This is a genomic window from Curvibacter cyanobacteriorum, assembly GCF_028649475.1.
GTDB lineage: Bacteria > Pseudomonadota > Gammaproteobacteria > Burkholderiales > Burkholderiaceae_C > Curvibacter > Curvibacter cyanobacteriorum.
The window spans coordinates 165,720-279,735 of the sequence record NZ_JAQSIP010000002.1; the positions used below are offsets into that span (position 1 = coordinate 165,720).

The 114,016-nt window shown below is 67.4% G+C and carries 95 protein-coding genes, 3 tRNA genes and 1 other RNA gene (2 of these 99 only partly in view); 51 read left to right on the forward strand and 48 right to left on the reverse strand.

Features of this window, described 5'->3' with window-relative positions; all coding sequences use genetic code 11:
* Window positions 1-638, reverse strand: the 5' end (the start) of a protein-coding gene (locus tag PSQ40_RS04125) for a DUF1302 domain-containing protein (protein ID WP_273949022.1). The gene continues 1,027 nt to the left of window position 1, outside the view; 638 of the gene's 1,665 nt are visible here — the first part of the coding sequence; its start codon is at window positions 636-638; its stop codon lies off the left edge, out of view.
* Window positions 639-958: 320 nt separating this feature from the next.
* On the opposite strand from PSQ40_RS04125, the gene rimO reads away from it, so the two are divergent.
* A complete protein-coding gene (gene rimO, locus PSQ40_RS04130; RefSeq protein ID WP_273949023.1) occupies window positions 959-2,371 on the forward strand; it encodes a 30S ribosomal protein S12 methylthiotransferase RimO in 1,413 nt (470 codons plus the stop codon).
* A gap of 323 nt (window positions 2,372-2,694) precedes the next feature.
* Here the strand turns inward: rimO and PSQ40_RS04135 are convergent.
* Both PSQ40_RS04135 and PSQ40_RS04140 read right to left on the reverse strand, forming a co-directional pair.
* A tRNA-Leu gene (locus PSQ40_RS04135) sits at window positions 2,695-2,779 on the reverse strand.
* A gap of 74 nt (window positions 2,780-2,853) precedes the next feature.
* Window positions 2,854-2,938, reverse strand: a tRNA-Leu gene (locus PSQ40_RS04140).
* A 60-nt stretch (window positions 2,939-2,998) separates the two neighbouring features.
* Here PSQ40_RS04140 and rnr point away from each other — a divergent pair.
* On the forward strand, window positions 2,999-5,272 hold the full coding sequence (gene rnr, locus PSQ40_RS04145) for a ribonuclease R (protein ID WP_409338546.1): 2,274 nt from the start codon (window positions 2,999-3,001) through the stop codon (window positions 5,270-5,272).
* 117 nt (window positions 5,273-5,389) lie between these two features.
* Window positions 5,390-6,154, forward strand: coding sequence for an SDR family oxidoreductase (locus tag PSQ40_RS04150; RefSeq protein ID WP_273949027.1), 765 nt, complete (start codon window positions 5,390-5,392; stop codon window positions 6,152-6,154).
* Window positions 6,155-6,214: 60 nt separating this feature from the next.
* Here the strand turns inward: PSQ40_RS04150 and PSQ40_RS04155 are convergent, their stop codons facing one another.
* The gene (locus PSQ40_RS04155; RefSeq protein ID WP_273949029.1) at window positions 6,215-7,789 is read right to left on the reverse strand and encodes an NAD(P)H-hydrate dehydratase; all 1,575 of its coding nucleotides are present in this window, start codon (window positions 7,787-7,789) and stop codon (window positions 6,215-6,217) included.
* Window positions 7,790-8,065: 276 nt separating this feature from the next.
* Window positions 8,066-9,325: an FAD-dependent oxidoreductase gene (locus tag PSQ40_RS04160; RefSeq protein ID WP_273949030.1), complete on the reverse strand. Its 1,260-nt coding sequence runs from the start codon at window positions 9,323-9,325 to the stop codon at window positions 8,066-8,068.
* 292 nt (window positions 9,326-9,617) lie between these two features.
* On the opposite strand from PSQ40_RS04160, the gene rpsB reads away from it, so the two are divergent.
* The 20 genes from rpsB to PSQ40_RS04260 all read left to right on the forward strand — a co-directional run bounded on the left by rpsB (window position 9,618) and on the right by PSQ40_RS04260 (window position 30,556).
* On the forward strand, window positions 9,618-10,370 hold the full coding sequence (rpsB, locus tag PSQ40_RS04165) for a 30S ribosomal protein S2 (protein ID WP_273949031.1): 753 nt from the start codon (window positions 9,618-9,620) through the stop codon (window positions 10,368-10,370).
* Window positions 10,371-10,483: 113 nt separating this feature from the next.
* The gene (gene tsf, locus PSQ40_RS04170; protein WP_273949032.1) at window positions 10,484-11,407 is read left to right on the forward strand and encodes a translation elongation factor Ts; all 924 of its coding nucleotides are present in this window, start codon (window positions 10,484-10,486) and stop codon (window positions 11,405-11,407) included.
* 61 nt (window positions 11,408-11,468) lie between these two features.
* Window positions 11,469-12,191 (forward strand): UMP kinase, encoded by a 723-nt coding sequence (gene pyrH / locus PSQ40_RS04175; RefSeq protein ID WP_273925756.1) that lies wholly within the window; start codon window positions 11,469-11,471, stop codon window positions 12,189-12,191.
* A 64-nt stretch (window positions 12,192-12,255) separates the two neighbouring features.
* Window positions 12,256-12,816 (forward strand): ribosome recycling factor, encoded by a 561-nt coding sequence (gene frr, locus PSQ40_RS04180; protein WP_273949033.1) that lies wholly within the window; start codon window positions 12,256-12,258, stop codon window positions 12,814-12,816.
* Window positions 12,817-12,936: 120 nt separating this feature from the next.
* Window positions 12,937-13,695, forward strand: a complete 759-nt coding sequence (gene uppS / locus PSQ40_RS04185; RefSeq protein WP_273949034.1) for a polyprenyl diphosphate synthase — start codon at window positions 12,937-12,939, stop codon at window positions 13,693-13,695.
* Between the two features lie 11 nt (window positions 13,696-13,706).
* Window positions 13,707-14,558 (forward strand): phosphatidate cytidylyltransferase, encoded by an 852-nt coding sequence (locus PSQ40_RS04190; protein WP_273949035.1) that lies wholly within the window; start codon window positions 13,707-13,709, stop codon window positions 14,556-14,558.
* A gap of 1 nt (window position 14,559) precedes the next feature.
* A complete protein-coding gene (locus tag PSQ40_RS04195; RefSeq protein WP_273949036.1) occupies window positions 14,560-15,741 on the forward strand; it encodes a 1-deoxy-D-xylulose-5-phosphate reductoisomerase in 1,182 nt (393 codons plus the stop codon).
* Between the two features lie 18 nt (window positions 15,742-15,759).
* Entirely contained in the window at window positions 15,760-17,127 is a 1,368-nt protein-coding gene (gene rseP / locus PSQ40_RS04200) for an RIP metalloprotease RseP (RefSeq protein WP_273949037.1), read from the forward strand.
* 42 nt (window positions 17,128-17,169) lie between these two features.
* On the forward strand, window positions 17,170-19,467 hold the full coding sequence (gene bamA / locus PSQ40_RS04205) for an outer membrane protein assembly factor BamA (protein WP_273949038.1): 2,298 nt from the start codon (window positions 17,170-17,172) through the stop codon (window positions 19,465-19,467).
* Window positions 19,467-20,009 (forward strand): OmpH family outer membrane protein, encoded by a 543-nt coding sequence (locus tag PSQ40_RS04210; protein ID WP_273949039.1) that lies wholly within the window; start codon window positions 19,467-19,469, stop codon window positions 20,007-20,009. Before bamA ends, PSQ40_RS04210 begins: the two co-directional genes overlap by 1 nt.
* Before the next feature lie 14 nt (window positions 20,010-20,023).
* Window positions 20,024-21,004: a UDP-3-O-(3-hydroxymyristoyl)glucosamine N-acyltransferase gene (lpxD, locus tag PSQ40_RS04215; protein ID WP_273949041.1), complete on the forward strand. Its 981-nt coding sequence runs from the start codon at window positions 20,024-20,026 to the stop codon at window positions 21,002-21,004.
* A 13-nt stretch (window positions 21,005-21,017) separates the two neighbouring features.
* Window positions 21,018-21,458 (forward strand): 3-hydroxyacyl-ACP dehydratase FabZ, encoded by a 441-nt coding sequence (gene fabZ, locus PSQ40_RS04220; protein ID WP_273949042.1) that lies wholly within the window; start codon window positions 21,018-21,020, stop codon window positions 21,456-21,458.
* Window positions 21,459-21,479: 21 nt separating this feature from the next.
* Window positions 21,480-22,274, forward strand: a complete 795-nt coding sequence (gene lpxA / locus PSQ40_RS04225; RefSeq protein ID WP_273949043.1) for an acyl-ACP--UDP-N-acetylglucosamine O-acyltransferase — start codon at window positions 21,480-21,482, stop codon at window positions 22,272-22,274.
* A 7-nt stretch (window positions 22,275-22,281) separates the two neighbouring features.
* On the forward strand, window positions 22,282-23,436 hold the full coding sequence (gene lpxB, locus PSQ40_RS04230) for a lipid-A-disaccharide synthase (protein WP_273949045.1): 1,155 nt from the start codon (window positions 22,282-22,284) through the stop codon (window positions 23,434-23,436).
* Window positions 23,408-24,052 (forward strand): ribonuclease HII, encoded by a 645-nt coding sequence (rnhB, locus tag PSQ40_RS04235; RefSeq protein WP_273949047.1) that lies wholly within the window; start codon window positions 23,408-23,410, stop codon window positions 24,050-24,052. Before lpxB ends, rnhB begins: the two co-directional genes overlap by 29 nt.
* Window positions 24,040-24,831 carry a TrmH family RNA methyltransferase gene (locus tag PSQ40_RS04240; protein ID WP_273949049.1) on the forward strand — a complete coding sequence of 264 codons (792 nt, stop codon included), beginning with the start codon at window positions 24,040-24,042 and terminating at the stop codon, window positions 24,829-24,831. Before rnhB ends, PSQ40_RS04240 begins: the two co-directional genes overlap by 13 nt.
* 193 nt (window positions 24,832-25,024) lie before the next feature.
* Window positions 25,025-26,200 (forward strand): glutamine-hydrolyzing carbamoyl-phosphate synthase small subunit, encoded by a 1,176-nt coding sequence (gene carA / locus PSQ40_RS04245; RefSeq protein WP_273949051.1) that lies wholly within the window; start codon window positions 25,025-25,027, stop codon window positions 26,198-26,200.
* On the forward strand, window positions 26,200-29,448 hold the full coding sequence (carB, locus tag PSQ40_RS04250; protein ID WP_273949052.1) for a carbamoyl-phosphate synthase large subunit: 3,249 nt from the start codon (window positions 26,200-26,202) through the stop codon (window positions 29,446-29,448). The genes carA and carB overlap by 1 nt, the downstream gene beginning before the upstream one ends.
* Before the next feature lie 155 nt (window positions 29,449-29,603).
* The gene (gene greA, locus PSQ40_RS04255) at window positions 29,604-30,080 is read left to right on the forward strand and encodes a transcription elongation factor GreA (RefSeq protein ID WP_273949053.1); all 477 of its coding nucleotides are present in this window, start codon (window positions 29,604-29,606) and stop codon (window positions 30,078-30,080) included.
* Between the two features lie 14 nt (window positions 30,081-30,094).
* Window positions 30,095-30,556, forward strand: coding sequence for a DUF4149 domain-containing protein (locus PSQ40_RS04260; protein WP_273949054.1), 462 nt, complete (start codon window positions 30,095-30,097; stop codon window positions 30,554-30,556).
* Between the two features lie 195 nt (window positions 30,557-30,751).
* Here the strand turns inward: PSQ40_RS04260 and PSQ40_RS04265 are convergent, their stop codons facing one another.
* Together PSQ40_RS04265 and PSQ40_RS04270 are read right to left on the reverse strand one after the other, a co-directional pair.
* Window positions 30,752-31,516 carry a glycosyltransferase gene (locus PSQ40_RS04265; protein WP_273949055.1) on the reverse strand — a complete coding sequence of 255 codons (765 nt, stop codon included), beginning with the start codon at window positions 31,514-31,516 and terminating at the stop codon, window positions 30,752-30,754.
* 4 nt (window positions 31,517-31,520) lie between these two features.
* A complete protein-coding gene (locus PSQ40_RS04270) occupies window positions 31,521-31,994 on the reverse strand; it encodes a YhbY family RNA-binding protein (RefSeq protein ID WP_273949056.1) in 474 nt (157 codons plus the stop codon).
* 70 nt (window positions 31,995-32,064) lie between these two features.
* Between PSQ40_RS04270 and PSQ40_RS04275 the strand changes: the two genes are divergently transcribed.
* The 4 genes from PSQ40_RS04275 (at window position 32,065) to glmM (ending at window position 37,147) form a co-directional block, all read left to right on the forward strand.
* Window positions 32,065-32,733: an RlmE family RNA methyltransferase gene (locus PSQ40_RS04275; protein WP_273949057.1), complete on the forward strand. Its 669-nt coding sequence runs from the start codon at window positions 32,065-32,067 to the stop codon at window positions 32,731-32,733.
* Between the two features lie 145 nt (window positions 32,734-32,878).
* Window positions 32,879-34,798: an ATP-dependent zinc metalloprotease FtsH gene (gene ftsH / locus PSQ40_RS04280; protein WP_273949058.1), complete on the forward strand. Its 1,920-nt coding sequence runs from the start codon at window positions 32,879-32,881 to the stop codon at window positions 34,796-34,798.
* A gap of 125 nt (window positions 34,799-34,923) precedes the next feature.
* On the forward strand, window positions 34,924-35,787 hold the full coding sequence (folP, locus tag PSQ40_RS04285) for a dihydropteroate synthase (protein WP_273949059.1): 864 nt from the start codon (window positions 34,924-34,926) through the stop codon (window positions 35,785-35,787).
* 25 nt (window positions 35,788-35,812) lie between these two features.
* Entirely contained in the window at window positions 35,813-37,147 is a 1,335-nt protein-coding gene (glmM, locus tag PSQ40_RS04290; RefSeq protein WP_273949060.1) for a phosphoglucosamine mutase, read from the forward strand.
* 103 nt (window positions 37,148-37,250) lie between these two features.
* On the opposite strand, the gene PSQ40_RS04295 is transcribed toward glmM, so the two are convergent.
* The gene (locus tag PSQ40_RS04295) at window positions 37,251-40,193 is read right to left on the reverse strand and encodes a bifunctional diguanylate cyclase/phosphodiesterase (protein ID WP_273949061.1); all 2,943 of its coding nucleotides are present in this window, start codon (window positions 40,191-40,193) and stop codon (window positions 37,251-37,253) included.
* Between the two features lie 299 nt (window positions 40,194-40,492).
* On the opposite strand from PSQ40_RS04295, the gene PSQ40_RS04300 reads away from it, so the two are divergent.
* The 4 genes from PSQ40_RS04300 to PSQ40_RS04315 all read left to right on the forward strand — a co-directional run bounded on the left by PSQ40_RS04300 (window position 40,493) and on the right by PSQ40_RS04315 (window position 44,990).
* On the forward strand, window positions 40,493-41,341 hold the full coding sequence (locus PSQ40_RS04300; RefSeq protein ID WP_273949062.1) for a GNAT family N-acetyltransferase: 849 nt from the start codon (window positions 40,493-40,495) through the stop codon (window positions 41,339-41,341).
* On the forward strand, window positions 41,341-42,222 hold the full coding sequence (locus PSQ40_RS04305; RefSeq protein ID WP_273949063.1) for a UDP-2,3-diacylglucosamine diphosphatase: 882 nt from the start codon (window positions 41,341-41,343) through the stop codon (window positions 42,220-42,222). The genes PSQ40_RS04300 and PSQ40_RS04305 overlap by 1 nt, the downstream gene beginning before the upstream one ends.
* A gap of 183 nt (window positions 42,223-42,405) precedes the next feature.
* Window positions 42,406-44,511, forward strand: a complete 2,106-nt coding sequence (gene ppk1, locus PSQ40_RS04310; protein WP_273949912.1) for a polyphosphate kinase 1 — start codon at window positions 42,406-42,408, stop codon at window positions 44,509-44,511.
* Between the two features lie 17 nt (window positions 44,512-44,528).
* A complete protein-coding gene (locus tag PSQ40_RS04315) occupies window positions 44,529-44,990 on the forward strand; it encodes a SixA phosphatase family protein (protein WP_273949064.1) in 462 nt (153 codons plus the stop codon).
* Window positions 44,991-45,277: 287 nt separating this feature from the next.
* Here the strand turns inward: PSQ40_RS04315 and PSQ40_RS04320 are convergent, their stop codons facing one another.
* Both PSQ40_RS04320 and ppx read right to left on the reverse strand, forming a co-directional pair.
* Window positions 45,278-46,078, reverse strand: coding sequence for a hypothetical protein (locus tag PSQ40_RS04320; RefSeq protein WP_273949065.1), 801 nt, complete (start codon window positions 46,076-46,078; stop codon window positions 45,278-45,280).
* A gap of 309 nt (window positions 46,079-46,387) precedes the next feature.
* A complete protein-coding gene (ppx, locus tag PSQ40_RS04325) occupies window positions 46,388-47,866 on the reverse strand; it encodes an exopolyphosphatase (protein WP_273949066.1) in 1,479 nt (492 codons plus the stop codon).
* 464 nt (window positions 47,867-48,330) lie between these two features.
* On the opposite strand from ppx, the gene pstS reads away from it, so the two are divergent.
* From pstS to phoR, 7 genes are all read left to right on the forward strand, one after another.
* Complete coding sequence (gene pstS, locus PSQ40_RS04330; protein WP_409338556.1) at window positions 48,331-49,362, forward strand: phosphate ABC transporter substrate-binding protein PstS; 1,032 nt, start codon at window positions 48,331-48,333, stop codon at window positions 49,360-49,362.
* Window positions 49,363-49,458: 96 nt separating this feature from the next.
* Complete coding sequence (pstC, locus tag PSQ40_RS04335; RefSeq protein WP_273949069.1) at window positions 49,459-50,424, forward strand: phosphate ABC transporter permease subunit PstC; 966 nt, start codon at window positions 49,459-49,461, stop codon at window positions 50,422-50,424.
* Window positions 50,421-51,302, forward strand: coding sequence for a phosphate ABC transporter permease PstA (gene pstA / locus PSQ40_RS04340; protein ID WP_273949070.1), 882 nt, complete (start codon window positions 50,421-50,423; stop codon window positions 51,300-51,302). Before pstC ends, pstA begins: the two co-directional genes overlap by 4 nt.
* Window positions 51,303-51,320: 18 nt before the next feature.
* On the forward strand, window positions 51,321-52,103 hold the full coding sequence (gene pstB / locus PSQ40_RS04345) for a phosphate ABC transporter ATP-binding protein PstB (protein WP_273925785.1): 783 nt from the start codon (window positions 51,321-51,323) through the stop codon (window positions 52,101-52,103).
* 9 nt (window positions 52,104-52,112) lie between these two features.
* Window positions 52,113-52,814 carry a phosphate signaling complex protein PhoU gene (gene phoU, locus PSQ40_RS04350; protein ID WP_273949072.1) on the forward strand — a complete coding sequence of 234 codons (702 nt, stop codon included), beginning with the start codon at window positions 52,113-52,115 and terminating at the stop codon, window positions 52,812-52,814.
* A gap of 6 nt (window positions 52,815-52,820) precedes the next feature.
* Window positions 52,821-53,528 carry a phosphate regulon transcriptional regulator PhoB gene (gene phoB / locus PSQ40_RS04355; protein ID WP_273949073.1) on the forward strand — a complete coding sequence of 236 codons (708 nt, stop codon included), beginning with the start codon at window positions 52,821-52,823 and terminating at the stop codon, window positions 53,526-53,528.
* A gap of 20 nt (window positions 53,529-53,548) precedes the next feature.
* Window positions 53,549-54,943: a phosphate regulon sensor histidine kinase PhoR gene (gene phoR, locus PSQ40_RS04360; RefSeq protein WP_273949074.1), complete on the forward strand. Its 1,395-nt coding sequence runs from the start codon at window positions 53,549-53,551 to the stop codon at window positions 54,941-54,943.
* On the opposite strand, the gene PSQ40_RS04365 is transcribed toward phoR, so the two are convergent.
* From PSQ40_RS04365 to PSQ40_RS04380, 4 genes are all read right to left on the reverse strand, one after another.
* Window positions 54,888-56,240 (reverse strand): MATE family efflux transporter, encoded by a 1,353-nt coding sequence (locus tag PSQ40_RS04365; RefSeq protein WP_273949076.1) that lies wholly within the window; start codon window positions 56,238-56,240, stop codon window positions 54,888-54,890. The two genes, phoR and PSQ40_RS04365, sit on opposite strands and share 56 nt — an antisense overlap.
* A gap of 2 nt (window positions 56,241-56,242) precedes the next feature.
* Window positions 56,243-57,946, reverse strand: coding sequence for a hypothetical protein (locus PSQ40_RS04370; protein ID WP_273949078.1), 1,704 nt, complete (start codon window positions 57,944-57,946; stop codon window positions 56,243-56,245).
* A gap of 121 nt (window positions 57,947-58,067) precedes the next feature.
* Window positions 58,068-58,334: a type B 50S ribosomal protein L31 gene (locus PSQ40_RS04375; RefSeq protein ID WP_273949079.1), complete on the reverse strand. Its 267-nt coding sequence runs from the start codon at window positions 58,332-58,334 to the stop codon at window positions 58,068-58,070.
* Between the two features lie 128 nt (window positions 58,335-58,462).
* Window positions 58,463-59,794, reverse strand: a complete 1,332-nt coding sequence (locus tag PSQ40_RS04380; protein ID WP_273949080.1) for an ArgE/DapE family deacylase — start codon at window positions 59,792-59,794, stop codon at window positions 58,463-58,465.
* Between the two features lie 140 nt (window positions 59,795-59,934).
* Here PSQ40_RS04380 and PSQ40_RS04385 point away from each other — a divergent pair, with 140 nt between their 5' ends.
* On the forward strand, window positions 59,935-61,341 hold the full coding sequence (locus PSQ40_RS04385) for an amidase family protein (protein WP_273949082.1): 1,407 nt from the start codon (window positions 59,935-59,937) through the stop codon (window positions 61,339-61,341).
* Window positions 61,342-61,374: 33 nt separating this feature from the next.
* Here the strand turns inward: PSQ40_RS04385 and PSQ40_RS04390 are convergent, their stop codons facing one another.
* The 15 genes from PSQ40_RS04390 to trxA all read right to left on the reverse strand — a co-directional run bounded on the left by PSQ40_RS04390 (window position 61,375) and on the right by trxA (window position 78,304).
* Window positions 61,375-62,682 carry an aspartate aminotransferase family protein gene (locus tag PSQ40_RS04390; protein ID WP_273949083.1) on the reverse strand — a complete coding sequence of 436 codons (1,308 nt, stop codon included), beginning with the start codon at window positions 62,680-62,682 and terminating at the stop codon, window positions 61,375-61,377.
* A gap of 19 nt (window positions 62,683-62,701) precedes the next feature.
* Entirely contained in the window at window positions 62,702-63,814 is a 1,113-nt protein-coding gene (locus PSQ40_RS04395) for a phosphotransferase (RefSeq protein ID WP_273949085.1), read from the reverse strand.
* Window position 63,815: 1 nt separating this feature from the next.
* Window positions 63,816-64,844, reverse strand: a complete 1,029-nt coding sequence (locus tag PSQ40_RS04400; protein WP_273949086.1) for a histone deacetylase family protein — start codon at window positions 64,842-64,844, stop codon at window positions 63,816-63,818.
* The gene (locus PSQ40_RS04405; RefSeq protein WP_273949088.1) at window positions 64,841-65,587 is read right to left on the reverse strand and encodes a GntR family transcriptional regulator; all 747 of its coding nucleotides are present in this window, start codon (window positions 65,585-65,587) and stop codon (window positions 64,841-64,843) included. The genes PSQ40_RS04400 and PSQ40_RS04405 overlap by 4 nt, the downstream gene beginning before the upstream one ends.
* Before the next feature lie 49 nt (window positions 65,588-65,636).
* Window positions 65,637-66,545 (reverse strand): DMT family transporter, encoded by a 909-nt coding sequence (locus tag PSQ40_RS04410; protein WP_273949091.1) that lies wholly within the window; start codon window positions 66,543-66,545, stop codon window positions 65,637-65,639.
* Window positions 66,538-67,590 (reverse strand): histone deacetylase family protein, encoded by a 1,053-nt coding sequence (locus PSQ40_RS04415; RefSeq protein WP_273949093.1) that lies wholly within the window; start codon window positions 67,588-67,590, stop codon window positions 66,538-66,540. Before PSQ40_RS04415 ends, PSQ40_RS04410 begins: the two co-directional genes overlap by 8 nt.
* A gap of 12 nt (window positions 67,591-67,602) precedes the next feature.
* Window positions 67,603-68,970 (reverse strand): aspartate aminotransferase family protein, encoded by a 1,368-nt coding sequence (locus tag PSQ40_RS04420; protein WP_273949094.1) that lies wholly within the window; start codon window positions 68,968-68,970, stop codon window positions 67,603-67,605.
* 26 nt (window positions 68,971-68,996) lie between these two features.
* A complete protein-coding gene (locus tag PSQ40_RS04425; protein WP_273949095.1) occupies window positions 68,997-69,941 on the reverse strand; it encodes a 2-hydroxyacid dehydrogenase in 945 nt (314 codons plus the stop codon).
* Between the two features lie 77 nt (window positions 69,942-70,018).
* Complete coding sequence (locus PSQ40_RS04430) at window positions 70,019-71,641, reverse strand: ABC transporter ATP-binding protein (protein WP_273949096.1); 1,623 nt, start codon at window positions 71,639-71,641, stop codon at window positions 70,019-70,021.
* A 92-nt stretch (window positions 71,642-71,733) separates the two neighbouring features.
* Window positions 71,734-72,585 carry an ABC transporter permease gene (locus PSQ40_RS04435; protein WP_273949098.1) on the reverse strand — a complete coding sequence of 284 codons (852 nt, stop codon included), beginning with the start codon at window positions 72,583-72,585 and terminating at the stop codon, window positions 71,734-71,736.
* An 11-nt stretch (window positions 72,586-72,596) separates the two neighbouring features.
* Window positions 72,597-73,571, reverse strand: a complete 975-nt coding sequence (locus PSQ40_RS04440; protein ID WP_273949099.1) for an ABC transporter permease — start codon at window positions 73,569-73,571, stop codon at window positions 72,597-72,599.
* Between the two features lie 100 nt (window positions 73,572-73,671).
* Complete coding sequence (locus PSQ40_RS04445) at window positions 73,672-75,240, reverse strand: ABC transporter substrate-binding protein (RefSeq protein WP_273949100.1); 1,569 nt, start codon at window positions 75,238-75,240, stop codon at window positions 73,672-73,674.
* An 81-nt stretch (window positions 75,241-75,321) separates the two neighbouring features.
* Window positions 75,322-76,092: a class II aldolase/adducin family protein gene (locus PSQ40_RS04450; protein WP_273949102.1), complete on the reverse strand. Its 771-nt coding sequence runs from the start codon at window positions 76,090-76,092 to the stop codon at window positions 75,322-75,324.
* Between the two features lie 365 nt (window positions 76,093-76,457).
* Window positions 76,458-77,720, reverse strand: coding sequence for a transcription termination factor Rho (gene rho, locus PSQ40_RS04455; protein WP_273925805.1), 1,263 nt, complete (start codon window positions 77,718-77,720; stop codon window positions 76,458-76,460).
* Window positions 77,721-77,971: 251 nt separating this feature from the next.
* The gene (gene trxA, locus PSQ40_RS04460; RefSeq protein WP_273949105.1) at window positions 77,972-78,304 is read right to left on the reverse strand and encodes a thioredoxin TrxA; all 333 of its coding nucleotides are present in this window, start codon (window positions 78,302-78,304) and stop codon (window positions 77,972-77,974) included.
* Between the two features lie 362 nt (window positions 78,305-78,666).
* On the opposite strand from trxA, the gene PSQ40_RS04465 reads away from it, so the two are divergent.
* A complete protein-coding gene (locus PSQ40_RS04465) occupies window positions 78,667-80,034 on the forward strand; it encodes a TIGR03862 family flavoprotein (protein ID WP_273949107.1) in 1,368 nt (455 codons plus the stop codon).
* 80 nt (window positions 80,035-80,114) lie between these two features.
* On the opposite strand, the gene PSQ40_RS04470 is transcribed toward PSQ40_RS04465, so the two are convergent.
* Window positions 80,115-81,299, reverse strand: a complete 1,185-nt coding sequence (locus PSQ40_RS04470) for a GGDEF domain-containing protein (RefSeq protein ID WP_273949108.1) — start codon at window positions 81,297-81,299, stop codon at window positions 80,115-80,117.
* 178 nt (window positions 81,300-81,477) lie between these two features.
* Between PSQ40_RS04470 and PSQ40_RS04475 the strand changes: the two genes are divergently transcribed.
* Window positions 81,478-82,506, forward strand: a complete 1,029-nt coding sequence (locus PSQ40_RS04475; RefSeq protein ID WP_273949109.1) for a potassium channel family protein — start codon at window positions 81,478-81,480, stop codon at window positions 82,504-82,506.
* A 223-nt stretch (window positions 82,507-82,729) separates the two neighbouring features.
* Window positions 82,730-85,102, forward strand: coding sequence for an ATP-binding protein (locus PSQ40_RS04480; RefSeq protein ID WP_273949110.1), 2,373 nt, complete (start codon window positions 82,730-82,732; stop codon window positions 85,100-85,102).
* A 158-nt stretch (window positions 85,103-85,260) separates the two neighbouring features.
* Here the strand turns inward: PSQ40_RS04480 and PSQ40_RS04485 are convergent, their stop codons facing one another.
* The 3 genes from PSQ40_RS04485 to PSQ40_RS04495 all read right to left on the reverse strand — a co-directional run bounded on the left by PSQ40_RS04485 (window position 85,261) and on the right by PSQ40_RS04495 (window position 89,468).
* Entirely contained in the window at window positions 85,261-87,510 is a 2,250-nt protein-coding gene (locus PSQ40_RS04485) for a putative bifunctional diguanylate cyclase/phosphodiesterase (RefSeq protein ID WP_273949112.1), read from the reverse strand.
* Window positions 87,511-88,504: 994 nt separating this feature from the next.
* Window positions 88,505-88,601: signal recognition particle sRNA small type (gene ffs / locus PSQ40_RS04490), an RNA gene on the reverse strand.
* Between the two features lie 315 nt (window positions 88,602-88,916).
* Window positions 88,917-89,468: a cytochrome b gene (locus PSQ40_RS04495; RefSeq protein ID WP_273949114.1), complete on the reverse strand. Its 552-nt coding sequence runs from the start codon at window positions 89,466-89,468 to the stop codon at window positions 88,917-88,919.
* Window positions 89,469-89,585: 117 nt separating this feature from the next.
* Here PSQ40_RS04495 and dnaX point away from each other — a divergent pair, with 117 nt between their 5' ends.
* The 5 genes from dnaX (at window position 89,586) to PSQ40_RS04520 (ending at window position 94,836) form a co-directional block, all read left to right on the forward strand.
* The gene (dnaX, locus tag PSQ40_RS04500) at window positions 89,586-91,952 is read left to right on the forward strand and encodes a DNA polymerase III subunit gamma/tau (protein WP_273949116.1); all 2,367 of its coding nucleotides are present in this window, start codon (window positions 89,586-89,588) and stop codon (window positions 91,950-91,952) included.
* A gap of 75 nt (window positions 91,953-92,027) precedes the next feature.
* Complete coding sequence (locus tag PSQ40_RS04505; protein WP_273949117.1) at window positions 92,028-92,360, forward strand: YbaB/EbfC family nucleoid-associated protein; 333 nt, start codon at window positions 92,028-92,030, stop codon at window positions 92,358-92,360.
* A 45-nt stretch (window positions 92,361-92,405) separates the two neighbouring features.
* Complete coding sequence (gene recR / locus PSQ40_RS04510) at window positions 92,406-92,996, forward strand: recombination mediator RecR (RefSeq protein ID WP_273949119.1); 591 nt, start codon at window positions 92,406-92,408, stop codon at window positions 92,994-92,996.
* A gap of 240 nt (window positions 92,997-93,236) precedes the next feature.
* Entirely contained in the window at window positions 93,237-93,659 is a 423-nt protein-coding gene (locus tag PSQ40_RS04515; protein WP_273949121.1) for an MAPEG family protein, read from the forward strand.
* Between the two features lie 136 nt (window positions 93,660-93,795).
* Window positions 93,796-94,836, forward strand: a complete 1,041-nt coding sequence (locus tag PSQ40_RS04520; protein ID WP_273949123.1) for an ABC transporter substrate-binding protein — start codon at window positions 93,796-93,798, stop codon at window positions 94,834-94,836.
* Between the two features lie 102 nt (window positions 94,837-94,938).
* On the opposite strand, the gene PSQ40_RS04525 is transcribed toward PSQ40_RS04520, so the two are convergent.
* Window positions 94,939-96,486, reverse strand: coding sequence for a transglycosylase SLT domain-containing protein (locus PSQ40_RS04525; protein ID WP_273949125.1), 1,548 nt, complete (start codon window positions 96,484-96,486; stop codon window positions 94,939-94,941).
* Entirely contained in the window at window positions 96,483-97,268 is a 786-nt protein-coding gene (gloB, locus tag PSQ40_RS04530) for a hydroxyacylglutathione hydrolase (protein ID WP_273949127.1), read from the reverse strand. The genes PSQ40_RS04525 and gloB overlap by 4 nt, the downstream gene beginning before the upstream one ends.
* A gap of 195 nt (window positions 97,269-97,463) precedes the next feature.
* Here gloB and PSQ40_RS04535 point away from each other — a divergent pair, with 195 nt between their 5' ends.
* Both PSQ40_RS04535 and rnhA read left to right on the forward strand, forming a co-directional pair.
* Window positions 97,464-98,285: a class I SAM-dependent methyltransferase gene (locus PSQ40_RS04535; protein WP_273949128.1), complete on the forward strand. Its 822-nt coding sequence runs from the start codon at window positions 97,464-97,466 to the stop codon at window positions 98,283-98,285.
* 3 nt (window positions 98,286-98,288) lie between these two features.
* Complete coding sequence (rnhA, locus tag PSQ40_RS04540; protein ID WP_273925817.1) at window positions 98,289-98,738, forward strand: ribonuclease HI; 450 nt, start codon at window positions 98,289-98,291, stop codon at window positions 98,736-98,738.
* Window positions 98,739-98,907: 169 nt separating this feature from the next.
* Here the strand turns inward: rnhA and mobA are convergent, their stop codons facing one another.
* The 9 genes from mobA to PSQ40_RS04585 all read right to left on the reverse strand — a co-directional run bounded on the left by mobA (window position 98,908) and on the right by PSQ40_RS04585 (window position 108,661).
* Complete coding sequence (mobA, locus tag PSQ40_RS04545; protein ID WP_273949129.1) at window positions 98,908-99,633, reverse strand: molybdenum cofactor guanylyltransferase; 726 nt, start codon at window positions 99,631-99,633, stop codon at window positions 98,908-98,910.
* Complete coding sequence (moaA, locus tag PSQ40_RS04550; protein ID WP_273949131.1) at window positions 99,626-100,807, reverse strand: GTP 3',8-cyclase MoaA; 1,182 nt, start codon at window positions 100,805-100,807, stop codon at window positions 99,626-99,628. The genes mobA and moaA overlap by 8 nt, the downstream gene beginning before the upstream one ends.
* 124 nt (window positions 100,808-100,931) lie before the next feature.
* Window positions 100,932-101,693 (reverse strand): SDR family oxidoreductase, encoded by a 762-nt coding sequence (locus PSQ40_RS04555; protein WP_273949132.1) that lies wholly within the window; start codon window positions 101,691-101,693, stop codon window positions 100,932-100,934.
* Window positions 101,694-101,782: 89 nt separating this feature from the next.
* Window positions 101,783-103,216, reverse strand: a complete 1,434-nt coding sequence (locus tag PSQ40_RS04560; RefSeq protein ID WP_273949133.1) for an aldehyde dehydrogenase family protein — start codon at window positions 103,214-103,216, stop codon at window positions 101,783-101,785.
* A 552-nt stretch (window positions 103,217-103,768) separates the two neighbouring features.
* Complete coding sequence (locus PSQ40_RS04565; RefSeq protein WP_273949135.1) at window positions 103,769-104,020, reverse strand: hypothetical protein; 252 nt, start codon at window positions 104,018-104,020, stop codon at window positions 103,769-103,771.
* Between the two features lie 308 nt (window positions 104,021-104,328).
* On the reverse strand, window positions 104,329-105,105 hold the full coding sequence (locus PSQ40_RS04570) for an acyl-CoA dehydrogenase family protein (RefSeq protein ID WP_273949136.1): 777 nt from the start codon (window positions 105,103-105,105) through the stop codon (window positions 104,329-104,331).
* Between the two features lie 72 nt (window positions 105,106-105,177).
* Window positions 105,178-106,569: a 3-oxo-isoapionate kinase OiaK gene (gene oiaK, locus PSQ40_RS04575; RefSeq protein WP_273949137.1), complete on the reverse strand. Its 1,392-nt coding sequence runs from the start codon at window positions 106,567-106,569 to the stop codon at window positions 105,178-105,180.
* Window positions 106,566-107,813 (reverse strand): ribulose-bisphosphate carboxylase large subunit family protein, encoded by a 1,248-nt coding sequence (locus tag PSQ40_RS04580; protein WP_273949139.1) that lies wholly within the window; start codon window positions 107,811-107,813, stop codon window positions 106,566-106,568. Before PSQ40_RS04580 ends, oiaK begins: the two co-directional genes overlap by 4 nt.
* A 17-nt stretch (window positions 107,814-107,830) precedes the next feature.
* Window positions 107,831-108,661 carry a phosphogluconate dehydrogenase C-terminal domain-containing protein gene (locus PSQ40_RS04585; RefSeq protein WP_273949140.1) on the reverse strand — a complete coding sequence of 277 codons (831 nt, stop codon included), beginning with the start codon at window positions 108,659-108,661 and terminating at the stop codon, window positions 107,831-107,833.
* Between the two features lie 296 nt (window positions 108,662-108,957).
* On the opposite strand from PSQ40_RS04585, the gene PSQ40_RS04590 reads away from it, so the two are divergent.
* Window positions 108,958-109,671, forward strand: coding sequence for a transcriptional regulator NanR (locus PSQ40_RS04590; protein ID WP_273949141.1), 714 nt, complete (start codon window positions 108,958-108,960; stop codon window positions 109,669-109,671).
* Window positions 109,672-109,774: 103 nt separating this feature from the next.
* Here the strand turns inward: PSQ40_RS04590 and PSQ40_RS04595 are convergent.
* Together PSQ40_RS04595 and PSQ40_RS04600 are read right to left on the reverse strand one after the other, a co-directional pair.
* Window positions 109,775-109,848: transfer RNA gene (locus PSQ40_RS04595), tRNA-Arg, on the reverse strand.
* A 258-nt stretch (window positions 109,849-110,106) separates the two neighbouring features.
* On the reverse strand, window positions 110,107-110,799 hold the full coding sequence (locus PSQ40_RS04600; protein ID WP_273949142.1) for a glutathione S-transferase family protein: 693 nt from the start codon (window positions 110,797-110,799) through the stop codon (window positions 110,107-110,109).
* A 58-nt stretch (window positions 110,800-110,857) separates the two neighbouring features.
* On the opposite strand from PSQ40_RS04600, the gene PSQ40_RS04605 reads away from it, so the two are divergent.
* Window positions 110,858-111,502, forward strand: a complete 645-nt coding sequence (locus PSQ40_RS04605) for a hypothetical protein (protein WP_273949143.1) — start codon at window positions 110,858-110,860, stop codon at window positions 111,500-111,502.
* A gap of 90 nt (window positions 111,503-111,592) precedes the next feature.
* On the opposite strand, the gene PSQ40_RS04610 is transcribed toward PSQ40_RS04605, so the two are convergent.
* Complete coding sequence (locus tag PSQ40_RS04610; RefSeq protein ID WP_273949144.1) at window positions 111,593-112,867, reverse strand: acyl-CoA dehydrogenase family protein; 1,275 nt, start codon at window positions 112,865-112,867, stop codon at window positions 111,593-111,595.
* 72 nt (window positions 112,868-112,939) lie between these two features.
* A protein-coding gene (locus tag PSQ40_RS04615; protein ID WP_273949145.1) for a phosphotransferase crosses the window boundary here: on the reverse strand, window positions 112,940-114,016 show its 3' portion. 15 nt of this gene lie beyond the right edge of the window; 1,077 of the gene's 1,092 nt are visible here — the last part of the coding sequence; its start codon lies off the right edge, out of view; its stop codon occupies window positions 112,940-112,942.

A 114,016-nucleotide genomic window follows, 5' to 3' on the forward strand; every position in this document is an offset into this window, starting at 1 on the left:
AAGGTGGCGTTCGGTACCGACTGCAGCTTGATCAGATCCAGTGGCGCCTGGCCGCCCGCGATGCCGTTGGCGCCAAAGAACAGGCTCTCGCCCCACAAGAGGGTGTGGCGGCCCAGGCGCATGGTCAGCGGTCGCCCGGCCAGGTCGGTTCTGGCGTAGACAAAAGCGTCCAGCACCTCCGCATGGCGGCCCATCAGCTCGCGCGCGGCCGGGGTGAATTCGCCGCGCGGCTGGTGGTTGGCCGTGAAGGTGTTGTTGCCGGTGCCGCGCAGGTAGACGCTGTCGTTCCAGGCCGCAGCGCTGAGGCGGCCACCGAAGCGTGGCCCCGCCAGGTCCAGTTCGGACAGCAGGTCCAGCCGGTTGGAGGCCAGGCCTTGGCCAAAGTTGTTGTTGCCATCGTCCTGGTTGACGGTCACCGGGGCATTGGCCGACAGGCCCGCAGAAGGCGCATGCAATCGGTGGGTCAGGCTGTACTTGAGGGTGTTGTCCCAGCTCAGCTTCCAATCGGGGTTGCCGGTGTCGAGTTCGATGGCGTGGGCGGACGGCGTTGCCAGGCAAGCGGCCATCAGCAGGGTCAGCACGCGTGGATCTTCAGGTGTGAGCAGGCGCGCTGCCGCGCAAAGGCACCGTGGGGTCATGCTTGTCTCCGTTGTTGTGGGTCGGTTGGCTCGTTCAGGCGGTTGCCAGACGGGCCAAGCGCCGGAATTTACGGACTTGACTCACATCACGGAAATGGATTGTTCAGATCCTCTAAATCTGTTTGATCAATATCAGGGAGAACACTGGGGCGACTGGCGGGGGGCTGGGGCAAGCTGGCCAATGCGTTCAAAAGCGCCGGTGACCCGTCGGTGTGGTGTGGCGCTGGCCAGCGTGGGGGCCGGGGCGCAGGCGCCGCTTGGGGGCGGCTGTCGTAGAATCGCTGCCCAGCACAGTTGCCAGGTCGCACTGCCAAATTCAAATGAAATCAGATACTTACGATGCAGCCGCGGCGCCGATGGCCGTCAAAATCCCCAAGGTGGCCTTTGCCAGCCTGGGTTGCCCGAAAGCCCTCACCGACTCCGAATTGATCCTCACGCAGCTCAGCGCGGAGGGCTATCAAACGTCCAAAACCTTTGAAGGCGCGGACCTGGTCATCGTCAACACCTGTGGTTTCATCGACGACGCGGTGAAGGAAAGCCTGGACACCATCGGCGAGGCGCTGGCCGAAAACGGCAAGGTGATCGTCACCGGTTGCCTGGGCGCCAAGCAAGGTCAGGATGGCGAGAACCTGGTGCTTCAGATGCACCCCAGCGTGCTCGCCGTGACGGGCCCGCACGCCACCCAGGAGGTGATGGACTCGGTGCACAAGCACCTGCCCAAACCCCATGATCCGTTCATTGACCTGGTGCCCAACGCCTTTGGCGAGGCCGGCATCAAGCTCACGCCGCGCCACTACGCGTACCTGAAGATCAGCGAAGGCTGCAACCACCGCTGCACCTTCTGCATCATCCCGTCCATGCGGGGTGATCTGGTGTCGCGACCCATCGGCGACGTGCTCAAAGAGGCGAAGGCCTTGTTTGATGGCGGCGTCAAAGAACTGCTGGTGATCAGCCAAGACACCTCGGCCTATGGTGTGGACGTCAAGTACCGCACCGGCTTCTGGGATGGCAAGCCGGTCAAGACACGCATGCTTGAGCTGGTCCAGGCCCTCAGCGAACTGGCCGAGCCGCACGGCGCCTGGGTGCGCCTGCACTATGTCTACCCCTACCCCAGCGTGGACGAGATCCTGCCGCTGATGGCTTCGGGTCGGGTGCTGCCCTACCTCGACGTGCCGTTCCAGCACAGCCACCCCGATGTGCTGCGCCGCATGAAGCGACCCGCGAGTGGCGAAAAGAACCTCGAGCGCATCCAGCGCTGGCGCGAGATCTGCCCCGAACTGGTGATCCGCAGCACCTTCATTGCAGGCTTCCCCGGTGAGACCGAAGAAGAATTCGAGCACCTGCTGAACTTTGTTCGCGAGGCCCAAATTGACCGCGCGGGCTGCTTTGCCTACAGCCCGGTCGAAGGCGCCGCGGCCAACGAACTCGAAGGCATGCTGCCGGCCGAAGTGCGTGAAGAGCGCCGGGCCCGTTTCATGGCCGTGGCCGAAGAGGTGTCGACCCAACGCCTGCAGCGCCGCGTCGGCGCCACCATGCAGGTGCTGGTGGATTCGGCCCCGGCCCTGGGTCGCAAGGGCGGGGTGGGCCGCAGCTATGCCGATGCGCCTGAGATCGACGGCGTGGTGCGCCTGTTGCCGCCGGAGAAAATCAGCAAGACCCTCAAGGTGGGCGAGTTCACCCGGGCGCGCATCGTGGCCACCGAGGGGCATGACCTGGTGGCTGCGCCGATCTGAGCCACCGATCCGCTGTGGGCAGGGGCTGATCCGACGGGTTTGCCACCGCTTTTGAAACTGAAGAACCCTGGGGCGCGATTGCTTCCCAGGGTTTTTTTGTGGCTCGGATTCGCTGGCCGTGTGCCCGGCGCAGTGGTCCGAAAGCCAGGGCTGGGGATGTTGGCGACGCACTGGCACGGCGCGCGATCTGGGGCGGCGGCGAGGGCGTTGCGGTGGGGCGGTTGGCCGCGGGGCACTTGGGGTGCCGCTGGGCGGTGAAGTGGGGGCAGAAAACAAAAAAGCCGCTGAAACAGCGGCTTGTTTGCGTGTGAACGATTACAGACTGGTGCCCAGGAGAGGACTCGAACCTCCACGATGTTACTCGCTAGTACCTGAAACTAGTGCGTCTACCAATTCCGCCACCTGGGCAGTCTTGTAACCTATCAACTTCCTAAAATTTAGTTGTCCTGAAACCGGATTGTGTAATCCGTTTTCATTAAACTTGGTGCCCAGGAGAGGACTCGAACCTCCACGATGTTACTCGCTAGTACCTGAAACTAGTGCGTCTACCAATTCCGCCACCTGGGCATCTCAGGAAGAATTAGATTGTATATCAAAAATTTAAGCCAAAGCAAGTCGCCGAGCAATTTGTTAGAAGAATTTGAAGGAATCATCCAAGGCCACCGGGATGGCCATGGCTTTGTGGTCCGTGACAGTGGGGATCCAGACGTCTATTTGCCCCCCAACGAAATGCGGGCGGTGTTGCACAAAGACCGGGTCAAAGTCCGCATCGTGCGCTCTGACCGGCGCGGCCGCCCCGAGGGGCGTGTGCTCGAAATCATCGAACGTTCCCAGCAACCGATCATCGGTCGCTTGCTTCAAGAGAGTGGTGTCTGGCTGGTCGCCCCGGAGGACAAGCGCTACGGTCAGGATGTGCTGATCCCCAAGGGCGCCACCGGCACGGCCAAGACCGGTCAGGTGGTGGTGGTCGAGTTGACCGAGCCGCCCGCCCTGTTTGGTCAGCCGGTGGGCCGGGTGATTGAAGTGTTGGGCGAGGTCGATGACCCCGGCATGGAAATCGAGATCGCGGTGCGCAAGTACGGGGTGCCGCATGAGTTCTCTGAAGCCTGCCTCGGCGAGGCCAAGGCGCTGCCTGACAAGGTGCGCCCCACCGACAAGCGCGCCCGTGTCGACCTGACCGACATCCCGCTGGTGACCATCGACGGCGAAGACGCGCGTGACTTTGACGACGCGGTGTATTGCGAACCGGCCCGGGTGGGCCGCGGCAAGGGCTGGCGCTTGCTGGTCGCGATTGCCGACGTGAGCCACTATGTGCAGACCGGTTCGGGCATTGACATCGATGCCTACGACCGCGCCACCAGTGTCTATTTCCCGCGCCGCGTGATACCCATGCTGCCAGAGAAACTGTCCAACGGCCTGTGCTCGCTGAACCCCGAGGTCGAGCGCCTGTGCATGGTCTGCGACATGATGATCAACGCCAAGGGTGAGATCCATGCCTACCAGTTCTACCCGGCGGTGATGTGGAGCCATGCGCGTTTCACGTACACCGAGGTGGCGGCCATCCTGGCCAACACGCGGGGCCCCGAGGCCACGCGCCGCAAAGACCTGGTGCCGCACCTGCTGGACTTGCACGATGTGTACCGTGCCCTGCTGGCCGCGCGCCACACCCGGGGCGCGGTGGACTTCGAGACCACCGAGACCCAAATCGTTTGCGACGACAGTGGCCGCATTGAGAAGATCGTGCCGCGCACCCGCAACGACGCGCACCGCCTGATTGAAGAGGCCATGCTGGCCGCCAACGTCTGCAGTGCTGATTTCATCGCCCAGGGCAAGCACCCGGGCCTGTTCCGGGTGCACGAAGGCCCGACCCCGGAGAAGCGGGAGCTGCTGGCCAACTACCTCAAGGCCATGGGCGTGGGCTTGTCGATCAGCGACGAGCCCACACCGGGCGAGTTCCAGGCGATTGCCGAGGCCACCAAAGAGCGCCCTGATTCACAGCAGATCCACACCATGCTGCTGCGCTCGATGCAGCAGGCCATCTACACGCCCATCAACAGCGGCCACTTTGGCTTGGCGTTCGAGGCGTACACCCACTTCACCAGCCCGATCCGGCGCTACCCCGACCTGCTGGTGCACCGCGTGATCAAGGCCATCCTGGGGCAGTCGCGCTACCAGCTGCCGGCCCTGCCGACCCCGGGCGAGGCGCACACCAAGCTGGCGCGCCGCCTGGCCTCGCGCGTCAAGGAGCCGACCGAGAAGCCGCGCAAGGCCTCGGCCGAAACCCAGGCCTGGGAGGCGGCAGGCCTGCACTGCAGCGCCAATGAACGCCGCGCCGACGAGGCCAGCCGGGACGTCGAAGCCTGGCTCAAGTGCAAGTACATGCGCGAACACCTGGGTGAGGAGTTCGGCGGGGTGGTGTCCTCGGTCACCAGCTTCGGCCTCTTTGTCACCTTGGATGCGATGTATGTCGAAGGCCTGGTGCACATCACCGAGCTCGGGGGCGAGTACTTCAAGTTCGACGAGTCCCGGCAAGAGCTGCGCGGTGAGCGCACTGGCATCCGCTATGCGATTGGTTCGCGGGTGCGGGTGCAGGTCAGCCGGGTTGACCTCGATGGGCGCAAGATCGACTTCCGACTGGTCAACGAAGGCGAGGACCCCTTGCTGCGCGCGCCGCGCGACAAGACGGGCGCCGGTCCCCAGGGGGCTGGTGGCAAGTCGTCGGGCAGAGGCGCCAGCCGCGACCGGCAGGCGGGCACCGCGGCCAAGGGCGGCAAGAACCCCGAGCGCCAGGCGCGCTCGCCCGAGCCGCCGACGCGCTCGCCCATCCAGGCGCTGAAGGCCTCGGTCAAAAAGGCCTCCGCCAAGAAAAAAGCCAGCAAGGGGCGCAAAACCCACCGCTGATCTTGGCTGAGGGTCCCCAGGCCCGCCTGCCACCAGGCCGGGGCGGCGTGTTCGCCCCTGCGTCAGCTTGGGCCCCCCTCTGTTTCACTGTCACACAAAATCAAGGAGACACCATTCATGAGTACCGACAAGTCCTGTTCGCCCGTGGCCATCGTCACAGGCGCGGGTTCGGGAGTAGGCAAGGCCACCGCGCTGACCCTGTTGAAGGCGGGTTACCGCGTGGCCCTGGCCGGGCGACGTCCCGAGCCCCTGCAGGCGGTCGCTGCCGAATCCGGCGCCGGTGAGCGGGCCCTGGTGGTGCCCGCCGACGTCGCGGACGAGGCCTCGGTGGCCCAGTTGTTTGCGCGCACCGTCGACGCTTTTGGCCGACTGGACCTGTTGTTCAACAACGCGGGGGTCAGCGCCCAGGGCGTGCTGCTGGAGGACCTGTCCCTCGAGCAGTGGCGCAATGTCGTGGACATCAACCTCACCGGCATGTTCTTGTGTGTGCGCGAGGCGTTCCGGGTCATGAAGGCCCAAACCCCCATGGGGGGCCGCATCATCAACAACGGCTCCATCTCGGCCCACACCCCGCGCCCCAACTCGGTGGCCTACACGGCCACCAAGCATGGCGTCATGGGGCTGACCAAGACCGCTTCGCTCGATGGCCGCAAGTACAACATTGCCGTGGGGCAGATCGACATTGGCAACGCGGCCACCGACATGGCGGCGCGCATGGCCAAGGGCGTGCCCCAGGCCAATGGCGAGATCGCCATCGAGCCGCTGATGGACGTCAACATCGTGGGTCAGTCCGTGCTCTACATGGCCAGCCTACCGCTCGAGGCCAATGTGATGTTCCACACCGTGATGGCCACCAAGATGCCGTTCGCCGGCCGCGGTTGAGTTCGGGCCGCCAGCCGGGCCTGGCCCCTGCCCACACCGGCCGGCCAGGGGCGGGGTGGTTCAGCCCGTCGGGCCGGCTGCGCCTGCGGGTCGCAAGGCCGCCGCCAGGCCGCTGGCCGTGAGGCTGTGGCCTGCGGGCCAGTCGTCGGCCACCTGCCCGTGCTGGTACACGGCGGCACAGGCGGCCTTGAAAGCGAGCAACCCCGAAGCCTCGCCCGCGCGCGGCGCGCCAGTTCCCGCCCACAAGGCGCCCAGCAGACCCGCCAGCACATCCCCGGTGCCGCCACTGGCCAGTCGGGCATTGCCGGTGGGGTTGAGGTGGGGCCGCTGGCCTGGCGCCGCGATCACCGAGCCCGACCCTTTGAGCACCACCACCGACCGGTACTGATCGGCCAGGGCTTGGGCGGCCTGCAGTCGGTCGCTTTGCACCGTGGCGGTGTCGCAGCCCAGCAGGCGCGCGGCCTCGAGTGGGTGGGGGGTCAGCACGGTGGCCTGGTGTTGGTCGTGGCGGGCTTGCAGGGCGGCTTGCAGCGTGGGCTCGGTGGCCAGGTGGTTGAGCGCGTCCGCGTCCAGCACCAGGCGCGGGGCCTCGCGCAGCACGCGCGGCAGCCAGGCCGCCACCGCGTCACCGCCGCCGCAGCCGCAGACCACGGTGGCCTGGGTGGGGTCCATGGCCTCGGGCCGGCGCAGCATCAGTTCGGGTTGGACTGGGTCCAGCGTCACGCTGGTTTCGCGGGTGTCCAGCAAGGCCAGCATGACGCGGCCGGCCCCGGCGTACAGTGCTGCCCGGGCCGCCAGGACGGCGGCGCCCGTCATGCCAAGGCCGCGTTGGCTCAGGCCTTCGCCGCCGATCACCAGCACATCGCCAAAGCTGCCTTTGTGGCTGGCATGGGCGCGCACGGTGGCCGCGGGCGGGCCGTTGAGCCAGGCGTCGGCGGGCTGCGCGTGCACGGGCAGCCCCAGAGGGTCCCACCACACCTGGCCGCTGAAGTCCCGCCCCTGGCCGGTGAACAGGCCAGGCTTCAGGCTCAGCAGGCTCAGCGTGTGGTCGGCGCGCACCTGGCTGCGCCCCCCGTGGAGCACCGGCTGACCTTGGTCGGCACTGAGCCCGGAGGGCAGGTCCACGGCCAGCACGGTGGCCGGGCTGTGGTTCAGGTGGGCAATCCAATCGGCCAGGCGCGCGTCGGTGGGTGGCCCCGGAGGCTGTGCTGGGGCGTCAGTGGCGCGGGCCCGCAGGCCGATGCCCAGCAGGGCGTCAATCGCCAGGTCGCCCGCCTGCAAGGTGGGGGGCTGCGCCAGCAGGGGGACGCCCGCGGCCTGTGCGCGCCGCAGGCTGTTCAGGGTGTCGGCGCTGGCGTGTTCGGCCTGGCCCAGCCAACTGGCGCTGACGGGCCAGCCTGCCCGTTGCAGTTGGGCCGCTGCCTCGAGCCCATCCCCACCGTTGTGGCCTGCCCCGCAGGCTACCCAGACTTGCCGTGCGTGCGGTGCCAGCGCCTGGGCCAGACGGGTCGTGGCCGCACCGGCGCGCTGCATCAAGGTGTGCGGGGGCAGGGCGGCCAGGCCCTGTTGCTCCAGGGCGCGCGTGCTGGCCAGGGTGTGCAGCGGGTGGGCTTGGTCGGGTCGAATGCGTTGCATGGGCTTTCCGTGCGGCCACCCCGGGTGGGCGACCTGCTGTGAACGATAGCCGAAGCGCAGGCCGGTCGGTGTTGTGCTGGCGCAGCGCTTGCTGCTGCAGGGGGGGCGGATTGTGGCCCCCTTGTTCGCCACTGAGGGGCTGGGGGTGCTGGGGTGCTGGGGCGCTGGGTACCGCTGGGCTGCCCCTGTGCACCTCTTATATATAAAGCGATGGAGCGAGATGGGTGCGGCGCGTTTGGGATGGGGCCGGAGGCGGCTTGGTGGGGGCTGCGCGCCTCAGCGGTAGCGCTCGATGCCGTAGCCGCCGAGGTCGATCTCCGGGGCGCGGCCGCTCAGACCATCGGCCAGCGCGCGCGCGCTGCCGCAGCTGAGCGCCCAGCCGCTGCTGCCATGGCCCAGGTTGAGCCAGATGCCCGGCGCCCCGCTGGCGCCGATCAGGGGTGGGGCGTCCGGCAGCATGGCCTGGCTGCCCTTCCACTCTTGCACGCCGCTGGACAGCGTGGCCGCGCCTGGGAACCAGTCTTGCAGCACTTGGTACAGCTCGCGCAGGGCAGCGGTGCGCTTGTCGTCGCTGGCATGGCCCAGCTCAAAACCACCAGCGACCCGGATGCGCTGGCCCAGGCGGCTGATGCTCACCTGGCGCTGGGCGTCCCAGACGGCGCTGCGGGGGGCGTTGAGGGGCTCGCGCACCTGCGCGCTGACCGAATAGCCGTGCACGCCCATCAGTGGCAACTTGATCCCCAGCGGGCGCAGCAGGTCGACCGAGGGGGCGCCCGCGCAGACCACGCAGGCGTCGAAGGTCCGCTGCTGGCTTTGGCCCCGCGCGTCGCGGGTGTGCAGCGTCACACGCTGGCCGGGCTCGATGGAGGTCACTGTGGTCTGAAACTCGAACTGGGCCTTCAGGCGCAGGGCCTCGTTGCGCATCAGCATGGCGAACTGGCGGCAGTTGCCGGCTTCGTCCTCGGGCAGCAGCAAGGCGCCCGCGAAGTCGGTGTCGGGGTTCAGGCCTGGCTCCAGGCGCCGCGTCTGCTCAGGCCCCAGTTCATGGAAGGGCAGGCCGACCTCGCGCCACCAGGCCTGCATGGCCTGCGCCCGGGCCAGGTCGTCGGCGTCGCGCAGCATCACCAGGCAACCTGTGCTGTGCTCGTAGTCCAGCGCCAGATCGCTGCGCAGGCGCTGCTGGCGTTGCAGGCTGTAGCGGGCCAGTGCCAGAAGCGACTCACGTTGCGTGGTCTGGGCGTCGGTGCGGGCGGCGCGCAGCCAGCGCCACATCCAGCCCAGTTGGCGGGCCCCCAGGCGCGGGCCCAGGTGCTGGGCGTGCAGCGGGTTCCACCACTGGCGCAGCACGCGGCGGGCAGTCGGGGCGCCGGTCCAGGGGGGCTGGCAGGAGGGAGAGATCAGGCCACCAGTGGCAAAGCTGGCTTCTTCGGCCACCGCGCCGCAGCGCTCAAAAACGGTGACCTGGTGGCCGTCGGTGGCCAATTCATAAGCGGTCGTGACGCCGATGATGCCGGCGCCGATGAGGGCAATGTTCATGCACTTACAAGAGTGGCGGTCCCCGCACAAAGGCTTTGGCGGGCCGTCAAATCTTCTTTCTTGGGAGGTCGCTGGAGACGCGCAGTCGGGCGGCAAAAGGGAGGTGGTGGGCCAGATGGCGGGGGACTGTAAGCGAGCGTGTTATAATTTTGGGGTTTTTGCTGGTGACCCGGCAAGACAAATCGCAAACCAGTCCCATCAAGGTGTTGCTGCAATCAAGAGGGTTTTCCATGAGGAAGCGCTCTGCGGCAAAGACGGGCTGGATTTTAGACCCAACCTTCGGAGAATTTTCATGTCCGTTACCATGCGCGAAATGCTGGAAGCCGGTGTCCACTTCGGCCACCAAACCCGCTTCTGGAACCCCAAGATGGCCCCGTATATCTTCGGCCATCGCAACAAGATTCACATCATCAACCTGGAAAAGTCGCTCCCGCTGTTCCAGGAAGCCACCAAGTTCGTCAAGCAACTGGCTGCCAACCGCGGCACCATCCTGTTTGTCGGCACCAAGCGTCAAGCCCGCGACATCGTGGCCGCTGAAGCTGAACGCGCTGGCGTGCCTTTCGTGAACCAGCGCTGGCTGGGCGGCACCCTGACCAACTTCAAGACCGTGAAGACCTCGATCAAGCGTCTGAAGGACCTGAAGGCTCAACAAGAAGCAGGTCTGGGCGGTCTGTCGAAGAAGGAACAACTGACCTTCAGCCGTGAAATCGAGAAGCTCGAAAAAGACATCGGCGGCATCCAGGACGTGTCGGCCCTGCCGGACGCCATCTTCGTGATCGACGTGGGCTTCCACAAGATCGCCATCGCTGAAGCCAAGAAGCTGGGCATCCCGCTGATCGGCGTGGTGGACTCCAACCACTCGCCCGAAGGCATCGACTACGTGATCCCCGGCAACGACGACTCGGCCAAGGCCGTGGCGCTGTACGCCCGTGGCATCGCTGACGCCATCATCGAAGGCCGTGCCAACGCCGTGAACGACGTGGTCAAGGCAGTGGCTGCCGAAGGCGGCGACGAATTCGTGGAAGTCGAAGAATCGGCTGCCTGAGTTTGCCCCTGCGCGACCTCTGACTGATCGCGAAAAAAGTGGGGCTTAGTGGCCCCCTTTTTTTTAGCCTCATCACCAACGTTTTGCATTGAACTGAATACGGAGAAACAAAAATGGCTGCTATTACCGCAAGCATGGTCGCTGAACTGCGCGCCAAGACCGACGCCCCCATGATGGAGTGCAAGAAGGCCCTGACCGAAGCCGAGGGCGATCTGGCCAAGGCTGAAGAGCTGCTGCGCGTCAAGCTCGGTACCAAGGCTGGCAAGGCTGCTTCGCGCGTGACCGCCGAAGGCGTGGTCACCAGCTTCATCGACGGCACCACCGGCGCCCTGGTCGAAGTGAACTGCGAAACCGACTTCGTGACCAAGAACGACAGCTTCCTGGCCCTGGCCAAGGCTGCTGCTGAACTGGTGGCCAAGCACAACCCCGCCGACATCGAAGCCCTGGGCGCCCTGGCCTACGAGCAAGACAGCTTCGGCCCGACCCTGGAAGACGTGCGCAAGGGCCTGATCGGCAAGATCGGCGAAAACATGTCCTTCCGTCGCTTCAAGCGTTTCGAAGGCGGTGCCAAGCTGGCCGCTTACCTGCACGGCACCCGCATCGGTGTGGTCGTTGAGTTCGACGGCGACGAAGCCGCTGCCAAGGACGTCGCCATGCACGTCGCCGCCATGAAGCCGGTCGCCCTGACCAGCGCTGACGTGCCGGCCGACCTGATCGAAAAAGAGCGCGCTGTGGCCGCTGGCAAGGCTGCCGAAGACGCTGCCAAGGCCCAAGCCGAAGGCAAGCCCGTGCAATCGCCCGAAATCGTGGCCAAGCGCATCGAAGGCGGCGTGCAGAAGTTCCTGAAGGAAGTGTCCCTGTTCAACCAGGCCTTCGTGAAGAACGACAAGCAAACCGTCGAGCAAATGCTCAAGGCTGCTGGCACCAACGTGAAGGGCTTCACCCTGTACATCGTGGGTGAAGGCATCGAGAAGAAGGTTGACGACTTCGCCGCCGAAGTGGCTGCGCAAGTTGCTGCTGCCAAGGCTGCAGCCTGATTCCGTTTTCGCCACTCAAGCCAAGCCACTACATTCCCATTTGCATCAGGAGAGCCCTTACATGACCACCGCCCAACCAGCCCACAAGCGCATTCTGCTCAAGCTGTCAGGCGAGGCCCTGATGGGGGACGACGCATTCGGGATCAACCGTGCCACGATCGTGCGCATGGTTGAGGAAGTGGCTGAAGTGACGCGCCTGGGCGTGCAGGTGGCCGTGGTGATCGGCGGCGGCAACATCTTCCGGGGTGTGGCTGGCGGCTCGGTCGGCATGGACCGTGCCACGGCCGACTACATGGGCATGCTCGCCACCGTGATGAACGCGCTGGCACTGGCTGACACCATGGACAAAGCAGGCCTGGTGGCCCGCGTGATGTCGGCCATCGCCATCGAACAGGTGGTGGAGCCCTATGTGCGTCCCAAGGCGCTGCAGTACCTCGAAGAGGGCAAGGTGGTGATCTTCGCCGCTGGCACGGGCAACCCGTTCTTCACCACCGACACGGCCGCCGCGCTGCGCGGTGCGGAGATCGGTGCCGAGCTGGTGCTGAAGGCCACCAAGGTCGATGGTGTCTACACCGCCGACCCCAAGAAGGACCCCAACGCCACGCGTTACACCAAGCTCACCTTCGACGACGCGATGTCGCAGAATCTGGGCATCATGGACGCCACCGCGTTCGCCCTGTGCCGCGACCAGAAGCTGCCGGTGAAGGTGTTCTCGATCTTCAAGCACGGCGCGCTCAAGCGCGTGGTGATGGGCGAAGACGAAGGCACGCTGGTTTACGCCTGAGGCCTGCCTGGCCCCGCATCCCAAGAAGCCCCGGCGCGAGCCGGGGTGGCTCCAGGAGATTGACATGAGCATTGCCGACATCAAGAAAACCACCGAAGCCAAGATGGACCAGTCCATCGCGGCCTTCAAGAACAACCTGACCAAGATCCGCACGGGTCGCGCCAACCCGGCGTTGCTGGACGCGGTGCAGGTCGACTACTACGGCTCGCCGGTGCCCATCAGCCAGGTGGCCAACGTGTCGTTGCTCGACTCGCGCACGATCAGCGTGCAGCCCTGGGAAAAGGGCATGGGTCCGAAGATCGAAAAAGCCATCCGCGACAGCGACCTGGGCCTGAACCCGTCGAGCATGGGAGAGCTGATCCGCGTGCCGATGCCGCCGATGAGTGAAGAGCGCCGCAAGGAGCTGACCAAGGTGGTGCGCAACGAAGGCGAAGGCGCCAAGATCGCGATCCGCAACCTGCGTCGTGACGCCAACGAATCGGTGAAGAAGCTGGTCAAGGACAAGCTGGCTTCGGAAGACGATCAAAAGCGTGCCGAAGCCGACACCCAGAAGGTGACCGACAAGCACATCCTCGAGATCGACAAGCTGGTGGCTGCCAAAGAGCAGGACATCATGGCGGTCTGATCCCCGGGCCGCTTGCCGAGCCCGCTTGGGACCTGATCGTTTTTGCTGGGGCCGCCCTTTTGCAGGGCCGCCCCGTTCGTTTTTTGGGGCCTTGGTGCCTGTTGCTGTAACACTCCCCTCATGACCCAGTCCAAAACACCCGGGGCCGTGCCCCACCACATCGCCATCGTCATGGACGGCAATGGCCGTTGGGCCACACGCCGTTTTCTGCCGCGCGTGGCCGGGCACAAGCAGGGGGTGGACTCGCTGCGGCGCTGCGTCAAGGCGTGCGCGGCGCGGGGGGTCAAGGTCCTGACCGTGTTTGCCTTCTCGTCCGAGAACTGGAACCGCCCGGTGGACGAGGTGTCGGGCCTGATGGAACTGCTGGCGCTGGCCCTGGGCCGTGAGGTGCCGCAGTTGCTGGCCGACGGTGTGCGCCTGCATTTCGTCGGTGAGCGCCGGGGCCTGTCGGACAAGGTCTGTGCCGGTCTGGCGCAGGCCGAGGCCACCACAGCCCACAACAGCCGCCTGGTGTTGAACGTGTGTTTCAACTATGGCGGGCGCTGGGACATTGCGCAGGCCGCCGCGGCGCTGGCGGCCCGCGGTGAGCCCATCACTGAACAAAGCCTGGACCGCGCCATGGCGCTGGCCCATGTGCGCGACCCCGACCTGCTGATCCGCACCGGTGGCGAGCAGCGCATCAGCAACTTCCTGCTGTGGCAATGCGCCTACTCGGAGCTGTTTTTCAGCGACCGCCTGTGGCCGGACTTCGACGAAGCCGCGCTGGACGAGGCGATCGCCGTCTTCGCCTCGCGCGAGCGTCGCTTTGGTAAAACCTCGGCCCAGATCGCGCAGGAGGCTGCGGCCCCGGCATCGGGTGATTCGCCCCAATCCGTTTAAAAGGGCTCCCCATGCTCAAGCAGCGCGTCATCACCGCCCTGGTCCTGCTGGCCATTTTGTTGCCCGCGCTCTTCTACCCTGAGCCCGAGCCCTTTTGTGCGCTGCTGCTGCTCTTCATTGCCGCCGGTGGCTGGGAGTGGGGGCGCATGAATGGTTTGGGCCAGCCCGCCGCCTGGGCGCTGGGGGGCGTGTGCCTGGTGGCCTGTGCACTGGCCTGGTGGGCGGGCTGGCTGGCGCGGCCCCTGACACCGGTGTGGGTGGTAGCGGGCACGGCTTGGGTGCTGGGCGCGGCCGCCTTGCTCAAGGCGGGGGTGCCGGGCTGGCCGCGTGTGCCGGCCGCCTTGCGCCTGGTGGGGGGCTTGCTGGCCCTGATCGTGGCCTGGCTCGCGGTGGCGCAGGCCCGCGTGGCGGGCATCAATTTCTTGCTGTCGGTGCTGGTGCTGGTCTGGGTGGCCGACGTGTTTGCCTATTTTGCGGGCCGGGCCTTCGGCCTGCGCTTCACGCGCCGCAAGCTGGCCCCCGCCATCAGCCCGGGCAAGAGCTGGGAAGGCGTGTGGGGCGGCATGGCCGGTGTGGTGGTGTTGGCCTGGTGCTGGAGCGCCGCCGACGCCGCCCTGGGCGCGTCTGTGCCCAGTTTTTATTCGCGCTTGGCCAGCCATGGCGGGGCCTTTTTGACGCTGGCCGTGGTCTTCATGGGGGCCATGAGCGTGGTCGGTGATTTGGTTGAATCGCTGATCAAGCGCAGCGTCGGCATCAAGGACAGCAGTGGCCTGCTGCCCGGGCATGGCGGGGTGCTGGACCGCATCGATGCGCTGCTGCCGACCCTGCCCCTGGCCCTGATGCTCAGCTCTCTGGTGGGATGACATGACACAACAACGCCTCACGGTGCTCGGCTCGACCGGCTCCATTGGACAAAGCACGCTCGACGTGGTGGCCCGCCACCCGGAGCGGTATGAGATTTTTGCCCTCACGGCGTCCACCCAGGTGGACAAGATGCTGGCCCAGTGCGCGGCGTTCAAGCCGCGCCATGTGGTGATGGTCAGCGAGGCGCATGGCCGCGCGCTGGCCGAGCAGATCCGCGCCCACCAGTGGCCCATCGAGGTGCACACCGGCGCGGCTGCGCTGGAGTGGGTGGCCGCCCACCCCGAGGTGGACTCGGTGATGGCGGCCATCGTGGGGGCCGCAGGCCTGGCGGCCTGTCTGGCGGCGGCCCGCAGCGGCAAGCGCCTGATGCTGGCCAACAAAGAGGCCCTGGTGGTCGGTGGCGAGGTCTTTTTGCAAGCCGTGCGCGAGGGCGGGGCGGTGCTGCTGCCGATAGACAGCGAGCACTCAGCCATCTTCCAGTCGCTGCCCGAAGACCCCAGCAGCTGGGAGCGGCGGGTGCGCAAGATCATCCTCACCGCGTCGGGCGGACCGTTCCGCACCCGCGACCCCGACACCCTGCGCGACGTCACGCCTGAGCAGGCCTGTGCCCACCCCAACTGGGTGATGGGGCGCAAGATTTCGGTCGACTCCGCCACCATGATGAACAAGGCCCTGGAGGTCATCGAGGCGCGCTACCTGTTCGGTCTGCCGCCAAGCCGCATCGAGGTGGTGATTCACCCGCAAAGCATTGTTCACTCGATGGTGCAGTACCACGACACCGCGGTGGTGGCCCAGTTGGGCGTGCCCGACATGCGCGCCCCGATCGCCTACGGCCTGGCCTGGCCCGAGCGCATCGACAGCGGTGCCGAGCACCTCGACTTCACGGCTCTGCCGGCCATGACCTTCTCCAAGCCCGACGCACGCCTGTTCCCGGGCCTGCAACTGGCCTGGGACGCGCTGAACGGCCCTTCGGGCACGGCGGCGGTGCTCAATGCCGCCAACGAGATCGCGGTGGACGCCTTCCTGAATCGCCGCATCCGCTTTGACCAGATTCACCACACCAATGTGGCGACCATGGCCGCGGTGTTGCCCGAGTCGCCGACGACCCTGGCAGACTTGCTGGCGCTGGACGAACGCGCGCGTCGTTCGGCCTTGGAATTTGTGCAGCGCATTCAGGCCTGAAAGGGCTGGAGGTAGGACATGTTGATGACCGTTGCATCCTTTGTGCTGGCATTGGGGATCTTGATCGCTGTGCACGAGTACGGTCACTACCGGGTGGCTGTGGCCTGTGGCGTCAAGGTGTTGCGCTTCTCGGTCGGTTTTGGCCGCGTGCTGTTGCGCTGGCAGCCGCGCCCCGGGGGCACGGAATTCGTGCTCAGTGCCTTCCCGCTCGGGGGCTATGTGCGCATGCTCGACGAGCGCGAAGCACCGGTGCCGGCGGCCGAGCGGCATCAGGCTTTCAACACCCAGTCCCTGCCCAAGCGCGCGGCCATCGTGGCCGCCGGCCCGGCGGCCAACCTGCTGCTCGCGGTGCTGTTGTATTCGGCCGTGAACTGGTACGGCGTCGAAGAACCCAAGGCCATCCTGGCGGCGCCGGTGGCTGGGTCGCTGGCCGCGGAGTCGGGGCTGCGTGGCGGTGAAATCATTCGCCAGGCCGCCCTGGACGGCGATGAGCTGGCCCCGGTGGCCTCGTTTGAAGACCTGCGCTGGCTGCTGACCCAGGCCGCCCTGAATGGCCGCGATGTGACGCTGGAGGCCGCACGCGGCGAGCGCGCTGGCGCCCAGGAGTACCGCTTGCCGCTGTCACGCCTGCCGGTCAAGGAGGCCGATGCGCAGCTGTTTCGCCGCATTGGCTTGCTGGGGCCTTGGACGCGCCCCGAGATGGGCGATGTGCTGGCGGGCAGCCCGGCCGAGAAAGCCGGTTTGCGCAAAGGCGATCTGGTGCACCAGGTGGGCAACACGCCCATCGTCGACGGCCAGCAACTGCGCGAGTTGATCCGCGCTTCGGTGGTCGGGGGGCAGGCACCGGTCCAAACCTGGCGCATTGAGCGCGCGGGCCTGATGATGACGCTGGACGTGCAACCCCAGATGCAGAGCGATGGTCGCAACCCGCCGGTGGCCCGCATCGGTGCCTTTGTGGGGGCGCCGCCCGAGCTGGTCACGGTCTACCGCGGCCCGCTGGAGGGCTTGTGGAGCGGCGCCGTCAAGACATGGGAAGTGTCCACGCTGACCCTGCGCATGATGGGCCGCATGGTGGTGGGGGAGGCCTCGCTGCGCAACATCAGTGGCCCGCTGACGATCGCCGACTACGCGGGCAAATCGGCCAGCCTGGGCCTGTCCCAATACTTGGTGTTTCTGGCCCTCATCAGTGTCAGTCTCGGGGTGCTGAACCTGCTGCCGCTGCCGGTTCTGGATGGGGGGCACCTGATGTATTATCTTTGGGAGGCGGTGACCGGCAAGGCCGTGTCCGACGCTTGGATGGAACGTTTGCAGCGTGGCGGGATGGCTGTGCTGATGGCCATGATGTCCATTGCGTTCTTCAACGACGTCACCCGGCTCTTTGGTTAACCTTGTGATCGCTGCGTTTGGCGCAGCGGTACCGGCTCATTCATGAACATACAACTCACCCGTTTCCGCCTGCGCTCTGTGGCCGCAGTGGCTGCCCTGATCGTGGCGTCTCACGCCGCATGGGCGCTTGACCCCTTCACCGTGCGCGACATCCGCGTCGAAGGCCTGCAACGGGTCGAGCCCGGTACCATCTTCGCGTCCCTGCCGTTCCGGGTCGGTGAGACCTACAACGACGACAAGGGCTCCGCCGCGATCCGCGCGCTGTTCGCCCTGGGCCTGTTCAAGGACGTGCGCCTGGAGGCCAATGGCAACGTGCTGGTGGTGGTGGTTGAAGAGCGCCCCACGGTGGCCGACGTGGACTTTGTTGGCACCAAGGAATTCGACAAGGAAACCCTGAAGAAGGCGATGCGCGACGTCGGCCTGGCCGATGGCCGTCCTTTCGACAAGGCGCTGGCCGACCGGGCCGAGCAAGAACTCAAGCGCCAGTACATCAGCCGCAGCCTGTACGGCGCCGAGGTGGTGACCACGGTCACCCCGATCGAGCGCAACCGCGTCAACATCACCTTCTCGGTGGTCGAAGGCGAGCCTGCCAAGATCAAGGACATCCGCGTGGTGGGCAGCCAGGCGTTCAGCGAATCCACCCTCAAGGGCCTGTTCGATCTGGACACCGGGGGCTGGCTCAGCTGGTACACCAAGTCCGACCGCTATGCCCGAGCCAAGCTCAACGCCGACCTCGAAACCCTGCGCTCGTACTACCTGACGCGCGGGTACCTCGAGTTCCGCATCGACTCGACCCAGGTCGCGATCTCGCCCGATAAGAAAGACATTTCGATCACCATCAACGTGACCGAGGGTGAGCGGTTTGTGGTCTCGTCCGTCAAGCTCGAAGGCGACTACCTCGGCAAGGAAGACGAGTTCAAGTCCCTGGTCGCGATCCGCGCCGGTGAGCCCTACAACGCGGACGCCGTGGCCCAGACCACCAAGGCCTTCTCGGACTACTTCGGCAACTTCGGCTTCGCGTTTGCCCGCGTCGAAGCCCGCCCCGAGATCGACCGCAGCACCAACCGCGTGGCCTTTGTGCTGGCCGCCGAGCCGTCGCGCCGCGCCTATGTGCGCCGCATCAATGTGACTGGCAACAGCCGCACCCGCGATGAGGTGGTGCGCCGTGAGTTCCGTCAGTTCGAAGCCTCCTGGTACGACGCCGACCGCATCCGCCTGTCGCGCGACCGCGTGGACCGTCTGGGCTTCTTCAAGGACGTCAACATCGAAACCCAGGAAGTCCCGGGCTCGCCTGACCAGATCGACCTGTCGATCAACGTGACCGAAAAGCCGGCCGGCAGCATCCAGTTGGGCGCCGGTTTCTCGAGCGCTGAACGGGTTTCGCTGTCCTTCAGCATCCGTAACGAGAACATCTTCGGCTCGGGCAACTACCTGGGCTTCGAAATCAACACCAGCAAGTACAACCGCGTGGTGTCGGTCAGTGCCACCGACCCGTACTTCACGGTGGATGGCATTTCCCGCACGGTCGACGTGTACCACCGTGCGTTGCGCCCCTATGCCGACCAAGGCGGTAACTACCGTTTGGTCACCACGGGGGCCGGCCTGCGTTTTGGCGTGCCGTTCAGCGAGGTGGATCGCGTGTTCGTCGGTCTGAACCTGGAGCAGACGACCATCCAGCCGGGCACCAACATCCCGGCCGCCTACCTGACCTACGCCGAGACCTACGGTTACACCAGCAGCGCGATTCCGCTCACGCTGGGCTGGTCGCGCGACGACCGGGACAGCGCTTTGGCCCCCAACAGCGGCCGTTACCAGCGCTTCAACTCGGAACTGGGTCTGATGGGCGATGCGCGTTACACCCGCAACAACTACCAATACCAGCAGTACGTGCCGCTGAACAAGAAGTTCACCTTGGCCTTCAACGGCGAGTTGGGCCTGGGCAAGGGCCTGGGGGGGCGTCCCTTCCCGGTGTTCAAGAACTTCTATGGCGGCGGTCTGGGTTCGGTGCGTGGCTTTGACCAAGGCACCCTGGGCCCGCACGACGTCACGGGCGCCATCGTGGGCGGCGCCAAGAAGGTGGTCCTGAATGCGGAGCTGACCGCGCCCTTCCCGGGCGCCGGCAATGACCGCACGTTGCGGGTCTTTGGTTTCACCGACGTGGGTAACATCTACGGCGAGAATGAAAAAATCAGTACCAGCACGCTGCGCGCCTCCGTTGGGGTCGGTTTGAGCTGGGTCTCCCCCATGGGGCCCCTGCGTTTTGCCATCGCCAATCCCGTGCGCAAGTTCGCTGGCGATAGAATCCAGAAATTGCAATTCCAGATCGGAACGTCTTTCTAATGAAATCCTTTTCCCGTCAAATGGCCCTGGCCGCTGCGCTGGGTCTCTCTGCCTTGACTGCTGCGCCGGCGATGGCTGAAGAATTCCGTGCTGGTTTCGTCAACACGGACCGCATTTTCCGTGAAGCCAACATGGCCAAGTCCGCCCAGGCCAAGCTCGAGGCTGAGTTCGCCAAGCGTGAAAAAGAACTGGTCGACATCCGCAACAACTTGAAGACGGTCTCCGACAAGTTCGAGCGCGAAGCCCCCACGCTGTCCGAGGCGCAACGCAACACGCGCCAAAAGCAGCTGGTGGACCAAGACCGTGACTTCCAGCGCAAGAGCCGCGAGTTCCAGGAAGACCTGAACACGCGCAAGAACGAAGAGCTGCAACAAGTGATTGACCGCGCCAACAAGGTGGTCAAGCAAGTGGCTGAGGCTGAGAAGTACGACGTGATCCTGCAGGAAGCGATCTACATCAATCCCAAGCACGACATCACCGACAAAGTGATCAAGGCCTTGAACGCGGCCAGCGCAGCATCTGCAGGCGCCAACAGCAAGTGATCCCGGTGACAGGCATGGTCCTGCATCTGGGTCAGATCGTTGAAGCCTTGGGGGGCGAGTTGCATGGTGACCCCGCCACCCCCATCGCGCGCATTGCCTCACTGGAGTCGGCCCAGGCCGACGCCATCAGTTTTCTAAGCCACCCGCGTTACCAGCAACAGCTGTCGGTGACGCAGGCGGCTTGTGTCATTGTGGCGCCGGCTTTTCGCGAAGCCGCCCAGGCCCGCGGGGCCTGCATCGTCACCGAGCAGCCCTACGTCTACTTTGCCCGCCTGACGCGGTTGTGGAAGCAGGCCACGCGCCCGCAAGACCCCCAGCGTGTGCACCCCAGTGCCGTCATCCACCCGCAAGCCGAGGTGCACCCCAGTGCCCGCATCGGGGCTTTGTGCGTGATCGAGCGCGGGGCCCGCATCGGGGCTGAAACAGTGCTGTATTCGCGCATCACGGTGGGCGAGGACTGTGTCATTGGTGAGCGTTGCATCGTCCACCCGGGCGTGGTGATCGGGGCGGATGGCTTTGGCTTTGCTCCGGTGGACGGCCGCTGGGAGAAGATCGAGCAGTTGGGCGCGGTGCGCATCGGCGACGATGTGGAGGTCGGTGCCAACACCTGCATCGACCGCGGCGCGCTGGGCGACACGGTGATCTCGAACGGCGTCAAGCTCGACAACCTGATCCAGATCGGTCACAACGTGCGCATCGGCGAGCACACCGCCATGGCGGGCAACGCCGGTGTGGCGGGCAGTGCCACCATCGGGGCGCATTGCACGGTGGGCGGTGGTGCGGTGGTGCTGGGCCATTTGAGCCTGGCCGACCATGTGCACGTCTCGGCCGCGTCGGTGGTGATGCGCTCCCTGCACAAGCCGGGCCAGTACACTGGCGTGTTTCCGTTGGATGAGAACCGCCAATGGGAGAAGAACGCGGCCACGCTGAAGCAATTGCACAGCCTGCGCGAGCGCATCAAGGCGCTTGAAGCGACCCCCAAAGAAAACCATTGATAGAGAAGACCCCATGTTGGACATTCACCAGATCCTCAAGCAACTGCCGCACCGTTACCCCATTTTGTTGGTGGACCGTGTCCTGTCGGTTGAAAAGGGCAAGACCATCAAGGCGCTGAAGAACGTCTCCATCAACGAGCCTTATTTCATGGGCCACTTCCCGCACCGACCGGTGATGCCGGGCGTGCTGATGCTCGAAGCCATGGCCCAGGCCGCAGCCCTGTTGGCCTTTGACACCCTGGGTGTGACGCCGGACGACAAGACCGTGTACTACTTCGCCGGCATCGACGGTGCCCGTTTCAAGCGCCCGGTCGAACCCGGCGACCAGCTGATCATGGACGTCTCGCTCGAGCGCATGAAGGCCGGTATCTTCAAGTTCAAGGGAATCACCCGCGTGGGCGATGAGGTGGCTTGCGAAGCCGAACTCATGTGCACCATGCGCACCATCGCCTGATCTGAGACGGGAGCCCTGCCCATGACCCGAATCCACCCGACCGCCATCGTCGACCCCGCTGCCGAACTCGACAGTTCGGTCACCGTGGGGGCGTACACCCTCATCGGCCCGAATGTGATCATTGGGGCGGGCACCACGGTGGGGCCGCACTGCGTGATCGAGGGCAACACCTCGATCGGCTGCGACAACCGCATCTTCCAGTTCAATTCGCTGGGCGCGATCCCGCAGGACAAGAAGTACGACGACGAGCCCTGCGAGCTGATCATCGGGGACCGCAACACCATCCGTGAGTTCTGCACCTTCAACATCGGCTCGCCCGGTGGTGGTGGCGTGACCCGCATCGGCAACGACAACTGGATCATGGCGTACGTGCACCTGGCGCACGACTGCCTGGTGGGCAACCACACCATCTTTGCCAACAACTCCCAGCTGGCGGGCCATGTGGTGGTGGGGGACTGGGCCATCCTGGGGGGCTTCACGGTGGCGCACCAGTTTGTGCGCATTGGTGCCCACAGCATGACCGCCATGTGCTCGCTGCTGTTCGCTGACCTGCCGCCGTTTGTGATGTGCCAGGGCCAGCCGGCCGAGGCGCGCACCATGAACTTTGAGGGCCTGCGTCGCCGCGGTTTCTCGGCGGAGCGGGTGGCGGCGGTGCGCACCATCCACAAGCTGCTGTACCGCAGCAACCTGGCACTCGATGCGGCGTGTACCGAAATCTCCCGTCTCACCGAAAGCCACCCCGAAGCGGCGGCCGATGTGCAGATGATGTTGAGCTTCCTGGAGCAGACGCCGCCCAACCGCGGCATCGTTCGCTGACTTTCAAATGACCATGGATCCGCGTTTCGCCATGGTGGCCGGCGAAGCGTCTGGCGACCTGCTGGCTGGCCTGCTGCTCGACGGCCTGAAGTCGCGTTGGCCCGCGCTGTCGGCGCAAGGCATTGGCGGCCCCGCCATGGCCCAGCGTGGCTTTGAGGCCTGGTGGCCGCAGCACAAGCTGGCCGTGCGCGGCTATGTCGAGGTGCTGCCACACCTGCGCGAGCTGCTGGCCATCCGGCGCGCCCTGGGCGACCGCTTGCTGGCCCAGCGCCCCGAGGCCTTCATCGGTGTCGATGCCCCTGATTTCAATTTCGACCTCGAGATTCGCCTGCGCGAAGCCGGGGTCAAGACCGTGCACTTCGTCAGCCCTTCGTTTTGGGCCTGGCGCGCCAAGAAGGTCGAGAAGCTGCGCCGAGCCGCCGACGAGGTCTTGTGCATCTTCCCGTTTGAACCCGAGCTGCTGGCCGCCCAGGGCGTACCGGCCACCTATGTGGGGCACCCGATCGCGTCGGTGATCCCGATGGCGCCCGACCGCGCGGCCGCCCGTGCCCGCCTGGGCTTGCCCGCCGAGGGCCCGGTGGTGGCCTTGCTGCCGGGCAGCCGGCGGGCTGAGATCCGCTACCTGGCGCGTCGCTTTTTTGCCGCGGCACGCCAGTTGCAGGTGGCGCGTCCTCAGCTGCATTTTGTCCTGCCCACCTTGCCCGCGCTGCGCGCCGAGGTGGAGGCCGCCGCGCGCGCCGAAGGGCTGAACCCGGGACCGGGTGGGCCGCTCACGGTGCTCGAAGGACAGTCGCACGCGGCCCTGGCGGCCTGCGATGTGACCTTGATCGCCAGCGGCACGGCGACGCTGGAGGCCGCCTTGTTCAAGCGCCCGATGGTGATCGCCTACAACATGCCCTGGCTCAGCTGGCAAATCATGAAGGGCAAGAAGTTGCAACCCTGGGTGGGCTTGCCCAACATCCTGGCGCGCGACTTTGTGGTGCCCGAATTGCTGCAGGACGCGGCCACCCCCGATGCGCTGGCGCGCGCGGTGGGTCGCTGGCTGGACCACCCGGCCGAGGTGCAGGCGCTGGAGCGCCAGTTCACCACGCTGCACGAACAACTCAAGCGCGACACCGCGCGCCTGGCGACCGATGCGATCGAGAAACTTCTTGCACGCTGAGCAGGTGTCGCTGAGCTGGGATCCCCCCGGGCTGCAAGCCGGGGTGGACGAGGCCGGCCGAGGGCCGCTGGCGGGACCGGTGGTGGCCGCGGCCGTCATCCTTGATGACCTGCGCCCGATCGCTGGCCTGACCGACTCCAAGAAGCTCACCGCGGCGCGCCGCGAGAAGCTGTTTGACGAAATCCGGGCCAAGGCCTTGTGCTGCTCGATCGCCGAGGCCAGTGTGGAGGAGATCGACCGCCTCAACATCCTGCAGGCCACCCTGCTGGCCATGCGCCGCGCGGTCGAGGGCCTGCGCCTGAAGCCCGTCAAAGTGATGGTGGACGGCAACCAGTTGCCGCGCCTCGACGTGCTGGCCGAGGCCGTGGTCAAGGGCGACGCCCTGATTCCCGCCATTTCGGCGGCCTCCATCTTGGCCAAGGTGCACCGGGATCGCTGGTGCGCCCAGGTGGACAAGCACTACCCCGACTACGGCTTTGCCGCGCACAAGGGCTATGGCACGGCCGCCCACCTGGCGGCGCTGCGGGCCCACGGCCCGTGCCCGGAGCACCGCCAATCCTTTGCGCCTGTGCGCGAAGCCCAGGCCCTGCTGGCTGGGCGAGAATGCAGCCTGTGACCTCATTGACCCCCGAACCCGTTCTCATCACCTCGCGCGACAATCCGCAACTCAAGGAGCTGCGTCGCCTCTCGCAGGACAGCACCGCCTACCGCAAGCAAGGCCGTGTCTGGCTCGAAGGGGACCACCTGTGCCGGGCGGCACTGCAGCGCGGCCTGCGTCCTGCGCTGGGGGTGTACTGCGAGTCGTTCTGGGCCCGCTCGGGCCGGGAATGGGGGCCGCACGCGCACCGCAACCTGGTCGTGCCCGACGCCTTGTTCAAGGACCTGAGCGGCCTCGAATCCCCCGCGCCACTGGCCTTTGTGATCGACCTGCCGGTCTGGGACGGTCCGCAGCCCGGTGTGCCCACCGTGGTGCTGGACCGCGTGCAGGACGCGGGCAATGTGGGCTCCATCCTGCGCAGTGCCGCGGCCTTTGGCTTTGCCCAGGTGCTGGCGCTCAAGGGCACCGCCGCGCTGTGGTCGCCCAAGGTGCTGCGCGCTGGCATGGGGGCGCACTTTGGTCTGCGCCTGCTGGAGGCGCAGGCGGTCGAAGACCTCGATGGCCTGGACCTGCCTTTGATCGTCACCAGCTCCCACCAAGGCGCCTTGATCCACCAGCAAACCTTGCCTTGGCCCTGCGCCTGGGCCATGGGTCACGAGGGGCAGGGCGTGGGCGAGGCCCTGATGGCCCGCGCGGCGCTGTCGGTGCGCATTGGCCAGCCCGGTGGTGAAGAGTCGCTCAACGTGGCGGCCGCTGCGGCCATCTGTCTGCACGCGAGCGCAGTGCAGGCGCATTAGAAATTCTCATACCCTAAATTGGGCCGAAATTGTCATCTGGGCGTCAGCTTGGGTGGCGATCGGCTATAATGAGAGGCTTTCACGCAACACCCGACGCCCTAGCGCATTCCAGCCAATCCCTCCAAAAGCACATCGACAGAGGCAACTCGTCGGAATCCGCTTGGGCGTACCCGTAACCAACTCGGAGAACCCAGTGCTTTTGTCTCAACAGGGAAGCTTCCCGCCCGCCATCCTGGCGCTCGCAGACGGCACGGTCTTCTATGGCAACTCGATCGGAGCCGCTGGCTCCACGGTCGGTGAAGTGGTGTTCAACACCGCCATCACCGGCTACCAAGAAATCCTCACCGACCCCAGCTACTGCCAGCAGATCGTGACCCTCACGTATCCGCACATCGGTAACTACGGTGTCAACGAGGAAGACGTCGAGGCTGAGAAGATCCACGCCGCTGGCCTGATCATCAAAGACCTGCCCCTGCTGGCATCCAACTTCCGCATGTCGCTCACGCTGTCGGCTTACCTGCAGCGCGAGGGCACGGTGGCGATTGCCAACATCGACACCCGCAAGCTGACCCGCCTGCTGCGCAGCAAGGGCGCGCAGAACGGCGCCATCATCGGCCTGGCCGCCGGTCAAGAAGTCACCCCGGCCCTGGTGGCCCAGGCGGTGGCCGCGGCCCAAGGGGCGCCGAACATGGCCGGGCTGGACCTGGCCCGTGTGGTGACGGTGCCCGCAGCCTACGACTGGACCCAGACCGAGTGGAAACTGGGCACGGGCTACGGCGTGCAAGCCGAGCCGAAGTTCCATGTCGTGGCCTACGACTTTGGCGTCAAGAAGAACATCCTGCGCATGCTGGCCGAGCGCGGCTGCAAGGTCACGGTGGTGCCCGCGCAAACCCCCGCCGCCGAGGTGCTGAAGTACCAACCGGACGGCATCTTCCTGTCCAACGGCCCAGGCGACCCGCAGCCTTGCGACTACGCGATTGCCGCGGCCGCCGAGCTGATCGAAACCGGCATCCCGACCTTCGGCATCTGCCTGGGTCACCAGATCATGGCCCTGGCCTCGGGGGCCAAGACCTTCAAGATGAAGTTCGGCCACCACGGTGCCAACCACCCGGTCAAGGACCTGGACACCGGTCGCGTCAGCATCACCAGCCAGAACCACGGCTTTGCGGTGGACGAGAAGTCGTTGCCCGCCAACCTGCGTGCCACCCATGTCAGCCTGTTTGACGGCACGCTGCAGGGCCTGGCCCGCACCGACAAGCCGGCGTTCTGCTTCCAGGGTCACCCCGAAGCATCGCCCGGCCCCCATGACATTTCCTACCTGTTCGACCGCTTCACGGCATTGATGGCCAAGGCCCAGGAGAACCAATAATGCCTAAGCGTTCAGACCTCAAAAGCATCCTCATCATTGGCGCCGGCCCGATCATCATCGGCCAGGCCTGCGAGTTCGACTACTCTGGTGTGCAGGCCTGCAAGGCCCTGCGCGAAGAGGGTTACAAGGTCATCCTGATCAACAGCAACCCTGCGACGATCATGACCGACCCGGCCACCGCCGACGTCACCTACATCGAGCCCATCACCTGGCAGACGGTCGAGAAGATCATCGCCAAGGAGCGTCCCGACGCCATCCTGCCCACCATGGGTGGCCAGACTGCGCTGAACTGCGCGCTCGACCTGTGGCGCAACGGCGTGCTCGACAAGTACAAGGTCGAGCTGATTGGCGCCACGCCCGAGGCCATCGACAAGGCCGAAGACCGCCTGAAGTTCAAGGACGCCATGACCAAGATCGGTCTGGGTTCGGCGCGCTCGGGCATTGCCCACAGCATGGACGAAGCCTGGGCCGTGCAAAAGTCGGTGGGCTTCCCCACCGTGATCCGCCCCAGCTTCACGCTGGGCGGCACGGGCGGCGGCATTGCCTACAACGCCGAAGAGTTCGAGATCATCTGCAAGCGCGGCCTCGAAGCCTCGCCCACCAACGAGCTGCTGATCGAAGAATCGCTGCTCGGCTGGAAAGAGTACGAGATGGAAGTGGTTCGCGACAAGGCGGACAACTGCATCATCGTCTGCTCGATCGAGAACCTCGACCCCATGGGCGTGCACACCGGTGACTCCATCACCGTGGCCCCGGCCCAGACCCTGACCGACAAGGAATACCAGATCATGCGCAACGCCTCGCTGGCGGTGCTGCGTGAGATTGGTGTGGACACTGGCGGCTCCAACGTGCAGTTCTCGGTCAACCCGAAGGACGGTCGCATGATCGTCATCGAGATGAACCCGCGTGTCTCGCGTTCGTCGGCCCTGGCCTCCAAGGCCACGGGTTTCCCGATCGCCAAGGTGGCGGCCAAGCTGGCCGTGGGTTACACCCTGGACGAGCTGCGCAACGACATCACCGGTGGTGCCACCCCGGCCAGTTTCGAGCCCAGCATCGACTACGTGGTCACCAAGATCCCGCGTTTTGCGTTCGAAAAGTTCCCCACCGCGGACAGCCGCCTGACCACCCAGATGAAGTCGGTGGGTGAGGTGATGGCCATGGGCCGCACCTTCCAGGAGTCGTTCCAGAAAGCCCTGCGTGGCCTGGAAGTCGGCGTCGATGGCATGAACGAGAAGACCCAGGACCGCGAAGTGCTCGAGAAGGAACTGGGCGAGCCCGGTCCCGAGCGCATCTGGTACGTGGGCGATGCCTTCGCCATGGGCCTGTCGGTGGACGAGGTGTTCGAGCTGACCAAGATCGACCGCTGGTTCCTGATCCAGATCGAAGAGATCGTCAAGATCGAACTCGAACTCGACCAACTGGCCGCTGAGAAGGGCGAGGCTGCGCTGGCCAGCCTGGACGCCGGCACCCTGCGCCTGCTCAAGAAGAAGGGCTTCTCTGACCGCCGTCTGGCCAAGCTGCTGAAGGTCAACGAGAAGGCCGTGCGCGATGCGCGTCGCGCCCTCAACGTGCGCCCGGTCTACAAGCGTGTGGACACCTGCGCGGCCGAGTTCGCCACCAACACCGCCTACATGTACTCGACCTACGAAGACGAGTGCGAGGCCGAGCCGACCGACAAGAAGAAGATCATGGTGCTGGGCGGTGGCCCGAACCGCATCGGTCAGGGCATCGAGTTTGACTACTGCTGCGTGCACGCGGCACTGGCCATGCGCGAAGACGGTTACGAGACCATCATGGTCAACTGCAACCCCGAGACCGTCTCGACCGACTACGACACCTCCGACCGCCTGTACTTCGAGCCGCTGACGCTCGAAGATGTGCTCGAGATCGTTGACAAGGAAAAGCCGGTCGGCGTGATCGTTCAGTACGGTGGCCAGACCCCGCTGAAGCTCGCTTTGGGCCTGGAGTCCGAAGGCGTGCCGATCATCGGCACCAGCCCCGACATGATCGATGCGGCCGAAGACCGCGAGCGTTTCCAGAAGCTGCTGCAAGACCTGGGTCTGCGTCAGCCCCCGAACGCCACCGCCCGCACCGAAGCCGAAGCGCTGGAAAAGGCCGCTGCCTTGGGTTACCCCCTGGTGGTGCGTCCCAGCTACGTGCTGGGCGGCCGTGCGATGGAAATCGTGCACGAGCAACGCGACCTCGAGCGCTACATGCGCGAAGCGGTCAAGGTCAGCAATGACTCGCCCGTGCTGCTGGACCGCTTCCTCAACGACGCCATCGAGTGCGACGTCGACTGCCTGCGCGACCCCGAAGGCAAGACCTTCATCGGTGGCGTGATGGAACACATCGAGCAAGCCGGCGTGCACAGCGGTGACTCCGCCTGCTCGCTGCCGCCCTACAGCCTGAGCGCTGAAACGGTCACCGAGATCAAGCGCCAGAGCGCCGCCATGGCGGCTTCGCTGAATGTGGTGGGCCTCATGAACGTGCAGTTCGCGATCCAGCACATCGACGGCGAGGACGTGATCTACGTGCTCGAAGTCAACCCGCGTGCCTCGCGCACCGTGCCCTTCGTCTCCAAGGCCACGGGCATCCAGCTGGCCAAGGTGGCGGCACGCTGCATGGCCGGTCAGACCCTGGCCTCGCAAGGCATCACCGCCGAAGTCACCCCGCCGTACTTCAGCGTCAAGGAAGCCGTGTTCCCATTCGTGAAGTTCCCGGGCGTGGACACCATCCTCGGCCCTGAGATGAAGTCCACCGGCGAAGTCATGGGCGTGGGCAAGACCTTTGGCGAGGCTTTCGTGAAGAGCCAACTGGGCGCGGGCACCAAGCTGCCGCGTTCGGGCAAGGCCTTCCTGACGGTCAAGAACAACGACAAGGCGCGCGCCGTCGAGGTGGCCCGCCAGCTCGTCGCCCAGGGCTTTGAACTGGTCGCCACCAAGGGTACGGCCGCGGCCATCACGGCCGCGGGCATCGCCTGCGTGACGGTCAACAAGGTCACCGAAGGCCGCCCGCACATCGTGGACATGATCAAGAACAACGAGATTGCCTTGGTCATCAACACGGTGGAAGAGCGCCGCAATGCGATCGCTGATTCGCGTCAGATCCGCACCAGCTCGCTGCTGGCGCGTGTCACCACCTTCACCACCATCGCGGGCGCGGAAGCGGCTGTCGAAGGCATGAAGTACATGGACAACCTGGACGTGTACTCGGTGCAGGAACTGCACGCTCAGCTGCACGCTGCCTGAGTGCGCTTGGCGGACCCGAATGCCGTGTGATTCACGGCATAATTCACCGCTGACTTAGAGACCGCCGCGCGGCAACGTGCGGCGGTTTGCTTTTGTGCTTGCGCCGGACTGTTCCGGCGTGGGCAATCCCTCGTATCAAAGACGGAGTACGGCCCATGGCTACCATCCCCATCACCAAGCGTGGCGCAGAGAAGCTGAAGGAAGAACTGCACCGCCTGAAGACCGTTGACCGCCCCTGGGTCATCAACGCCATCGCCGAGGCACGCGCCCAGGGCGACCTGAGCGAAAACGCCGAGTACGACGCCGCCAAGGACCGCCAGGGCTTCATCGAAGGCCGCATCCAGGAAATCGAAGGCAAGCTGTCGGCTGCCCAGGTGATCGACCCGACCCAGCTGGACGCGGGTGGCAAGGTGGTCTTTGGCTCGACCGTCGAGCTGGAGGAGGAAAGCAGCGGTGACGCCGTCAAATACCAGATCGTGGGCGAGGACGAGGCCGACCTGAAGCAAGGCCTGATCAACGTCTCCAGCCCGATCGCGCGTGCGCTGATCGGCAAGGAAGAGGGCGACGTGGCCGAAGTGCAGGCGCCCGGTGGCGTCAAGCGCTACGAAATCGTCGCCGTCCACTACATCTGACCCTGGCGGCCCGCATGTGGAGAAACCGCTTGCCGCTGGTGCTGGCCGGCCTCTGGTGGGGCAGCCTCAGCACGGTGGGCTTCTGGGTGGTGCCGATGCTGTTTGCCCACCTGCCGACCCCGGCCGTGGCCGGGGCCATGGCCGCCAAGCTGTTCGCGGCCCAGACCTGGGTCAGCCTGCTCTGTGGCGTGTTGTTGTTGATGTTGTCGCGCCCCCGTGGTGAGACCACGCTGGCCCCCTGGGCCAAGGCCAGCTTGGGCCTGGTGCTGGCGGCGCTGTTGATGGCCTTGCTGTCCGAGTTTGCGGTGGCGCCGCGCATCGTGGCCCGCGAGAACCTCAAGCTGTGGCACGGGGTGGGCACGGGCCTCTATGCCTTGCAGTGGTTGCTGGCCGGGGCGGTGTTCTGGCGCCTGACGGCGTCCGCTGCCGTGCAGCCATCGCAGGGGGCTTCTGAGGCGTCTTCCGGGCTCGATTGACCCCGCACGGAGCCTGGCACGCGAAGGGCGCTCCGAGATTGCTCAGTGATCGTTCAGTGAGCCTTCAGCGCCTGGCCCGCATCGGGTCACCGCGCCATTCCGGGCGAGCCCTGACCACTGTGCAAGCCGGGCTGGCCGGCTGGTGCGGCGGTCCCAGGACGCCCAGGACGCCTGCGCGTCGGGCGGGGCCGAGGCTCAGCCCTCGCGCCAGTGTTCGGCCACCCAGGTGGCGGGACGGATGAAGCGGAAGCGGCGATTGCGCCGGCCCGCCAGGGCATCGGGCGGGTTGCATTCGCCGTGAAAAATTACTACCTTGGCGCCTTCGGGCACGAAGGGGGCCTGCCAGTAGTTGGTGGGCCAACGCGGGATGCAGTGGTACTTGAAACTGGGGCACCAGGCGGCGGGCCAGTAACTCAGCTTGCCTTGGCGGTGCAGCACATCCGACAGGTAGGCCTGCTCGTTGCGGAAGCGCTGGCGCACCTCTTCGAAGTGGCTGCGGAAATAGCTCAGCACATCGGGGTGGGCGCCGAGTTGAAAGCGGTACACGGACGAGTTGCCCGTGATGCGCCAGGGGCGCTTGTAGTCGTGGATGATGAGGAATTCACCCGGCTGGGTGAAAAACTCGTCCAGCGACCCGGTGATGACCACGTCCACATCGAGGAACAAGGCGGTGCCGCGCAGGCCATGCAGGTCGGCGCTGAAAGTGGCAAGCTTGGTCCAGCCGCGCTCCGGAATGCCTGCTGGCAGGTCCAGGGCGGGAATGGGCAGGCACTGCACTTCGCTGCGGATGCCCGACGCGTCGTCGGTCAGGCAGACAAAGCGAAAGTCGCCGCGCAAGTGGCGGCGGACCATGGCATAGAGGCGGTTGACGTAGTCGGGGCCGTATTTCGTGCCCCACTTCATGCAGATGACGTGGCGCTCGCCCGAGGGCGAGGGCTGCGTGTCCGGCGTGACGCTCATGGGCTCAGTCGGACTGGCGTTTCTTGATGGACGTCTGCTTGGGCTTGGCGCGCTTGACCTGACCGCCAGCGGTCAGGCGCTGGTTGCCCAGCACGCGCAGGGTCTTGACTTCAGGCTTGTGGCCGGCGCGCTTGCTGTATTTAAGCACCTTGACGTCACGCGGACCGGGCATGCGGTCTTCGTTCTCGGGGCGCTCTTTTTCGGGCTGCGGGCGCCACAGCACCAGCAGCTTGCCGATGTGCTGCACCGGGGCCGCGTTGAGTTCGTCGGCCAGGGTCTGGTAGATCTGCTCGCGACCCGCGCGGTCGTCGGAGAACACGCGGACCTTGATGAGGCCATGCGCGTTCAGGGCGAGGTCGACTTCCTTCTGGACGGCAGGGGTCAGGCCATCGCCGCCGATGAGCACGACGGGGTCAAGGTGGTGGGCCTCGGCCCGGTGTTCCCGGCGCTGGGCTGGGGTAAGTTGAATTTGGGGCATGGCCGTATTATCGGGCTTGGCCGCCCCGTGAACCAGGGTGACCTGGCGGAGAACCCGCCGGCAAGGACATATGAAGATCAAAACGAAGAGCAAGAAAGTCAACAAGGCGTGGTTGAACGACCATGTCAACGACCCCTATGTGAAGCAGGCAGCGCGCGACGGCTACCGGGCCCGGGCGGCCTACAAGCTCAAGGAAATCGACGAGACCCTGGGGTTGATCAAGCCCGGCCACCTGGTGGTGGACCTGGGGTCGACGCCGGGCGCCTGGAGCCAGTATGTGCGCCGGCGCCTGTCGCCGTCGGGCGCCGCGGTGGGGGCCCTCAATGGCGCCATCATCGCGCTGGACCTGCTGCCCATGGAACCCATCGAAGGCGTGGTGTTCATTCAGGGGGACTTCCGCGAAGACAGCGTGCTGGCGCAATTGGAAGACGTGGTGCAGGGGCGGCCCGTGGACGTGGTGGTGTCGGACATGGCGCCCAACCTGTCGGGGGTCGAGAACGTCGATGCCGCCCGCATCGCGCATCTGATCGAGCTGGCGATTGAATTTGCCCAGAAACACCTCAAACCTGAAGGGGCGTTGGTGACCAAGGTGTTCCACGGCAGTGGCTACACCCAGTTGGTTCAGCTGTTCAAAGACACCTTTCGGGTGGTCAAGCCGATCAAACCCAAGTCCTCGCGCGACAAGTCGTCGGAGACTTTCCTGATCGGCATCGGCCTCAAGAAGCCGCCTCAGGCCTGAGCCAGGTCAAGGAATTCGGGTTAATCCCGGCCAAAACCCTTGCTGAGGCCATGGACGCGATCAATAAAAGCGATCGTCCTCCGACTTGAAAGGCCTAAAATGGGCCCCAAGTTTCCCTCGTTGACATTCGCTTCTGGAGCTCCGCTTGAATAATCAGTGGTTTTCGAAAATTGCCGTTTGGCTCGTGATTGCCATGGTGCTGTTCACTGTTTTCAAGCAGTTTGACACCCGCGGTTCCGCCAGCGCCGGCTACGTCGGCTACTCCGACTTCCTCGAAGAAGTCCGTGGTAACCGCATCAAGAGTGCCACCATCCAGGAAGGCCAAGGCGGCACTGAGATCGTGGCGATCACCAACGATGACCGCAAGCTGCGCACCACGGCCACCTACCTGGACCGCGGTCTGGTCGGCGACCTGATCAGCAACAACGTCAAGTTCGACGTCAAGCCGCGCGAAGAAGGCTCCCTGCTCATGACCCTGCTGGTCAGCTGGGGCCCGATGCTGCTGCTGATTGGCGTCTGGATCTACTTCATGCGCCAGATGCAAGGCGGCGGCAAGGGCGGGGCGTTCAGCTTCGGCAAGAGCAAGGCCCGCATGCTGGACGAGAACACCAACCAGGTCACCTTTGCGGACGTCGCGGGCTGCGACGAAGCCAAGGAAGAAGTCAAAGAAGTCGTCGATTTCCTCAAAGACCCCCAGAAGTTCCAGAAGCTGGGGGGGCGCATCCCCCGCGGTCTGCTGCTGGTCGGCCCCCCGGGCACCGGCAAGACCCTGCTGGCCAAGTCCATTGCGGGCGAAGCCAAGGTGCCGTTCTTCAGCATCTCGGGTTCTGACTTCGTGGAGATGTTCGTCGGTGTCGGTGCCGCCCGGGTGCGCGACATGTTCGAGAACGCCAAGAAAAACGCCCCCTGCATCATCTTCATCGACGAAATCGACGCCGTGGGCCGTCAGCGCGGTGCGGGTCTGGGCGGCGGCAACGACGAACGCGAACAAACCCTCAACCAGATGCTGGTCGAGATGGATGGTTTCGAGACCAACCTCGGTGTGATCGTGGTCGCCGCCACCAACCGCCCCGACATCCTGGACGCCGCCCTGCTGCGCCCGGGCCGTTTCGACCGCCAGGTCTACGTGACCCTGCCGGACATCCGTGGTCGTGAGCAGATCCTCAATGTGCACATGCGCAAGGTGCCGATTGGCCAGGACGTCAACCCCGGCATCATCGCCCGCGGCACCCCCGGCATGAGCGGTGCCGACCTGGCCAACCTGTGCAACGAAGCTGCCCTGATGGCCGCGCGTCGCAATGCCCGCACCGTGGAGATGCAGGACTTCGAGAAGGCCAAGGACAAGATCCTCATGGGCCCGGAACGCAAGAGCATGGTCATGCCCGAGGAAGAGCGCCGCAACACGGCCTACCACGAGTCGGGCCACGCCCTGATCGGCAAGCTGCTGCCCAAGTGCGATCCAGTGCACAAGGTCACCATCATCCCGCGTGGCCGCGCCCTGGGCGTGACCATGAGCCTGCCGGCGCAAGACCGCTACAGCTACGACCGCGACTACATGCTCAACCAGATCAGCATGCTGTTCGGTGGCCGCATTGCCGAAGAAGTCTTCATGAACCAGATGACCACGGGGGCTTCCAACGACTTCGAGCGCGCCACCCACATCGCCCGCGACATGGTGATGCGTTATGGCATGACCGAGTCCCTGGGCCCGATGGTCTACGCGGAGAACGAGGGCGAAGTGTTCCTGGGCCGCTCGGTGACCAAGACCACCAACATGAGCGAGCAGACCATGCAAAAGGTCGACTCCGAGGTGCGTCGCATCATCGACCAGCAGTACGCGCTGGCCCGTCGTTTGATCGAAGAGCACAGCGACAAGATGCACGCCATGGCCAAGGCCCTGCTCGAATGGGAAACCATCGATGGCGAGCAACTCGATGACATCATGGCCGGCAAGGCCCCGCGTCCGCCCAAGGACTGGACCCCGCGCGTGCCGCCCACGGGGGGGGACGGCAGCGGTGGTGGTACGCCGGCGGTCAGCACCGACCCCGCGCCCAGCGCGGCCTGAGGGCGCAGGGCAGTGTTCTGGTGTTGAGCCAGCCTGCCATCCTAGAAACGGGGCCTCAGGCCCCGTTTTCCGTTTTTGGCCCTTGTGGCGTGCGGCTCGCACGGGCTTTTTGAGACCTGGCCTCCATGTTCTGGCAAACCTCCCGCTTCCGACTTGAGTTGAACCGCCCCCTGGTGATGGGCATCGTCAATGTCACCCCCGATTCGTTCTCGGACGGGGGCCGCCACGACACGCTGCAGCAGGCCCTGGCACACGCCGAGCAGTTGCTGGCGCAGGGGGCCGACCTGCTGGACCTGGGGGGTGAATCCACCCGCCCTGGCAGCCCCCCCGTGGGCCTCGACGAGGAGTGGCGCCGGCTGGAGGGGGTGTTGCGCGAGGTGGTGCGTTGGCAGGTGCCGATCTCGGTCGACACCTACAAAGCCGAGGTCATGCGGCGGGCGCTGGATTTGGGCGTGGACGTCATCAACGACATCTGGGCCCTGCGCCAGCCGGGCGCCCCAGAGGTGGTGGCCGCGCACCCGGCGTGCGGCGTGTGCCTGATGCACATGCACCGCGATCCCCAGACCATGCAGGTGGCCCCCATGGTGGGCGATGTCGTGCCCCAGGTGCTGTCCTTTTTGCAAGACGCCAGCGCTGGGCTGCTGGCCCGGGGGGTGGCGCGCGAGCGCATCGTGCTCGATGCCGGGGTGGGCTTTGGCAAGACGGTGGAGCAGAACTTTGCGCTGCTGGCGCGCCAACACGAACTCGACCAGAGCGGCTGGCCCTGGCTGGCAGGCTGGTCGCGCAAGTCCTCGCTGGGGGCGGTCACCGGGCTGGACGTGGCCGACCGGCTGGTGCCCAGCACCACCGCCGCCGTGCTGGCGGCGGACCGCGGTGCCCGCGTGCTGCGCGTGCACGATGTGCGTGAAACCGTGGCGGCCCTGCAGGTCTGGCAGGCGGTGCGTCAGGCGCAGGCACCTTCAACTCCGGTACAGTCGATGTCCGTTTAAGCGTCCACCACAGAAACAAAACAACATGACCAGACTCTATTTCGGTACCGACGGCATCCGTGGCACGGTGGGCCAGGCGCCCATCACCCCCGACTTCGTGCTGCGACTGGCCCACGCGGTGGGCCGCGTGCTGCGCCAGAGTGAATCCCGCCCGACCGTGCTGATCGGCAAGGACACCCGCATTTCGGGCTACATGCTCGAAAGCGCCCTGGAGTCGGGCTTCAACTCGGCCGGGGTGGATGTGGTGCTGCTGGGGCCCCTGCCCACGCCTGGCGTGGCCTACCTCACGCGGGCCCAGCGGGCCAGCCTGGGCGTGGTCATCAGTGCCAGCCACAACGCCTTCCAGGACAACGGCATCAAGTTCTTCAGCGCCCAGGGCGCCAAGCTGCCCGACAGCTGGGAACAGGACGTCGAGGCCGCCTTGCAGGAGGCCCCGGTCTGGGTCGACTCGGCGTCCTTGGGCAAGGCGCGTCGCCTTGATGACGCGGCGGGCCGCTACATCGAATTCTGTAAGAGCACCTTTGCCAACGAACTGACCCTCAAGGGCCTGCGCATCGTGGTCGACGCAGCCCACGGTGCGGCCTACCACATCGCACCCAAGGTGTTCCATGAGCTGGGGGCCGAGGTGATTGCGATGGGCTGCGCCCCGGACGGCCTCAACATCAACCACGAAGTGGGGGCCACGCACCCCGAAGCCCTGGTGCGCTCGGTGCGGGCCAACCAGGCCGACCTGGGCATTGCCCTTGATGGCGATGCCGACCGCTTGCAGATGGTCGACGCCACGGGCCGCCTCTACAACGGCGATGAGTTGCTGTACCTGCTGGCACTGGACCGGCTGGAACGTGGTCTGCCCGTGCCGGGGGTGGTGGGCACGCTGATGACCAACATGGCCGTGGAGTTGGCCCTGCGCGAGAAGGGCATCGATTTTGTGCGCGCCAAGGTCGGCGACCGCTATGTGCTGGAGCAACTCGAGCAGAAGGGCTGGCAACTGGGCGGCGAGGGCTCGGGCCACCTGCTGGCGTTGGACCGCCACACCACCGGCGATGGCCTGATCAGCGCGCTGCAGGTGTTGCAGGCTTGCGTGCGGGGCCAGCGCACCTTGCCGCAGTGGTTCAGCCAACTGCGGCTGTTCCCTCAGACCCTGATCAATGTGCGCTTGCGGCCCGACCAGAAGTGGCAACAGAACACGGTGCTGAAAGCCGAGATCGCCGAGGCCGAGCAGGCCCTGGCGGGGGCGGGGCGGGTGCTGATCCGCGCCAGTGGCACCGAGCCCTTGCTGCGGGTGATGGTGGAGGCGCGGGACGAGGCCGTGGCCTCGCGATGGGCCAGCCGCCTGGCCGAGGCCGCACGCAGCGCTTGACGCGTGGGGGCGCCCCCGGGGGGCATGGCGTGTCCGGCGCCACGCCGCCGGGTGTGGCGCAGGAGGGCGCCGCGTCAGCCGTGGTGACCTAGCCGGGCCAGCCTCAGGCGGGCAGTGGCGTGCTTTGGCGTGTCAGGTAGGCCTCGAACTCAGCGGCAGGCAAGGGGCGGCTGTAGTAGTAGCCCTGGATTTCGTCGCAACCCAGGGTGCGCAGGAACTCGATCTGGCCCTCGGTCTCCACCCCCTCGGCGATGGTGCGCAGGCCCAGCGCCTGCGCCATGCCGATGATGGCCTTGACGATGCCCTGATCCTGCGCGGCTTCGCTGAGGTCGCGCACAAAAGACTGGTCAATCTTGAGCTTGTAGACCTGAAATCGCTTCAGGTGGCTCAGGGATGAATAGCCGGTCCCGAAGTCGTCGATCAGCAGCCGTATGCCCTGGTCGTGCAGGCGGTCCATGATGGCAATGGCCCCCTCCGGGTCGTCCATCGCAGCCCCTTCGGTGAGCTCCAGCTCCAGCAGCTGGGGCGCAATGCCGGCTTCCTTGATCAGGCGCTGCACCAGCTCGGGCAGCAGCGGTTGGCGGAACTGCACCGGGGACAGGTTCACCGACACGGTCAGGGGGGGCAGCCCCTGGTCCTGCCAGCGACGCACTTGCTGCAAGGCGGTGCGCAGCACCCACTCCCCCAGGTCCAGGATCAGGCCGGTGTCCTCCGCCACGGGGATGAACTCGGCGGGTGAGACCTGGCCCAGTTCGGGGTGCCGCCAGCGCAGCAGGGCCTCGGCACCAATCACCTGCCCGGTGCCCAGGTCGACCTGGGGCTGGTAGTGCAGCGTCATCTGGTCGCGCTCCCAGGCCTTGCGCAAGGCGTTCTCCAATTGCAGCACGCGGGCGGCCGCCTGCTGAATCTCCGCGGTGAACAGCCGGTACTGGTTGCGCCCGCTCTTCTTGGCCTGGTACATCGCGCTGTCGGCGCGCTGGTGCAGGGTGTCGAAGTCCTCGCCGTGCTGTGGGTACAGGGCCACGCCGATCGACAGCGTGACACTGAGCTCGTACGGCCCGATCTGGAACGGTGTCGCGGACATCGCCAGGATGGCTTCGGCCAGCTGCTGGGCCTGCGCAACCGGCGCGTCATTCACGACCAGCACGAACTCATCACCGCCCAGGCGCGACACCGTGTCCTGCTCTTTGACCAGGGCCTTCAGGCGGCGTGCAAAGTCAACCAGCAGTTCGTCGCCGACGCTGTGCCCCAGCGAGTCGTTGACGTTCTTGAAGTGGTCCATGTCCAGGTAAATCACCGCCACAGGCTCCCCCGAGCGGCGCGCACTGGCCAGCGACAGGTTGCTGCGCTCGTTCAGCAGCGAGCGGTTGGGCAAGCCGGTCAGGGCATCAAAGTAGGCCAGGCTGCGGATGCGCTCCTCGGTCTCTTTTTGCTGCGTGATGTCGCGGAACGAAGCGATGTAGTGGCTGGGCTCGCCCAGTGAATTGTCGACCCGGCTGATCGACAGCCACTGCAGGTAGCGGCTGCGGTTCTTGCGCTGGTTCCAGGCCTCGCCCTGCCAGTGGCCCCGCTGGCGCACGGCCACCCGCACCAGTTGCCGAAAGCTGTCGTCTTCGCGGTGCGCCGCCAGCAGCTTGGCGGTCTTGCCGACGGCGTCTTCGCGGCTGAAGCCGCTCAGGTCGCAAAACGCCTGGTTCACCATCAGGATGCGTTCTTGCGCATCGGTCACCACAAAGGCCTCGGTGCTTTGCTCAAACACTTTGGCGGTCAGGCGCAGCATGTCTTCGTCCTGGCGCCGCCGGGTGATGTCGCGCGACAGCACCACAAAGCGCGGTGCGGCCCCCTCGGGCACGGCCATGCGGGCCACCGACAGCTCGAACCACAGCCTGCGCCCCTGCAGGGGCAGGGCCAGCAGGCGGCCGCCGCTCAGGCCGTCGCGGTGGGCGTCGGCCAGCGCGCCCAGCACCTGTTCGGCCGCCTCGGCTTCCATCAAGTCGCTGACGCGCTGCCCCAACATGTCGGCGGGCGGGCGCAGCAGCAGGGTGGGGTCGGGGGTTTGCACGCTGAGGTATTCACCGTCCAGGCTCATCTCGAACAGCGAGTCCGGCACCGCGCTCAGCGTGGCCTCCATGTGGCGGCGGGCTTCTTCGATTTCGGCGGTGCGTTGGTTCACCAGGGCAGCCAGGTGGCGCTCCTGGGCCTTTTGGCGCCCGAGCAAAAAAACCAGGTAGCCCAACAGGGCCGAGAACAGCAGCGCCATGGTGCTGCGTGCGGCCAGCGATTGCGGGCTGCCCCAGCCGTTGACCGGGCTGACGCTCAGGTACCAAAAGCCATTGGGCAGCTCCAGCGGTCGCTCCACGGGCTGCACCAGGGTGGGTCGACTGGATTGCGAGATCACCTGTCGCCCGCCATCGTCACCCGCCACCCGCCACAGCTGGTAGGCGTAACCCCGTTCTTCGAGTCGCGACAGATGGGCCAGGGCCAGCACCTCGTTGAGCCGGATGGTGACCGTGGTGAAGCCCCAGAACTTGTCCGGCGTTTGGGCGCCCTTGATGAAGACGGGCAGGCGGCCGACCACCCCCACGCCGCCCTGGATCAGTTCCATGGGGCCCGCCAGCGTCAGGTGACGGGTTTCGCGCGCCAACAAGGCCTCAGCGCGCTGCACCGGGTGGTTCAACGGGTTGAACCCCAGCGCACGTTCATTGCCTTTGAGGGGCACCACCTGGCTGATGGTGCCCTGCGGGCCCAGCGCCAGCATGCTGACGCCGGGGTGGAAGGTCAGCAGCTGCTCGCCGGCCGCCTGGAAGTTGGGCACCTCACCCTGGCCCTGTTGCACCAGGGCGGCCAGCGAGTAGTTGGCCGACAGGGCACGCTCCAAGCCCCGTTGCACCGCCTGGGCGTGGTCCGCCGCGAGGTCGGACACCCGGGCGCGGGCCTCACGCAGCTGGTTCTCCTGCAGGACCCAGACCATGGCCATGGACGCCATCAACGAAGCCGCAAAGGCCACCAGGCCGGCGGTCCAAGGCTTGACTTGAGGCAAAGGCATGGGGCGAGGTCAGTCGTTTTGCTGCGGCCCATTATGCCGGTGCAAGCGGCCTGTTTCGGCCCAATCCTGGCCCGATTCAGGGTCTCGCGCCGGGCGCACGCTGTCATCAAACCGCCTTCTCTGTGACATGGCGCAGTCACTGGCGCTCGCGAGACTCACGCTCAGTGCAGGCCTTGTCCCGCCCTGCCAGCGTGGCAAGGCAGGCGGGCCAAGGGGGCCCGCTGGATGTCCATGGGCCCGTTCGGCGGCGTGCAGGACAGGGGTCCTGTGGAACGCTGTCTGTTGATCTGGAGATCGCCATGAAAGAATTGCCCAACCCCACGTTTCCTCTGTCCCCGATGGCCTTACCTCGGGGGTCACTTCATCCAAGCGACCACCTGGCTGACCGCGCGCACGGCGCGCCGGATGTGGCGCCTGGGCGCGGGGGCATTGAAGTTTCGTGGGCCCGACACCTGGACGAAGTTCGGGAAGCCCAACGACTGAGGTTTGACATCTTCGCCGGCGAAATGGGGGCCCGCCTGGCCACCCCGGTGCCCGGCCATGACATCGACCTGTTCGATGACTACTGCGAACACCTGCTGGTGCGCGACGCCAGCACCCGCCAGGTGGTGGGCACCTACCGGGTGCTGACGCCGGTGCAGGCCAAGCGCATCGGCAGCACCTACAGCGACATGGAATTTGACCTGACCCGCCTGCGCGGCCTGCGTTCGCGCATGGTCGAACTGGGCCGCAGTTGCGTGCACCCGGAGCACCGCCAGGGCGGCGTGATCCTGGCGCTGTGGGGCGCGCTGGCCGAGTTCATGGTGCGCAACCAGCTTGACACCATGATCGGCTGTGCCAGCATCCCGATGCTGCACAACGGCGTGGTCAGTGGCGACGCGGCCGCCAGCATCTGGCGTCAACTCAGCAGCAGCCACCTGGCGCCGATTGAATACCATGTGCTGCCGCGCCTGCCGCTGCCGGTCGAGCAACTCGATGCCGGTTTGACCGTCGAGCCGCCGGCCCTGATCAAGGGCTACCTGCGCCTGGGCGCCCGCGTGCTGGGGGCCCCGGCCTGGGACCCGGACTTCAACACGGCTGACCTGCCGATGCTGATGCGCATCGCTGACCTGCCGGCCCGCTACCGCAAGCATTTCCTGGGTGCCTGATGCGCTTGAACTTCGAGGCGCTGGCGGACTGGGCGACCGAAGGGCGCCTGCCCGATGGGGCAGACGGAGCAGACAGCGAGTCCGAGGGGGCGCCGCCGCCGTTCCGCGCGGTCTTCATTTCGGACCTGCACCTGGGCACCCCGGGCTGCCAGGCCGAGGCCTTGCTGGACTTTCTCAAACACCACCCCAGCCAGACCCTTTACCTAGTGGGCGACATCATCGACGGCTGGCAACTGCGGCGCCGCTGGTACTGGCCCCAGGCGCACAACGACGTGGTGCAAAAACTGCTGCGCCGTGCCCGCAAGGGCTGTCGCATCATCTTCATCCCGGGCAACCACGACGAGTTTGCACGCGGCTTTGTGGGGCATTCGTTTGGGGGCATCGAGGTGCTCGAGCAGGCCATCCACACCACCGCCGATGGGCGCAAGCTCTGGGTCATCCACGGTGACCATTTCGACGGCGTGATCCAGTGCGCCAAGTGGCTCGCCTACCTGGGTGACAACCTGTATGAGTGGTTGCTGCGTTTGAACCGGCACCTCAACCACTGGCGCGGCCGCCTCGGGTTGCCGTACTGGTCCCTGTCGGCCTACCTCAAAGGCAAGGTCAAGACCGCCTTGAACTACGTGATGGATTTTGAGGTGGCGGTGGCCACCGAGGCGCGCCGCCGCGGCCTGCAGGGGGTGGTCTGTGGTCACATCCACCGCGCGGAGATGCGTGTCATTGACGGCACGTTGTATTGCAATGACGGCGATTGGGTCGAAAGTCACACGGCTTTGGTCGAGCACCTCGATGGTCGGCTGGAGCTGGTGCACTGGAGCCCCGACGCCGCTCAGGCCCGCCGCCATGCGGTCAGCGCGGTGGCGGTCAGTGGCTCAATTTGATACTTTGTGAAGATGTGACACACATTTTGAACTGACATATTTCTGTCATCAAATTTTCATCATTGAGGCTAATAATGTGGCGCTAACAAAGCGACGCTGTGCGTTGCTGCCGTCGGTGCGGGTGCGTGGCGTTCGCTCTGTGCCGTGCCGGTGGTGATCCCTGTCAGAGGTTCTGGTTTGCTGATTCCCCATTCCCCTTCCAAGTCCGAACCCCCGTCTGAGGCCGCTGAGGCCCATGTCAGTCTGCTGGACCGGGACCACAGCATCCTGGCCTTCAATGACCGGGTGCTCGATTGGGCGCGTCGCGATGACGTGCCGCTGCTGGAGCGCTTGCGCTTCCTGTGCATCGTGTCCTCCAACCTCGACGAGTTCTTCGAGGTCCGTGCCGCTCCTCACCTGATCGCCCTGCAACTGCGTGACCCCAAGGGCACCTACAGCCACAACTCCTTTGAGGCGTTGGCCGACCGGGCGCACCACCTGGTCGAGCAGCAGTACGCGCTCTACAACGACCAGTTGATGCCGGCCTTCGAGCGCCGGGGCATCCGCATCCTGTCGCACGGCGAACGCAATGCGGCGCAGCGGCGCTGGGTGGCGGACTACTTTCAGCGCGAGGTTCAGCCTCTGCTGGTGCCGGTCGGGCTGGACCCGGCCCACCCGTTCCCGCAGGTGGCCAACAAGTCGCTCAACTTCATCGTGCGCCTGCAGGGCCACGACGCTTTTGGGCGTGACAACGAGGTGGCCATCGTCAAGGTGCCGCGGGTGTTGCCGCGCATCATCCGCATGCCGGGCAAGGTGTCGGGCAAGGGGGCCAATTTTGTCAGCCTGTCCAGCGTCATCCGTGCCCATTTGAGCGATCTGTTCCCGGGTCGCCAGGTCACCGAGTTCTCGCAGTTCCGCGTCACCCGCCACTCTGACCTGGCCTTTGACGAAGAGGACGTGCGCGACCTGCGCGCGGCGCTGCGTCAGGGCCTGGAGCACCGCAACTATGGGCAGGCCGTGCGCCTGGAGGTGTCGGCCGGATGCTCGGGTTTCCTGTCCGACTTTTTGCTGTCGCAGTTCAACCTGCCGCCCGGGGGGCTGTACCGTGTGCATGGGCCCGTCAACCTGGTGCGTCTGACCCAGCTGGTGGATCTGGTGGCGGACCCGGCGCTGCTGTTCCGGCCCTGGAAAGCGGCCTTGCCGCGCCAGTTGCAGCAGGGCACCTCGATCTTCCAGCAGGTGGCGCAGCGCGATGTGCTGATCCACCAGCCTTTCGAGAGCTTTGATGGCGTGTTGGGCTTTCTGCGCGAAGCCGTCAACGACCCTCAGGTGCTGGCGATCAAGCAGACCATCTACCGCACGGGCGCAGATTCCGAGCTCATGGAGCTGCTGCGCGAGGGCGTGCGCCGCGGCAAGGAAGTGACCGCGGTGGTGGAGCTCAAGGCCCGCTTTGACGAAGAGGCCAACATCAACTGGGCCGAGGCCCTGGAGTCGATCGGCGCGCAGGTGGTGTACGGTGTGGTGGGCCTCAAGACCCACGCCAAGATGCTGCTGGTGACCCGCCGCGAAGGGCGCCAGTTGCGCCGCTACGGTCACTTGTCCACCGGCAACTACAACCCCCGCACCGCCCGGCTCTACACCGACCTGAGCTACCTGACCGCCCAGCCCGAGCTGACCGCGGAGATGGATGCCGTGTTCTCGCACCTGGCCAGTCAGAACCGCCTGCCGCGCCTCAAGCACCTGTGGATGGCACCTTTCCACCTGCACCAACGCACCCTCGATGCCATCGAGGAGGTGGGGTTGGCGGCCCAGCGCGGCGAAGGCGGCCGGATTGTCGCCAAGATGAATGCGTTGACCGATGAGCCGCTGATCCGGGCGCTGATCCGCGCTGGCCAGCGTGGCGCGCACATCGACCTCATCATCCGGGGCGCGTGCATGCTGCCGGCCGGGGTGCCGGGGCAGACCGACAACATCCGGGTGCGCTCCATCATCGGGCGTTTCCTCGAGCACTCACGGGTCTTTTATTACCGCGCGGGGCAGCAGGAGCACCTCTACCTGTCCAGTGCCGACTGGATGAACCGCAACATGCTGCGCCGGGTCGAGGTGGCTTGGCCCGTGACCGACCCGGAGCTGCGTCAGCGCATCATCGACGAGTGTCTGGTGGGCTACCTGCACGACGACCGGGATGCCTGGGCCTTGTCGCCGCAGGGCAGTTACGCACGGGTACCCCGGCAGGGCGCGCAAGCGCATGGGGTGCAGCAGGCCTTGATGGACCGTTACAGCAGCGAGACCCGAAGCAAGAAAAACTGACCGGCCAGGGAGGGCCCATGGATCTGATTTTGTGGCGACACGCCGAAGCCGTTGAAGGTGAGGAGGCCCTCGAGGACCTGGCCCGCGGCTTGACCCCCAAGGGTGAAAAGCAGGCCATGCGCATGGCGGGGTGGTTGGACCGGCAACTGCCCGAGGGGCTGCGTGTGCTGTGCAGCCCGGCCCGCCGAACCGAACAGACCGCCATCGCGCTGGGCCGCAAGTACAAGCTGCGCGCCGAGTTGCTGCCTGGGGGCACCCCTGACGACCTGTTGAGCCTGGCCCAGTGGCCGCGGCAGCGGGGGGCCGTGTTGGTGATCGGTCACCAACCCATGCTGGGCCAGACCATCAGCCAGCTGTTGGGCCTCTCTGAACCTGAATGCGCCGTGCGCAAGGGCGCTGTGTGGTGGTTGCGTTACCGCGAGCGCCTGGGCGTGCCCCAGACGGTGGTGGTCACGGTGCAAACCCCCGACCTGCTTTGAGGTCCAGGCCCTGCTGCGGCCCCGGCCGTCAGGACGGGTCACTGGGGCGGCAGGGCTGGGTACCGAGGAGGTGGCCTTGTTGGATTGCTGTCCCGGCCGACTGACCGTGGCACGTGCCGGTGGTGACTGGTCAGGCCATGGCCAGCGGCCAATGAACAGTCACCAACGACCAATCACCAACCACCAGCTACCAGCTGACAACTGAGCTTGGACGGTCGTTGCCCATCCGGGGGCGGCTCAACCGAGTTCTGCACTGGCGGCGTGGCTCGGTGTTCCGGTGGGGCGTGTCAGGCCTTGCTCTTGCGGGCGCTGGCCTTGGGGGCGGCAGCGCTGCTGTCTTGCTTGGGGCGACCGGTCTTGATCGATGGCACCGCTTCCAGGGCCTTGAGCAGCGCGCTGCTGTTCAGGCTGGCCAGCAGGCGGATGCCGGCGCGCAGGATTTCGCTCTTCTTGGCCGAGTGCCCCAGCTTCTGGGCGCTCTGCTTGAGGTTGGTGAGCACATCGAACTCGTCCTTGGGGATGGTGAAGCTGTCACGCACCAGCTTGGCCTTCTTGGGCTTGACTTCAGCTTCAGCGGCCTTCTTGGCTTTGGCCGGCTTGCTGGCCTTGGCGGGCTTGGCTTTCTTGTCGGCGCTGGCCTTGGGCGCGGCTGCTGCCACGGGGGGGGCAGCTTTGGCGGGGGCCTTGGCCTTGCTGCTGGTGGCCGGGGCCGGGGCCGGGGCCGGGGCTGCAGGGGCGCTCACCGCGGTGCTGGTGGCCTTCTGGCTGCTGCTGGCTTTCGCAGGGGCGGCCTTCACTGCCGCCTTGGTCTTGGTTTTCACGGCGGCAGGGGCTGCGGGCGCGGGGCGGGCTTTGGGCTTGGCGGCGGCTTGGGTGGGCGCCGGTGCCGTGGCGGCCTTGGTGGTTTTGGCGTCTGCAGCAGGGGCCGGTGCCGCCTTGGCGGTGGCCGGGGCGGCGGCCGCAGCCTTCGGGGCCGAGGTGGCGGGGCTGGGCTCGGGGGCGGGGTTCACCACGACCGTGGCTGGGGTGGCGGTGTTGTGTTTGGTGGGGCTGGAGGCGCTGTCTTTGGAGACCATGCTGTTGTTCATGCGGATCGGCTGAAAGGTTGAAACGGTATAAACAGTATATACCGTTTGTCCAATTTGCAGATTCGGTTCGCGCAGGGTCACGCGCCTGGCCATCGGGGGTAGGCGGGCGCTTGTTGTGGGTGTCTGGCGGGGTGCAGCGAGCCTCCGCGCAAGGGGTGGCGCCGCCTCAGGGGGGCGGGCGTTTGCCTGCGGGGCCGGGTCGGCCCAGCACGGCGAGCCGCTCAGACGGGCAGGGCGGTGCGGCACCGCGCCCGACGGAGGGGGGGGAGTTGAGGGAGGGCTGCGGCGCAGGTGCCGCGCCGCCTTGGTTCAGTGGGCTTGGAACGCCAGCGACCAGGGTGTCTTCTGCCAGGCCAGGGTTTCTTCGCGCATCAGGTGGGCCGATTGCGGATACTGCTGGCACCAGGCCGCGCTGGCGCTGAGGCTGAACTGGTAGCCGTCTTGCTGCAACCGCAGCGAACTCAAGTCCGGGCTGCGGCGGGCATGGCACAGGGCCACGGCCAGGCGCAGGCAGAGCAGTTGGCGCACGAAATCTTCGTCGTCCAGGTCGGCTTCGAGCTTGCGCACCTTGCCCCGGTGGCCCAGGATCAGCAGGCCCAGGCGGTGCAGTTCGTGCAGCGAGAAGCCCGGGGCATCGGTGTTGTCGAGGATGTAGGCGCCATGGCGGTGGTAGTCGCTGTGGGCAATTTGCTGCCCGATCTCGTGCAACTGCGCGGCCCAACCCAGCTTGCGCTCTGCGCGCTCTTCGACCGGGTCTTCGATCTGTTGGTACAGCGCCAGGGCGGCCTGGTGCACGCGCTCGGCCTGTTGGGCGTCGACCTGAAAGCGCTCGCTCAAGGCGATCACGGTGCTGGCGCGCAGGTCGGTGTGGGCCTGTTCGCGGTCCAGCAGGTCGTACAGCACGCCCTGGCGCAGGGCGCCCTGGGCGACCTGCATTTCATCGATGCCCAGCAGGTCAAAAATGGCGGTCAGCACGCTCACCCCGCCGCCGATCACGGCGCGGCGCTCGTCTTTGAGCCCTTCCATGCGCACCCGGTCAGCGCTTTGGGCGCGCAGCAGGCGCTCCTGCAGCCAGGCCAGGGCGCTGCGGCTGATGCGGCCGCTGGGTTCTCCCGCAGCGGCCAGCACGTCGGCCACCGCACCCACGGTGCCCGAAGACCCGTAGGCCACGTCCCAGCTGTCGCGGCGGTAACTGTCGAGGGCTTCGTCCAGCACGGCCTTGGCGGCGATCTCGGCGGTCATGAAGGCCTGCTGGGTGAACAGCCCTTGCGGAAAGTATTTCATGGACCAGGCCACGCTGCCCACGCGGTAGGAGGCCACCACGTGGGCGTGGTACTGCTGGCCCAGGATCAGTTCGGTGGATCGGCCCCCGATGTCCACCACCAAGCGTCGCTCGTCCGACTGTGGCAGCAGGCGCGCCACGCCCTGGTAAATCAGGCGGGCCTCTTCAGGGCCCGAGATCACATCAATCGGAAAGCCCAGGATGGCATTGGCGCGGTTCAGGAATTCGTCACGGTTGCGCGCTTCGCGCAGGGTCTGGGTGGCCACGGCCCGCACCTGGGTCGGGTTGAAACCCGCCAGGCGTTCGGCAAAGCGGGCCAGGCAATCCCAGCCGCGCTGCATGGCTTCGGGGGTCAGGCGGCGGTCTTCGTCGAGACCGCTGCCCTGGCGCACGGTTTCCTTGAGGTACTCGCTGCGTTGAATCTGACCGTGCAGCAGGCGCCCGATCTCCAGTCGAAAGCTGTTCGACCCCAGGTCGACAGCGGCAATGAGTGATCCGTTTTGCATGGGGGTGGCGGCGTGTTCGGGCAGTGCGTGAAGGCGTGCTGGCGCCGCCGTCGGCGCCACAGAGGCCGGAGGGCGGGGGCTGAGCAGGGCAGTCATGGCGGCGGCAGGCAGGTGAAAAAGAGGAAGTGACTGCTTCTATGAGCTCCGCTGGGCACAGGCCCCGCGGGGTGGCCGGGGACCTGAGGGAAGCTCGGAACTCACAGGGGGCACAGCGCCGCAGCACGGCTGCGGCCCCTTCATTGTCTCTGTTGTATCGAATTGCAGAGCCGCACGATGCCGGAATATTTGACAGTCAAGGCACTTTAGGCGGCCTGTGTGACAGTCAAATGACGTTTTTGTGCCATTTGTGACAAGAAATCCAGGGTTTCTCAGGGGTTTTGAGGATGTCACGCAATCGTCACATTGGGCTTTTACAGTCCGGGCATCCCTTCCAACCTCCAAGGTGACTTTGTATGACTTCGTGGATGATTCGTTTGGCCATCGCCGGTGCAGTTGCTGCTCTGTCCTCTCCCGCTGCCATGGCCCAGCAAGAAGCCACCGGTGCCGGTGCCAGCTTTCCGGCGCCTCTGTATTCCAAGTGGGCCGCTGATTACAACAAGGCCACCGGCGTCAAGATCAACTACCAATCCGTGGGTTCGGGCGCTGGCATCCGTCAAATCGAAGCCAAAACGGTCGATTTCGGTGCCTCGGACGCCCCGCTGACCGACGACGACCTGAAGGCCAAGGGCCTGGTGCAGTTCCCCACCGTGATCGGCGGCGTGGTGCCGGTGATCAACATCAAGGGCATCACCCCCGGCCAAATGAAGCTGACCGGCCCCGTGTTGGCCGACATCTACCTGGGCAAGATCACCCAGTGGAGCGACCCCGCCATCAAGGGCTTGAACCCGGGCCTGGCGCTGCCGGACAGCCCGATCGCCGTGGTGCGCCGCGCCGACGGTTCGGGCACCAGCTTCATCTTCACCAACTACCTGAGCAAGGTCAGCCCCGAGTGGAAGAGCAAGGTTGGCGAAGGCACGGCTGTGAACTGGCCCACCGGTGCCGGTGGCAAGGGCAACGAAGGCGTGGCCGCTTTCCTGGGCCGCCTGCCTGACTCGATCGGCTACGTTGAGTACGCTTACGTGAAGCAAAACAAGCTGAACTACGTGCAGCTGCAAAACGCTTCGGGCGCCTATGTCGCTCCGGACGACCTGACCTTCAAGGCCGCCGCTGCCGGCGCCACCTGGAGCAAGAGCTTCTACCAGATCCTGACCAACCAAGCTGGCAAGGAAGCCTGGCCGATCACCGGTGCCACCTTCATCCTGATGCAAAAGAAGCAGGACAAGCCGGCCCAAGCCACCACCGCCCTGAAGTTCTTCGACTGGGCCTACAAGAGCGGCGACAAGACTGCCACCGACCTGGACTACGTGCCCATGCCTGACAGCGTGAAGGAAGTGATCCTGAAGTCGTGGGCCGAAATCCGCGACGCCGCGACCGACAAGCCGGTGGCTTACAAGTAAGTCGGTACTCACTCGACCCGCTTTCAGGACTGCAACGTGTCCACTACACTGCCGGTCAATCACGCCTCGCCCCCATTGGCGGGGCGTGTTCAAAATATGACCACACCTCCTACCCCCCGCCCCCTGCTGTCGGGTGCCGTGGCCGACCGGCTGTTTGGCTGGCTGGCCAAGGGCGCCGCGCTGCTGACCCTCGGCTTGCTGCTGGGCATCCTGGCCTCCCTCGTGTTTGGCGCCTGGCCTGCCATCGAAAAATACGGCCTCTCTTTCCTGACGCGCAGCGTCTGGGACCCGGTTCAAGGCGACTTCGGTGGCCTGGTGATGATTTACGGCACCCTGGCCACCTCGTTCATTGCGTTGGCCATCGCGGTGCCCGTCAGTTTTGGCATCGCGCTGTTCCTCACTGAACTGTCGCCCAACTGGCTCAAGCGCCCGCTCGGCACGGCCATTGAACTGCTGGCCGCAGTGCCTTCCATTGTGTACGGCATGTGGGGCCTGATGGTGTTCGGCCCCATCCTGGCCACCTACGTGCAGCAGCCGCTGCAGGCCCTGCTCAAGGGCGTGCCGGTGCTCGGCGGTCTGGTGTCGGGCCCCCCGGTGGGCATCGGCATTCTGTCGGCCGGCATCATCCTGGCGATCATGATCATCCCGTTCATTGCCTCGGTGATGCGCGATGTGTTCGAGGTCACACCGGCCCTGCTCAAGGAATCCGCCTACGGCCTGGGTTCGACGACCTGGGAAGTGGTGTGGAAGGTGGTGCTGCCTTACACCAAGACCGGTGTGCTCGGCGGCATCATGCTGGGCCTGGGCCGTGCCCTGGGTGAAACCATGGCGGTGACCTTCGTGATCGGCAACATGAACCAGCTCAACTCCCTGAGCGTGTTCGAGGCCGCCAACAGCATCACCTCGGCGCTGGCCAACGAATTCGCCGAAGCCGGCGAAGGCCTGCACCAAGCGTCCCTGATCTACCTCGGCCTGGTGCTGTTCTTCATCACCTTTGTCGTGCTGGCCCTTTCCAAGGTCCTGCTGCTGCAGCTCAAGAAGAGCGAAGGAGCCCGTTCATGAGCACCTCGGCTCAATTGTTGGCCGCGGCCGACCTGGCGCAGACGCGCCAGGGCCGCTATGCCAGCCGCAAGCGTGTCAACACCATTGCCCTGACCTTGTCGTTGGCTGCCATGGCCTTCGGCGTGTTCTGGCTGGTGTGGATCCTGTGGGAAACCATCCGCCTGGGCTTTGGCGGTCTGAGCGTGGCCCTGTTCACCCAGATGACCCCACCCCCGAACGAGGTTGGCGGCATCTCGAATGCCATCTTCGGTTCTTTCGTGATGGTCTTGATGGCCACCTTCGTTGGCACGCCGATTGGCATCATGGCCGGTGTCTACCTCGCGGAATACGACACCAAGGGCTGGTTGGCCTCGGTCACCCGCTTTGTCAACGACATCCTGTTGTCCGCCCCCAGCATCGTGATCGGCCTGTTCGTGTACGCCATCGTGGTGGCCCGCTTCAAGAGCTTCTCGGGCTGGGCCGGCATCATCGCGCTGGCGCTGATCGTGATCCCGGTGGTCATCCGCACCACCGAGAATATGTTGACGCTGGTGCCGTCGGCACTGCGTGAAGCCGCCTACGCCCTGGGCACGCCCAAGTGGAAGGTCATCCTGATGATCACGCTGCGGGCGGCCAAGTCGGGTGTGATCACCGGTGTGCTGCTGGCCGTGGCCCGCATCTCGGGTGAAACCGCACCGCTGCTGTTCACCGCGCTGAACAACCAATTCTGGAACTCGGACCTGTCCAAACCCATGGCCAGCCTGCCGGTGACCATCTTCAAGTTTGCAATGAGCCCGTACGAAAACTGGCAGCAACTGGCCTGGGCAGGGGTGTTCCTGATCACCGTGGCCGTGCTGGGGCTCAACATCCTGGCTCGGGTTTTGACCCGCCAGAAGTAAAGGCAAGGATCCATTCCCATGACGACCACTTTCACTGTGCCCGATCACCAGGCCAAGATTGCCGTGCGCGATCTGAACTTCTACTACGGCAAGTTCCACGCCCTCAAGGGCATCAACCTGAACATCCCCGAGAAGAAGGTCACCGCCTTCATCGGCCCGTCGGGTTGCGGCAAATCGACCCTGCTGCGCACCTTCAACCGCATGTTCGAGCTCTACCCCGAGCAACGTGCCGAAGGCCAGATCGTGCTCGACGGCGAGAACCTGCTGACCTCCAAGCAAGACGTGGCCCTGATCCGTGCCAAGGTCGGCATGGTGTTCCAGAAGCCCACCCCGTTCCCGATGTCGATCTACGACAACATCGCGTTCGGCGTGAAGCTGTTCGAGAACCTCAGCGCCGCCGACATGGACGACCGCGTCGAATGGGCCCTGCGCAAGGCGGCCCTGTGGACCGAAGTCAAGGACAAGCTCAACCAGAGCGGTTCGGGCCTGTCCGGTGGCCAGCAGCAACGCCTGTGCATTGCCCGCGGCATCGCCATCAAACCCGAAGTGTTGTTGCTCGACGAACCCTGCTCGGCGCTGGACCCGATCTCCACCGCCAAGGTCGAAGAGCTGATCGCTGAACTGAAGGATGACTACACCGTGGTCATCGTGACCCACAACATGCAGCAGGCGGCGCGTTGCAGCGACTACACCGCCTACATGTACCTGGGCGACCTGGTGGAATTTGGCGAAACCGAACAGATGTTCTTCAAGCCCACCCGCAAAGAAACCGAAGACTACATCACCGGCCGTTTCGGTTGAGGAGCCCCCATGCCTGACAAACACCTTTCCACGCAGTTCGATACCGATCTGAACGGCGTCTCCTCGCGCGTGATGGAGTTGGGCGGCCTGGTGGAGTCCCAGATCCACCAAGCCATCTACTCGCTGTCGCAGTTCAGCCCCGAAGCGGCGGACCAGGTGATCGAGATCGAACTCCGCGTCAACGCGATGGAGATCGAGATCGACCGCGACCTGGCCTCGATCATCGCGCGTCGCCAACCGACCGCGCGTGACCTGCGCCTGCTGCTGGCCATTTCCAAGACCACCGCCAACCTTGAGCGCGTGGGCGACGAAGCCAGCAAGATCGCCCGCATGGTGAAGTCCATCATCGAAAGCGGCTCGGCCCGTCAACTGCCCTCGTCGGACCTGCGCATGGCGGCCGACCTGGCGTCGGGCCTGCTGCGCAAGGCGCTGGACGCCTTTGCCCGCCTGGACACCGCGACCGCCGTGTCGATCCTCAAGGAGGACGACCTGATCGACCGCGAGTTCGACGGCTTTGTGCGCAAGCTCATCACCTACATGATGGAAGACCCGCGCACGATCTCCGCCAGCCTCGACCTGCTGTTCCTGGCCAAGGCCATCGAGCGCATTGGTGATCACGCCAAGAACATCGCCGAGTTCATCATCTATGTGGTCAAGGGCACCGACGTGCGCCACGCCTCGATCGATGATGTGGAGTCGGCCCTCCGGTGATTCGAGATGAAGAAACTGCCTCAAATCCTGATTGTTGAAGACGAGCCGGCGATTGCCGAGCTGATCGCGGTCAACCTGCGCCACAACGGCTTCCAGCCGGTGTGGGCGGAGGACGGCATCTCGGCCCAGCGCGAGTTGGACGCGGTGTTGCCCGATGTCATCCTGCTCGACTGGATGCTGCCGGGCCAGAGCGGCGTGGCGCTGGCGCGCAAGTGGCGCTCGGATGCCCGCACCAAGGGCGTGCCGATCTTGATGCTGACTGCGCGTGGGGACGAGTCCGACAAGGTGCAAGGCCTCGACGCCGGTGCCGACGACTACATCACCAAACCGTTTTCGACCCAGGAATTGTTGGCCCGCATCCGTGCCGTGCTGCGCCGCCGTGCCCCCGAGCAGGTGTCCGACGCGGTCACGATTGGCGAGCTGGTGCTCGACGCGGCCACCTACCGCGTCACCTTCCAGGGCCAGCCCCTGAAGGTGGGGCCGACCGAGTTCAAGCTCCTGCACTACCTCATGAAGCACTCCGAGCGCGTGCACAGCCGCTCGCAGCTGCTGGACCGCGTCTGGGGTGACCATGTGTTCATCGAAGAGCGCACGGTGGACGTGCACGTCAAGCGCCTGCGTGAAGCCCTGGGCGGCGCAGGCACCATGGTGGAGACCGTGCGCGGCGCCGGCTACCGATTGACCGGGCAACCCCAGACGGCCGTTTCTGCCTGACCGCTGCGGCGGCGCAACCCATGACATTCCGGTTTTTGAGTTTTGTAGGGGCCCAGCTGCTGGCGGGCGCCCTGGGCTGGGCGCTGGCCGAATGGCTGGGCGCCTCGATGGCCGTGGTGGTGGGCACTTGGGTGTGGTTCCTGCTCGACGTCTGGCGTGGCCTTCAGGTGCGGCGCTGGTTGCGCAAGGGCGATGCCAATGCCGCCCCCAACATCGGTGGCCTGTGGGGCGAGGTGTCGGACCGGGCGCGTCGCCTGTTGCGCCAGGAGGCCAAGAAAGCCTTGGACAGCGAGCAGCGCCTGCAGGACTTTCTGGCCGCCATACAGGCCTCGCCCAACGGGGTGGTGCTGCTGGACCCCGAGGGCCACATCGAGTGGTGCAACCAGACCGCGGCCGAGCACTTTGGCTTTGACCCGCAGCGCGACCTGCTGCAGTCGATCGGCAACCTGCTGCGCGAACCGGTGTTTGCGGCGTACTACGCTTCGCGCGACTACAGCCACGACATCATCATGTCGGGCCGCGACAGCACCCTGTCGCGCCCGGTGCGCCTGTCGGTGCACCTGCACGCCTACGGCGAAGGCCGGCGCCTGCTGCTGTCGCGCGACGTCACGGCGCTGGACCAGGCCGATGCCATGCGGCGCGACTTTGTGGCCAATGTGTCGCACGAGATCCGCACCCCGCTGACCGTGCTGTCCGGCTTCATCGAGACCTTGCAGACCCTCAACCTCGAACCTCAGGAACGCCAGCACTACCTGAGCCTGATGGCCCAGCAGGGCAGCCGCATGCAGACGGTGGTGAACGACCTGCTGACCTTGTCGCGCCTGGAGGGCAGCCCGGCCCCGGGCCTCAACGACTGGCAGCCTGTGGGGGCCCTGTTGCAGCACTGCGAGCAGGAGGCGCTGGCCCTGTCGAATGTGGTGACCGCGCACAGCGGGCGCCGCCATCAGATCCATTTCGATGTCAGCCATGCCCTGGGCATGGACCTCGCGGGCTCGCACAGCGAGCTGCAAAGCGCCCTGTCCAACCTGATCAGCAACGCGGTGCGCTACACCCCCGGGGGCGGCAGCATCCAGGTGGCTTGGCGTGTGCTGCCCGATGGACGCGCCGAGTTTGAAGTGCGCGACACCGGCCCGGGCATCGCGCCCGAGCACATTCCCCGCCTGACCGAGCGCTTCTACCGCGTCGACCGCAGCCGCTCGCGCGAAACCGGTGGCACCGGCCTGGGCCTGGCCATCGTCAAGCACGTGGTGCAGCGCCACGGTGCGCAGCTGCTGATCGAAAGCTCGCTGGGCGTGGGGTCGCGGTTTGCGATCACCTTCCCCGCCAATCGGCTGCGCCGAGCCGCGGGCGCCTTGCCGGTCACGGCGCCGGTGGCGTCACCGGCCGCCGAAGCGCGAACCAAAGCATTGGCGTGAGCAGCAGCGCGGCCAGCCAGAGGGCCAGTGTGCTGGCGGCCCAAAAGGCCGTGGCACTGGCCCAGGCCGGCTGGTCCGCCAGGCCCTGGTAGGCCAGCAGGTAGCCGCCCCCCAGGCCCGCGCCCCACAGCAGCACGCTGTAAACCAGCAGGGGGCTCAGCGTGACGCGGTAGCAGCGCAGCACGAACACGCACAGGGTCTGCCAGGCGTCAGCCAGGTGGAAAAAAGCCACCCACAACAGCAGCGGCGCGGCTTGGCGCGCCACCTCCGGTGATTCGGCGTAGGCGCGGGGCAGTTGTTCATGGCCCAGCCACAGGGCGGTTGACGCCACCACACCCAGGCCCAGGGCCAGCATCAGCCCGGTCAGGACCGAGCGTTTGGCGCGCTCCGGCTCACCGGCGCCCAGCCAGTAGCTGGTGCGCGCACTGGTGGCAATGGCCAGCGACAGCGGCACCATGTAGAGCACGGCCGTCACATTGGCGGCGATCTGGTGGCTGGCCGCCGCGGTGGTGCCCAGGCGCGAGATGAACAGCGCCATCAGCGTGAAGGACGTCACCTCCACCATCACCGACAGCCCCGCCGGCAGGCCCAGGCGCAGGAATTGCCCGAGTTGCGCTGGGTCTGGTCGCTCCAGCGGGCGCCACAGTTGCAGCGCCTGGTAAGCGGTCTGGCGGCGCAACATCAGCCATGCCAGGCCCAGCAGGCTGTAGTTGACGACCAGGGTGGCCAGCGCGCAGCCTGCCGCCCCCTGAGCAGGCCAGCCGGCGCCGCCCCAGGTCAGCAGCATCGACAGGGGCACCTTGATGGCCAGCCCGCCGAGTTGCAGCCAGGTCACCAGACGCGGCTGGTGCAGCGCCTGGCTCAGCGTGCTGTAGAGGCGAAACAGCAGTGCAGGGGGCAAGGCCCAGGCCAGCAGGCCCAGATAGCGCGTGACGTCCGGGCGCAACTCGGCGGGCACCTGGGTCCAGGCCAGCGCCGGCTCGGGCCACAGCAGCAGGCCCATGCCCAGCAGCGCCGCCACGGCGCTCAGGTACAGCGACTGCCGCACCGAGGCCCCCAGCGCCTGCGGCCGACCCGCGCCCAGCAGTTCGGCCCAGATCGGCAGCAAGGCCTGCAACACGCCCATCAGACCGATGTAGACACTGATGTAGAAGGCCGAGCCCACGGCCAGTGCGGCCAGGGCTTCGGGTGAATGGCGGCCCGCGACCAGGGTGTCGGTGACGCCATAGGCCATCACCGCCAACTGCCCGGCCAACACGGTGCCCGCGTGGCGTGCAATCGAGCGCAGTTCGCTCAAGTTCAATCTCCGATGCGGCGGTACAGCAAGACCACTTCGCGCCGCTCGACAGGGCGCCAGACGCTGCTTTCAAACTGCCATTGCAAGGCGCTGGGCTGCGCCTGCCCTGGCTCGGCCGGCTCACGACCGACCAGCAGCCAATCGCAACGCGGCGTGGCCCCCAGTGCCTGCAGGCGCAGTTCACCGTGGTACTGGAAGGCCGCGGCCTGCGCCTGGGTCAGGCCAATGGCCTCGGCACATTGCGCGGTGCCCATCAGGGCGCGCGCCGACTGCACCATGGTGGCGTAGCTCTGGGCGTAGTCCAGCAGCGGCAGCCACAGCGTCATGAGCAGGATCCAGCCGAGTGCCGCGCCGCCCGCGGGCAGCACCAGGCTCTTCCAGATGGCCGCGCGGTGGCGACCGGCGCGCCATTTCACCAGCGCAATCCAGGCCGCGGTCGCGGCCAGTGCGCACAGCAGCGGAAAGAGTGAGAAATCAGGCTGAAACCCCGGCGCCAGGCGCGCCACATTGGCGGCCGGCTGGGCCGGGAAGCCGGTCTGCATGGCCAGCCAGATGACCCAGATGATGATCGCCGCACCGGTGAAAAACAGCAGCGTGAACCAGTCGATCAGTGCGCCCATGCTGCGGCTCAGCGTGGGCAGAGCAAAGGCTGCCAGCGTGGCCAGCGCGGGCATGCCCAGCAGCAGGGCCCGGTCGGCAGGCAGGGTGGTGAAGGTGGCGACCACCGACACCGAGACGAACCACAGCGGCAGGCTCAGGTGCAGCGGCCAGCGGCGGCTGCGCAGGTGGTGGCGCCAGCGCCAGACCGACCAGAGGGCCAGCGGCCAGGCCGGCCAGGCAAACCACACCAGCAGGCGCAACAGGCTGCGCGCCTCGGCCAGGTCGGGCCACACCAGGCGCCAGCGGTTCAGTCCCAGGGCCAGCACCAGGGCCACCACCGCCAGCGTCACCACGCCCGCCACGGCCGCCACCTGGCTGGGGCTGTGGCGCCGACCGGGTTCGTTGTCGGCCGGGTCGGTCTGGGCCCAGCACAGGGCCGTGGCCCCAAAACCAAAAATCAGGGCCAGCGAGGGGCCGCCGCTCAAGGCCAGGCCACCCAGGCCGGCACTCAGCGCCACGATCGGGGCCGTGCGCCGGTACGGGCTGGCCGCCACCGCGTAGAACGCCAGGCTGGTGCAGCACAGCTGGGCCAGGTACGAGGTGGTTTCGTGCGACAGACGCGCCAGCCCCAGGCAGGCCATCAAGGCCAGCAGGCCGCCGTCGGCCAGCGCGCGCGCGTAGTCGTTGGGGCGCGCCTCGCCGCCAAAGGCAAAGGCCACCGGCTGTGCGCGCGGGCTGCGCGCCAGGTAGTACACGCCGTACCAGGTGGCCACCAGGGTCAGCACCAGCATGCCGATGAAGGGCAGGCGCGTCACCACCTCGGGCGACCAGCCAGCGGGCGCCAGCATCACGGCCCAGGCCCCGAGCCAATAGGCGAGCAGGCCGTCGGTTTCGGGCGGCAGTCCCGCCAGCAGCGGGTTCAGCCAGGGGGTGTGGCCACCGGCCAGCTCCAGCATGTAGCCCAGCGCGGCGATGTCGCCGTTCTTCCAGGGGCCACGGCCCCAGAAGCCCGCCATCACATAGGCTGCGCACAGGCCCAGCAGGGCCCACCGGGGCAGGCGGCGCACGGCGCTCTGGGCAACGATGGCGGGGGAGGTGGAGTTCAACTTGGGCGCAGAGGTTGGTGGGAACGAAACGCGGGCAGGGCCCAGAAATGCAAAAAGGCAGCACGTTGACCGGGCTGCCTTTTTAGCAGAAGTCGAACCGGCGTCACGCGCCGGCTTTGACTTACTTGCTGGGGGTGGCCAGCTTGCCGAAGCGGTTGCGGAAGCGCTCGACGCGACCACCCATGTTGTCCACCGACTTTTGGGTGCCGGTGTAGAAGGGGTGGGATTCGCTGGAGGTGTCCAGCTTGAACAGCGGCAGTTCGCGGCCGTCGTCGGTGGTGCCGGTTTCCTTGGTGCTCACGCAGGAACGGGTCACAAACTTGAAACCGTTCGACAGGTCCAGGAACAGGACTTCGCGGTAGTTCGGGTGGATGCCTTCTTTGGCCATGGTCTTTACCTTGTAAATACTTGCGAGAGCCACTGCACACCCACTGCGCAGCACTTTTCGCCAAAAGCTCTCCATTATCACCTTTTTTGACGCAGGCTTCAAGCAGGGGCCCATTGACGGGCGGCGACTCAGGTCGGGGGCGACCAGGGCAGCACGCCGCACCAGTCCACCATGAACCTCGCCAGGGTCTGGCTGACGCGCTTCATGCTGCTCAGCGAGACGGACTCGTCAATGCCGTGGATGTGCCTGGCCATGGGGCCGTAGTTGGTCACCGGCAGGTCGGTGCCCAGGCTGAAATGGCGCCCGTCGGTGGTGGCGGTGCAGGCCAGTCGGGTCGGCGCCTGCCCGTTGACCTGGGTGTGGGCCTGGGCCAGGGTTTGCATGGCGGGGTGTGCCAGGTCGTAGACACAGCCGGGCGAGCGGTGGCCGCGCGCACTGATCTCGATCTGCAGCGCCGGGTTCAGCGCCTGCGCCTTGGCGCGCAGGCGCTCGCTGATCTCGGCCAGCGCGGCGTCCGCGTCGATGCCGGGAAAGTAGCTGCAGCGCAGGCCCAGGGTGCAGGTGCACGGCACGGACGAGTTCCACTCACCGCCCTCGATGGTGCCGAGGTTGAAGTTCAGCGGGTGCGCCACGTCGGCAAAGGCCGGGTGGCGGCGCTCGGGGGCGTTCCACTCGGCCTCCATGACCTTCAACTCGGCCACCAGGGCCATGCCGGCCTCGATCGGGTTGAGCCCGCTGCCCATGTAGGCCACATGGGCCGGGCGTCCGGTCAGGGTGACGAATAACCAGCTGACCCCCACCTGGGCCGCCATCAGGGTTTCGCCAAAGGGCTCGGGGATGATCACCGCGTCAAAGTCGGTCAGGCGGGCCTTGGCCAGGGTGTGCTTCAAGGCGTGCACCGTGGACAGGGTGCCGTTGCCGGTGTTCTCTTCGTCCAGCACGGCGTTGAAGCCCACCACCCCCGCGGGCTGCAGGCCCAGCGAGCGCAGCGCCTGCAGCGCGATCAGGGTGCAGATCAGGCCACCTTTCATGTCGCCCGCACCGCGGCCGTACAGCCAGTCCCCTTCGACCCGGGGCTGAAACGGCGGGCTGTGCCACAGGCGGTCGGGCCCGGTGGGCACCACATCGAGGTGGCCATTGAAGAGCACCGATCGCCCGCGCGGCGTGCCCGCCGGCGGCAGGTGGCGGGCCAGCAGGTTGTAGCGGCCGTTGTCGGGGTCACAGGGACAGGAGAACAGCGGCGAGTCCTGGATCAAGCGGCTGTCCAGCAGGATGCGTTCGCAGTCCAGGCCCAGGGCTTGCATCTGGGCCTCCAGCACCGCGGCGGCGGGCTGTTCGGCGCCCGACGGGCTGGGCGCCGCGACCAAGTCGCTGAGCTGGCGGACCATGGTGTCGTGCAAGGCCTCGACGGCTTGCGCCAAGGCGTCGGTGCTGGGGGGTGGAAGAGAGGGCGAGGTCATGGCAAGCTCCAGGCACGGTCAGCCGTGCGAACACAACACAATGAACCCTGGCCCCGGCGGGGCGTGGGGCACAGCAAGGCGGGTGCAGCAGCGCTGCCCCGGTGGGGGGGGACCCCCTTGAACACGAAAAGGCGTTTTCTGTGAAGACTGAACTCTGGCGTTTGACGGCCACCGAACTGGCCGCCCTGATCCGTGAGCGGCAAGTGAGTGCGCTGGAGGCGGCCGAGGCCGCCCTGCAGCGCCTCGCCGAGGTCAACCCGGCGATCCATGCCGTGGTCGAGCACCGACCCGACGAGGTGCGGGCCCAGGCCCGGGCGGTGGACGCTGCCCTGGCCCGTGGCGAGGACCCCGGGCCGCTGGCCGGCGTGCCGGTGACCACCAAGGTCAATGTGGACCAGCGAGGCTTTGCCACCACCAACGGCCTGCGCGCCCAGCAGGACTGGATCGCCGAGCACGACAGCCCGGTGGTCGAGAACCTGCGACGCGCCGGCGCCGTGCTGCTGGGGCGCACCAACACGCCGGCCTTCAGCTACCGCTGGTTCACCAGCAACCTGCTGCACGGCCAGACCCTGAACCCCCGCGACGCGCGGTTGACGCCGGGGGGCTCCTCGGGGGGCGCCGGGGCCTCGGTGGCGGCGGGCATCGGCCACATCGCCCATGGCACCGACATCGCGGGCTCGGTGCGTTACCCGGCCTACGCCTGTGGTGTGCATGGCCTGCGGCCCAGCCTGGGGCGCATCCCGGCCTACAACGCATCGTCCCCCGAGCGCGGCATTGGCCCGCAGTTGATGGCGGCCTCGGGGCCGCTGGCGCGCAGCGTGGCCGACCTGCGCCTGGCGCTGCAGGTGATGTCCGCTGCCGACGCGCGCGACCCCTGGTGGGTGCCGGCGCCGCTCGACGGCCCGGCCCAGCCTCTGCGCGCCGCGCTGTGCTTGCGTCCCGATGGCCTGGCCACCCAGCCCGAGGTGGTGGCGGCCTTGCTGGACGCGGCCGAGCGCCTGCGCAGCGCAGGCTGGCAGGTCGACGAGATCGACGCCCTGCCGCCGCTGCGCGAGGCCGTCACCCTGCAGATGCGCCTGTGGCTGGGCGAGGGCTACGCGGCCCAGGTGGCGGCGGCCGAACGCGAGGGCGACCCGGGGGCGCTGACCGCGCTGGCCGGCTACCGCGCCGTGGCCGAGGGCCTGACCCCGGCCAGCCTGTCCGAGACCCTGACGCGGCGCGCCACCCTGGTGCGCCTGTGGCAGCTGTTCTTTGAGCGTTACCCGGTGCTGTTGCTGCCGGTCAGTGCCGAGTTGCCCTTTGCCAACGACCTCGACCTGCAGGGCGAGGCAGCCTACGCCCGGGTCTGGGCGGCGCAGATGACCCAGATTGGCCTGCCGTTCATGGGCCTGCCGGGCCTGACGGTGAGCACGGGCCTGGTGGGGCGCACGCCAGTCGGCGTGCAGCTCACGGCCAGCCGCTTCCGCGAGGACCTGTGTCTGCTGGCGGGCCAGGCGATCGAAGTCGGTGGCACGCCGAGTGCCCCGGTCGACCCTTGGCGGCCTTGAGCCCCGCACCCGTGGTGGGCTGCACATCGCCATTCAGCCCGGAGGGAGCTCACTGAGCACCGCGTCCAGCGCGTCGACCAGTTGGTCGGCGTGGCCGCGCGAGAACACCAGCGGTGGCCGGATCTTGAGCGCGCTGGCGTGCTCCCCCGTGGCGCTGAGCAGCACCTGCCGCTGGCGCAGGCCGTTGACCACGCGCGCCGTCAAGGCCGGGTCGGGGGTGCGCTGGGCCCGGTCGGCGACCAGGTCCACGCCAATGAACAGGCCCGCGCCGCGCACATCGCCGATCACGGCGTGGCGCTGGGCCAGTTGCCGCAGTTGATGGCGCAGGTACTGGCCCACCGCCTGGGCGTTGGCTTGCAGGCCCTCACCCTCGATCACATCGAGCACCGCATGGGCCACCGCCATCGACACCGGGTTGCCACCGAAGGTGTTGAAGTAGCGGCACTCGCGGCCAAAAGCGGCCATCACCTCGGGCCGCACCGCCAGGCCCGCGACCGGGTGACCGTTGCCCATGGGCTTGCCCAGGGTGACGATGTCGGGCACCACGCCGTGGCGCGCAAAGCCCCACAGCGCATCGCCGGTGCGGCCAAAGCCGGGCTGGACTTCGTCGGCAATGAAGACCCCGCCCTCGGCTCGGATGGCCTGCACCGCCTCCTGCAGAAAGCCCGCGGGGTCGGTGCAGATGCCGTCGCTGGAGAACACGGTGTCCACCAGCAACGCGGCGGGTCGCAGGCCGTGTGCCTGCAGATCGGCGATGGCGGCGCGCACGCCATCAGCGAACTGCCGGCCCACGCGGGCCGGCTCCTGCGGGTGCAGGTCGGGCGCTGGCACGGTGCGAACGCTGGCGCCGATCTGGATGCTTTTGCCCAGCGAGGGCGAGGCCTCGGCCAGCGGCGCGGTGACGCCGTGGTAGGCGAAGCGGGTCACGATCAGCCCTGACGCGCCGGTGTGAGCGCGCGCGATGCGCAGCGCCAGGTCGTTGGCCTCGCTGCCGGTGCAGGTGAACATGGCGTGGCCCAGCTCGCGCGGCAGGCGTGCCAGCAGGCGCTCGGCGTAGTCCAGCACGCCGGCGTGCAGGTAGCGGGTGTGGGTGTTCAGCGTGGCGGCTTGGCGCGTCAGCGCCTGCACCACCTGCGGGTGGCAATGGCCCACGCTGGCGACGTTGTTGTAGGCGTCCAGGAAGGGGCGGTTGTCGGCGTCGTAAAGCCACACGCCGTCACCGCGCACCGGGTGAAAAGGCGTGTCGTAGAAGGTGCGGTAGGCCGGGCCCAGCAGGCGGGCGCGGCGGGCCAGCAGGTCGGCGTCGGTCGGCCTGCTGGCCGTGGGGGTGGGGGTGTTCATGGCGGGGCTTTCGACCGGTTCAAAGCGGGGCCAGGCCGCAGGCCTGGTGCAGCACGGCGCTGGCGCGGGCCGGGTCCAGCCCGTCCAGGGCCTGCAGCCGGGCCCACGAGATGGGGTTGTTGCGCAGCAGGTAGGGTGCGTTGTCGGGCTGGCGCGCCGCGCGCCAGCCACTGATGGCCACCACCATGGCCAGGCGGGCGCGCACCAGGGCGGGCAGGGCCTGCAGCTCGGCCGACTGCAGGGGCAGCACCGCGTGGTAGGCGGCGCAGAACTCGGCCATCGTGCCCAGGGGGTCGCCCTCGACCTCGATCTGGTAGGACGCGGCCACCGCCAGGTCATCGACCAGGGGCGCATGCACCATGTCGCCGAGGTCGAGGATGCCGCTCAGGCGCTCGGGGGCGGCCGGGTCGACCAGCAGGTTGTAGATGTTGAAGTCGTTGTGGATGGCCTGGCGGCGCAGGCTCGCCAGCCGGGGCAGGGCCTGGGATTCAAACGCGTCGAGTGCGCGTTCGGCCAGCGCGCGGCGCGCCGGGTCGGGCACGTGGCGCAGCAGGCCCCGTGCACGGTGCGCGTACTGGATGTCCCAGGGCAGGGCCAGGCGGCTGGCCGGGTGCTGCAGGCCGCTGAGGGCGCGGTCCAGCCGGGCCAGGGCCTGCGCCACGCTGGCGCGCTGGGCCGCCGAGCGGGGCGCTTGCGGCATGGGCAGGCCCTCCAGGTAGCTGAACAGGCGCATCACGCGGGTCTGGCCACCGGCGCAGGGCAGCAGCACGGCGTCGGCGCCGTCGCGGGTGGGCAGCAGGCGCTGCACCGGCAGGCTGGGGTCGCTGTGCGCGAGGTGGCGCAGCGCCTGGGTTTGAAAATCGGCCACCAGGGGGGATTCGAGCGGGTGCGAGATTTTCAGCATGGCGCGCGGGCCCTCGTGCGGCGTGACCAGGAAGTTGGCGTCGCGCTCACCGCTCAGGGGGCTGAACTGCGCCTCCAGCCCGTAGTGCTGGCGCAGCAGCGCCTGCGCCTGGGCCAGGGCAAACGGGGCGGGGGGCGCGTTGAGCACGGCGGCGCCGGGCAGGTCGATGGCCTCGTCGTCCGGGGCGCTGGGGGGCGTGCCGAGGGGGGGCTGCGAGGTGGCCACCATCTCAGACCCCCGCCTCGAAGCCGCGCAGGGCGCTGGCCAGGTTGGGGCCCAGGTCGTCGGACAGGTAACCGCCTTCCTGCACCAGCACGGTGGGCAGGCCCAGGCGGGCGATCTCGGCGGTGATCAGCGCAAAGCCCTCGGTGGTGACGGCCATGGCCTGGTAGGGGTCGCGCTCGTGGGCGTCCAGCCCCAGGCTGACCACCAGGGCGCCCGGTGCAAAGGCCCGCACGGCGGTGCAGGCGCGGGCCAGGGCCTGCAGGTAAGCCGGGGTGTCGGTGCCCTTGGGCAGCGGCAGGTTGAGGTTGTAGCCCAGCCCATCGCCCTCGCCGCGCTCGTGCGCGTGGCCGGTGAAAAACGGCGTGCAGAAGTGCGGGTCGCCATGCAGTGACACGGTCAGCACATCGTTGCGGCGCCAGAAGATGCCCTGGGTGCCGTTGCCGTGGTGCACGTCCACATCCAGGATCGCGACGCGCGCATGGCGCTGGCGCAGGTGCTGGGCCGCGATGGCGGCGTTGTTCAGGTAGCAGAAGCCGTTGGCGCGGTCGGCGTAGGCATGGTGGCCCGGGGGGCGGCACAGCGCGTAGGCGGCGTGCTCGCCGTCCAGCACCAGTTGCGCGGCGTGGGTGGCCACCTGGGCTGATTGCGTGGCCGCGCGCCAGGTGTGCTGGCCAATGCTGCAAGCGTTGTCGCCCATGTGGTAGCCGGCCTGGCCAACCAGGCTGTCGGGGTAGCTGCAGGGCTGGCCGGGGAAGGGGTAGACATTGGGCATGACCTCGTCGGAGGCGCCCTCCAGGGCCTGCCAGCGGGCCCAGGCGGTTTCGAGGAAATGCAGGTATTGCGGGGTGTGGACGGCCGCGCGTGGGCCGGCGCCGTGGTCTTCGGGGGCCAGCACCGGGTGGCCGGCGGCCTGGGCCGAGGCCAGCAGGCGGTAGGCGCGCTCGGGCTGCTCGTTGCTGCGCTTGAGGCGCCCGCGCACGATGAACTGTTGCGGGTCGTGGTCTTGGTGCTGGTCCGAGTAGACGATCTTCATGGCGGTGACGGGGGCGGGTTGGTGCCGGCCGGTGGGCTGGGGCGGAACAGGGCCTGCACATGCTCCTGGCCTTCGACCAGGTGGTGGTGCAGCGCGTGGTCGGCGGCCTGGGCGTCGCGCCGCAACAGCGCTTGCACCAGGGGTTGGTGCGACTCGGCGATCAGCGCCGGGTCGCGGTAGCTGCCCTCGGTGAGGGCCAGGATCATGCGGATCTCGGTCTGCATGTTGTTGAACAGGCGTTGCAGGTAGGCGTTGCCCGAGATCTCACACAGGTAAGCGTGGATGCCCAGGTCCAGCGTCACGCGCTCGGCCTGGGCCAAGCGCGGCGCCTGGCGCACCATCTCGTCGACGCGGGCCTGCAGCTGCGCCAGCTGTGCCTCGCTGGCGTGCTGGCAGGCCAGGCCGGTGGCCATGCGCTCGAGGCCGATGCGGACCTGGAACAGGTCGTCGATCTCCTTGGGCGTGATGGTGCGCACCGCAAAGCCGTGGCGCGGGCGCGAGACCAGCAGGCCCTGGCTCTCCAGGCGCCGTGCGGCTTCGCGCACCGGGGCGCGGCTGACGCCCATCTGGCGGGCGAGTTCGGCCTCGACGATGCGTTCACCGGGGCCCAGGCGGCCGGCCACGATGGCCTGCTGCAACTGGGCCTCGACCACCGCCACCAGGTCGGGCAGCTCGATCGACGAAAACCCGGCCCCGGCGGGGGCATTGGGTTGGGCGGGGTTCAGGGGTTGGAAGGGCTGCATATCTCCTCTTTTTTTCAGGGGCTGTGCGGCGGCACACGGCGTCGGGGCGCTACTTTAAGCGCCTGGGCAACGCCAGGTAGACACCCGCCCCCATGATCAGGGCAATGCCCAGCAGCGCCACCCCGTCGGGCGCCCGCTGGAACCAGAAGGTGCTGATCAGCACCGCCAGCAGCAGTTGCAGGTAATTCATCGGCGCCAGCGTGGCCGCCGAGACACGCCGGAACGCCGCCAGCAGCAGCAACTGGGCGCCACCGCTGACCGTGCCGCCGGCGATCAGCAGCGCCCATTCCGCAGGCCCGGGCCAGGCCACGGGCGGGGTGAACAGCGCCGGCAGGTTGGTCACCAGCAGGCACACCGCGGCCATGTAGGCGAACTGCACCGGGGCGGGCACCAGCCCGGCCAGGCGCCGGGTCAGCACCTGGAACAGCGCGTAGCAGACGGCGGCCAGCGCCATCAGCAAGGTGCCGGCCAGCGGCAGCGCGCCGCCGGGGCGCACGATCAGCAGCATGCCGGCGAAGCCCACCCACACCGCCACCCATTGCACGCGGCCCACGCGCTCGCCCAGCACCCACGGCGACAGCGCCACCATCATCAGCGGGGCGGTGAAATAGATCGCCGTGGCCTCGGCCAGGGGCATGCTGGCCAGCGCGGTCATGAAACTGGTGGCGACGATGGCCAGCATCAGGCTGCGCAGCAGCAAGAGCCGCTGGTGCGGTTGGCGCCAGACCCGCCAGTCGCCATGGCGCCACAGCAGCACCGCGGCCATGCCGCCGACCGCGAGGTAGCGCGTCAGGTTCATCAGCGTGGCCGGGTAATGGAACAGCATCTGCTTGGCAAAGGCGTCGTAGCAGGCAAAGGCCAGCAGGGCGCCCAGGAACAGCAGCATGCCGCTGCGCTGCGAGGCGGCCGCGGCAGGGGGCGCCGCGGGCTGGGCGGTGGCGCTGTGGGGTTCAGCCATGCAGGCCTTCCAGGAAGGCGCTGAGGCCCGGGCCGATGGCCTCGACCATGTAGCCGCCCTCTTGCACCACCACCGTGGGCAAGCCCAGGGCGCGCACCTGCGCACCGACCTGGCGGTAGGCGTCAAAGTCGAGTCGCAGCACGCTGATCGGGTCGTCCTTGTAGGTGTCAAAGCCCAGTGCCAGCACCAGGGCCCGGGGGGCGAAGTCGCGCAAGGCGAGGACGGCGCTGTCCAGCGCGGCGCCGAACTCGGCGTTGCCGCTGCCGTGGCGCAGCGGCAGGTTCAGGTTGCAGCCCAGCCCGGCGCCCAGACCGCGCTCTTCGGCGTAGCCGGTGTAGAACGGAAAGTACTGGCTCGGGTCGGCGTGGGTGGACACCGTCATCACGTCGGCGCGCTCGTAAAAGATGTTCTGCGTGCCATCGCCATGGTGGGCGTCGACGTCGAGCACTGCCACGCGGCCAAAGGTTTGCCGCAGGCGCTCGGCCGCGCAGGCGCTGTTGTTGACAAAGCAGAAGCCGCTGGCGCGGTCGCGCTGGGCGTGGTGGCCCGAGGGGCGGCACAGGGCGTAGGCGGCGCGCTCGCCCGTGCAGACCGCCTCGGCGGCGGCCACCGCAGAGTGCGCCGAGCGCAGGATGGCGCGCCAGCTGTCCGGCCCCAGCGGGCACGACAGGTCGCCGATGTAGTAGCCGGTCTGGGCCACCAGCGAGGGCGAGGGGCAGGGGCCGCGTCGCCCGGGCTCGCCCGCGCGCGGGTAGGGCGCCAGGTTGGGCAGCACCTCGATGCCGGGCTCCACGCCAGGGCGGCGCAGTGCCTGCCAGCGCGGCCAGGCGGTCTCCAGGTAGTCCAGGTAGGCGAGGCTGTGCACCGCTTCCAGCGGGGCCCGGCCGAGCTCGGGGGGCTCGTGCACCGGCACGCCGCAACCGTGCAGCGCGGCCTGCAGGGCGTCGGCGCGGCTGGGCAGATCGGCCGGCGGCATGAGGCGGCCCAGGCGCATGAACTGCTGCGGCGTGTGCAGCAACTGATCGGGGGCAAAGAAGGCTTTCATGGCCAGGCCTCCTCAGGCGGCGGACGCGTGTTCGTAGCGGTCGAAGGCGGTGCCCAGGCGCTGGAACAGCGTGGCCAGTTCGGCCTCGCTGATGATCAGCGGCGGGCACAGGGCCACCGTGTCGCCCATGGCGCGCACGATCAGGCCTTCGGCCTGGGCCAGCGCCGCCAGGCGCGGACCGGCCTTGACCTCGGGGGCGTGCGGCTGGCGCGTGGCCTTGTCGGCCACCAGCTCCAGCGCACCGATCAGGCCCACGCCACGCGACTCGCCCACGCTGGCACGCTGGCCCAGTTGGTGCAGACCGGCCTGGAAGGCCGGGGTCAGGGCGCGCACGCGCTCGACGATGCGTTCGTCTTCAAAGACCTTGAGGGTCTCCAGCGCGATCGCACAGGCCACCGGGTGGCCCGAGTAGGTGTAGCCATGGCCGAAGGTGCCGATCTTGCCGCTGTTGGCGGCCAGGGCTTCGTGCACCCGCTGCGACACCATCACCGCCGAGATCGGCACATAGCCCGAGGACAGGGCCTTGGCGCAGGTCAGCAGGTCGGGCTGCAGGCCCAGGGTGGTGCTGCCGAACATGTTGCCGGTGCGGCCAAAGCCGCAGATCACCTCGTCGGCCACCAGCAGCACGTCGTACTTGCGCAGCACGGCCTGGACCTTGGGGAAGTAGGTCTGCGGTGGCACGATGACGCCCCCCGCGCCCATCACCGGCTCGGCAAAGAAGGCCGCCACGGTGTCCGGGCCTTCGGCCAGGATGCGCTGCTCCAGCGCCTCGGCCAAGCGGGTGGCGAAGTCGGCCTCGCTCTCGCCGGGCAGGCCGTAGCGGTAGTGGTGGGGGCAGTCGACGTGCGAGATGCGGTCGATCGGCAGGTCGAAGTCGCGGTGGTTGGTGGGCAGGCCGCTGAGGCTGGCGCTGGCCACGGTGACGCCGTGGTAGGCGCGCTGGCGCGCCAGGATCTTCTTCTTGTTCGGTTGGCCAATCGCGTTGTGGTAGTACCAGATCATCTTCACCGCGCTGTCGTTGGCCTCGGAGCCCGAGTTGGCAAAGAACACGCGCGCCATCGGCACCGGGGCCACGGCCAGCAGGCGCTCGGCCAGTTCGGCCACGGCGGGGTTCGAGCGGTGGTTGAAGGTGTGGTAGTACGGCAGGGTCTGCAAGGCCTTCACGCCGGCCGCCACCAGGCGCGGGTGGCTGAAGCCCAGCGCGCTGCACCACAGGCCGGACATGCCTTCGATGTAGCGGCGCCCTTGCTCGTCTTCGACGTAGATCCCGTCGCCGCGCGTGACCATCAGCGGGCCGACATCGGCGTGTGCCGCCAGGTTGGTGAAAGGGTGCAGGTGGGCGGCAATATCCTGGCGGGCCAGGGCGGTGGTGTCGGACATGGGGCTTCCTTGGGGTGGGGCAAAAATCAGTAGCCGCGTTGCAGGTCGACCGCGACCTCGGCCGCCCGTCCGGCCCGGATGCGGGCGAGGTTGTGGGCGGTTTGTTCCGCGATCACCCGGGGCGCGGTGCGGGTGGCGATGTGCGGGGTGATGGTGATGCGTGCTTCCGACCAGAAGGGGTGGTGCGCCGGCAGGGGCTCCTGGCTGAAGGCGTCCAGCGTGGCGCCGCCCAGCTGGCCCGACGCCAGGGCCTGCAGCAGGTCGGTCTCCACCAGGTGGTCGCCGCGCCCCACGTTGATGAGGTGGGCGCCGCGTGGCAGCTGGTCGAACAGCGGCTGGCTCAGCACGCCCCGCGTTTCGTCGGTCAGCGGCAGCAGGCAGACCAGGGTGTCGCAGCCTTGCAGGAACTCAGTGCGTTGCGCCTCGCCGTGGAAGGCCTGCAGCCCCGCAGGCAACCCGTGTTTGGGGGACCGGCTCCAGCCGCGCACGCTGTAGCCCAGGCCCAGCAAGGCCCGGGCGCAGGCCAGGCCCAGCGTGCCCAGGCCCGCGATGCCGACACGGTGTTCGCGCGGGGGCTGGATCGGCTGTTCTTCCCAGCGGCCCGCGGCGGCGCTGGCCAGGTAGGCGCCCATGTGGCGCTGCCGGTGGGTCACCGCCCAGCAGACGTAGGCCGTCATGCCCTGGCCCATGTCGGGGTCGATGATGCGGCACACCGGCACATCGGGCAGGGCGGGGTCGGCGCGGATGTGGTCCACCCCGGCGCCCACCGACTGCACCAGCTGCAGCTTCGGCATCTGCGCCATCAGGCCCTCAGGCGGGTACCAGCAGACTGCCACCTCGATCTCGTCCAGCGCCCCGAGTGCGCCCGGGAAACGCAGCTCGGCCTGCGGGAAGCGGGCCCGGTAGGCTTTCTCGAGGTGGGTCATGGGGATCAGGGTGCTGAGAAAGGCGATGGTGCGGGGATCGGACATGGGCGCGGTTGGCTGGTCGGTTGGGGTGGCGTGTGGCGTGTTGCGGGGGCGGGTTGGGGGGCTCGGGCGCAGCGCCCTCAGGCCGCCTGAGCCAGCCGGGGCACGGCCTCGATCAGCGTGCGGGTGTAGGCGTGCTGCGGGCGGCTCAGCACCTCGTGCGTGGGGCCGTACTCGACGATGCGGCCGCGCTGCATGACGGCGATGTGGTCGCACATCTCACCGGCCACGCGCAGGTCGTGGGTGATGAAGACCATGGCCAGCTGGAAGCGCTCGCGCACCTCGGCAAACAGCTTGAGCACCTGGGCCTGCACCGACACGTCGAGCGCGGACACCGGCTCGTCGGCCACCAGCAGCTCGGGTTCCATGGCCAGGGCGCGGGCGATGCCGATGCGCTGGCGTTGGCCGCCCGAGAACTCATGCGGAAAGCGCTCGGCCGCCTCGGGCCCCAGGCCCACCAGTTGCAGCAACTCCAGCGCGCGGGCCTGGGCCACCTCGCGGGACACGCCCTGGGCGATGGGCCCGGCGGCCAGCGTGGGGCCAATGCGGTGGCGCGGGTTGAGCGAGGCGTACGGGTCCTGGAAGACCATCTGAATCTTGCCCTGCGCTTGCTGGCGCAGTGCCGCGCCCGACATCAGGTTGCGGCCCTTGAACAGGATGCGCCCCGAGTCAAACGGCGCCAGGCCGACGATGCAGCGGCCCACGGTCGACTTGCCCGAGCCCGACTCCCCCACCAGGCCCAGCGTCTGGCCCCGGCGCAGCTCGAAGCTCACCCCCTGGGCCGCACTGACCTCGCGCCCGCGCTTGAACAGGCTGCCGCCGGTGCGGTAGGTCTTGCACAGGTCCTGCACTTGCAGCACATGCAGCGGGTCGACCTCGCGCTCAGCCAGCCGGGCCGTGCCCTGGGGGATGGCGGCGATCAGCTTGCGGGTGTAGGGGTGCTGCGGGCGGGTCAGCACGTCTTGCGCGGGGCCTGATTCGACCACCACGCCGGTCTGCATCACCACCACCTGGTCGGCGATCTCGGACACCACGCCAAAGTCGTGGGTGATGAACAGCACCGCGGTGCCGCGCCGCTGCTGCAGTTCGCGCATGAGCTTGAGGATCTGTGCCTGGGTGGTCACGTCGAGCGCGGTGGTGGGCTCGTCGGCGATCAGCAGGCGCGGCTCCAGCACCAGCGCGCAGGCGATCATGACGCGCTGGCGCTGGCCGCCGGACAGGCGGAAGGGGTAGCTGTCGATCAGCAGTTCGGGGTCGGGCAGGCCCACATCGGCCAGGGCGGCCAGGATGCGTTGGCGCTTCTCGCCGGCCGACAGCGAGGTGTGGGCGTCAAACACCTCGGCGATCTGTTCGCCGATGCGCATCACCGGGTTGAGCGCGGTCATCGGCTCCTGGAACACCATGCCGATGCGCTGGCCGCGCAGCTCGCGCAACTGGTCTTCGTTGAGGCTCAGCAGGTCGACCCCGTCGAACAGGATTTGACCGGCCACGGGTTCGACCTGGGGGCGCGGCAGCAGGCCCATGATGGCGTTGGCGATCATCGATTTGCCCGAGCCCGACTCGCCCACCACGCACAGGGTCTGGCCCGGCTGCAGGCTGAAGCTGGCGCCTTGCACGGCCAGTGCGCGGTCGCCGCCAGCGGGCAGTCGGATGTCGAGGCCGCGCACGTCGAGCACGGGCTGTTGGGGGGCGGCAAGGGTCATGGGCGAGGCGTCCAAAGAGGCGGTGTGTGTCGGGGCTGGAGCGGGGTGGGGCAGGGGCTCGTCAGCCAGGCGAGGGGCCAGCACGGCGTTCATCAGCGTCTCCCGTCCAGGCGGGCGTTCAGCCCGTCGTTGAGGCCTTCGCCGACCAGGTTCAGGGCCAGCACGGTGAGCACAATCGCCAGCCCCGGGAACACGGCCATCCACCAGGCCTGGCGCAGCACGGTGCGCGCCGAGCCGACCATGTAGCCCCAGCTCATCTGGTTGGGGTCGCCCAGGCCGAGGAAGCTCAGGCTCGATTCGAGCAGGATGGCGGTGGCCACCATCAGCGAGGCCATCACCACGATGGGCGAGGCCGCGTTGGGCAGGATCTGGGTCAGGATGATGCGGGGCGTGCTCTGGCCGGCCAGCAGCGCGGCGGCCACGAAGTCGCGCTGGCGCAGGGTCAGGAACTCGCCGCGCACCAGGCGCGCCACGGGCGGCCAGGACACGATGGCGATGGCCGCCACAATCGACTGGACCGAGGGCTCGAAGATGGCCACCAGCACGATGGCCAGCGCAAAGCTGGGGATGGCCTGGAACAGCTCGGTGAAGCGCATCAGCGCGGCGTCGACCCAGCGCCCGAAGTAGCCGGCGATGGCGCCAATCGACACCCCGATCAGCAGCGACACCACGGTCGACACGACCCCGATCAACAGCGAGATGCGGGCCCCGCGCACCACCCCCGACAGGATGTCGCGGCCCATGGTGTCGGTGCCCATGGGGAAGCCGCTTTCCTGCAACGGCTGCAGGAAGGGCTGCTCCACCATGTCCCAGGGGTCGTGGCTGGCCAGCAGCGGGCCAAAGGCCACCAGCAGGCCCACCAGGCCCAGCACGATGAGGCCGAACACGGCGCCGCGGTTGCGGCGGAAACGGCGCCAGAAAGCGTTTTGGCGAACAGGGCTCATGGGGCGACTCCTCAGGCCATTTCGATGCGCGGATCGACCAGGGTGTAGACCAGGTCGGTGAGCAGGTTGAACAGCACGGCCATCGCGGCCGTGATCAGGAAGCAGCCCAGCAGCAGGTTGTAGTCACGCTGCAGCAGGGCGTCGAACATCAGGCGCCCGATGCCGGGCCAGGCGAAGACGGTCTCGGTCAGCACGGCGCCGCCGATCATCCCGCCGGCCTGGATGCCGGCCAGCGTGACCACCGGCAGCAGGGCATTGCGCAGGATGTGGTTGCGCTGGATGCGGCCCGGGCGCACGCCCTTGGCCCGCGCGGTTTTGACGAAGTCCATCTGGGCCACCTCGAGCATCGAGGCCCGAGTCATGCGGGCGTACACCGCCATGTAGAACAGCGCCAGGGTCAGGGCCGGCAGGATCAGGTGCTGGGCCACGTCCCAGGCGTAGGCCAGGCCGCGGTGGGCGGTGCCGACCGTGAAGTAGCCAAAGCCTGGCAGCCAGTCCATCTGCACCGTGAAGACCAGCACCGCCATCATCGCCAGCCAGTACAGGGGCGTGGCGTAAAACACCAGCGCGACGACGGTGATCGCGCTGTCCACCCAGGTGCCCACCCTTCGGCTGGCCATGGCGCCGAGCGCCACGCCAAACAGCAGTGACAGCGCAAAGGCACTGCCGGTCAGCAGCAGGGTGGCGGGCAGGCGGTCGAGGATCAGCTGCAGCACGGGCTGCTGCTGGCGGTACGAGAACCCCAGGTCGCCCTGCACCACATGGCCCAGGTAGCGCGTGAGCTGGGTGCCCAGTGGTTGGTCGAGGCCGAACTCGTGGCGCAACTGGGCCACAAACTGGGCGTCGGTGGCCCCCGCCTCGCCGGCCAGCACCGACACCGGGTCGCCCGGGGCGGCGCGGATCAGCAGGAAGTTGACGGTGGCGATCAGCAGCAGGGCCAGCAGGCCTTGCACGGTGCGCGTGAGCATGAACTGAAGTCGTTGCATGGGCTTGTCCGGGGCAGGCGGTGAAGCGGTCGGGTGGGGTGAAAAGGGTCACGCCGGCCCGAGCCGCCGGGCGGGCGGTCAGGCCAGGGCGCAGCGCGCCTCAGGTCAGCGAGGCGCGGCTCAGGCTGTCGTTCAAGCCGATGCCCGAGCTGATCGGGTTCTTCACCTTGCTGCGGTACAGCGTGGGGAAGTTGATCTCGTGCAGCCAGGCCACAGGCACTTCTTCGAGCAGCAGCTTTTGCACCTCGAGGTAAGCCTTGGCGCGCGACTCGGGGTCGGTGGCGCGGGCGCCGGCGGCGAACAGCGCGTCGACGCGGCTGTTGCTGTAGCCCTCGACGTTGTTGAAGGGGGAGCCCTTGGCGATGTTGCTGCTGGTGTAGTTGCGGGCCACGCCCAGTGCCGGGTCACCGTACTGGTAGACGTAGGTGAAGGCGATGTCGTAGTCCCATTCGTTGAGGCGCTGGTTCCAGCCCGCCACGTCGGTGCCGGTGAGCTCGACCTTGATGCCGGCCTGGGTCAGGTTCTGGCGCACGATTTCGGCCTGGCGCTGCCACGATTCGCCGTAGGGCAGGGGCAGCAGGCGCAGCGGCTCGCCCTTGTAGCCCGACTCGGCCAGCAGCTGCTTGGCTTTTTCGAGGTTGCGTGGGTACTTGGGCACGTCGGCGCTGTAGTACTTGATGTGGCTGTTGAAGGGCCCGGTGGCGGGCTTGGCAAACCCTTGCCAGGCGACCTTGGCCATGGCCTCGCGGTCGATCGCGAACATCACGGCCTGGCGGAACTTGACGTTGTTCATCGGCGCCTTGCGGTTGTTCAGCCACAGCCAGGAGTGCGGCGAGAAGAACTCCCAGCCCTTGGTGGTGACGGTCACGCCGGGCAACTTGGATAAGCGCACCACATCGAAGAATTCCACCGCGCCGCCCGGCACGATGTCGACCTTGCCCGACTCGAAAGCCGCGGCCCGCGACGCTGCATCGGGGATGACGTGGAAGTACAGGCTGTCCACCATCGGCAGGTTGGGCGTGTGGTAGGCCTCGTTGGCCACCAGCTGGATGTACGAGCCCTTGACCCACTCTTTGAACTTGAAGGGCCCGGTGCCGATCGGGGTGGCGTTGGCCGGGTTGGTGGCGTAGTCGGTGCCCTCGTAGACGTGCTTGGGCACCATGGGCATGGTGCCGGTTTCAAACAGACCCAGGAAGGGGCCAAACGGGTACTTGAGCTTGAACTCGACGGTCAGCGGGTCGAGCGCCTTGATGGTCTCCACCGGCTCCAGGTTGCCGCGCAGGCGGGCGTGCGTCTTGCGCAGGAACACATCGACCGAGAACACCACGTCGGCCGCGGTGAAGGGCTTGCCGTCGTGCCACTTGACGTTGGGCTTGAGCTTGAAGGTGTAGACCAGGCCGTCCTTGCTGACCGTCCAGGCCGTGGCCAGCGAGGGCTGCGGGTTGAGCTTGTCGTCGTAGCGCAGCAGGCCCTCGTAAATGTTGCCGGCAATCAGCTGGGTGGGGCCGTTTTGCACCATGCCCATCATCAGGCCAGGCGGCTCGGGCTGCACCAGGACGTTGATCACGCCGCCCTTCTTGTCTTGCGCGAGGGCGCTCAGCGGAACGCCCGCAATGCTCAGGCCCAGGCTGCTGGCGGCCCCCAGTTGAATCAGTTCACGACGCTTCATGGCACGGTTTCCTTTGAGGTGGTGGGGTGGGTGGAAATGACTGGCAGGGAATCAGGGGCAAGAACGGGGCCGGGTGGGCGCTCAGTCGCGGAAGCTGCTGGGCGCCGGGCGTTCGAGGTGCTTGAGCAGGCCGCGCCATTCGCGCAGGTTGGGCTCGGGCGAGTCGGGCAGGCGGTTGCTGTCGCCGCTTTCGTATTGGCGGGCCGTGCGCTCACAGACCTCGGGCGAGACCGGGCGCACCGGCTGACCGCTGGCCTGGATGGCCAGTTGCACGCGGCAGGCGCGGTCCAGGTTGATCATCAGGATCAGGGCCTGCGCCACCGTGGGGGCCAGGGTCATGAGGCCGTGGTTGCGCAGGATCATGGCGCGGGCGGTCGGGCCCAGGTCGGCGATCAGGCGGGCACGCTCATCCAGGTCCAGCGCGATGCCCTCGAACTCGTGGTAGACGACGCGGTTGTAGAACTGCAGCGCCCATTGGTTGCAGGGTTGCAAGCCGCCGTCCAGCGAGGACACCGCCACCCCGGCCACGGTGTGGGTGTGCACCACACAGCCTGCGTCGTGGCGCGCCGAATGCACCGCGCTGTGGATGGTGAAGCCGGCCGGGTTCACATCGTAGGGCGAGGGCTCCAGGATGCGCCCCTCCAGGTCGATCTTGACCAGCGAGGAGGCCGTGATGTCCTTGAACAGCAGGCCGTAGGGGTTGATCAGGAACTGGTCCTCGGTGCCTGGCACGCGTGCCGAGATGTGGGTGTAGATGCTGTCGTCCAGGCCAAAGTGGGCGATCAGGCGGTAGGCCGCCGCCAGGTCTTCACGCACCTGTTGTTCGCTGGGCGAGGGGGTTGTCGAGGTCATGCGCCGGTCCTTCCTGGAAGTCAAAGCGGGCGTGAGGCACTGGCATAAAACGCCGCATTGAGGGTTGATCTTCGACAGTCTTCTGTCGACAGTTATCAACTTAGCAGGTTCTGGGCCAACTTGTGAAGGGGTGAAACACCCGGTGAGCGCGCCGCCCCAGGGCCAAATTCAGAGCGACTTTGGTGCCTGGGCGGCCGCCTTCGGTGCGCCCGGATTGGTTTTGGTGCACCCGGAGGCCGGGGCCGCCCACCGTGCGGTGCGGCCCCGGTCTGGCGCCGGACGGCCAAAAAAAATCCCGCAGGCCGGATCGGCGTGCGGGACGGGCAGCGCGCCCAGGGCGGGGCGCTGACGATGGCGGGGGGCGTTCAGCCGCCGCGGCGCATCATGTCGAAGAAGTCCACATTGGTCTTGGTGGCCTTCATGTTCTTGATCATGAGTTCCATCGACTCGATCTCGTCCATGTTGTACATGAACTGGCGCAGGATGCGGGTCTTCTGCAGGATCTCGGGCGGCAGCAGCAGCTCTTCGCGGCGCGTGCCGCTCTTGTTGAGCTCGATGGCCGGGAACACGCGCTTTTCGTACAGGCGGCGGCTGAGGTGGATTTCGCAGTTGCCGGTGCCCTTGAATTCTTCAAAGATCACTTCGTCCATGCGGCTGCCGGTGTCGACCAGCGCGGTGGCGATGATGGTCAGCGAACCGCCTTCCTCGACCTTGCGCGCGGCGCCAAAGAAGCGCTTGGGGCGTTGCAGGGCGTTGGAGTCGACACCGCCGGACAGCACCTTGCCCGAGGACGGCACCACGTTGTTGTAGGCGCGGGCCAGGCGGGTGATGGAGTCCAGCAGGATCACCACGTCCTTCTTGAGTTCGACCAGGCGCTTGGCGCGCTCGATCACCATTTCGGCCACGTGCACGTGGCGGGCGGCCGGCTCGTCGAAGGTGGAGGCAATGATTTCGCCCTTCACCGAGCGCTGCATTTCCGTCACTTCTTCGGGGCGCTCATCGACCAGCAGCACCATCAGGTGCACATCGGGGTTGTTGGCGGTGATGGCGTGGGCGATGTGCTGCATCATCACCGTCTTGCCGCTCTTGGGCGGCGCCACGATCAGGGCGCGCTGGCCGCGACCGATGGGCGAGATGATGTCGATGATGCGGCCGGTGATGTTCTCTTCGCTCTTGATCTCGCGCTCGAGCTTCATCTGCTCTTTGGGGAACAGCGGGGTCAGGTTTTCGAACATGACCTTGTGCTTGTTCTGCTCCGGCGGGCCGCCGTTGACGGCGTCGAGCTTGGTCAGGGCAAAGTAGCGCTCGCCATCCTTGGGGGTGCGCACTTCGCCTTCGATCATGTCACCGGTGTGCAGGTTGAAACGACGCACTTGGCTCGGCGAGATGTAGATGTCGTCGGTGCTGGCCGTGTAGCTGCTGTCCGGGCTGCGCAGAAAACCGAAGCCATCTGGCAGGATTTCCAGCACGCCATCCGCAAACACCTGTTCGCCCGCTTTGGCCCGCTTCTTGATGATCGCAAACATCAACTCCTGCTTGCGCATGCGACCGGTGTTTTCAATTTCAAGCTCTTCGGCTTGCTTCAACACTTCAGACACGTGAAGTGCCTTGAGTTCATTCAAATGCATGGAGGGTCCTGCAGGGACAGACCCGGAATGGGGTCGCCCAAAAATGCCTTGCGGGCTGAAAAATTCGGGGGAGGTTTGGGGGGAGGCGAGAGAGGCCTCGCAAACCGGTAACTCGAGCCGGGAAGTTGTCTGCTGCCCAGTGAATTTGGCTGATTATGACAGGAAAATCTGGCGACCCGTTTCAGCAGGGCGGCTCGCCGTGAGGCGGGTCCTTGGCGTGCGCGTCAAGGACCCGAACGGTCAGGGAAGGCTCAGGCCAGTTGCTGGTCGATGAAGGCCGTCAGGGCGGTCTTGTTCAGGGCGCCCACTTTGGTGGCGGCCAGTTGGCCGTTCTTGAACAGCATCAGCGTGGGGATGCCACGGATGCCGAACTTGGCGGGGATGTCGCGGTTCTCGTCGACGTTCATCTTGGCGATTTGCAGCTTGCCGTCGTAGCTGGCAGCGACTTCGTCGAGGATGGGGGCAATCATCTTGCAAGGACCGCACCACTCGGCCCAGTAGTCGACCAGCACGGGCTTGTCGGCTTGCAGGACATCGGCTTCGAAGGAGGCGTCGGAAATGTGTTTGATCAGGTCGCTGGCCATGGTGCTGTTTCCTTGGAATGAAACGGTTGATTGAGTTGCTGTTGCAGCTGAATTGGCGGCATTGTGACAGAAACCAAGGCTTTGCATGGTCGCTGCTTCGGCTATGGCGCGCATAGGCAAAAGCGATGGGCCCGGTGGTGCGCCACCCGCCGCGCGCCCAGGGCCCGCGCGGGGCGCGCATCGGGTGGCGCACTGGGGACGCACTGGGGGGCGGGGCCGTGTGCAGGGACTTCGACCGCAAGGGGCCGCGGCGGTGTCCGACTCGCAGCGCTGGCGAGGCCTGAGCGTCCGTCATACTCGGCGGTTTGTTGTGCGGCATCAGCTGGGCTGGCGCCGCACCTTTTGAATTGCGCAGTGAAGCCATGACCGAGTCCCTTATTTCCCCTTCCTCCCCTCAACCGACCCGCAGGGCCTCGAGCCCGACCGACCTGCCGGTCGTGGTGGTGGGCGGCGGGCCCGCGGGCCTGATGGCCGCTCAGGTGCTGGCCTCGGCAGGCGTGCCGGTGCACCTGTACGACGCCATGCCGTCGGTGGGGCGCAAGTTCCTGCTGGCCGGCAAGGGGGGGCTGAACCTGACCCACTCGGAACCCCTCGATCCCTTTGTCAGCCGCTTTGGCGGCCGCAGCGCGGTGCTGGCACCCTGGTTGCAAACCTTTGGCGGGCCCGAGGTGCGCGCCTGGGCCGAAGGCTTGGGCGTGAGCACTTTTGTGGGCAGTTCGGGGCGCGTGTTCCCGACCGACATGAAGGCCGCGCCGCTGCTGCGTGCCTGGTTGCACCAGTTGCGCCAGCAGGGTGTGCAGTTCCACATGCGCCACCGGTGGCTGGGCTGGGGGAGCGACGGGGCCCTGAACTTCCAGGCCCCGGCGGGCCCGGTGCGGGTCGAGGCCCGTGCCGTGGTGCTGGCCTTGGGGGGCGGCAGCTGGGCACGTTTGGGCTCGGACGGCGCCTGGCAGGCCTTGTTGCGCGAGCGTGGTGTGGCGGTGTCGCCGCTGCGGCCTTCGAATTGCGGTTTCGACGTCGCGGCCCCGGGGCGCCTGGCGGCGGCGCCGGCCGATGGCGCCGCTGAGGCCTCCCCCGCGGTGGGCTGGACGCCGTTCTTCAGCCAGCGTTTTGCGGGCCAGCCTTTCAAGTCGGTGGCCCTGCGCTTCAGCGCCCCCGACGGCACGGTGTTCGAGCGCCGTGGTGAGTTTGTGGCCACCGCCAGCGGGGTCGAGGGCAGCTTGATCTACGCGGTCTCCGCCGCGCTGCGCGACGCGGTGGCGCACCAGGGGCAGGCCACGTTCCACCTCGACCTGCTGCCCGATCACTCGGCCGAGCGCGTGTTCAGCGAGGTGCGACACCCCCGGGGTTCGCGCTCCCTGTCCAGCCACCTCAAGGGGCGTCTGGGGCTGGAGGGCATCAAGATGGCCATCCTCAACGAGTTGCTGAGCCGCGAGGCCCTGGCCGACCCCGCCACCCTGGCCGCGGCCATCAAGGCCTTGCCCATCACGGTGGTGGCCACCCGGCCGCTGGACGAAGCCATCAGCAGCGCCGGGGGCGTGGCCTTTGAGGGGCTGGACGAGCAGCTCATGCTGCGCGAGTCGCCTGGCGTGTTCTGCGCGGGCGAAATGCTCGACTGGGAAGCCCCCACGGGGGGCTACCTGCTCACCGCGAGCCTGACCACGGGCCGCCAGGCCGGCTTGGGCGTGCTGCATTGGCTGGGCCAGGGCAGCGCCACCTCGGCCGCCTGAGCCCCGGGTGGGTGCGCGGCCCGGGTCGCTGTGGCGCCGTGGCGCCGTACGGGGGCAGGGACGGGGCGCGGTGCGCGGTCTCAGACCACGCGGTTGCGGCCCTGGTGTTTGGCCAGGTAAAGCGCCTGGTCGGCAGCTTGGTACAGGCTGTCGAAGTCGGCGGTTTTGTCCTGCGGGCCCGCGCCCGACAGGCCGATGCTGGCGGTGACCTGGATCAGCTGGTCTTGCACCCGCACCGGGCTTTGTTCCAGCCGTTGGCGCAACTTTTCGGCCAGCTTGCGGCCAGCTTCCGGGGTGGTGGCCGGCAGCAGCACGATGAATTCTTCACCCCCCAGGCGGCCAACCAGGTCGGTGCTGCGCACCGTGCCCATGCACAGCGCCGCGACATGGCGCAGCACCGCGTCGCCCGCGGGGTGGCCCCAGCTGTCGTTGATGCGTTTGAAGTGGTCCAGGTCCAGCACCAACAAGGTGGTGGCCGTGCCCTGGCGCCGGGCGCGCGCCAGTTCACCCCGGGTCAACTCGACAAAGGTCAGGCGGTTCAGCAGGCCGGTGAGGCCATCGACGCGGGTCAGGCGTTCAAGTTCGCGCTGTTTGATTTGCAGGTCGTTGTTGGCTTTTTCGAGTTCGGCCTGCTGCAGGGTCAGCAAGGTGAACTTGCGCCACAGCATGACGCTCAGGGTCCAGCCCATCACGCAGCCGGCCACGCCATTGATGCGGTTGGACAGCAGGGCTTCGGCCTGGTCCTGGGCCTGCCCCATGAAGACAAAAAATGCGATCGCCGACGCGCCGTACAACAGGCCCGAGACGGTTGGCCGCTGGTGGAATGCCAACGCGGTCATCATGCAACCGAGCAGGAACGGGGCGATGCTGGGCGTGACCAACTGGTCGATGCAGGCCAGCAGCACACTGAAGCCCAGGCTCAGGCCCATGGCCACCGTGGGCAACCAGCGGCCGAACCAGCGGCGGCTGGCATGGCGCCAGTGCTGGGCCCCGGCGGCCAAGGCCACCATCACCCCGCCCATCACGAGGTGCGCCAGCAGCAACTGCACCTGCCAGACCTGCACCGTCGCATGCAGGTCCGCCAGCAGCAGCCGCATGCCAAACACAAAGCACAGCAAGCCATTGATGACGGCCACCGCGGGCGCCAACAGGCGCAGGCGCTGCAGGTTGATGTCGCCTGCGGTGCCGGTCACGCGGTCGTGTTCATTGAGCCAGCGCTGGTGGAGCAGTCGCAGCTTGTGCCAATCTCGCTGGAGAGGGTGCATGAAAGAGAAGGTGGGCCGGGTCGCCTGCCAAATAATCAGATTGACGCAGATGTGAAACTTTAACGTGATTTCACGCGATCGGGCCGGTCGTTTTGGTGCATTTTGGCGCCACGAATGCACCGCTTTGGTGGCCCCGTGGTGGCTACAATTTCAGCGGTCTGCGCACTCGATCCAATCCGTGAAAAACATCTTCCACAACCGCCACTTCACGGGACTGTTGCGTGGTGCGGCGCTGTTGGTGTTGATCCAGGGGCTGGGCACCTTGGGCTACCACTACATCGGCCGCCCCACCGCCACCTGGATCGACAGCTTCTACATGACGTTCATCACCATCGCCACCATCGGCTATGGTGAGACGGTGGACCTGACCCACCACCCGATGGGGCGCCTGTTCACGGTGGCCATCGCCGTGGTCGGGATCGGCACCATGAGCTACCTGTTCTCCACCCTGGTGGCCTTGCTGGTGGATTACGACCTCAACTCAGCCTTCAGGAGACGGCGAATGGACAAGGAGATCGCCGGCTTGTCCGGTCACTACATCGTTTGCGGCATCGGCCGCGTGGGCACCAATGTGGCCCACGAGCTGACCCTGACCCGGCGCCCGCTGGTGGTGATCGAGCCCGACCGCGCGGCCCTGGACCGCTGGCTTGAGCACCACCCCCAGGCCCTCTACCTGCACGATGACGCGGCCGACGACGAGGCCCTGCAGCGCGCTGGCGTGGCGCGGGCGGCGGGCGTCTTTGCCGTCACCGGGGACGACAGCCACAACCTGATGATTGCGTTGTCGGTCAAGCTGATCCAGCCCACGGTGCGGGTGGTCGTGCGCCTGCATGACATCCGCAACGAGAAGAAAGCCCGCCGCGCCGGCGCCGACGAGATCGTGTCGCCCGACTTCACCGGGGGCATGCACATCGCGTCCGCCATGCTGCGCCCGCAGGTGGTGAACTTCATGGAGCAGATGATGCACAGCGAAGAGGCCATGCGCGTCGAAGAGGTGAGCGTGCCCGCGGGGCTGCCCACGATGGCGCTGGCCGAGTTGCTGCCGCGTTCGCGCGAGCATGTGTTGCTGGCCTTGCACCAGGGCGGTCGCTGGGTCTTCCACCCGGAGGAATCGCAGGTGGTCGGGGCCGGGGTCACCTTGGTGCTGATGACCAGCCCCGCGGGCCGTGCCGCGGTGGAGCAGCGCCTGCGCAGCTGGGCCGCCTGAGGTCGACCGCCGCCCTGGCGCTGACCCTGTTCAGTGGGTGCGGTCTCGTCCGCCGCCCCCTGGAGGCGTTGTTTGGCCTGGCGTTTACCTGGATTTGGGGGCCTTGAGGAGATTCCCCTAGGCTTACTCTGGCACCCGCCGGTGGGCGCCGTGCGCCGATAGGATGGGAGGCGAAGCAGGTGGCCAACCCTGCGCGTGCGTCTGAGGACGGAGACTCCCTGCCATGACGAATTCCATCACCGGGCCGATCGCCCCCGCTGGCGATCGCCACGCCTGGCCCCTGGTGTCCTACCTGATGGGCCTGCTGTGCCTGTCGACCTTGCTGGCGTTCAGCATCGTCGGCTTGACGCTGTTGCTGATCCGCATCCCGCAGCTTGAAGCCGATGCGCGCGGGCGGGTGATCCAGGAGGCCCGCAGCGCGGCGCGCAGCGAGGATCTGTTGCTGCACTCCATCGAGGAGCGCCTGGAGATCCTGGCCGCCACCCTGCGCGCGCCACGGCCCGAGACCTTGGCCGAGGTGCTGAACCAGGCGGTGGGCGATGGCAGCACCTTTTTGTCGATTGCGCTGTTGAGTCCTGAGGGCCGCGTGCAGGCGGTGGGTGCCAGCACGGTCTGGCGTTGGCGCCAGAAGGAGTTGCTGGGGCAAGACCTGTCGCTGTCCCCGTTGGTGGCGCGGGTTCGCTTTCAGCAGCGCTTGCTGTGGGACGAACGTCACCCATCCATGATGGCCGGCGAGCGGGTGCTGGCCCTGGCCCGTCCCTTGCCTGATGGTCGACTGCTGTTGGCCGAGGTGCCAACTTCGTTTCTTTTTCGGTCTGCGACCGAATACCAGGAGCCCATCCGCGGCTCCGCCACCAGCCCGATCAGCCTGTGGTTGCTGGACGCCTCGGGTCGCTTCATGGCCAACAGCGAGCGGGGGGTGGTGCCCTCGGAGCCTGCTTATTGGCGCGAAACCGCCTTGTACCAGCAACTGCGCCAGGGCTTGGAGCCGCCCGAGCACATGGTGCTGCAGGGCGTGTCCTACCACGTGGCGGTGGCCAAGTCGCAGTACGTTGACTGGTACGTCGCCGCGCTGACCCCGCGAGGACTGGACAACCCCCGGGTGATGGCCTGGATCACCTTGGTCAGCACGGGCTTTTTGGGCATGCTGTTGATCGGGGTCGTGTTGTCACCCCTGTGGGCCACGGGTTTGAAGCGTGCCTTGCAGCGCATCGTCGAGCAGGCCAAGCAGGTCGCGTCGGGGCAGGTGCTCAGCAATTGGCCCAAGGGCCCGGTGCGGGAGTTCAACAGCCTGTCGGAGCACCTCGAGTCGATGTCGGCCAGCTTGCGCGAGCGGCAACAGCACTTTCGGGCCATTTTTGATGTGTCACCGATCGCCTTGGCGGTGTACGACCCCGAGAGCGACCTGCTGATCGACCTGAACGAAGCCGCGTGCCGGCAGTTTGGCCTGGTGCGTGAGGCGGTGGTGGGGCAACCGGCCCGCCTGCTGCCCATCTGGCCCGAGCGCGAGGGGCGGCCGCGGCGTGATCCGCGCCTGGTGCAGGGCGAAACTGTCGAGGCCCGGCTGCGCCACGCCGATGGCACGGAGCTGACTTGCCGCGTGTCGGTGCGGGTGTTGGAGCGCAGCGGCCAGACCTGGCAGGTCTGGGCACTGGAGGACATCTCCGAGGCGCAGCGCCATGCGCAGGAGCTGAAGAGCCTCAACGAGGCGCTCGAAGCCCGTGTGGCCCAGCGCACCGAGGCGCTGCAGCGCGCCAACGACGAAGCCAGTCAGGCCATTGACCGCTTGCACGAGACGCGGGACAACCTGGTCCGGTCCGAGAAGATGGCGGCACTGGGGGGGCTGGTAGCGGGGGTGGCGCACGAGCTCAACACCCCGCTGGGCAACAGCCTGATGGCCATCAGCACGCTGCGCGATGAAACCCAGCAGTTCAAGGACGCCATGGCCGCGGGCCTGCGCAAGTCGACCCTGGAGGCCTGGATCGATTGTGTCGACCAGGCCACCAGCATCAGCGCCCGCAACCTCAAGCGGGCCGCCGATTTGGTGACCAGCTTCAAGCAGGTGGCGGTCGACCAGTCGAGCGCCCAGCGCCGGGTGTTTGTGCTTGACGAACTGGTCAACGAGATCTTGCTGACCCTCAAGCCCACCTATTCACGGCTGCCGATCACCTTCGAGGTGCAGGTGGCGTCGGGCTTGAAGATCGACAGCTACCCCGGCCACCTGGGCCAGGTGCTGACCAACCTGATCACCAACGCCATCGTGCACGGCCTCGATGGCCTGCCGCGTGGCACGGTGCGCATCCTGGGCGCGGCGGTGGATGCCGACTGGGTCAGCCTGCAGGTGATGGACGATGGCCATGGCATTGCGCCCGACCTGATCGCGCGGGTTTTTGACCCCTTCGTCACCACCCGCATGGGCCGGGGGGGCACCGGGCTGGGCCTCAACATCAGCTACAACGCGGCCACCCATGTGCTGGGCGGTCGCATCGAGGTGCGCAGCGAGCTGGGCCAGGGGGCCTGCTTCTCGGTGGTGTTCCCGCGCCTGGCACCGGCCCGCGCCGAGGTCAGCCGCGACGACGTGCAGACCTGGGACTGAGGGCCTGGGTCGGCTGGGGGCCCACCAGGATTGGCTGGCCCGGCTGGCCCGCCTCGGCCTGGAAGCGCGCCGGAATGCATGACGGCGCGACTGCTGAAACCCGTGCCGAAACGCGAGCCAGAACGCGGGCCAGAACGCGGGCCTTGGGCTGCTGAAGCTCAGTTGGCGCGGGCCTTGGCCAGCCAGGTCAGCAGCTCGTCGTAGGGCATCGGGCGGGCGTAGAAGTAGCCTTGCACCTCGTCGCAGCCCAGCTCCTGCAGCACCTTGATCTGTTCACGGGTCTCCACGCCCTCGGCCACCACCTTCATGCCCAGTTGGTGGCCCAGCGGGATGATGATGCGCGCGATGCGGGCGCCCCGGTGTTCGCTGTCCAGGTTCTCGATGAAGGCGCGGTCGATCTTCAGCCGGTGTGCGGGCAGCCGGTCGATGTAGGACAGCGATGAGAAGCCGGTACCGAAGTCGTCGATGGCGATGCCCACGCCCAGCTCGCGGATCGATTCAAGCAAGGCCGAGACCCGGTCCAGGCCCAGGATGGCCACCGATTCGGTCACTTCAAGCTCCAACTGCTCGGGCGCCAGTTGCGACGCTTGCAGGATGGCTTTGAGCTCGGCCAGGAAACCCGGGTGCTCGAGCTGGACCACCGAGACATTGACCCCCATCTGGATCTGCCCATGGCCGGCCTGGGCCAACTGGGCCAGCGTCTGCAAGGCGGTGCGCAGCACCCACAGCCCCAGCGCCACGATCAGGCCCGACTGTTCGGCCACCGGGATGAAGCGGTCGGGCGGCACCATGTGGCCGTTCTCGTCGCGCCAGCGCACCAAGGCTTCCAGCCCCACCACCTGCTCGCTCTGGATGTCCACCTTCGGTTGGTAGACCAGGAACAGGCGGTTCAGGTCAAACGCCTTGTGCAGGCCTTGCAGCAGGGTGGAGCGCTCTTTGGCGTCGTTGCCAAGCGCGCGCGTGAACCAGGCGATGCGCCCCTGGCCCTGCGATTTGGCCTGCTTGAGGGCCACAAAGGCGTATTCGATCAGGTCCTCGGCGCTGCAGGGCATGACGTCCTCGCAACGCACCAGGCCCACCGACGCGGACAGCCGTCGGCTCAGCGGTCCGACCTGGAACGGGGACTCGCAGATGCGGGCCAACGCCTCCGGGCGGAGCGATCGCTCGGGCCCGAGCAGGCCAAAGGTGTTGCCGCCCAGGCGGCCGATCTGGCAGTCGGCGGCAAAGTGCTCGTTGAGCCGCGCCACCAGGGCTTGCAGCAACAGGTCGCCATAGCGGTGGCCCAGCATCTCATTGGCCTGGGCAAACTGGTCGATGTCGAGCTTGGCCAGCACGCAGTGGGCCAGTTGGCCTTGTTCCAGGCGCTCGCCCAGCAGCTTGAGGAAGGCAAAGCGGTTGGGCAGTTGCAGCAGGTTGTCGTTGTAGGCCAGGTCGCGCAGGCGGTTGACCAGGCTCACGTTGTTGGCACACAGCGAGATGTTGGTGCAGAACACCTCGAGCAGGCGGCGGTCGACCTCCAGCAGGGGCACGCTGGCGGCGATGTGCGCTGCAAAATCCTGCTCGGACTTGCCGGCAAAGAACAGGGTGACGCTTTGTCGGTCGACCAGGGTCTGGCGTTGCTGCAGGCTGCGCCGCAGGCTGGCCACAATGCTCTCGTCGGCGATCTGGTCGAGCGGGCGGTTCATCCACTCGCGGTAGGGACCGGCCGCCGCGATGATGACGAAGTGGTCAGGGTTCTCGCCGTCTGCCGGCCCGCTGCCAAATTCAGCGCTGGCGCACACCACGCCTTCCGGCGCAATGCCCAGCAAGCCGGCAATCTGGGTGATGACGCCTTCGGCAAAGGCCTGCATGCCCTGATCGGCGATGAACTGGTTGCCCGCGTCGACGATCTTCTCCAGCCCTTGCCGGCTCAGCTCAAGCCGGTGCAGCTGGTCGTAGCTGCGCAGCGCGGTGGTCAGGCTGGCGTAGAGCTTGGTGCGGGTCAGCTCGTTCTTGGTCTTGTAGTCGTTGATGTCGTAGGCGTTGATGGTCTCCAGCTCGGGCGATTGGCCCGGCTGGCCCGTGCGCAAGATGATGCGCAACTGGTGCAGGCCCAACTGCTTGCGGATCACCTCGACCAGGCGCAGGCCCGCGTCGGGGGTCTCCATCACCACATCAAGCAGCACCACCGCCACATCGCGTTCGCGCTGCAGCACCTCAACGCAGGACGCGGCGCTGCGCGCGTGCAGCAATTCGAGCGCACGGCCTGCGATCCGCAAGCCGCTGAGGGCAAAGTGGGTGGCCTCGTGCACGTCCTCGTCATCGTCCACCACCAGGATGCGCCACGGCGTTTGGGCTTCAAACGACAACTCGTCGGCGACCGGGGCGTCGGCTTCATCGATAAAACTCACCAAACCGTTGTCTGTCATGGCGTTCCTTCTGCTTCACCGCTGCCGGTGTCCAGCCCCTGGGCCTCGGTCCTGAACGGCACTGGGGCCGGGGACCGGTGCCCACCGAGCACCGATGCGGTGGTCGCCAGGCTGGAGGATTGAAAATGATATTTTTATTCGGTTGAATTGCAATTCCGCAAAAGACCTTCAAACCGTCCTGGCGTGGGCACCGAGGCCTGCTTGGGCCAGGGGCGGCATTGGCGCCGCGCACGCGCAGCCCCTGGTTTCAGCTTAATAGGCTCGGAAATCCCTTGCTGATCGCCAGGTTTGGCGTTCGTTCGAGCGCCTGTGACCCAGCCCTCGGGCTGGGCGCCACGGCCCTTGAGGCCCTCTGTCGGATGACAAGTGCTTGTCATTTGGAGAGGGTGAAGTGTCATATTTCAGAGTTGCAAATGCCTAAATAAACATTTTTATTATAATTCACACTTTGAGGCGGCGGAAGATCGGCAGTCCTGCACCGCGCGGGGCGGCGGTCCGGGAGTGCAGGGCATGGCTGGCCCGGCGGGGGGCGTGGCTTGGCGCCCAGCCTCCATCGGCCGCTATTGACCGCTATCGGCCGCCCTCGGGCTCAGTCGGGGCTATTCGGGGTTGGTTGGGGGCGGTTGGGGTTGTGCGCGGTGCCGCGTGGCATGCGCTGAGGCCTCCCCTGGCATGGGGCGGTGCGGCCCAGACGGTGGTCGTTTCTGGCCGCGGGGCATGGCGCACGGGTGACCTCAGTCGGGCGCCTTGGAGCGCTTGGTTGAAATTGGGTGAACCTGGTCGAGCCTGCGCAAGGCGCCGGTCGGGGCCGGCGGCGGCCCTTGGCTGGAATGACACTGGAGGGGGCGGTTGAATGCGGCCCAAAGCCCCAAGCGCCAACTGCCACCGCAACAGCGGATCGGGGCGGGGCAAGGGGGATTGGCGGTAGGCCTGGACAAACCGTTGCGCTTCAGCGGGCTCTCGGTGGGCACCCCACAACGGTTCGAAAGAAGAAGTTGACGAGCCTTACCCCCGGCACTGGCTCCACAGTTAGGGCTGCTTGGTTCCCCACCTGACCCGGTTGGCCGCTTCACCATGCGGGGAGGCCCGTCAAGGCGAGAGTATATGCGATGCCGCCCCCTGGTTCGGGCTGGCGGGCCAGAATCGCGCAGCCCAGTCCCACTTCACGACACTCTGGCGCGGGTGGGGCGCCCGCTGGCGCGCCACGCCCACGCATCGCCGTGAACCCAGCGAGGATCGACGGGCTGGGTTGGTGTCGACCGACCAGGCGGGTGGATCCGTTCGCTCTGGGCCGGGTGCGGGTTCGCCGGGGTGGCCCGGGTCGTCACGGCATGGCCACGCGCCCGGGGGGGCCATGCCAGCGCCTGGGCGGGGGCCGCCGTGCACCTTCAGCAGCCCATGCCGCCTCAGCGGCGGCCTGGCAGCATGCGGGTCAAGGTGTTGTCGCCTTGCACAAAGTGGTGCACCAGCGCGGCGACGGTGTGCAGCGCCACCAGGGCCATGCCCAGGTTGGCGCCCCATTCGTGCCAGTCTTCCAGGGTGTGGGCGAGGGCGGCGTCCGGGTTCAGCAGCAAGGGCAGGCTCCAAACGCCCCACAACACCAGGGTCTTGCCTTTGGCGTTCATCGACAGCCAGCCCAGCAGTGGCAGGGCCGCCATCAGCAGGTACAGGCCCCCTTGCACCCCGTGTGACAGGCGGGCTTGCCATCGGGCCAGTGGGGGCTGAACAGCGGGTGACCTGGGGCCGGCCCAGCGCAACAGCAAACGCAGCCACAGCAGGGCAAACACCGCCAGGCCCAGCTGGAAATGCCAAGCCTTCAGCAGGGCGCGGGTGGGGTCGCCCTTGGGCCAGAGTTCGTGCAGTTCGATGCTCAACACCACAGCCACCAGCAGCAGGGCCATCAGCCAATGCAGCCAGAGGGTGGGCGGGTTGAAGCGTTGCGGGTGAGCGGTGGCCATGGTGTCCCTTCCTGGGGAGGTGAAAAGGACCATGGTGCGCCGCGAGGATGAATCAATTCTGAAGGGCTCCCGCCGGTCAGCCCCGGCTGGGGTCGGCGGGGCACATAGAATCATGGGATGTCCTATCTCGTGCTCGCCCGAAAGTACCGCCCCCGCAATTTCACTGAAATGGTGGGGCAGGAGCACGTCGTGCAAGCCCTGGGCAACGCGCTGGAGACCCAGCGCCTGCACCACGCTTACCTGTTCACGGGGACCCGCGGTGTGGGCAAGACGACGGTGTCGCGGATTTTGGCCAAGTCGCTCAACTGCGTGGGGGTGGACGGCCAGGGGGGCATCACCAGCCGCCCGTGTGGTGTCTGCCAGGCGTGCACCGACATCGACAGCGGTCGTTTTGTCGACTACACCGAGCTCGACGCGGCCTCCAACCGTGGGGTCGATGAGGTCCAGTCGCTGCTGGAGCAGGCGGTCTACAAGCCGGTGCAGGGGCGCTTCAAGGTCTTCATGATCGACGAGGTGCACATGCTCACCAACACCGCCTTCAACGCGATGTTGAAGACGCTCGAGGAACCGCCTGAGTACCTGAAGTTCGTGCTGGCCACGACCGACCCGCAGAAGGTGCCGGTCACCGTGCTGTCGCGTTGCCTGCAGTTCAACCTGCGCCCCATGGCCCCCGAGACCGTGCTCGAGCACCTGACCCAGGTGCTCGGCAAAGAATCAGTGCCGGCCGAGGAGGGCGCCCTGCGCCTGCTGTCGCGGGCGGCCCGTGGCTCGATGCGCGATGCGCTGTCGCTGACCGACCAGGCCATTGCCTTTGGCAGTGGGCAGCTGCTGGAAGCCGGTGTGCGCCAGATGCTGGGCAGCGTGGACCGCAGCCATGTGTTCCGCCTGATCGGCGCCCTGGCCGAGGGCGATGGCCGCACGGTGGTCGAGACCACCGAGGCCTTGCGCCTCAACGGTTTGTCGGCCGCCTCCACGCTGGAAGAAATGACCGCGGTGCTGCAGCGCATGGCGGTGTTCCAGGCCGTGCCTCAGATGGCCGCTGCGGCCGAGGGCCGCGATGCCGAAGTGGTCGAGATGGCGCGCCTGTCGCTCCTGATGCCGCCCGACGAGACCCAGTTGCTCTACAGCATGTGCCTGCATGGCCGCGCCGAGTTGGGCCTGGCGCCCGACGAGTACGCCGCACTGACCATGGTCTTGCTGCGCTTGCTGGCCTTCAAGACCGCGCACGGTGGCCCCAAGTCGCCATCGGTGCTGACGGCCGCGGCGGCCCTGGCTGAAAAAAAAACTCTGAATCCTGAGCCGGCGCCTGCGGCGGCGGTCCCCGTGCCCTCTGCGCCGGTGGCCGCGATGCCGCCCCCGGTGGTGGCCCCGGCCCCTGTGGCGGTCACGGCGGCCCCGGCGACTCCGGCAAGGGCCGCGCCCGCTGAGGCTGTTGCGGCCCCCGCCACGGCGGCCCCAGTGAGCCCAGCAGCCCCCGAAGCCGCCGTGATGGCGGCGCCTGCCGCGCCCGTGGGCACGTCGGTCGCAGTGGCGCCCGAGGCTTCGCCTACCGCGCCAGCAGCCCCGACACGCGCCCCGACACCCACCCCGGTCGCGCCTTGGGAGGCCGCCCCCGTTCAAGCCCCGGTGGCGACGACGGCCGCCAGGGCGCCGTCGGCTGTCACCCCCCCGGCACCACCCGCAGCCTCCGCAGTGCAGGCCCCAGAGACCCCCGCTGCGCCCCAGGCTCAGCCCGACGCCCGACCGGCGCCGGCCCCCGTGGCGTCGGAGTCCAGTGCTGCCGAGGCGGACGACGACCGCTGGGGCGATGTGTTGCCCGACGCCGGGCCGCAGGTCGATGAAGACGATGGCCCGCCCGACTGGGCGCAGGAATGGCCCGATGACGGCTCGGTGGTGTCCACCCCGGTGGCGGTGCCGGGCCGGGCCTTGCCGGTGCGCGACCCCCAGGCCCCCGTGCCGCCGGCCGGTGCCGTGCGCCCCGCGGGCGATGCGCCGCAGTTGATGGCCGTGCCCGTGCGGGTACAGCCCGAGCCCGGCGAGCGCACCGCGCAACGCTACGACGTGCACGCGGCCTCGCGCATCGACCCCACCTACACCGACACCGAAGACGGTCGTTTCTGGCACGAGGTGGTGCAGCGCCTCGCGGCGGCCGAGGCCATCACGGCGCTGGTGCGCGAACTGGCACTGCAGTCCCAACTGGTGTCGCGCACCGAGGCCCTGTGGACCTTGCGCGTCGAGCGTGACTCGCTGAACCAACCCAACAGCCGGGAGCGTTTGCGCCAGGCCCTGCAACAGGCGGGGTTGACGCAGCAGATCGCGGTCGAGATCGGGCCGGTCACCGACAGCCCGGCGCGGCGCAATGCCGCGGCCGCCGCGGCGCGCCAGAAGCTGGCCGAGGACGTGATCCTGTCCGACCCCTTTGTGCAGACTTTGATGCGTGACTTTGGCGCGAAAATCGTGCCTGGCACCCTCAAGCCGGCCTGAGCCCTGTGGGCTGAGTCCGGCTGAGCCGTTTTTTTCCTGTTCATTTCTCCAACCATTCCAAGAAAGACCCCGACCATGTTCAACAAGGGACAACTCGCCGGCCTCATGAAACAAGCCCAGGCCATGCAGGACAATCTCAAGAAGGCCCAGGAAGAACTGGCCCACATCGAGGTCGAAGGGGAGTCTGGCGCCGGTCTGGTGAAGGTCTTGATGACCTGCAAGCACGACGTCAAGCGCGTCACCATCGACCCCAGCCTGCTGGCCGACGACAAGGACATGCTCGAAGACCTGGTGGCCGCCGCCTTCAATGCCGCGGTGCGCAAGGCCGAAGAAACCTCCGAGCAAAAGATGGGCAAGATCACCGCTGGCATGCCGGGCCTGCCCGGTGGCATGAAGTTCCCGTTCTGAACCCGCGCTTGAACCGGCCGGCCCGGCCCCTGGGGGCCGCCACCCATGTCTGACACCCATTCGCTCGACGCCTTGATCGCTGCCCTGCGCCGCTTGCCCGGTGTCGGGCAGAAGTCGGCGTCGCGCATGGCTTACCACCTCCTGCAAAGCGACCGCGAAGGCGCCCAGTTGCTGGCGCGGGCCTTGCAGGAGGCGAGTGCCAGCATGCGCCATTGCGAGCGCTGCCACACCTTCACCCAGCAGGTGGTCTGTGCCACCTGCCTGGACCCCAGCCGCGACCTGACGCGCCTGTGCGTGGTCGAGACCCCGGCCGACCAGGCGGCGCTCGAGCGCACCGCCGCCTACAAAGGCCTGTACTTTGTGCTGCTGGGGCGCATCAGTCCGCTGGATGGCATTGGCCCCCAGGAGATCGGCATTGACCTGCTGTTCAAACGGGCCTGCGATGGCGTGGTTCAGGAGGTGATCCTGGCCACCAACTTCACGGCCGAAGGCGAGGCCACGGCGCACGTGGTCAGCGAAGGGCTCAAGTCTCGCGGCTTGAAGGTCACCCGCCTGGCGCGTGGCGTGCCAGTGGGCAGTGAACTCGAGTACGTGGACCTGGGCACCATTGCCCACGCGCTGGCAGACCGCCGTTGAGCACCGCCTAGCGCTGCGCGGCGCCGGCGGCTGCCGCTGGGGGCGACGGTGCGCAACCGGGCGCTGATTCGAGGCGCCTGCGTGACCTGGGTCACAACCCCAGGCGCGCCTGGCCTGCGCGCTCATGATGTAATAGCGCCGCCGGTTCAGAGGCCGCCGAGGGGTTGAGCCTGACCGGTGGTCTGTGTCTATGTCCCTCTCTCATCGCTTGCGTCCCGTGTGGGACGGGCCTGTCTCTCCATGAACACCCTGCATTTCGCTCGTTTCACCGTGGCCTATTGGTGCGTGCTGGTCGCAGCCCTGCTGCCGATCGTGTGTGCAGGCATTGCCAAGTACGGCATGTTCAACAAGCCGCGCCGGGAGGGCGGCTATGACAACCACCACCCGCGTCAGTGGCTGGCGGGCCAGACCGACTGGCGGGCCCGTGCCAACGCGGCCCAGGCCAACAGCTTTGAAGGGCTGCCGTTCTTCATTGGGGCCGTGGTGATCGCGCACCAACTTGGCGCGGCACAAACCTTGCTCGACATCCTGGCTTTTGTGTATGTGCTCCTGCGCCTGCTCTACATCATGATGTACGTGGGGGGCCTGCCGACTGCGCGCAGCGCCGTCTGGGTGGCAGGCTTGGTGGTCAATGTCGCCATCCTGTTCGCGGGCTACCGCTGAGCCGCCTGCGCCTTGAGCTGGGCCGGTCGGTCGCGTGCCGGCCACCATGGCGGGGCTGAAGCCCCGTGGCCATGCGTCCCCCCGTCTTTTTGTTTCACCAACTCTTGCGTCTCCCGAGCAGAGAGGATTTTTTCGGATGACCCCCTTTGTGCTGAACCGGCGTGCCTGCCTTGGCGCGGGCCTGGCTGCGGTCGTGGCCGCGCCGGCGTTGCGCGCCCAGCCCAAACTGGAACAAAGCTCGGTGTCGATTGCCGTGGGCGGCAAAGGCACGTTTTACTACCTGCCGCTGACCGTGGCCGAAGCCCTGGGCTACTTCAAGGCCGAGGGCCTGGACGTCGACATCCGTGATTTCGTGGGGGGCGCGCGCGCCTTGCAGGCGGTGCTCAGCGGCCCTTGCGATGTGTGCGCCGGGGCGTTCGAGCACACCATCACCTGGCAGGTGCGTCAGCAGGCCCTGAAGGCCTTTGTGCTCATGGGGCGCGCACCCCAGGTGGTGGTGGGGGTGTCGCAGAAGACGCTGCCCCACTACCGTGGCCTCGGTGATTTGCGCGGCCGCAAGGTGGGCGTGTCGTCCCCCGGGTCGTCGACCAACACGGTGGTCAACCTGCTGCTGGCGCGGGCGGGCCTCAAGCCCAGCGAGGTGAGCTTCCAGGGCGTGGGCGTGCAGGCCGGCGCGCTGGCCGCACTACGATCGGGCAGCATCGACGTGATCAGCAACGTGGACCCGGTGGTCACGCAGCTGGAGCAAAAGGGCGAGATCAGGGTGATCGCCGACACCCGTACCCTCAAGGGGGCGGACGATGTGTTTGGCGGCCTGATGCCGGCGGGCAGCCTGTACGCCCCCAGTGACTACGTGAAGCGCCACCCACGCACCGTGCAGGCGCTGACGAATGCGATCGTCCATGCGCTCAAATGGCTGCAGACGGCCGGCCCCTCGGACCTGCTGCAAACCGTGCCCGAGAGTTACCTGCTCGGTGACCGGGCCCTGTACCTGGCGGCCTTTGGCAAGGTGCGCGAAGCCCTGTCACTGGATGGTCTGGTGCCCGAGGAAGGCCCTCGCACGGCCTTGCGTGCACTGGCCACCTTCGACCCTGCCCTGAAGGCCGAGCGCGTCGACCTGAGCAAGGTCTACACCAATGAGTTTGCGCGCCGCGCCAAGGACCGCTTCAAGGCCTGAGGCCTGCCATCGCCACCAGCGCGGTGCCAGTGAGGTGCCAGCGCGGTGCCGCGGCTGGGGTGGCCGGCCCGCGCCCGTCAGGGCGCCGGGCGGGTGGGGCGATCAACGCTTTTTGCGGCTGTCCGTGCGCGGCGCGGCCGCACGCACCGGCGCCTTGCTGGCGCTGGCGTGCTGGGGGCGGCCGGACTTGGCCGCCTGGCTGGCCTGGGGGGTGGGGGCCGCGTTGCTGCGCGCCGACACCGGCAAGAACAGCACCAGACTCTGCCCCGGCTTGAGCGAGGCGCCAGACTTCAAGTCGTTCCAATCCGCCACCTGGCTGATCGACACCTTGTAGCGCTGGGCGATGCTGACCAAGGTGTCTTTGCGACCCGCCTTGACGGTGGTGCGTCGGGTCACGATCTCGGGGGCCAGGTTGAGTTGCCCGGTCTCGGCCACGCGGCCCGTGACGTCGTTGTCCAGCGAGCCCTGGCGCGACACGATCAGCGCCGAGCCGGCCTTGATCAGCATGCGCGGCGGGATGTTGTTGATGTTGCGCAGGTCGTACTCGCTCATGCCCACGCGCTGCGCAGCGGCGGCCACCGACATGGTGCTGGGCGCGGTCCAGGCGGTCCAGCTGGCCAGGCGCTCGTGGTAGGCGTCGAGGTTGCGCTTGAAGATGGTGGCGTTGTCCCAGGGCAGCAGGATCTGCGGCGTGCCCGCGGCCAGGATCACCGGGCGGTGCACCGAGGGGTTGAGCGCCTTGAAGTCGGCCAGCGGCACATCGGCCAGCTTGGCGGCCAGCGCGACGTCGATGTCACCGGGGATGTCCACGGTTTCAAAGTACGGGTGGTTCGGGATGTCGGGCAGCTCGGCGCGGAACAGCTCCGGGTTGGCCACGATGTTCTTCACCGCCTGAAACTTGGGCACGTAGTAGCGGGTTTCGTTGGGCATGCTCAGGTCCAGGTAGCCGGTGCCCAGGCCTTGCTTCTGGTTGCGGGCAATCGCCTTGCCCACATTGCCTTCGCCCCAGTTGTAAGCGGCCAGCGCGAGGTGCCAGTCGCCAAACAGGTTGTAGAGCTTTTGCAGGTAGTCGAGCGCCGCGCGGGTCGAGGCCAGCACATCGCGGCGGTCGTCGCGGAACACGTTCTGCTTGAGGTCGAAGGTGGTGCCGGTGGCGGGCATGAACTGCCACATGCCTGCGGCCTTGGCCGACGACACGGCCTGCGGGTTGAATGCGCTTTCGATGTAGGGCAGCAGGGCGAGCTCGGTTGGCATGCCCCGGCGCTCCAGCTCTTCGACGATGTGGAACAGGTACTTGCGCGAGCGCTCGGTCATCCGAAAGATGTAATCGGGCCGGGTCGTGTACCACTGCTCCCGGTCGCGCACCAGGTCGCTGTTCAGGTCCGGCATGGCGTAGCCCGCGCGGATGCGCTGCCAAATGTCTGCCGGCGCGGCGGTGGTGGCCACCGGGCGCGAGCTCCAGGGGCTGGGCGCGATGGGCTGCAGCGTGTGCTGCGGGCTCAGGCTCAGCGACATCGCGGGGCGGTTGGCGTTGGGGGTGCTGTGCAGGGGGGCGGTGTCGTTGGCCGTGGGGGAGGCGGGGCCGGGTGCAGTGGCGCAACCGGTGAGCCACAGCAGGCCGGCCAGGCAGGCCGCGGTGATGAGTTTCATTGGAACTGGTTCTTCCATTCACGCAGGCTGGCGAACACGGCGACCTCGTCAGCGCCATCGGCGGCGGGGTCGTGTTGCCGGACGCCTCGGATCACTGAGGCCTCGCGTGAGCGCAGAAAAGGGTTGATGGCGCGCTCCAGCGCAACGCTGGAGGGCAGGGTGGGCAGGCCCTGGTCACGCAGGGCCTGGCAGCGGTGCTGGTAGTCGAGCAGCGCCGAGTTGTCGGGTTCGACGGCGCGCGCAAAACGCAGGTTCGACAGCGTGTACTCGTGCGTGCAGCAGACCCGGGTGCTGCCCGGCAGGGCCGCCAATTGGTCCAGCGACTGCAGCATCTGGGCGGGCGTGCCCTCGAACAGGCGGCCGCAGCCGCCCGAAAACAAGGTGTCACCGCAGAACAGCAGGCCCTGACCACCGACATCGGGGTGGTGGAAGGCGATGTGGCCCGCGGTGTGGCCCGGCACATCCAAGACCTCAAAGTCCAGGCCCAGTGCCAGCACGCGCTGGCCGCCTTGCACGCGCTGCAGCGGCTCGGGCAGGCGCTCCCGTGCGGGGCCCCAGACGTGGGCCTGGGTGGCTTCGCGCAGGGCGGCCACGCCCCCGGTGTGGTCGGCGTGGTGGTGGGTGATGAGGATGGCTTCGAGCGTCAGCCCCGGCCGCTGGGCCAGGGCGTCCAACACGGGTTGGGCCTGTCCGGGGTCCACCACCAGGGCCCGCTGCCCGTCGTGGAGCAGCCAGATGTAGTTGTCCGTGAAGGCCGGCAGGGGAATGAGTTCAAAGGTCATGGACGGGCGGATTATAGGAACTTGGACGGCCTGCTGCGGGGCTGGCAGGCGCTATGCTTGGGGTTGGGCGGCTGCAAGCCTGCGCCCGTCGCCGGGGGCGGCGTCTGTGGGGCTGCAACCCTGCAGTTTCGCACTTCTTGGCACACGGGTTGATGCACTTTTCATTCCCTCACTGGTCTTCTTGGTCGCTTGCCCATGTTGTCGCTTCACGATTGGTTTCAAACCCCGCCGGGCCGCTACCTGCTGGCCTGGGAGCAAGCCCGCATGGACGAGGCGGTGGCCGACCTGTTTGGCTACTACAGCCTGCAGTTGGGCCTGCCTGAGTTGCCGGCCCTGCGCCGCAACCGCATGCCGCACCCCTGGTTGGCGGTGGACTCGCTGGAGGCACTGAGCCTGGCGCCGCTGGCCGAGGCGGGCGAGCCGCGACCCCGGGCCGCCTTGCTCACCGATTACGCCGCCTTGCCCTTTCCTGAGGCCAGTCTGGACCTGGTGGTGCTGCCGCACACGCTGGAGCTGTCGCACGACCCCCACACCACCTTGCGTGAGGTGGAGCGGGTCCTGGTGCCCGATGGGCGGGTGGTGATCAGCTGCTTCAACCCAACCAGTCTGTGGGGTGCCCGGCAACGCCGGGCGCGGCTGTACCAGCGCTGGGGCGGCGGGCGCCTGTACCTGCCGGGGGGCGGTGACTTTCTGGGGTACCTGCGCTTGCGCGACTGGCTGCGCCTGTTGAGCTTCGAGGTCGAAACCGCCCACTTTGGCTGCTACCGCCCGGCGGTGGACAGCGAGACCTGGCTGCGCCGCTTTGAATGGATGGACGCCGCTGGCGAACGCTGGTGGCCCATCTTTGGTGCCGCTTATTTTTTGGTGGCCGTCAAGCGGGTGCGTGGCATGCACCTGCTGGGACCGGCCTGGAAGCAGGCCCGTCGCCCTGCCGGGGTGTCGGTGCCGGCGGTCAATCGCCAGCACCGCACGCCCCCAGGGCCCCAGGCCATGCCGTTTGAATCTGAAGGAAATTGAGTTTTGAATTCTGTTGTGATCTACACCGATGGGGCCTGCAAGGGCAACCCGGGCCCGGGGGGCTGGGGCGTGCTGCTGAAGTCCGGCACGTTCGAGAAAGAGCTGTTTGGCGGCGAACTCGGCACCACCAACAACCGCATGGAGATGATGGCGGTGATTGAAGCGCTCAGCGCCCTCAAGCGCCCCTGTCAGGTCACCTTGTTCCTGGACAGCGAGTACGTGCGCAAGGGCATCACCGAGTGGATCCACGGCTGGAAAGCCAAGGGCTGGAAGACCGCCGCCAAGCAACCCGTGAAGAACGCCGAACTGTGGCAGCGCCTGGATGCGCTGGTCGCCACGGGGGGGCATCAGATCGAATGGCGCTGGGTCAAGGGCCACGCGGGCGACCCGGGCAACGAACGGGCCGACGCGCTGGCCAACATGGGGGTCGAGAAGGCGCTGGGCCGACGCTGAGTCCCGGTGTGCGCGGGTGTGCACCGATGCGCGCCGGTGCGCGCCAGCGGCGCGTGGGGGCCTCCAACTGAGGGCGCGCGGTGTGCGCACGGGCCCCGGCGCCGGGGCCTGAATCGTCCCGCCTGATCTCGCCCGGTGGGCGCGCGGTCAGTCTTCGGTCCGGCCCCTTTCAGCCCTCGGTCAAGCCGGGGCGGTTCTCCAGCGCCCGCAGGGCGGGCAGGGTGTTGGCGTTGGCAAATGCCCAGGCCGGCGTGTGGGCGGCTTCGAACGTCACCTCGACCGAGGGGTGGCGGGCCATCCAGGCCCCCACCTTGCGCCCGCCGCCGGCCAGCCACTGCGCCAGGTCCTCGGCCAGGCTGCGGTGCAGCAGGGCAAACACCGGCTGACGCGGGGCGGGCCCCTCGGGGGGCTCGGGCGGGTGGACCGGGGCCAGGTCCCACTGCAGCAGGGCGTCGTCGTGGGGCGCCCAGGCGCGCACCACCGCCATCGCATGCGGGCCCCGGGTCTGGGCCTGCACCAGGCCCGCGCTCAGGCGCGCTGCCAGGTCCAAGGGGAAGCAGGGCACATCGCAGGGCACGGTCAGCAGCCAGGGCGTGCTGGCGCGTTGCAGGCCGCTCAACACCCCGGCCAGCGGCCCAAGCGCCTGGGCCGGTTCGGCATCGGGCCACACGGGGGCGCCCAGGGCGGTGTAGGCGGCCCATTCGCGGTTGGCATTCACCGCCTGCAGCCCGGTCTGGCCGCGCAGGCGTTGCAGGGCCCGTGCCGCCAGCGGCTGGCCGCCAAAGGGTTGCAGGCCTTTTTCGCGGCCCATGCGCTGGCCCAAACCACCGGCCAGCACCAGGCCGGTGATGTCTTGCGCCCCCCGGGGGGGGGCCAGCCCGGCGGGGTCAGCCACCGATGTAGCTCATCTCGACCCGGCGTTGGCCGCTGCCCGCGGGCAGGGCGGTGTCGGGTGGGCGTTGGGCGCGCAGCTCGGAGTAGCGGTCGCCGCGCCCCTGCCAGATGTGCGCGATGGCCGAGGCCAGTTCGGCCTCGCTGGCGCCGCCGCGCAGCAGGCTGCGCAGGTCATGGCCCTGGCTGGCGAACAGGCACAGGTAGAGCTGGCCTTCGGTGGACAGCCGCGCGCGGTTGCAGTCGCGGCAGAAGGCCTGGGTCACGCTGCTGATGACCCCCACCTCGCCGAGGGCCGGGTCCCACACGCCGTCGGCGTTGGCGTAGCCCCAGCGTTGCGCGGTCTCGCCGGGGGCGGCCGCCTCCAGCGGCACCAGGGGAAAGGCTTCGCGCAGGCGCTCGATGACCTGGGCCGAGGGCAGCACCTCGTCCATGCGCCAGCCATTGGTGGCCCCAACGTCCATGTACTCGATGAAGCGCAGGGGCACGCCGCTGCCACGGAAGTGGCGCGCCATGGGAAGGATCTGGTCTTCGTTGGTGCCGCGCTTGACGACCATGTTGACCTTCAAGCCGCCGTCGGCACCCAGGCCAGCCGCCTGGGCCGCCTCGATGCCGGCCAGCACATCGCGGACCGGAAAGTCCACATCGTTCATGCGCCGGAACACCGCGTCGTCCAGCCCATCCAGGCTGACCGTGACCCGCTGCAGCCCGGCCGCCTTGAGGCTGGCCGCCTTGCGGGTCAGCAGCGATCCGTTGGTGGTCAGCGTCAGGTCGGGGGGCACCCCGTCGACGGTGCGCAGCGCGGCCAGTTGCTCGATCAGCCGTTCCAGGTGCTTGCGCAGCAGCGGCTCACCGCCGGTGAGGCGGATCTTGCGCACGCCGTGGGCCAGGAACTGGCGCGCCAGCGTGGTGATCTCTTCAAAACTCAGCAGCGAGGTCTGCGGCAGGTAGGGGTAGTCCTTGTCGAACACCTCCTTGGGCATGCAGTAGCTGCACCGAAAGTTGCAGCGGTCGGTGACACTGATGCGCAGGTCGCGCAAGGGCCGGTGCAGGCGGTCACTGAGCCCCCCCTGGGCTGGCAGCAAAGGCTGGGTCAGCGGCCGCACCGGCGCCGGCTGGCGCAAGTCCAGCACAGGGATGTTGCGGGGCGCAGGGCTTTGGGGGAGTCGGTCTGACATGCCGGAGCAGGCTCAAAAAGTGAACAAATGAGGAAGGTGCCGAGGCACCAACCGCCACCTTACACCAGAAGCCCGCGCTTCGGATCGGGGCTCAGGGGTGTCCCTGACCCCGGTGAGGCTGGCCTCAGACGCAGCGCGCGCCGTCGACCTCGATGCACACGCCCGAGATGAAGGACGCCTCGTCCGACACCAGGTACAGCGCGGCGTTGGCCACGTCGAGGGCGGTGGAGAAGCGGCCCAGCGGGATGGTGGCGCGGAACTTGGCGCGGCGTTCTTCGTCCACCGGGCCCCCCGCAAACTCAGCCGCCAGGCCGGTGTCGGGGTTGAACACCGGGTTGATGCAGTTGACGCGGATGTTGTCCGGGCCCAGCTCGGCCGCCAGCGACTTGCTGGTGGTGATGACGGCGCCCTTGGAGCCGTTGTACCAGGTCAGGCCGGGGCGCGGGCGCACGCCGGCGGTCGAGGCGATGTTGACGAAACTGCCGCCACCGTGGGCACGGAACACCGGCGTGGCGTGCAGCGTGGCGAGGTAGATGCTCTTGACGTTGATCGCGTAGCAGCGGTCGAACTCTTCTTCGGGCACCTCGAGTGCCGGGCGGTTGCGGTGCGTCCAGCCCGCGTTGTTGACCATGGCGTCGAGCTTGCCGTACAGGCGCACGGCCTCGTCGACCAGGGCCTTGACCTGGGCCGACTGGGTCACGTCGGCCTTGAAGAAGGCCGCCTGGCCACCGGCCGCGATGATCTCGGCCACCACGCGCTGGCCGCCGGCTTCGTTGATGTCGTTGACCAGCACTTTGGCGCCCTCGGCGGCCAGACGCTTGGCAATGCCTTCGCCAATGCCATTGCCGGCGCCGGTGACGATGACGGATTTATCTTGTGCGCGCATGGAAGATCTCCTGATGTTTCTAGGTATGAAGCGCCCCAGCGCCCGCCACAGCCCCATGGGCCGGTGCGGGCGAGCGGCGAGAAGTGGGCTCAGCCGTGGCGGATGGCCACGGTCTTGAGGGTGGTGAAGCCGTACAGGGCTTCAAACCCTTTTTCGCGGCCATAGCCCGAGGACTTGACGCCGCCGAAGGGGAGTTCCACCCCGCCGCCTGCGCCGTAGTTGTTGATGAACACCTGGCCGCTGCGCAGGCGCTTGGCCATGCGGAACTGGCGGCCGCCGTCGCGCGTCCAGACACCGGCCACCAGGCCGAAATCGGTGGCGTTGGCGAGTTCGATCGCATGGTCTTCGTCGCGGAAGCTCATGGCCGCCAGTACCGGGCCAAACACCTCTTCCTGGGCCAGTCGGTGGTCCACGGGCACATCGCGCAGCAGGGTGGGGGCCTGGTAGTAGCCGGTTTCAGGGGCCTGGTCGACGATGCGGCCCTGGGCCACCATCTGGATGCCAGCCACCTGGGCGTCGGACAGGAAGTCCCACACGCGCTGTTGCTGGGTTTGGCGGATCAACGGGCCCACGTCGAGGTCCATGCTCGCCGGGCCCACCCGCAGGGCTTCAAAGGCCTGGCCCAGTCGGGCCAGCAGGGCTTCGTAAATGCTTTCCTGGATCAGCACGCGCGAGCCGGCCGAGCAGGTCTGGCCCGCGTTCTGCACGATGGCGTTGATGATCACCGGCACCGCGGCGTCCAGGTCGGCGTCTTCAAAAATGATCTGCGGGCTCTTGCCACCCAGCTCCAGGGTGACCGGGCAGTGGCGCTCGGCCGCCACCTGCTGGATCAAGGTGCCCACCTTGGGGCTGCCGGTGAAGCTGATGTGGTCGATGCCGGGGTGGCGCGCCAGGGCATCGCCAACCTCGTGGCCATAGCCGGTCACGATGTTGATGGCGCCAGCCGGGAAGCCCACCTCGGCCGCCAACTGGGCGACCCGGATCAGCGACAGGCAGGCGTCTTCGGCGGGCTTGACCACGCAGACATTGCCTGCGGCCAGGGCCCCCCCGACGCTGCGGCCGAAGATCTGCATCGGGTAGTTCCAGGGCACCACATGGCCGGTCACGCCATGGGGTTCGCGCCAGGTCAGCACGCTGTAGCCCTCCTGATAGGGGATGGTGTCGCCATGGAACTTGTCGGCGGCACCGGCGTAGAACTCGAAATAGCGCACCAGGGCCAGCGCGTCGGCCTTGGCCTGTTTGGTGGGTTTGCCGCAGTCGCGCTGCTCCAGCGCGGCCAGTTCTTCGGCGTGTTCGGCCACTTTGACCGAAAGGCGCATCAGCAGGCGGCCGCGTTCGGCGGCGCTGAGGCGGGACCAGACGGTCTCGTAGCACTGGCGGGCGGCACGCACCGCGTCGTCAATGTCTTGCGCGTTGCTGCGCTGAATGTGGTCAAAAACCTGGCCGTCCGACGGATCGATCACAGGCAGTGTCTTGCCCGACGAGGAGGGCACCGAGGCGTTGGCGATGTAATTGAGTTGCATCCCTTCATTTTGCGCCAACGACTGCGCCCTGGCACGGGGGCGGCGGGCTGGCGCCGGGATTCAGCCTTCGCGCTTGGTTGGGGCTGTCATCGTCGAAGGGGGCGGGTGTCGCTCGGGTGTCCGTCAGGGCCGCCGAGGGCCGGAGGGGGGGCCGCCGCGGGGGACGAAACGGGCAGCAAAAAGCGCCCGGATCGGGCGCTTGGAGGCGGGGAGAGGCCGGTGGGCCTGGTGGTGCAGCGGGGGACCGGCGGAGCCAACAAGGTCGGCAGGCGGGGCCGCTGGTCAGCCCTCAGTGGGGGGCTGGCCGTGTCAGTGGCGTTTCAACGGGGGCTGCGCTTGCGGTCGCGGTCGTCGTGGGGCCAGGCGTTGACAGGGCAATCTTTGAGGCAGGAAGTCATCAGGAATCTCCGTGGATGGCGCTACAACGAGCGCCGCAGGATTCCGGTTGACAACTTTTATCAAGAATTCAACATTGCTTGCAAAGATTTCTAAAGTCGCTGCCCACGGCGGCCTATTAAATGCTAAAAGCTGATCTGTCTGGGATTTGATTTGTCACAAATCAGGGCGACTGGGCGGCTGACCTGGGCCCGGTTCGGGCCCGCGCTGGGCGGCGGCGTCGGGCCCAGGGCTGGGGCGGGGCCCTTGGCCGGCGTGCAGCAGGCGCGCGGTCAGTTCCTCGGCGGCCACCGCTTCGGGGCTGCGGTAGGCCACCCGCAACACCATCAACAGTTCTTCCAGTGCGGCGAGGGTGTCGTGCACGGCCAGGCGCAGCTGGCGGATTTTGGGGGCGTCTGGCGTGTCCATGGCCCATTCTGTCGGTGACGTCCGCGTCTTCCAATCCCCCGATTGTGTGCAAATGCAGCAGGGGGGGCGGGCCCGATGCCCCTTTGGCGCTGCATCGGGCGGGGGCGAAGGGGGGCTCGGTCGCACCCGCTGGAACGCAGGATCGGGGGCCAAGCTCAAGCCTTCACGCCTCGGGCCCCCCATGGATCAGGCCAAGGGGCTGACTTCCCCGCGCGGGCGACGACCCGGAGGACGTCAGGCGCCAGCCCCTGAGCGCCCAGTCCGGGCCCGCTTGGGCTTGGCAGCCCCGCCAGCCGGGGTGGCCGGGGTCAGCCAACGTGCAGGCGTGGGTTGGTCGGCGGTGGCCCCAGCGCCGCGCACACCGGTTGCAGCGCGGCCTCCAGGGCCTGCTCGCCCAGCCATTCATCCTCCCTGAAAAAGACCTGCCGGAGCCGGATCGCCGAGGCCTGCGCTTCGGTAGGCGCGGAGGCGGTGTGGGCGTGAACGTGGGCGGGGGGCTGGGCCTGGGCGGGCAGGACGTCGAAGCCGTCCTCTTCGCTGCGCAGGCAGCACCAGCCCTGTTGACCGTCCAGCTGCACCGGTGCGACAAACGAGAAGCCGTCGACCGAGGTGTTGAACGCCTGCAATCGGGGGGCGCTGAGTTGCCAGCCCCGGCCCGTGTCGTGGGCGCTGAGCAGGGACTGCGCCAGGGTGATCGGCACGGTGGCGGCGCGCTCGGCCCGCAGGACATCGGGCAACAGGTGCTCGCGCAGGGCCCCGTTGGGGGTTTGCACCAGGAACTCGATGGCCAGGCGTTGCGACCAGAACAGCGCGGCCAGGGCCGGGTCTTGCTGGCGCAGTTCGGCCATCAGCGGCCCCAGTTCCCGAGCCTCGCCCCCCAGGCCGCCGCAGTGGACAGGCACGGCGCAGCGCAGCCAGCCGCGGTCAGCGAGTGGTCGCAGCGGGGGCGCCGGGGGCGTCGGCAAGGGGGCGGCCCGGTGGGCTGCCGAGTGGGCTGTCGAGTGGTTGGGGGTGGAGGCGAGGGCGGCGGCGGCCCGGGGGCGGGACCGCGAGGCGCTGGGTTGGGGCGGGGTGATCAGGGGCATGGTCGCCAGTGTTCACCGCGGGCCTGGTCCGCAACAGGGGCAGATGTCGATTTGTCCGCCAGATCAGCCTGTTCAAGCGCCGCCGTTCAAGGCCTGCCCATAAAACGATTCGCCCCCCATCTGTCCTCCCTTGAGGATCAGCTCCAGCCCATCGCGCCGAGCCTCGCCGGACCAGGCGCGGCACAGCGGTGCGCCGGGGGTCAGGCGGGCCAACACGGTCAGGGCCTCGATGCCCAGCACGCTGGCCACCTCGCCCGAGCTGTCGCCGCCGGCCACCACCACGCGTTGCAGGGGGTGCTGGTCCAGCAGGCGTTTCATGACCTCGGCCAGGCCCGCACCGACACAGCGCGCGGCCTCGCTGCGGCTCAGCCCGGCCCGGGCCGCGTGCTGGTCAAAGGCCAGCACCTCGGGGTCGTCCTGGCCTTCGGCGCTGAAGACCACCACACTGCGACCCGCCGCCAGGGCGGCGCCGGCCTGGGTGAGCAGGCGTTGCAACTCGGCTTCGCGCTGCTGGGGTTGCAGGCAGGCCGCCACGTTCAGGCGCTCGGTGGCAAAGCCCTGGGCGCGGGCCCAGCGGATCTGCGCCGCCGAGACCGGCGAGCAACTGCCACTGACCGCCGCGATCTGCGGCACCGCCGTGGCCTCGGGCAGGCCGGCGGGGCGGGGCAGCCAGCCCTGGTGTTGCCAGTAGCGGGTCAGGGCGTAGCACAGGCCCGAAGACGAGGCACTGAACAAACCCGGGCCGCGCTGGCTCCAGACCAGGCGGCCCGCCTCGAGCAGGGTCTCGTCGTCGAGCACATCGATCAACACGATGGGCACGTCGGTGGGGGTGTCGGGGGCGGGTTGCAGGCAGGCCGTGAGTTGGGCGTGCGCGTCGCCCGACTTGAGTTGCACCATGTCCACCAGTTCGGTGCGGCGCGCGGTCTGGGCGGCCAGGTGGCGGCGCAGGTCCGATTCGCCCATGGGGGTGACCGGGTGGCGCGACATGGTGGGGTGGCGGTCCAGGCGGTAGCCCACGCCGTCGACTGCGGCGAACAGGTGGCCAAACACCTGGTAGCGGCGCAGCCGCGGAGCGCCCACCACGGTCGGGCTCCAGCGCCCGCCCATCTGTTGCAAGCCCAGCTCGATGGCGCAGCCAATCGAGCCGATGTCGGGCGAGGAGTCGAAGGTGGAGCACACCTTGTAATGCAGCAGCGGTGCGCCCAGGGCCCGCAGGCTGGCGAAGGCGGGCGGCAGGTGGGCCTGCATCCAGGCCGGACTGCGTCCGCGCGAGGCCCCCGCCAGCCCGACGCAGCGCACGCCCGGAAAACGCTGCAAGGCCTGGGGCGTGGGGGGCGCCAGGAACAGCACGGTGGGCACGCCGGCCGCGGTCATGGCCTCCATGGCGTCGGTGGAGCCCGTGAAGTCGTCGCCGTAATAGGCCAGCAGCAGGCCCTCGGGCAGGGCGGTGTCGGGGGCGCTCATCGCCAGAACCCCAGGGCCTGCGCCAGGGCCGGCGATTGCCGGGCGGCTTGCGACAGGGCCACCCCCTCCTGGGCGGCCTGCCAGGCATCACGGAACGACTGCACGCCCGCGGCCACCCCGCCGGGGTGACCAAAGATGCCGCCGCCCGCGGTGTGGATCAGGTCGGCACTGCCCAGCCCGGTGAAGGTGTCCTGGGCCTGCAAGCCGGTCTGGCCCGAGCTGAAGACCGGCATGGCGGTCATCGGGGCGCTGTCCATCACTGGGGCCAGCACCGCGCGGGCCGCGGCCATCACGCTGTCGTCGGCCTCGCTGAACTTGTTGCGCAGGCCGTTCACATGCAGGTGGTCGGCGCCGGCCAGGCGCCAGATCTTCTGCCACGGCGCGTAGTCAAAGCCCAGTTGCGGGGCCCGGCTCAGGTAGCCCCAGCCGGCACGGTGGGCGTGGATGGGCAGCTGGGCGTGGCGCCGCAGTTCGGTCAGGCCGACCAGGCCGATCGAGTTGAGGCAGGCCATGACGCAGGTGCCGCCTTCGGCCAGCACCAGGTCGTGGCGCCGCTTCATCTGGTCCAGGTTGCCGGTCAGGTTGAATGCCACCATCGGTTGTCGACCCAGTCGGTCGGCCGCGGCCCGCACCACCCGCATCACGGCGCGCACGCGCTCGTCAAAAGGGCAGGCCGGCCCGTCGGCCTGCAGCTCGTCGTCCTTGATGAAGTCGATGCCCCCGTCCACCAGCAGCTGGACCTGTTGCGCCGTCTCGGCCACGCTGAGACCGACACTGGGTTTGATGATGGTGCCGATCAGCGGGCCGTGCGCCACCCCGCTCAGTCGGCGCGTGCCGTTCACCCCAAAGGCCGGACCAGGGTAGGCCTGGGCAAAGGCGGGGGGCAGTTGCAGGTCGGTCAGGCGCAGGCCGGTGACGCAGCGCAGCTCATACAGGTTGCCCGCGATGGTGGCCATCAGCGTGGGCAGGCAGGGGCCCAGGTTGGCCAACGGCCACGACAAGGTCAGCCGTGCCTGGGTGTAGCGGCCGCTCGGGGCGGAGACCGGTGTGGGCAGGCTGGGCTGGGCGCTGTGGCCCAGGACTTCCAGCTGCTCGACCCGGGCGCCGGCGCGGGCCTTGAGTTCGGGTGTTTCGGTGGGCAGGGCCACGAAGGTGCCGCTCGACTGTTCGCCGGCGATGACCTCGGCCGCGTGCGCCGGGTCGTCGCCGGTCTCCAGCCAGTAGGTGGCGTAGATGCGTTCCATGCGGGGCTCGGTGGGGTTCAGGTGATGCGGCGGATGCTTTCGGCGATCTCGTCGCGCTCGAAGACCTTGATCCAGTCATCGCGCATCAGGCGGGGTTTGCCGAAGGTGATGGCCTTGTTGCAGGCGTCCGAGAAGGCGCCGGGCACCTCTTTGAAGATCACCGCGGCCAGGATGTTCATGTGGCCCAGCAGGAAGTCGCGCGCGCACTCGGCGGGTACGCCGCGGCGCACGGTCTCATCCATGGCCTCGCGCATCACGTCAAGCAGGGTCGCGCACACCGTCTCCGACAGGCCGGGCTCCAGCAGCGCCATCTGTTCCACCGTCAGGCGGTAGGAGTTGAGGACGGGGGCGTAAATGGTCTTGGCCAGTTCCTCGCCCAGGTCAAAGGCCGACTCGGGACCCTGCATCAGTGCGCTGGTGATGGACTGTTTGGCGAAGCCGCCGCCAAAGTAGTCCTTGCGGGCGGCTTCGGTGGTTTCGTTGTTGTAGATCGGCGGATGGCAGGGGTGGGCCACGAAGTAGGTCAGGTCTTCGCGTTGGGGCAGGTGGCCGGCAAACGGGGCGGCCGCGTCCAGCACCATGACCATGGTGCCGGGCTTGAGCTGGGGTTCGATCTGGTGCGAGATCTTGCCGATCAGGTTGTCGGGCACGGCCAGGATCACCACGTCGGCGTCCTGCAGGGCCTCGTCGGTGCTGACCACCGACAGGCCGAGTTCATCGTGCAGGCGCTGCTGGCCGGCCGCGCCGGGTTCGACATGGGCCACGCGGAAGCGCGAGTTCAACAGGTTCTTGGACAGGCGCACGCCCATCTTGCCGCCAGCGCCAAACAAGGCAATTTTGGGGTTCATCGGTAGGACTCCTTGGTGTGGGTCGGGCCTGCGTTCAGGCCGCGGGGAAGGGGGCCGGGTCGTCCGCCAGGGGCATGGGGACCCACCCGGTGCGGAAAACTCAACTGGTATGATGAGTAGACCACTTTGAGCTCGTCGGCTGAACTGGGGTTTTCACGGGGCTGGCCGGTGGTGTGGCGTCCGGGGAGGTGGGGCGCGGCGTTGGGCCCCGGCTCAGGTGGCTGCTGCGTTGGCCGGTGCGGGGCCATAATCAAGCGCTTTGGCCTGTGCCTGGCCACCCCGAACTCCGCTTTGCCATGACCGAACCCATCCAGCGCCGCAAACTGTTCCAGGAAGTCCTGGACCGATTGATGGCGCGCATCCGGTCGGGCGACATCCCGCCGGGGGCGCAGTTGCCGTCGGAGCGCGAGTTGATGGAGGTTTATGGGGTGGGGCGACCGGCGGTGCGTGAAGCGCTGCAGGCGCTGGAGCGGTCGGGCATCGTCGAGATCGCCCATGGCGAGCGGGCCCGGGTGGTGGTGCCCACGGCCGACCGCCTGATGGCCCAGATCGCCGGGGGCGCCATGCACCTGCTGCGCAGCCAGCCCGACACGCTCGAGCACCTCAAGGACGCACGCCTGTTCCTGGAAACCGGCATGGCGCGCCTGGCCGCCGAGCGCGCCACCGAGGCGGACGTGGCGCGCCTGCGCCAGGCCGTGGCGCGGCACCGCGCGTCCTTGAACGACCTCGAAAAGTTCATCGAACTGGACATGGTGTTCCACCGCGAGTTGGCCACCCTCAGTGGCAACCCGATCTTCCCGGCCATCGTTGAAGCCCTGTTCCGCTGGGCCAGCGAGTACCACCAGGACATGGTGCGCGCCCCGGGCGTGGAGGCGCTGACCTTCTCCGAACACGAGCGCATCGTGGACGCGGTGGCGCAGCACCAGCCAGAGGCCGCGGTCGAGGCCATGCGCGCCCACCTGACGCGGGCCAGCCAGCTCTACAAGACGTCTTCAAACCAGCCAGGCTGAGGGCGTTGAGGTGGACTTGGGCGGGACGCTGGTCGGTGCTTGGCGTGGGGCCTGGGCCCTGGGGCCGGTCGCGGGCCGCGCAGGCCGCGGCGATGAGGGGGTGTGCGGCGTAAGGGAATCGAACCCCTGACCCACGGCTTAGAAGGCCGTTGCTCTATCCAACTGAGCTAACGCCACCCAAATTCAAAATCCAGTATGCCAGCCGCCGGCTGCGGCGCAAGCGGTGCAGCCGCTGCCCTGTCGCCCAATGGGTCGAGCGCTGCGCCGGGCTGGCCATCCAGGGCATCGGGCAGGTTTGGCCTGCGCGCTGGAAAGCCTTTGATTATGCCCCAAGCCACCCCGACCGTGGCCCGACGCGAGTGCCCGTCGGTGGGGTACCGCCGGGGTGTGGCACCGGGGTGTGGCACCGGGCCGGCCTGGTGGCTGGGGCGCTGTTCAGCGGGCCTGGTATTGCGTGGCGCCGAACAGCACGTCGCGGGCCTGGTCGTCGGTGATGGGTTTGCGCAGATCGGCCAGCACCGTGCACCCTTTTTGCACGGCCGGTCGCTCACTGAGGCGGTCAAACCAGGCCTTGAGGTGGGGGTGGTCGTTCCAGTCGATGCCCTGGTTCTGCCAGCTGCGCAGCCAGGGGTAGATGGCGATGTCGGCGATGCTGTAGTGCGGGCCCGCGATGTACGGCTGTTGTGCGACCTGGCGGTCCATCACGCTGTAGAGGCGCTTGGCCTCGTTGCTGTAGCGTTGGATCGCGTAGTCGATCTTCTCGGGGGCATAGAGGCGGAAGTGGTGGGCCTGGCCCAGCATCGGGCCCACACCGCCCATCTGGAACATCAGCCATTGCATGACCTGCCAGCGATCGCGCTCGCCCGGGGGCATGAAGCGCCCGGTCTTCTGCGCCAGATACAGCAAAATAGCACCGGACTCAAAGACCGAGATGGGCTGGCCATCCGGGCCATTGGGGTCGACCAAGGCGGGGATCTTGTTGTTGGGGCTGATGCTCAGGAACTCGGGCTTGAACTGGTCGCCTTGCCCGATGTTGACCGGCACGGCCTCGTAGGGGAGGCCACATTCCTCCAGCATGATGTGAATTTTGTGCCCGTTGGGGGTGGGCCAGGAATAGACCTTGATCATCCCGTTGCTCCTTGTGAAAGACCGACAAAAGTTCGACTGTAGGTGAAGTCTCTCTGTGATGTTTGCGCGCCTCAAAAAGCTGTTTCAGCCCGACCACTCGGCCGCCCTTGCGGCCTGGGCCCAACGCGAGTCCCTGGGTTTCGAGCGGGTGCCGGCGGGTGACCGCCTGGTCTGGACAGGCCAGTGGGCCGGGCACCCGCTCCGCATGGAGAGTGCGCCCCCGCAGCGCGAGTACATGCGCGGCCACGAACTGCGCCTGCGCCTCGATCTGGGGTTGTCGGACCAGTGGTCGCTGATGGTGCTGAACCGAAGCCTCAAGCAACACCTGGAGCAGGCCGCCTACAGCGGCTACACCGACCCGGTGCAGACCACCGCCCGCCTCAAGTTGACCGAAGAGATGCGGTGGCTGTCGATGTTTGGTGAGGTGGGCTGGACCCGCATGAGCCCTGATTTCTGGACCCGCTTCGTGGTGCTGGCCGAGCGCCGTGAGGACGCCCAGGCCTGGCTGGACGACACGCTGGTGCACGCCCTGATGGGTCTGCCCGCGGCCGATGACGGCCAGCAGATTCCCTTGATCATGATGTTGACGCGGGGGCGCTTGTACCTGCGCACGCAGCACGACCGAGGCGATACGCTGAAGCTGGACCTGTTCCTGGCCTTGGCGCAGACGGCCGCCCAGAGTGCCTGCCGCATGCCGCCCTGACCCCCCAAGACGCGCGGGGCCACGTTGTGGCCCCGCGCTGGAAGGGGTGGCCTGAACCCGCGGCCAGGGCCATGGGCCGATGCCGGGGCCTCAGCAGCCGCGTGTGATGGGCATCTCGACTTCGACCGGGCGGGGCGCGTACTTGCCCAGCTCCAGCTTGGCGATGGCGTTGCGGTGCACTTCGTCCGGGCCGTCCGCAAAACGCAGGGTGCGTGCATGGGCGTAAGCCGAGGCCAGCGGGAAGTCGTCGCACATGCCGCCGCCGCCGTGCACTTGCATGGCCCAGTCAATGACCTGGCAGGCCATGCTCGGGGCCACCACCTTGATCATGGCGATCTCGGTCTTGGCGACCTTGTTGCCGGCCACGTCCATCATCCAGGCGGCCTTGAGGGTCAGCAGGCGGGCCATGTCGATCTTGCAGCGGGCTTCGGCGATGCGCTCTTGCGTCACGGTTTGCTGGGCCACGGTCTTGCCGAAGGCGGTGCGCGCGCTGGCGCGGCGGCACATCAGTTCAAGGGCACGTTCGGCCAGGCCGATCAGGCGCATGCAGTGGTGGATGCGGCCCGGGCCGAGGCGGCCCTGGGCGATCTCGAAGCCACGGCCTTCGCCGAGCAGGATGTTGGAGGCCGGCACGCGCACGTTCTCGAAGGTCATCTCCACGTGGCCGTGCGGGGCGTCGTCGTAGCCCATCACATTGAGGGGGCGAATGATGTTGATGCCCTTGGTGTCGGCGGGCACCAGCACCATGCTTTGCTGCGAGTGGCGCGGGGCGTCCGGGTCGGTCTTGCCCATGGTGATGTAGACCGCGCAGCGCGGGTCGGCGGCGCCCGAGATCCACCACTTGCGGCCATTGATGACGTATTCGTCACCGTGGCGTTCGATGCGGGTTTCGATGTTGGTGGCGTCGCTGGAGGCGACGTCGGGCTCGGTCATGGCGAAGGCCGAGCGGATCTTGCCTTCGAGCAGCGGCTTGAGCCAGCGTTCGCGGTTCTCGGGCGAGCCGTAGCGCGCGATGGTCTCCATGTTGCCGGTGTCGGGGGCCGAGCAGTTGAACACCTCGCTCGACCAGGGCACGGCGCCCATGATCTCGGCCAGCGGGGCGTACTCCTGGTTGGTCAGGCCCGCGCCTTCGTAGCCCGAAGCGGCCGCGCTGTCGACGGGCAGGAACAGGTTCCACAAGCCGGCTGCCTGGGCCTTGGGTTTGAGGTTCTCAATGGTTTGCAGGGCCGACCAGCGCTTGCCCGCCGCCGTGTTGGCCGCCAACTCGGCCTTGTAGGCGTCTTCGGACGGGTAGATGTAGTCGGCCATGAACTGCTTCAGCCGGGCCTGGAGGTCTTTTGTTTTGGGGGAGTAATCAAAGTCCATGTGCTTCTCCTGTTGGATGGATGGGGCGCTGAGGCGGTTGCTTCTGGTGGTGAAATCGGGCGGAGGGCGGCCTCAGGCGCCGGCGCGCTGGGCAAACTGCCAGGCCATGGCCGCCAACGGGCGGGCCCCGGCGGCCGAGCTGACCGCCTGGGCGCTGGAGGCCGTGCCGGCCTCCACCCGCTTGGCGATGCCCTGCAGGATCGCGGCGAGGCGGAACAGGTTGTAGGCCAGGTAGAAGTTCCAGTCGGCGCGCAGGGCCTCGGGGGTGCTGAGGCCGGTGCGTTCGCAGTACAGGCGGATGTACTCGTCCTCGCTCGGGATGCCGAGGCTTTCAATGTCCAGGCCCCCAATGCCGCGGAACGAACCCTGCGGGATGTGCCAGGCCATGCAGTGGTAGCTGAAGTCGGCCAGTGGGTGGCCCAGGGTGGACAGCTCCCAGTCCAGCACGGCCAGCACGCGCGGCTCGGTAGGGTGCAGCATCAGGTTGTCGAGGCGGTAGTCGCCGTGCACGATGGACACCATGCGCTCGTCGCGGGCCGCGGCCGGGATGTTGGCCGGCAGCCAGGCCATCAGCTGGTCCATCTCGGGAATGGGCTGGGTGATCGAGGCCACGTACTGCTTGCTCCAGCGGCCAATCTGGCGCTCGAAGTAATTGCCCGGCTTGCCATACTGGGCCAGGCCGCGGTCGGCAAACTTGACCGTGTGCAGCGCCGCGATGACACGGTTCATTTCCAGGTAGATGTCGCGCCGCTGGGCCGGCGTCATGCCCGGCAGCGACTGGTCCCACAGCACGCGGCCGTCGACGAATTCCATCACATAGAAGGCGCGCCCGATGACGGACTCGTCCTCACACAGGCAGTGCATCTGGGCCACCGGCACTTCGGTGCCGGCCAGGCCGGTCATGACCGCGAACTCGCGCTCGATGGCATGCGCCGAGGGCAGCAGCTTGGCCACCGGGCCCGGCTTGGCCCGCATCACATAGGCGCGGTTCGGGGTGATGAGCTTGTAGGTCGGGTTGGACTGGCCCCCTTTGAACATCTCCACGCTCAAGGGCCCGGCAAAGCCGGGCAGGTGGCTGCTCAGCCAGCGGGACAACGCATCAACGTCGATGGCGTGTTGCTCGGACACCGCGCGGGTGCCGACAAAGTG

Bases quoted from the DNA above. Each gene is read 5' to 3' on its own strand.
- rimO (WP_273949023.1), top strand. From the start codon at position 959: ATGAAATCAGATACTTACGATGCAGCCGCGGCGCCGATGGCCGTCAAA.
- PSQ40_RS04150 (WP_273949027.1), top strand. From the start codon at position 5,390: ATGAGTACCGACAAGTCCTGTTCGCCCGTGGCCATCGTCACAGGCGCG.
- PSQ40_RS04155 (WP_273949029.1), bottom strand. From the start codon at position 7,789: ATGCAACGCATTCGACCCGACCAAGCCCACCCGCTGCACACCCTGGCC.
- PSQ40_RS04160 (WP_273949030.1), bottom strand. From the start codon at position 9,325: ATGAACATTGCCCTCATCGGCGCCGGCATCATCGGCGTCACGACCGCT.
- rpsB (WP_273949031.1), top strand. From the start codon at position 9,618: ATGTCCGTTACCATGCGCGAAATGCTGGAAGCCGGTGTCCACTTCGGC.
- tsf (WP_273949032.1), top strand. From the start codon at position 10,484: ATGGCTGCTATTACCGCAAGCATGGTCGCTGAACTGCGCGCCAAGACC.
- pyrH (WP_273925756.1), top strand. From the start codon at position 11,469: ATGACCACCGCCCAACCAGCCCACAAGCGCATTCTGCTCAAGCTGTCA.
- frr (WP_273949033.1), top strand. From the start codon at position 12,256: ATGAGCATTGCCGACATCAAGAAAACCACCGAAGCCAAGATGGACCAG.
- uppS (WP_273949034.1), top strand. From the start codon at position 12,937: ATGACCCAGTCCAAAACACCCGGGGCCGTGCCCCACCACATCGCCATC.
- PSQ40_RS04190 (WP_273949035.1), top strand. From the start codon at position 13,707: ATGCTCAAGCAGCGCGTCATCACCGCCCTGGTCCTGCTGGCCATTTTG.
- PSQ40_RS04195 (WP_273949036.1), top strand. From the start codon at position 14,560: ATGACACAACAACGCCTCACGGTGCTCGGCTCGACCGGCTCCATTGGA.
- rseP (WP_273949037.1), top strand. From the start codon at position 15,760: ATGTTGATGACCGTTGCATCCTTTGTGCTGGCATTGGGGATCTTGATC.
- bamA (WP_273949038.1), top strand. From the start codon at position 17,170: ATGAACATACAACTCACCCGTTTCCGCCTGCGCTCTGTGGCCGCAGTG.
- PSQ40_RS04210 (WP_273949039.1), top strand. From the start codon at position 19,467: ATGAAATCCTTTTCCCGTCAAATGGCCCTGGCCGCTGCGCTGGGTCTC.
- lpxD (WP_273949041.1), top strand. From the start codon at position 20,024: ATGGTCCTGCATCTGGGTCAGATCGTTGAAGCCTTGGGGGGCGAGTTG.
- fabZ (WP_273949042.1), top strand. From the start codon at position 21,018: ATGTTGGACATTCACCAGATCCTCAAGCAACTGCCGCACCGTTACCCC.
- lpxA (WP_273949043.1), top strand. From the start codon at position 21,480: ATGACCCGAATCCACCCGACCGCCATCGTCGACCCCGCTGCCGAACTC.
- lpxB (WP_273949045.1), top strand. From the start codon at position 22,282: ATGACCATGGATCCGCGTTTCGCCATGGTGGCCGGCGAAGCGTCTGGC.
- rnhB (WP_273949047.1), top strand. From the start codon at position 23,408: ATGCGATCGAGAAACTTCTTGCACGCTGAGCAGGTGTCGCTGAGCTGG.
- PSQ40_RS04240 (WP_273949049.1), top strand. From the start codon at position 24,040: ATGCAGCCTGTGACCTCATTGACCCCCGAACCCGTTCTCATCACCTCG.
- carB (WP_273949052.1), top strand. From the start codon at position 26,200: ATGCCTAAGCGTTCAGACCTCAAAAGCATCCTCATCATTGGCGCCGGC.
- greA (WP_273949053.1), top strand. From the start codon at position 29,604: ATGGCTACCATCCCCATCACCAAGCGTGGCGCAGAGAAGCTGAAGGAA.
- PSQ40_RS04260 (WP_273949054.1), top strand. From the start codon at position 30,095: ATGTGGAGAAACCGCTTGCCGCTGGTGCTGGCCGGCCTCTGGTGGGGC.
- PSQ40_RS04265 (WP_273949055.1), bottom strand. From the start codon at position 31,516: ATGAGCGTCACGCCGGACACGCAGCCCTCGCCCTCGGGCGAGCGCCAC.
- PSQ40_RS04270 (WP_273949056.1), bottom strand. From the start codon at position 31,994: ATGCCCCAAATTCAACTTACCCCAGCCCAGCGCCGGGAACACCGGGCC.
- PSQ40_RS04275 (WP_273949057.1), top strand. From the start codon at position 32,065: ATGAAGATCAAAACGAAGAGCAAGAAAGTCAACAAGGCGTGGTTGAAC.
- folP (WP_273949059.1), top strand. From the start codon at position 34,924: ATGTTCTGGCAAACCTCCCGCTTCCGACTTGAGTTGAACCGCCCCCTG.
- glmM (WP_273949060.1), top strand. From the start codon at position 35,813: ATGACCAGACTCTATTTCGGTACCGACGGCATCCGTGGCACGGTGGGC.
- PSQ40_RS04295 (WP_273949061.1), bottom strand. From the start codon at position 40,193: ATGCCTTTGCCTCAAGTCAAGCCTTGGACCGCCGGCCTGGTGGCCTTT.
- PSQ40_RS04300 (WP_273949062.1), top strand. From the start codon at position 40,493: ATGAAAGAATTGCCCAACCCCACGTTTCCTCTGTCCCCGATGGCCTTA.
- PSQ40_RS04305 (WP_273949063.1), top strand. From the start codon at position 41,341: ATGCGCTTGAACTTCGAGGCGCTGGCGGACTGGGCGACCGAAGGGCGC.
- PSQ40_RS04315 (WP_273949064.1), top strand. From the start codon at position 44,529: ATGGATCTGATTTTGTGGCGACACGCCGAAGCCGTTGAAGGTGAGGAG.
- PSQ40_RS04320 (WP_273949065.1), bottom strand. From the start codon at position 46,078: ATGAACAACAGCATGGTCTCCAAAGACAGCGCCTCCAGCCCCACCAAA.
- ppx (WP_273949066.1), bottom strand. From the start codon at position 47,866: ATGCAAAACGGATCACTCATTGCCGCTGTCGACCTGGGGTCGAACAGC.
- pstS (WP_409338556.1), top strand. From the start codon at position 48,331: ATGATTCGTTTGGCCATCGCCGGTGCAGTTGCTGCTCTGTCCTCTCCC.
- pstC (WP_273949069.1), top strand. From the start codon at position 49,459: ATGACCACACCTCCTACCCCCCGCCCCCTGCTGTCGGGTGCCGTGGCC.
- pstA (WP_273949070.1), top strand. From the start codon at position 50,421: ATGAGCACCTCGGCTCAATTGTTGGCCGCGGCCGACCTGGCGCAGACG.
- pstB (WP_273925785.1), top strand. From the start codon at position 51,321: ATGACGACCACTTTCACTGTGCCCGATCACCAGGCCAAGATTGCCGTG.
- phoU (WP_273949072.1), top strand. From the start codon at position 52,113: ATGCCTGACAAACACCTTTCCACGCAGTTCGATACCGATCTGAACGGC.
- phoB (WP_273949073.1), top strand. From the start codon at position 52,821: ATGAAGAAACTGCCTCAAATCCTGATTGTTGAAGACGAGCCGGCGATT.
- phoR (WP_273949074.1), top strand. From the start codon at position 53,549: ATGACATTCCGGTTTTTGAGTTTTGTAGGGGCCCAGCTGCTGGCGGGC.
- PSQ40_RS04375 (WP_273949079.1), bottom strand. From the start codon at position 58,334: ATGGCCAAAGAAGGCATCCACCCGAACTACCGCGAAGTCCTGTTCCTG.
- PSQ40_RS04380 (WP_273949080.1), bottom strand. From the start codon at position 59,794: ATGACCTCGCCCTCTCTTCCACCCCCCAGCACCGACGCCTTGGCGCAA.
- PSQ40_RS04390 (WP_273949083.1), bottom strand. From the start codon at position 62,682: ATGAACACCCCCACCCCCACGGCCAGCAGGCCGACCGACGCCGACCTG.
- PSQ40_RS04395 (WP_273949085.1), bottom strand. From the start codon at position 63,814: ATGGTGGCCACCTCGCAGCCCCCCCTCGGCACGCCCCCCAGCGCCCCG.
- PSQ40_RS04400 (WP_273949086.1), bottom strand. From the start codon at position 64,844: ATGAAGATCGTCTACTCGGACCAGCACCAAGACCACGACCCGCAACAG.
- PSQ40_RS04405 (WP_273949088.1), bottom strand. From the start codon at position 65,587: ATGCAGCCCTTCCAACCCCTGAACCCCGCCCAACCCAATGCCCCCGCC.
- PSQ40_RS04410 (WP_273949091.1), bottom strand. From the start codon at position 66,545: ATGGCTGAACCCCACAGCGCCACCGCCCAGCCCGCGGCGCCCCCTGCC.
- PSQ40_RS04415 (WP_273949093.1), bottom strand. From the start codon at position 67,590: ATGAAAGCCTTCTTTGCCCCCGATCAGTTGCTGCACACGCCGCAGCAG.
- PSQ40_RS04420 (WP_273949094.1), bottom strand. From the start codon at position 68,970: ATGTCCGACACCACCGCCCTGGCCCGCCAGGATATTGCCGCCCACCTG.
- PSQ40_RS04425 (WP_273949095.1), bottom strand. From the start codon at position 69,941: ATGTCCGATCCCCGCACCATCGCCTTTCTCAGCACCCTGATCCCCATG.
- PSQ40_RS04430 (WP_273949096.1), bottom strand. From the start codon at position 71,641: ATGACCCTTGCCGCCCCCCAACAGCCCGTGCTCGACGTGCGCGGCCTC.
- PSQ40_RS04435 (WP_273949098.1), bottom strand. From the start codon at position 72,585: ATGAGCCCTGTTCGCCAAAACGCTTTCTGGCGCCGTTTCCGCCGCAAC.
- PSQ40_RS04440 (WP_273949099.1), bottom strand. From the start codon at position 73,571: ATGCAACGACTTCAGTTCATGCTCACGCGCACCGTGCAAGGCCTGCTG.
- PSQ40_RS04445 (WP_273949100.1), bottom strand. From the start codon at position 75,240: ATGAAGCGTCGTGAACTGATTCAACTGGGGGCCGCCAGCAGCCTGGGC.
- PSQ40_RS04450 (WP_273949102.1), bottom strand. From the start codon at position 76,092: ATGACCTCGACAACCCCCTCGCCCAGCGAACAACAGGTGCGTGAAGAC.
- rho (WP_273925805.1), bottom strand. From the start codon at position 77,720: ATGCATTTGAATGAACTCAAGGCACTTCACGTGTCTGAAGTGTTGAAG.
- trxA (WP_273949105.1), bottom strand. From the start codon at position 78,304: ATGGCCAGCGACCTGATCAAACACATTTCCGACGCCTCCTTCGAAGCC.
- PSQ40_RS04465 (WP_273949107.1), top strand. From the start codon at position 78,667: ATGACCGAGTCCCTTATTTCCCCTTCCTCCCCTCAACCGACCCGCAGG.
- PSQ40_RS04470 (WP_273949108.1), bottom strand. From the start codon at position 81,299: ATGCACCCTCTCCAGCGAGATTGGCACAAGCTGCGACTGCTCCACCAG.
- PSQ40_RS04480 (WP_273949110.1), top strand. From the start codon at position 82,730: ATGACGAATTCCATCACCGGGCCGATCGCCCCCGCTGGCGATCGCCAC.
- PSQ40_RS04485 (WP_273949112.1), bottom strand. From the start codon at position 87,510: ATGACAGACAACGGTTTGGTGAGTTTTATCGATGAAGCCGACGCCCCG.
- PSQ40_RS04495 (WP_273949114.1), bottom strand. From the start codon at position 89,468: ATGGCCACCGCTCACCCGCAACGCTTCAACCCGCCCACCCTCTGGCTG.
- dnaX (WP_273949116.1), top strand. From the start codon at position 89,586: ATGTCCTATCTCGTGCTCGCCCGAAAGTACCGCCCCCGCAATTTCACT.
- PSQ40_RS04505 (WP_273949117.1), top strand. From the start codon at position 92,028: ATGTTCAACAAGGGACAACTCGCCGGCCTCATGAAACAAGCCCAGGCC.
- recR (WP_273949119.1), top strand. From the start codon at position 92,406: ATGTCTGACACCCATTCGCTCGACGCCTTGATCGCTGCCCTGCGCCGC.
- PSQ40_RS04515 (WP_273949121.1), top strand. From the start codon at position 93,237: ATGAACACCCTGCATTTCGCTCGTTTCACCGTGGCCTATTGGTGCGTG.
- PSQ40_RS04520 (WP_273949123.1), top strand. From the start codon at position 93,796: ATGACCCCCTTTGTGCTGAACCGGCGTGCCTGCCTTGGCGCGGGCCTG.
- PSQ40_RS04525 (WP_273949125.1), bottom strand. From the start codon at position 96,486: ATGAAACTCATCACCGCGGCCTGCCTGGCCGGCCTGCTGTGGCTCACC.
- gloB (WP_273949127.1), bottom strand. From the start codon at position 97,268: ATGACCTTTGAACTCATTCCCCTGCCGGCCTTCACGGACAACTACATC.
- PSQ40_RS04535 (WP_273949128.1), top strand. From the start codon at position 97,464: ATGTTGTCGCTTCACGATTGGTTTCAAACCCCGCCGGGCCGCTACCTG.
- moaA (WP_273949131.1), bottom strand. From the start codon at position 100,807: ATGTCAGACCGACTCCCCCAAAGCCCTGCGCCCCGCAACATCCCTGTG.
- PSQ40_RS04555 (WP_273949132.1), bottom strand. From the start codon at position 101,693: ATGCGCGCACAAGATAAATCCGTCATCGTCACCGGCGCCGGCAATGGC.
- PSQ40_RS04560 (WP_273949133.1), bottom strand. From the start codon at position 103,216: ATGCAACTCAATTACATCGCCAACGCCTCGGTGCCCTCCTCGTCGGGC.
- PSQ40_RS04565 (WP_273949135.1), bottom strand. From the start codon at position 104,020: ATGGACACGCCAGACGCCCCCAAAATCCGCCAGCTGCGCCTGGCCGTG.
- PSQ40_RS04570 (WP_273949136.1), bottom strand. From the start codon at position 105,105: ATGCCCCTGATCACCCCGCCCCAACCCAGCGCCTCGCGGTCCCGCCCC.
- oiaK (WP_273949137.1), bottom strand. From the start codon at position 106,569: ATGAGCGCCCCCGACACCGCCCTGCCCGAGGGCCTGCTGCTGGCCTAT.
- PSQ40_RS04580 (WP_273949139.1), bottom strand. From the start codon at position 107,813: ATGGAACGCATCTACGCCACCTACTGGCTGGAGACCGGCGACGACCCG.
- PSQ40_RS04585 (WP_273949140.1), bottom strand. From the start codon at position 108,661: ATGAACCCCAAAATTGCCTTGTTTGGCGCTGGCGGCAAGATGGGCGTG.
- PSQ40_RS04590 (WP_273949141.1), top strand. From the start codon at position 108,958: ATGACCGAACCCATCCAGCGCCGCAAACTGTTCCAGGAAGTCCTGGAC.
- PSQ40_RS04600 (WP_273949142.1), bottom strand. From the start codon at position 110,799: ATGATCAAGGTCTATTCCTGGCCCACCCCCAACGGGCACAAAATTCAC.
- PSQ40_RS04605 (WP_273949143.1), top strand. From the start codon at position 110,858: ATGTTTGCGCGCCTCAAAAAGCTGTTTCAGCCCGACCACTCGGCCGCC.
- PSQ40_RS04610 (WP_273949144.1), bottom strand. From the start codon at position 112,867: ATGGACTTTGATTACTCCCCCAAAACAAAAGACCTCCAGGCCCGGCTG.